98 protein-coding genes, 3 tRNA genes, 1 pseudogene and 2 riboswitches (2 of these 104 cut by a window edge) are annotated in these 114,268 nt (G+C 67.1%); of the genes and pseudogenes, 74 read left to right on the forward strand and 28 right to left on the reverse strand.

The features are described 5' to 3' along the window. The 15 genes and pseudogenes from SMD14_RS06740 to SMD14_RS06810 all read left to right on the forward strand — a co-directional run. On the forward strand, nucleotides 1–4,563 hold the 3' portion of the coding sequence (locus tag SMD14_RS06740; protein ID WP_321215785.1) for an Ig-like domain-containing protein. Its footprint begins 1,560 nt before the window's first position; only the last 4,563 of its 6,123 coding nucleotides appear in the window; its start codon lies beyond the left edge, outside the window; the stop codon is at nucleotides 4,561–4,563. Nucleotides 4,564–4,627: 64 nt separating this feature from the next. Further along, on the forward strand, nucleotides 4,628–5,599 hold the full coding sequence (locus SMD14_RS06745) for a MoxR family ATPase (protein WP_157238672.1): 972 nt from the start codon (nucleotides 4,628–4,630) through the stop codon (nucleotides 5,597–5,599). A 50-nt stretch (nucleotides 5,600–5,649) separates the two neighbouring features. After that, nucleotides 5,650–6,981, forward strand: coding sequence for a DUF58 domain-containing protein (locus SMD14_RS06750; protein ID WP_321215786.1), 1,332 nt, complete (start codon nucleotides 5,650–5,652; stop codon nucleotides 6,979–6,981). Continuing rightward, nucleotides 6,978–9,605, forward strand: coding sequence for a transglutaminaseTgpA domain-containing protein (locus SMD14_RS06755; RefSeq protein WP_321215787.1), 2,628 nt, complete (start codon nucleotides 6,978–6,980; stop codon nucleotides 9,603–9,605). Before SMD14_RS06750 ends, SMD14_RS06755 begins: the two co-directional genes overlap by 4 nt. Next, nucleotides 9,602–9,658 (forward strand): annotated as a pseudogene (locus SMD14_RS06760) (hypothetical protein); the annotation flags it as partial. The gene SMD14_RS06755 and the pseudogene SMD14_RS06760, both read left to right, overlap by 4 nt. A gap of 261 nt (nucleotides 9,659–9,919) precedes the next feature. After that, on the forward strand, nucleotides 9,920–11,170 hold the full coding sequence (locus SMD14_RS06765; RefSeq protein WP_321216232.1) for an RDD family protein: 1,251 nt from the start codon (nucleotides 9,920–9,922) through the stop codon (nucleotides 11,168–11,170). Next, nucleotides 11,167–12,099: a PP2C family serine/threonine-protein phosphatase gene (locus SMD14_RS06770; RefSeq protein WP_157238669.1), complete on the forward strand. Its 933-nt coding sequence runs from the start codon at nucleotides 11,167–11,169 to the stop codon at nucleotides 12,097–12,099. Before SMD14_RS06765 ends, SMD14_RS06770 begins: the two co-directional genes overlap by 4 nt. Further along, the gene (locus SMD14_RS06775) at nucleotides 12,086–13,849 is read left to right on the forward strand and encodes an FHA domain-containing protein (RefSeq protein ID WP_321215788.1); all 1,764 of its coding nucleotides are present in this window, start codon (nucleotides 12,086–12,088) and stop codon (nucleotides 13,847–13,849) included. The genes SMD14_RS06770 and SMD14_RS06775 overlap by 14 nt, the downstream gene beginning before the upstream one ends. After that, nucleotides 13,846–15,579, forward strand: coding sequence for a protein kinase domain-containing protein (locus SMD14_RS06780; RefSeq protein ID WP_321215789.1), 1,734 nt, complete (start codon nucleotides 13,846–13,848; stop codon nucleotides 15,577–15,579). The genes SMD14_RS06775 and SMD14_RS06780 overlap by 4 nt, the downstream gene beginning before the upstream one ends. A 65-nt stretch (nucleotides 15,580–15,644) precedes the next feature. Then, nucleotides 15,645–16,349: a hypothetical protein gene (locus SMD14_RS06785; RefSeq protein ID WP_157238666.1), complete on the forward strand. Its 705-nt coding sequence runs from the start codon at nucleotides 15,645–15,647 to the stop codon at nucleotides 16,347–16,349. Then, nucleotides 16,346–20,791 (forward strand): FtsK/SpoIIIE domain-containing protein, encoded by a 4,446-nt coding sequence (locus SMD14_RS06790; RefSeq protein ID WP_321215790.1) that lies wholly within the window; start codon nucleotides 16,346–16,348, stop codon nucleotides 20,789–20,791. The genes SMD14_RS06785 and SMD14_RS06790 overlap by 4 nt, the downstream gene beginning before the upstream one ends. A gap of 800 nt (nucleotides 20,792–21,591) precedes the next feature. Beyond that, nucleotides 21,592–23,868: an NAD-dependent DNA ligase LigA gene (ligA, locus tag SMD14_RS06795; RefSeq protein ID WP_321216233.1), complete on the forward strand. Its 2,277-nt coding sequence runs from the start codon at nucleotides 21,592–21,594 to the stop codon at nucleotides 23,866–23,868. Beyond that, a complete protein-coding gene (locus tag SMD14_RS06800; RefSeq protein ID WP_321215791.1) occupies nucleotides 23,865–24,674 on the forward strand; it encodes an inositol monophosphatase family protein in 810 nt (269 codons plus the stop codon). The genes ligA and SMD14_RS06800 overlap by 4 nt, the downstream gene beginning before the upstream one ends. Nucleotides 24,675–24,742: 68 nt before the next feature. Beyond that, nucleotides 24,743–25,246 (forward strand): GNAT family N-acetyltransferase, encoded by a 504-nt coding sequence (locus tag SMD14_RS06805; protein WP_321215792.1) that lies wholly within the window; start codon nucleotides 24,743–24,745, stop codon nucleotides 25,244–25,246. A 46-nt stretch (nucleotides 25,247–25,292) separates the two neighbouring features. Beyond that, nucleotides 25,293–25,676: a RidA family protein gene (locus SMD14_RS06810; RefSeq protein WP_157238663.1), complete on the forward strand. Its 384-nt coding sequence runs from the start codon at nucleotides 25,293–25,295 to the stop codon at nucleotides 25,674–25,676. Between the two features lie 16 nt (nucleotides 25,677–25,692). Here SMD14_RS06810 and SMD14_RS06815 read toward each other — a convergent pair whose 3' ends face one another. Both SMD14_RS06815 and SMD14_RS06820 read right to left on the reverse strand, forming a co-directional pair. Next, nucleotides 25,693–26,358, reverse strand: a complete 666-nt coding sequence (locus SMD14_RS06815; protein WP_157238662.1) for a response regulator — start codon at nucleotides 26,356–26,358, stop codon at nucleotides 25,693–25,695. Next, nucleotides 26,351–28,081, reverse strand: a complete 1,731-nt coding sequence (locus tag SMD14_RS06820; protein ID WP_321215793.1) for an ATP-binding protein — start codon at nucleotides 28,079–28,081, stop codon at nucleotides 26,351–26,353. Before SMD14_RS06820 ends, SMD14_RS06815 begins: the two co-directional genes overlap by 8 nt. Nucleotides 28,082–28,289: 208 nt before the next feature. On the opposite strand from SMD14_RS06820, the gene SMD14_RS06825 reads away from it, so the two are divergent. The 5 genes from SMD14_RS06825 (at nucleotide 28,290) to SMD14_RS06845 (ending at nucleotide 34,139) form a co-directional block, all read left to right on the forward strand. Continuing rightward, nucleotides 28,290–29,789, forward strand: coding sequence for a CitMHS family transporter (locus SMD14_RS06825; RefSeq protein ID WP_321215794.1), 1,500 nt, complete (start codon nucleotides 28,290–28,292; stop codon nucleotides 29,787–29,789). Between the two features lie 145 nt (nucleotides 29,790–29,934). Beyond that, a complete protein-coding gene (gene gatC, locus SMD14_RS06830) occupies nucleotides 29,935–30,231 on the forward strand; it encodes an Asp-tRNA(Asn)/Glu-tRNA(Gln) amidotransferase subunit GatC (RefSeq protein WP_059319419.1) in 297 nt (98 codons plus the stop codon). A gap of 4 nt (nucleotides 30,232–30,235) precedes the next feature. Next, the gene (gatA, locus tag SMD14_RS06835) at nucleotides 30,236–31,816 is read left to right on the forward strand and encodes an Asp-tRNA(Asn)/Glu-tRNA(Gln) amidotransferase subunit GatA (RefSeq protein WP_157238660.1); all 1,581 of its coding nucleotides are present in this window, start codon (nucleotides 30,236–30,238) and stop codon (nucleotides 31,814–31,816) included. Next, on the forward strand, nucleotides 31,816–33,324 hold the full coding sequence (gatB, locus tag SMD14_RS06840; RefSeq protein ID WP_321215795.1) for an Asp-tRNA(Asn)/Glu-tRNA(Gln) amidotransferase subunit GatB: 1,509 nt from the start codon (nucleotides 31,816–31,818) through the stop codon (nucleotides 33,322–33,324). Before gatA ends, gatB begins: the two co-directional genes overlap by 1 nt. Nucleotides 33,325–33,539: 215 nt before the next feature. After that, nucleotides 33,540–34,139, forward strand: coding sequence for a DUF5666 domain-containing protein (locus SMD14_RS06845; RefSeq protein ID WP_321215796.1), 600 nt, complete (start codon nucleotides 33,540–33,542; stop codon nucleotides 34,137–34,139). Between the two features lie 57 nt (nucleotides 34,140–34,196). Here the strand turns inward: SMD14_RS06845 and SMD14_RS06850 are convergent, their stop codons facing one another. After that, nucleotides 34,197–35,108: a LysR family transcriptional regulator gene (locus tag SMD14_RS06850; RefSeq protein ID WP_157238657.1), complete on the reverse strand. Its 912-nt coding sequence runs from the start codon at nucleotides 35,106–35,108 to the stop codon at nucleotides 34,197–34,199. A gap of 127 nt (nucleotides 35,109–35,235) precedes the next feature. On the opposite strand from SMD14_RS06850, the gene tdh reads away from it, so the two are divergent. The 6 genes from tdh (at nucleotide 35,236) to SMD14_RS06880 (ending at nucleotide 41,657) form a co-directional block, all read left to right on the forward strand. After that, entirely contained in the window at nucleotides 35,236–36,282 is a 1,047-nt protein-coding gene (gene tdh, locus SMD14_RS06855) for an L-threonine 3-dehydrogenase (protein WP_157238656.1), read from the forward strand. An 8-nt stretch (nucleotides 36,283–36,290) separates the two neighbouring features. Then, nucleotides 36,291–37,499, forward strand: a complete 1,209-nt coding sequence (locus tag SMD14_RS06860; protein WP_321215797.1) for a glycine C-acetyltransferase — start codon at nucleotides 36,291–36,293, stop codon at nucleotides 37,497–37,499. A gap of 39 nt (nucleotides 37,500–37,538) precedes the next feature. Then, complete coding sequence (locus tag SMD14_RS06865) at nucleotides 37,539–38,657, forward strand: FAD-binding oxidoreductase (RefSeq protein ID WP_157238654.1); 1,119 nt, start codon at nucleotides 37,539–37,541, stop codon at nucleotides 38,655–38,657. A gap of 11 nt (nucleotides 38,658–38,668) precedes the next feature. Beyond that, complete coding sequence (hutI, locus tag SMD14_RS06870; RefSeq protein ID WP_321215798.1) at nucleotides 38,669–39,880, forward strand: imidazolonepropionase; 1,212 nt, start codon at nucleotides 38,669–38,671, stop codon at nucleotides 39,878–39,880. Nucleotides 39,881–39,977: 97 nt separating this feature from the next. After that, a complete protein-coding gene (locus tag SMD14_RS06875) occupies nucleotides 39,978–40,766 on the forward strand; it encodes a DeoR/GlpR family DNA-binding transcription regulator (protein WP_157238652.1) in 789 nt (262 codons plus the stop codon). Between the two features lie 111 nt (nucleotides 40,767–40,877). Next, nucleotides 40,878–41,657 carry a CPBP family intramembrane glutamic endopeptidase gene (locus SMD14_RS06880; RefSeq protein WP_321215799.1) on the forward strand — a complete coding sequence of 260 codons (780 nt, stop codon included), beginning with the start codon at nucleotides 40,878–40,880 and terminating at the stop codon, nucleotides 41,655–41,657. Nucleotides 41,658–41,726: 69 nt separating this feature from the next. Here SMD14_RS06880 and SMD14_RS06885 read toward each other — a convergent pair whose 3' ends face one another. After that, on the reverse strand, nucleotides 41,727–43,226 hold the full coding sequence (locus SMD14_RS06885) for a DUF222 domain-containing protein (RefSeq protein WP_321215800.1): 1,500 nt from the start codon (nucleotides 43,224–43,226) through the stop codon (nucleotides 41,727–41,729). Nucleotides 43,227–43,409: 183 nt separating this feature from the next. Further along, nucleotides 43,410–44,048, reverse strand: a complete 639-nt coding sequence (locus SMD14_RS06890; RefSeq protein WP_157238649.1) for a VOC family protein — start codon at nucleotides 44,046–44,048, stop codon at nucleotides 43,410–43,412. Between the two features lie 165 nt (nucleotides 44,049–44,213). Beyond that, a riboswitch (SAM riboswitch) is annotated at nucleotides 44,214–44,329 on the forward strand. Nucleotides 44,330–44,372: 43 nt separating this feature from the next. On the opposite strand from SMD14_RS06890, the gene SMD14_RS06895 reads away from it, so the two are divergent. From SMD14_RS06895 to SMD14_RS06910, 4 genes are all read left to right on the forward strand, one after another. Beyond that, on the forward strand, nucleotides 44,373–45,698 hold the full coding sequence (locus SMD14_RS06895) for a bifunctional o-acetylhomoserine/o-acetylserine sulfhydrylase (RefSeq protein ID WP_157238648.1): 1,326 nt from the start codon (nucleotides 44,373–44,375) through the stop codon (nucleotides 45,696–45,698). Between the two features lie 98 nt (nucleotides 45,699–45,796). Further along, nucleotides 45,797–45,912, forward strand: a riboswitch (SAM riboswitch). A 12-nt stretch (nucleotides 45,913–45,924) separates the two neighbouring features. Next, nucleotides 45,925–47,040: a homoserine O-acetyltransferase gene (locus SMD14_RS06900; RefSeq protein ID WP_157238647.1), complete on the forward strand. Its 1,116-nt coding sequence runs from the start codon at nucleotides 45,925–45,927 to the stop codon at nucleotides 47,038–47,040. Nucleotides 47,041–47,220: 180 nt separating this feature from the next. Further along, nucleotides 47,221–48,603, forward strand: coding sequence for an MFS transporter (locus SMD14_RS06905; RefSeq protein WP_321215801.1), 1,383 nt, complete (start codon nucleotides 47,221–47,223; stop codon nucleotides 48,601–48,603). Nucleotides 48,604–48,701: 98 nt separating this feature from the next. Continuing rightward, complete coding sequence (locus tag SMD14_RS06910) at nucleotides 48,702–49,820, forward strand: zinc-dependent alcohol dehydrogenase family protein (protein ID WP_321215802.1); 1,119 nt, start codon at nucleotides 48,702–48,704, stop codon at nucleotides 49,818–49,820. A gap of 38 nt (nucleotides 49,821–49,858) precedes the next feature. Here the strand turns inward: SMD14_RS06910 and SMD14_RS06915 are convergent, their stop codons facing one another. Next, the gene (locus SMD14_RS06915) at nucleotides 49,859–50,782 is read right to left on the reverse strand and encodes a LysR family transcriptional regulator (protein ID WP_157238644.1); all 924 of its coding nucleotides are present in this window, start codon (nucleotides 50,780–50,782) and stop codon (nucleotides 49,859–49,861) included. Between the two features lie 114 nt (nucleotides 50,783–50,896). Here SMD14_RS06915 and mmsB point away from each other — a divergent pair, with 114 nt between their 5' ends. Both mmsB and SMD14_RS06925 read left to right on the forward strand, forming a co-directional pair. Continuing rightward, nucleotides 50,897–51,799, forward strand: a complete 903-nt coding sequence (gene mmsB, locus SMD14_RS06920; protein WP_157238643.1) for a 3-hydroxyisobutyrate dehydrogenase — start codon at nucleotides 50,897–50,899, stop codon at nucleotides 51,797–51,799. A gap of 12 nt (nucleotides 51,800–51,811) precedes the next feature. Further along, the gene (locus tag SMD14_RS06925) at nucleotides 51,812–53,296 is read left to right on the forward strand and encodes a CoA-acylating methylmalonate-semialdehyde dehydrogenase (protein ID WP_321215803.1); all 1,485 of its coding nucleotides are present in this window, start codon (nucleotides 51,812–51,814) and stop codon (nucleotides 53,294–53,296) included. A 126-nt stretch (nucleotides 53,297–53,422) separates the two neighbouring features. Here the strand turns inward: SMD14_RS06925 and SMD14_RS06930 are convergent, their stop codons facing one another. The 4 genes from SMD14_RS06930 to SMD14_RS06945 form a co-directional block, all read right to left on the reverse strand. Then, nucleotides 53,423–53,623: a hypothetical protein gene (locus tag SMD14_RS06930; protein ID WP_321215804.1), complete on the reverse strand. Its 201-nt coding sequence runs from the start codon at nucleotides 53,621–53,623 to the stop codon at nucleotides 53,423–53,425. 400 nt (nucleotides 53,624–54,023) lie between these two features. After that, the gene (locus tag SMD14_RS06935; protein ID WP_321215805.1) at nucleotides 54,024–54,542 is read right to left on the reverse strand and encodes a hypothetical protein; all 519 of its coding nucleotides are present in this window, start codon (nucleotides 54,540–54,542) and stop codon (nucleotides 54,024–54,026) included. Nucleotides 54,543–54,555: 13 nt separating this feature from the next. Beyond that, entirely contained in the window at nucleotides 54,556–54,858 is a 303-nt protein-coding gene (locus SMD14_RS06940; protein WP_321215806.1) for a hypothetical protein, read from the reverse strand. 138 nt (nucleotides 54,859–54,996) lie between these two features. After that, entirely contained in the window at nucleotides 54,997–55,794 is a 798-nt protein-coding gene (locus tag SMD14_RS06945) for an SGNH/GDSL hydrolase family protein (protein WP_231754950.1), read from the reverse strand. Between the two features lie 151 nt (nucleotides 55,795–55,945). On the opposite strand from SMD14_RS06945, the gene SMD14_RS06950 reads away from it, so the two are divergent. Continuing rightward, complete coding sequence (locus SMD14_RS06950; protein ID WP_321215808.1) at nucleotides 55,946–56,596, forward strand: alpha/beta hydrolase-fold protein; 651 nt, start codon at nucleotides 55,946–55,948, stop codon at nucleotides 56,594–56,596. Nucleotides 56,597–56,638: 42 nt separating this feature from the next. Here the strand turns inward: SMD14_RS06950 and SMD14_RS06955 are convergent, their stop codons facing one another. Then, nucleotides 56,639–56,866: an RNA-binding S4 domain-containing protein gene (locus SMD14_RS06955; protein ID WP_139028643.1), complete on the reverse strand. Its 228-nt coding sequence runs from the start codon at nucleotides 56,864–56,866 to the stop codon at nucleotides 56,639–56,641. 33 nt (nucleotides 56,867–56,899) lie between these two features. Between SMD14_RS06955 and SMD14_RS06960 the strand changes: the two genes are divergently transcribed. From SMD14_RS06960 to SMD14_RS06970, 3 genes are all read left to right on the forward strand, one after another. Further along, entirely contained in the window at nucleotides 56,900–57,898 is a 999-nt protein-coding gene (locus SMD14_RS06960; RefSeq protein WP_321215809.1) for a DMT family transporter, read from the forward strand. Between the two features lie 144 nt (nucleotides 57,899–58,042). Then, nucleotides 58,043–59,428, forward strand: coding sequence for a glycine--tRNA ligase (locus SMD14_RS06965; protein WP_157238638.1), 1,386 nt, complete (start codon nucleotides 58,043–58,045; stop codon nucleotides 59,426–59,428). 2 nt (nucleotides 59,429–59,430) lie between these two features. Further along, a complete protein-coding gene (locus SMD14_RS06970) occupies nucleotides 59,431–60,465 on the forward strand; it encodes a GNAT family N-acetyltransferase (protein WP_157238637.1) in 1,035 nt (344 codons plus the stop codon). 76 nt (nucleotides 60,466–60,541) lie between these two features. Here the strand turns inward: SMD14_RS06970 and SMD14_RS06975 are convergent, their stop codons facing one another. Together SMD14_RS06975 and SMD14_RS06980 are read right to left on the reverse strand one after the other, a co-directional pair. Then, entirely contained in the window at nucleotides 60,542–61,366 is an 825-nt protein-coding gene (locus tag SMD14_RS06975; protein WP_321215810.1) for a lysophospholipid acyltransferase family protein, read from the reverse strand. Between the two features lie 8 nt (nucleotides 61,367–61,374). Next, a complete protein-coding gene (locus SMD14_RS06980) occupies nucleotides 61,375–62,130 on the reverse strand; it encodes an alpha/beta hydrolase (protein WP_157238635.1) in 756 nt (251 codons plus the stop codon). Between the two features lie 142 nt (nucleotides 62,131–62,272). Here SMD14_RS06980 and SMD14_RS06985 point away from each other — a divergent pair, with 142 nt between their 5' ends. From SMD14_RS06985 to SMD14_RS07010, 6 genes are all read left to right on the forward strand, one after another. Next, nucleotides 62,273–63,724, forward strand: coding sequence for a YibE/F family protein (locus SMD14_RS06985; protein WP_157242589.1), 1,452 nt, complete (start codon nucleotides 62,273–62,275; stop codon nucleotides 63,722–63,724). Between the two features lie 55 nt (nucleotides 63,725–63,779). Continuing rightward, nucleotides 63,780–64,958, forward strand: a complete 1,179-nt coding sequence (dusB, locus tag SMD14_RS06990) for a tRNA dihydrouridine synthase DusB (RefSeq protein ID WP_321215811.1) — start codon at nucleotides 63,780–63,782, stop codon at nucleotides 64,956–64,958. Beyond that, nucleotides 64,942–66,240: a deoxyguanosinetriphosphate triphosphohydrolase gene (locus SMD14_RS06995; protein ID WP_157238634.1), complete on the forward strand. Its 1,299-nt coding sequence runs from the start codon at nucleotides 64,942–64,944 to the stop codon at nucleotides 66,238–66,240. Before dusB ends, SMD14_RS06995 begins: the two co-directional genes overlap by 17 nt. A gap of 52 nt (nucleotides 66,241–66,292) precedes the next feature. Continuing rightward, on the forward strand, nucleotides 66,293–68,233 hold the full coding sequence (gene dnaG / locus SMD14_RS07000; RefSeq protein WP_321215812.1) for a DNA primase: 1,941 nt from the start codon (nucleotides 66,293–66,295) through the stop codon (nucleotides 68,231–68,233). A gap of 71 nt (nucleotides 68,234–68,304) precedes the next feature. Beyond that, a tRNA-Asn gene (locus SMD14_RS07005) sits at nucleotides 68,305–68,377 on the forward strand. Between the two features lie 125 nt (nucleotides 68,378–68,502). Beyond that, a tRNA-Asn gene (locus SMD14_RS07010) sits at nucleotides 68,503–68,578 on the forward strand. 50 nt (nucleotides 68,579–68,628) lie between these two features. On the opposite strand, the gene SMD14_RS07015 is transcribed toward SMD14_RS07010, so the two are convergent. From SMD14_RS07015 to SMD14_RS07025, 3 genes are all read right to left on the reverse strand, one after another. Next, nucleotides 68,629–69,036 carry a hypothetical protein gene (locus SMD14_RS07015; RefSeq protein ID WP_321215813.1) on the reverse strand — a complete coding sequence of 136 codons (408 nt, stop codon included), beginning with the start codon at nucleotides 69,034–69,036 and terminating at the stop codon, nucleotides 68,629–68,631. 80 nt (nucleotides 69,037–69,116) lie between these two features. Then, nucleotides 69,117–69,308 (reverse strand): hypothetical protein, encoded by a 192-nt coding sequence (locus SMD14_RS07020; RefSeq protein WP_157238632.1) that lies wholly within the window; start codon nucleotides 69,306–69,308, stop codon nucleotides 69,117–69,119. A gap of 4 nt (nucleotides 69,309–69,312) precedes the next feature. Then, nucleotides 69,313–70,542, reverse strand: coding sequence for a multidrug effflux MFS transporter (locus tag SMD14_RS07025; protein ID WP_370460766.1), 1,230 nt, complete (start codon nucleotides 70,540–70,542; stop codon nucleotides 69,313–69,315). Nucleotides 70,543–70,712: 170 nt separating this feature from the next. Here SMD14_RS07025 and SMD14_RS07030 point away from each other — a divergent pair, with 170 nt between their 5' ends. From SMD14_RS07030 to SMD14_RS07055, 6 genes are all read left to right on the forward strand, one after another. Next, nucleotides 70,713–71,564, forward strand: coding sequence for a phage holin family protein (locus SMD14_RS07030; protein WP_321215815.1), 852 nt, complete (start codon nucleotides 70,713–70,715; stop codon nucleotides 71,562–71,564). Nucleotides 71,565–71,659: 95 nt separating this feature from the next. After that, nucleotides 71,660–72,283: a CDP-alcohol phosphatidyltransferase family protein gene (locus SMD14_RS07035; RefSeq protein ID WP_321215816.1), complete on the forward strand. Its 624-nt coding sequence runs from the start codon at nucleotides 71,660–71,662 to the stop codon at nucleotides 72,281–72,283. Further along, nucleotides 72,283–73,191 carry a DMT family transporter gene (locus tag SMD14_RS07040; RefSeq protein ID WP_157238629.1) on the forward strand — a complete coding sequence of 303 codons (909 nt, stop codon included), beginning with the start codon at nucleotides 72,283–72,285 and terminating at the stop codon, nucleotides 73,189–73,191. Before SMD14_RS07035 ends, SMD14_RS07040 begins: the two co-directional genes overlap by 1 nt. A gap of 165 nt (nucleotides 73,192–73,356) precedes the next feature. Continuing rightward, entirely contained in the window at nucleotides 73,357–74,553 is a 1,197-nt protein-coding gene (locus SMD14_RS07045; RefSeq protein WP_321215817.1) for a glycosyltransferase, read from the forward strand. Between the two features lie 76 nt (nucleotides 74,554–74,629). Then, a tRNA-Ile gene (locus SMD14_RS07050) sits at nucleotides 74,630–74,703 on the forward strand. Between the two features lie 145 nt (nucleotides 74,704–74,848). Next, nucleotides 74,849–76,039 (forward strand): acyl-CoA dehydrogenase family protein, encoded by a 1,191-nt coding sequence (locus tag SMD14_RS07055; protein WP_321215818.1) that lies wholly within the window; start codon nucleotides 74,849–74,851, stop codon nucleotides 76,037–76,039. Nucleotides 76,040–76,075: 36 nt separating this feature from the next. Here SMD14_RS07055 and SMD14_RS07060 read toward each other — a convergent pair whose 3' ends face one another. Then, nucleotides 76,076–76,645: a M23 family metallopeptidase gene (locus SMD14_RS07060; protein WP_321215819.1), complete on the reverse strand. Its 570-nt coding sequence runs from the start codon at nucleotides 76,643–76,645 to the stop codon at nucleotides 76,076–76,078. Nucleotides 76,646–77,115: 470 nt separating this feature from the next. On the opposite strand from SMD14_RS07060, the gene rpsB reads away from it, so the two are divergent. The 6 genes from rpsB to SMD14_RS07090 all read left to right on the forward strand — a co-directional run bounded on the left by rpsB (nucleotide 77,116) and on the right by SMD14_RS07090 (nucleotide 82,139). Further along, on the forward strand, nucleotides 77,116–78,009 hold the full coding sequence (gene rpsB / locus SMD14_RS07065) for a 30S ribosomal protein S2 (RefSeq protein WP_157238627.1): 894 nt from the start codon (nucleotides 77,116–77,118) through the stop codon (nucleotides 78,007–78,009). Between the two features lie 129 nt (nucleotides 78,010–78,138). Next, nucleotides 78,139–78,975, forward strand: a complete 837-nt coding sequence (gene tsf / locus SMD14_RS07070) for a translation elongation factor Ts (protein WP_157238626.1) — start codon at nucleotides 78,139–78,141, stop codon at nucleotides 78,973–78,975. 141 nt (nucleotides 78,976–79,116) lie between these two features. After that, a complete protein-coding gene (gene pyrH / locus SMD14_RS07075; RefSeq protein ID WP_321215820.1) occupies nucleotides 79,117–79,854 on the forward strand; it encodes a UMP kinase in 738 nt (245 codons plus the stop codon). A 129-nt stretch (nucleotides 79,855–79,983) separates the two neighbouring features. Further along, the gene (frr, locus tag SMD14_RS07080; protein WP_321215821.1) at nucleotides 79,984–80,541 is read left to right on the forward strand and encodes a ribosome recycling factor; all 558 of its coding nucleotides are present in this window, start codon (nucleotides 79,984–79,986) and stop codon (nucleotides 80,539–80,541) included. Further along, complete coding sequence (locus tag SMD14_RS07085; RefSeq protein WP_157238625.1) at nucleotides 80,541–81,464, forward strand: phosphatidate cytidylyltransferase; 924 nt, start codon at nucleotides 80,541–80,543, stop codon at nucleotides 81,462–81,464. The genes frr and SMD14_RS07085 overlap by 1 nt, the downstream gene beginning before the upstream one ends. A 90-nt stretch (nucleotides 81,465–81,554) precedes the next feature. Further along, entirely contained in the window at nucleotides 81,555–82,139 is a 585-nt protein-coding gene (locus tag SMD14_RS07090; RefSeq protein WP_321215822.1) for a DivIVA domain-containing protein, read from the forward strand. Between the two features lie 32 nt (nucleotides 82,140–82,171). Here the strand turns inward: SMD14_RS07090 and SMD14_RS07095 are convergent, their stop codons facing one another. From SMD14_RS07095 to SMD14_RS07110, 4 genes are all read right to left on the reverse strand, one after another. Then, nucleotides 82,172–83,638, reverse strand: a complete 1,467-nt coding sequence (locus SMD14_RS07095) for a cation acetate symporter (RefSeq protein WP_321215823.1) — start codon at nucleotides 83,636–83,638, stop codon at nucleotides 82,172–82,174. A 7-nt stretch (nucleotides 83,639–83,645) separates the two neighbouring features. After that, nucleotides 83,646–83,996 (reverse strand): DUF485 domain-containing protein, encoded by a 351-nt coding sequence (locus tag SMD14_RS07100; protein ID WP_321215824.1) that lies wholly within the window; start codon nucleotides 83,994–83,996, stop codon nucleotides 83,646–83,648. Continuing rightward, complete coding sequence (locus SMD14_RS07105) at nucleotides 83,993–84,709, reverse strand: LytTR family DNA-binding domain-containing protein (RefSeq protein WP_157238623.1); 717 nt, start codon at nucleotides 84,707–84,709, stop codon at nucleotides 83,993–83,995. The genes SMD14_RS07100 and SMD14_RS07105 overlap by 4 nt, the downstream gene beginning before the upstream one ends. A gap of 66 nt (nucleotides 84,710–84,775) precedes the next feature. After that, nucleotides 84,776–85,972, reverse strand: a complete 1,197-nt coding sequence (locus tag SMD14_RS07110; protein WP_321215825.1) for a histidine kinase — start codon at nucleotides 85,970–85,972, stop codon at nucleotides 84,776–84,778. Between the two features lie 183 nt (nucleotides 85,973–86,155). On the opposite strand from SMD14_RS07110, the gene SMD14_RS07115 reads away from it, so the two are divergent. Both SMD14_RS07115 and SMD14_RS07120 read left to right on the forward strand, forming a co-directional pair. Continuing rightward, nucleotides 86,156–86,536: a DUF485 domain-containing protein gene (locus tag SMD14_RS07115; protein WP_321215826.1), complete on the forward strand. Its 381-nt coding sequence runs from the start codon at nucleotides 86,156–86,158 to the stop codon at nucleotides 86,534–86,536. Next, nucleotides 86,533–88,149 carry a cation acetate symporter gene (locus SMD14_RS07120; protein ID WP_157238620.1) on the forward strand — a complete coding sequence of 539 codons (1,617 nt, stop codon included), beginning with the start codon at nucleotides 86,533–86,535 and terminating at the stop codon, nucleotides 88,147–88,149. Before SMD14_RS07115 ends, SMD14_RS07120 begins: the two co-directional genes overlap by 4 nt. Nucleotides 88,150–88,261: 112 nt before the next feature. Here the strand turns inward: SMD14_RS07120 and SMD14_RS07125 are convergent, their stop codons facing one another. Together SMD14_RS07125 and SMD14_RS07130 are read right to left on the reverse strand one after the other, a co-directional pair. Next, the gene (locus tag SMD14_RS07125) at nucleotides 88,262–88,819 is read right to left on the reverse strand and encodes a hypothetical protein (protein WP_321215827.1); all 558 of its coding nucleotides are present in this window, start codon (nucleotides 88,817–88,819) and stop codon (nucleotides 88,262–88,264) included. Between the two features lie 161 nt (nucleotides 88,820–88,980). Beyond that, a complete protein-coding gene (locus tag SMD14_RS07130) occupies nucleotides 88,981–89,454 on the reverse strand; it encodes an Lrp/AsnC family transcriptional regulator (protein WP_157238619.1) in 474 nt (157 codons plus the stop codon). Nucleotides 89,455–89,648: 194 nt separating this feature from the next. On the opposite strand from SMD14_RS07130, the gene pdhA reads away from it, so the two are divergent. Genes pdhA through SMD14_RS07145 form a run of 3 tightly spaced genes read left to right on the forward strand, consistent with a single transcriptional unit; the run spans nucleotide 89,649 to nucleotide 93,225 of the window. Continuing rightward, nucleotides 89,649–90,818, forward strand: a complete 1,170-nt coding sequence (gene pdhA / locus SMD14_RS07135; RefSeq protein ID WP_321215828.1) for a pyruvate dehydrogenase (acetyl-transferring) E1 component subunit alpha — start codon at nucleotides 89,649–89,651, stop codon at nucleotides 90,816–90,818. Beyond that, nucleotides 90,818–91,828 carry an alpha-ketoacid dehydrogenase subunit beta gene (locus SMD14_RS07140; RefSeq protein ID WP_321215829.1) on the forward strand — a complete coding sequence of 337 codons (1,011 nt, stop codon included), beginning with the start codon at nucleotides 90,818–90,820 and terminating at the stop codon, nucleotides 91,826–91,828. The genes pdhA and SMD14_RS07140 overlap by 1 nt, the downstream gene beginning before the upstream one ends. An 8-nt stretch (nucleotides 91,829–91,836) precedes the next feature. Then, nucleotides 91,837–93,225 carry a dihydrolipoamide acetyltransferase family protein gene (locus tag SMD14_RS07145; RefSeq protein WP_321215830.1) on the forward strand — a complete coding sequence of 463 codons (1,389 nt, stop codon included), beginning with the start codon at nucleotides 91,837–91,839 and terminating at the stop codon, nucleotides 93,223–93,225. A gap of 46 nt (nucleotides 93,226–93,271) precedes the next feature. On the opposite strand, the gene SMD14_RS07150 is transcribed toward SMD14_RS07145, so the two are convergent. Next, on the reverse strand, nucleotides 93,272–93,955 hold the full coding sequence (locus SMD14_RS07150; protein ID WP_321216235.1) for a TetR/AcrR family transcriptional regulator: 684 nt from the start codon (nucleotides 93,953–93,955) through the stop codon (nucleotides 93,272–93,274). A 211-nt stretch (nucleotides 93,956–94,166) separates the two neighbouring features. Between SMD14_RS07150 and SMD14_RS07155 the strand changes: the two genes are divergently transcribed. Genes SMD14_RS07155 through SMD14_RS07185 form a run of 7 tightly spaced genes read left to right on the forward strand, consistent with a single transcriptional unit; the run spans nucleotide 94,167 to nucleotide 102,104 of the window. Beyond that, nucleotides 94,167–95,774: a carboxyl transferase domain-containing protein gene (locus SMD14_RS07155; protein WP_321215831.1), complete on the forward strand. Its 1,608-nt coding sequence runs from the start codon at nucleotides 94,167–94,169 to the stop codon at nucleotides 95,772–95,774. 8 nt (nucleotides 95,775–95,782) lie between these two features. Further along, complete coding sequence (locus SMD14_RS07160; RefSeq protein ID WP_321215832.1) at nucleotides 95,783–97,939, forward strand: biotin carboxylase N-terminal domain-containing protein; 2,157 nt, start codon at nucleotides 95,783–95,785, stop codon at nucleotides 97,937–97,939. A 2-nt stretch (nucleotides 97,940–97,941) separates the two neighbouring features. Continuing rightward, the gene (locus tag SMD14_RS07165; RefSeq protein ID WP_321215833.1) at nucleotides 97,942–99,117 is read left to right on the forward strand and encodes an acyl-CoA dehydrogenase family protein; all 1,176 of its coding nucleotides are present in this window, start codon (nucleotides 97,942–97,944) and stop codon (nucleotides 99,115–99,117) included. A gap of 20 nt (nucleotides 99,118–99,137) precedes the next feature. Further along, nucleotides 99,138–99,947, forward strand: coding sequence for a CoA transferase subunit A (locus tag SMD14_RS07170; RefSeq protein WP_321215834.1), 810 nt, complete (start codon nucleotides 99,138–99,140; stop codon nucleotides 99,945–99,947). 2 nt (nucleotides 99,948–99,949) lie between these two features. Next, on the forward strand, nucleotides 99,950–100,717 hold the full coding sequence (locus SMD14_RS07175; protein WP_157238612.1) for a CoA transferase subunit B: 768 nt from the start codon (nucleotides 99,950–99,952) through the stop codon (nucleotides 100,715–100,717). Beyond that, complete coding sequence (locus SMD14_RS07180; RefSeq protein ID WP_321215835.1) at nucleotides 100,714–101,268, forward strand: MaoC family dehydratase; 555 nt, start codon at nucleotides 100,714–100,716, stop codon at nucleotides 101,266–101,268. The genes SMD14_RS07175 and SMD14_RS07180 overlap by 4 nt, the downstream gene beginning before the upstream one ends. Next, a complete protein-coding gene (locus tag SMD14_RS07185) occupies nucleotides 101,265–102,104 on the forward strand; it encodes a CoA ester lyase (RefSeq protein ID WP_157238610.1) in 840 nt (279 codons plus the stop codon). Before SMD14_RS07180 ends, SMD14_RS07185 begins: the two co-directional genes overlap by 4 nt. 10 nt (nucleotides 102,105–102,114) lie before the next feature. Here SMD14_RS07185 and SMD14_RS07190 read toward each other — a convergent pair whose 3' ends face one another. Further along, nucleotides 102,115–103,584 carry a lipase maturation factor family protein gene (locus SMD14_RS07190; RefSeq protein WP_321215836.1) on the reverse strand — a complete coding sequence of 490 codons (1,470 nt, stop codon included), beginning with the start codon at nucleotides 103,582–103,584 and terminating at the stop codon, nucleotides 102,115–102,117. 113 nt (nucleotides 103,585–103,697) lie between these two features. On the opposite strand from SMD14_RS07190, the gene dxr reads away from it, so the two are divergent. From dxr to SMD14_RS07225, 7 genes are all read left to right on the forward strand, one after another. Next, nucleotides 103,698–104,882, forward strand: coding sequence for a 1-deoxy-D-xylulose-5-phosphate reductoisomerase (gene dxr / locus SMD14_RS07195; RefSeq protein WP_321215837.1), 1,185 nt, complete (start codon nucleotides 103,698–103,700; stop codon nucleotides 104,880–104,882). Nucleotides 104,883–104,899: 17 nt separating this feature from the next. Next, a complete protein-coding gene (locus tag SMD14_RS07200) occupies nucleotides 104,900–106,231 on the forward strand; it encodes a site-2 protease family protein (protein ID WP_321215838.1) in 1,332 nt (443 codons plus the stop codon). A gap of 126 nt (nucleotides 106,232–106,357) precedes the next feature. Continuing rightward, on the forward strand, nucleotides 106,358–107,047 hold the full coding sequence (locus tag SMD14_RS07205) for a MarR family transcriptional regulator (protein WP_321215839.1): 690 nt from the start codon (nucleotides 106,358–106,360) through the stop codon (nucleotides 107,045–107,047). Continuing rightward, the gene (locus SMD14_RS07210; RefSeq protein WP_321215840.1) at nucleotides 107,044–107,559 is read left to right on the forward strand and encodes a hypothetical protein; all 516 of its coding nucleotides are present in this window, start codon (nucleotides 107,044–107,046) and stop codon (nucleotides 107,557–107,559) included. The genes SMD14_RS07205 and SMD14_RS07210 overlap by 4 nt, the downstream gene beginning before the upstream one ends. Nucleotides 107,560–107,635: 76 nt before the next feature. Beyond that, nucleotides 107,636–107,929, forward strand: coding sequence for a YciI family protein (locus tag SMD14_RS07215; protein ID WP_157238606.1), 294 nt, complete (start codon nucleotides 107,636–107,638; stop codon nucleotides 107,927–107,929). A 34-nt stretch (nucleotides 107,930–107,963) separates the two neighbouring features. Next, complete coding sequence (gene ispG / locus SMD14_RS07220; protein ID WP_013600504.1) at nucleotides 107,964–109,130, forward strand: flavodoxin-dependent (E)-4-hydroxy-3-methylbut-2-enyl-diphosphate synthase; 1,167 nt, start codon at nucleotides 107,964–107,966, stop codon at nucleotides 109,128–109,130. Next, the gene (locus SMD14_RS07225; RefSeq protein WP_157242576.1) at nucleotides 109,093–109,983 is read left to right on the forward strand and encodes a DUF4081 domain-containing GNAT family N-acetyltransferase; all 891 of its coding nucleotides are present in this window, start codon (nucleotides 109,093–109,095) and stop codon (nucleotides 109,981–109,983) included. The genes ispG and SMD14_RS07225 overlap by 38 nt, the downstream gene beginning before the upstream one ends. Here SMD14_RS07225 and SMD14_RS07230 read toward each other — a convergent pair. The 3 genes from SMD14_RS07230 to SMD14_RS07240 are packed head-to-tail and all read right to left on the reverse strand — an operon-like array spanning nucleotide 109,980 to nucleotide 112,206. Beyond that, complete coding sequence (locus SMD14_RS07230) at nucleotides 109,980–110,618, reverse strand: TetR family transcriptional regulator (RefSeq protein ID WP_321215841.1); 639 nt, start codon at nucleotides 110,616–110,618, stop codon at nucleotides 109,980–109,982. The two genes, SMD14_RS07225 and SMD14_RS07230, sit on opposite strands and share 4 nt — an antisense overlap. Continuing rightward, nucleotides 110,615–111,358 carry an ABC transporter permease gene (locus tag SMD14_RS07235; protein WP_321216236.1) on the reverse strand — a complete coding sequence of 248 codons (744 nt, stop codon included), beginning with the start codon at nucleotides 111,356–111,358 and terminating at the stop codon, nucleotides 110,615–110,617. Before SMD14_RS07235 ends, SMD14_RS07230 begins: the two co-directional genes overlap by 4 nt. Nucleotides 111,359–111,369: 11 nt before the next feature. After that, entirely contained in the window at nucleotides 111,370–112,206 is an 837-nt protein-coding gene (locus SMD14_RS07240; protein ID WP_321215842.1) for an ABC transporter ATP-binding protein, read from the reverse strand. Nucleotides 112,207–112,666: 460 nt separating this feature from the next. Here SMD14_RS07240 and SMD14_RS07245 point away from each other — a divergent pair, with 460 nt between their 5' ends. Beyond that, on the forward strand, nucleotides 112,667–114,268 hold the 5' portion of the coding sequence (locus tag SMD14_RS07245; RefSeq protein WP_321215843.1) for a proline--tRNA ligase. Its footprint extends 210 nt past the window's final position; 1,602 of the gene's 1,812 nt are visible here — the first part of the coding sequence; the start codon lies at nucleotides 112,667–112,669; its stop codon lies off the right edge, out of view.

Below are 114,268 nucleotides of genomic sequence, written 5' to 3' on the forward strand. Positions count from 1 at the left end.
CAGAACATCCTTACCGACTGGATTGACCCCGACGGGGACGACCTGGTGCTCCTTGACGCCAAAGCGGACAACGACCAGGACCAGGTCAAAGTCCGCCGCGACGGCCTGCTGACCTTCCAGGACTCCGGTGCGACAGCCGGCAAGAAGGCCGTGGAGGTGACCATCTGGGACGGCAGGGCCACTGTCACCGGAAAAGTGGTGGTCAACGTCCAGCCGCCGGGAGCCCTTGCACCGGTGGTCAACGCCGACCACGTCACGGCAGTGGCAGGCCAGGACCTGGTCATCTCGCCGCTGAAGAACGACGTGGACCCCAACGGCGGCGCCCTCCGCCTGGCCCAGGTGGAGGCCAGCGGCCCCGCCGAGCTGGGTCCCGTGACCGACGGCGGCACCTTCACCTTCCGCAGCACCACCCCCGGCCCCGTCTACCTCACCTACATCGCCAGCAACGGGCCGCAAAGCAGCCAGGGGCTGATCCGCGTTGACGTCGAGTCCGGGGATGAAACCGGCAACCCCGTCGCCGTCCACGACGTCGCGCTCATGCCCACCGGCGGAAGCGTGCTGGTGGACCCGCTGGCCAACGACTCCGATCCCTCGGGGGGAGTCCTGGTGCTGCAGTCCGTGAAGCTGCCGGAAAATTCGACCGCATCCGTGAGCGTGATCAACCACAGCGTCCTGCGGATTACCGACATCCTCGGAACCAAGGACCCGGTCCTCTTCGAATACACCATGTCCAACGGCAAGAAGTCGGCCACCGGCAGCGTATCGGTGGTGCCCGTCCCGGCCCCCGCCGTCCTGGAAGCACCCCAGCCCAAGCCCGATGAAGTGAACGTCCGGGTTAACGACGTCGTCACCATCCCGGTGCTCGAGAACGATACCCACCCGCAGGGCCAGGAGCTCACCGTGGACCCGGTTCTTCCGCAGGGCGTTGGTCCCGTGGACGGGAAGAGCTTCGTCTCGGAGAACACGCTCCGGTTCATTGCCGGCCCGCAGCCCAAGACCGTGCGGGCCATCTACAACGCCGTGGATCCGCAGGGCCAAAAGAGCGCCGCAGCGGTGACCATCCACATCCTTCCCCTGGAGGGGGCCGAAAACTCACGCCCGCAGCCGCGCAACCTGACGGCACGCGTAGTGGCCGCCGGCACGGTCCGGATTCCCGTCCAGCTGGACGGCATCGATCCCGACGGCGACTCCGTCCAGCTGACCGGCATCGACAGTACGCCCGCGATGGGCATGGCCACCGTGGGCAGCAACTTCATCGACTTCACGGCTGCCGGCAACGGCGCCGGGACAGACACGTTCCGCTATAAGGTGGTGGACCGGCAGGGCGCCGTCAACACCGGAACCGTCACCGTGGGCATCGCCCCGCGCGGCGAGGTCAACCAGAAGCCCACTCCCGTGGACGACGAAGTGAGGGTTCGCCCCGGCCGCCAGATCGCCGTCGACGCCACCGGCAACGACACCGATCCCGACGGCGACCTCATCCGCATCCTCAGTGACGGCATCGAGGCCGACGCAGCGCTGCAGGCCACGGTAAGCAAAGCGAGCGGCCGGATCATCCTGCTGGCTCCAGCAGAAGCCGGAACCGTCAACGTGCGCTACACCATTGCAGACGACCGCGACGCCTCCGCCCAGGCCGCAATCCGCGTCGTGGTGGACAATGAGGTTCCCCTCAAGGCGCCCATCGCCCGTGATGACAGGGTGACGTCCGCCCAGACCATGGGCAAAACCGCAGTGGACGTCCCTGTCCTGAAGAACGACGAGGACCCGGACGGCGTAGGGGAAAACCTCAAGGTCAGCACCGAAGCCACCACCGCCCGGCCCGGGGCGGACGGCAACATGATCGTGGACCTGACTGAGCAGCCCCAGCTCATCCCCTACACCGTAGAGGATGTGGACGGCCAGAAGTCGACGGCGGTGATCTGGGTACCGGGCCTCGGCCAGCAGGTGCCCACCCTGGCCAAGGACGAAGTGCTTGAGGTAGTTGCAGGCCAGTCCGTGGATGTTGACCTGGATGAGTGGGTCAGGGTCCGGGAGGGCCGCTCGCCGCGGCTCACCCAGACGGACCGCATTAGGCTCATCGGCGCCGACGGCAGCGACCCCGTGACCGGCGACGGCACGGGACTTAAGTACACCGCCGGCGCGGACTACGTGGGACCGGGTTCCCTTACCTTCGAGGTGACCGACGGGACCGGCCCGGATGATCCGGCCGGCCTGAAGTCCACCCTCAGCATCCGCACCAAGGTGCTGCCGGATCCGAACAAGAACAACCCTCCGGAACTGCTGGGCACAAACCTGGACGTGCCCAAGGGCGACTCCGCGAGCACCGACCTGGGCAAGCTGACGGCGGACCCTGACCGGGACGACGTCGAAAAGATGAAGTACGAGCTGGTGGGAGGATCGCCTGCCGGTTTCAACGCCGGCATCGACGGCAAGACCTTGAAGGTTTCCGCGGCAGACTCGAGCGGGGCCGGGACGACGGCCGCCGTCCAGGTCAAAGCCAGGGATTCCCGCGGGCTCGAAGCCACGGCCACCTACCAGCTGAAGGTGACGGCTTCCAACCGGCCGAAGCCGGTGGCGAACGACGACGTGCAGGACAACGTTGCCGCCGGTAAACCGGTGACGGTGAACGTGCTCGCCAACGATGCCAACCCGTTCCCGGAGTCCGCACTCAAAATCATTGCGGCCGCTGCGGAAACCGGCAGCGGCAACGTGGACGTGAACGGCGATTCCATCACAGTCACCCCTGCGCCTGGATTCACCGGCACCATGGTGGTGTCCTACACAGTGGCCGACAAGACCGGCGATGACTCCCGCAATGCCACCGCCCGCGTCCGGCTCACCGTCAAGGACAAACCCCAAACCCCCACCACCCCGCAGGCCCAGAGTGTTGGCGACCAGACGGCGCTCCTGACCTGGACGGCGCCGGCGGACCGCGGTTCAGCAATCACTAAATACACCGTGTACGGAGAGTCCGGCTTCCGGCAGGACTGCCCGGCCAACACCTGCACCCTCAACGGGCTGGCCAACAACACCAAGTACCACTTCCAGGTCACGGCCACGAACGAGTTCGGCGAGTCCGACCGCTCGCCTGCGTCCGCCGAGGTGCGACCTGATGTGAAGCCCGATACCCCGCTGGCACCGTCGCTGAAGTTCGGCGACAGGGAGCTGTCCGTCAACTGGACCGCTCCGGCCAGCAAGGGCTCACCGGTGAAGTCCTACGACCTGGAGATCTCGCCTCCTCCCGCCGGCCAGAACGCCCAGATCCAAAACCTGACGGGCGTCAGCTACGTCTGGAAGGGCCTGCAGAACGGCGTCTCCTACAAAGTCCGGGTCCTGGCGCGCAATGACGCCAAGGAACCCTCCGAGTGGAGCCCCTATTCAGCAGCCATGGTTCCGGCAGGCGTACCGGCCACGCCCGCGGCCCCCGCCGCCACAGACGCAGGTTCGGTGGGTTCGCAAAGCCAGCTGAAGGTGAGCTGGACCGCGCCGAACAACAACGGCGATGCAGTCTCCGCCTACACCCTGACTACCCTCCGCGGCGGTGCCGTGGTGTCCAGCCAGCAGGTGGCCGGAACCACCCAGAACGTCACCGTGGACAACTCGGAAACGAACTACACGTTTACGGTGTCAGCCACCAACAAGGCGGGTACCAGCGGGACGAGCCCCCAGTCGGCTGCCATCCGCGCTGCCGGCAAGCCCGGCCAGGTCAGCGGTGGAACGGTGGCGGAAACGGGGAACAGCGGGCAGCTCAAGGTCACCTTCACGCCACTGACGGAAGCCCAGCGCAACGGCTCCACGGCGAGCGAGATCGCCTACTCCTACCGGGCTTCAAACGGCCAGGCCGGGCCCATCAGTGCCCCCGGCGGCAACATCAACGGCCTGCCGAACGGCCAGGACATCACCATCAACATCATTGCCACGTCCACCAAGAACAACGTGTCCGGTGACGCCAAGGCCATCGGAGCCGGCAACCCGTACGGACCGGCCAATGCACCCAACGTGAACGGGGGCACATCACCGAAGGGCGATGGCCAGGTGCACTGGACCTGGAACAACCCGAACACCAACGGCCGTCCGCTGAGCCATTACGAGGTCAGCATGGACGGCGGAGCGTGGCAGAACGTCAACAAGGCCAACAGCTTCGATGCCGGCGCCGGCGGATGGAGCCAGAGCCATAGACTGCGGGTCCGTGCCGTGACGGTGGTGGACGGCGCCATCGGCGGGCCAGCGACCTCCACATCCGGCGCCGACCCGACGCCTCCTCCGGCACCCACAAAGGTCCGGGTCGAGGCTTCGACCGTCAACAGCTGCCCCGGAAAGCCGGGCGTTCCAGACCGATACAGCAATGTCAACGGCGATGCCCGTTGCGGTTCCAGCGACGCCAACTGGGTGTCCTTCTCGGACGGCTGGATCGACAGCGCCTGCTGGATGAACATCTACGGTTCGCCAGAGTCGGATCCCGGCTACTACAAGTGGTACCGCATGGATGGCGGCCCCTGGCCCGGCTGGTACGTCAAGCGCGCCACGATCGATATAAGCGGTCCGGACGTTCCCCGATGCTGACCGTTCAAGCCCACCCCCCGTTTCCGCCCCGCCTAACCAGCAGCCTCACCAAAGGACGTACATCATGACCATGACCATCGAGCAGGCCGCGTGGTTTGCAGACACCTTCGAGAAACTCGTTGCCAATGTGGGGCAGGCCGTCCTGGGCAAGGAGCACGTCATCCGGCTCACCTTCACCGCCATGCTCGCCGAAGGCCATGTGCTGTTCGAGGACGCCCCCGGCACCGGTAAGACCTCCTTGGCCCGGGCCCTGGCCGCCACGGTGCAGGGGTCCAACAACCGCATCCAGTTCACCCCGGACCTGCTGCCCTCGGACGTCACCGGTGTGACCATCTACGACCAGAAGACGCAGAAGTTCGAGTTCCACAAGGGCCCGATCTTCAACAACATCGTCCTGGCGGACGAAATCAACCGTGCTTCGCCGAAGACCCAGTCGGCTCTGCTGGAGGTCATGGAGGAGTCCCGGGTCACGGTTGACGGCGTCACCTACGAGGCCGGGCGCCCGTTCATGGTGATGGCCACGCAGAACCCCATCGAGCAGGCAGGCACCTACCGCCTGCCGGAGGCACAGCTGGACCGCTTCCTGATCAAGACCTCCATCGGCTACCCGGACCACGCCTCCACGGTCCGGCTGCTGGGCGGCTCCAACCTGAAGGACCGGTCGCAGGATCTCTCCGCCGTCATCACCACCCAGGCTGTGGCCGACATGGCAGACCTCGCCGCCACGGTGCACGTGGACACGGCCGTGCTCGAGTACATCTCGCGGCTCTGCGAGGAGACCCGCAACGCCCCCGAAACCCGACTGGGCGTCTCGGTCCGCGGGGCCCTGGCCATGGTCCGTGCAGCAAAGGTCTGGGCGGCCGGGCAGGGGCGGAACTTCGTGCTGCCGGATGACATCAAGGAACTGGCCCCGGTGGTGTGGACCCACCGTTTCGTCATGGATCCGGAGGCAGAGTTCTCCGGAGCCACTCCGGAAGCCGTGCTGACACGGATCCTGGCGGATGTCGCGGCTCCCCAGCAGCGCACCAACGCTTGACGGTCCCGGCACGGACCCCACCACGTCCACGCAACAACGAAGGCACACATATGTCCACCGGCACCCCGTTGACCCGGCTCGCGGAGCGTCTCAAGCAACCCTTCCACAGGGATGGCCGGCCCACGCAGCTGCACCCGTCGGCAGTCTGGTCCGAGGCGCGGAACACTGCAGCCATGGCGCTGGCGCCAGCCTGGCGTACCGTCCGGACTGCATGGCTGAAGTACGCCTGGCCCGTGCTGTCCGTGGTCAGCGTCCTGGGCTGGTCCGTCCTGGCTGCCGCCATCCTGCTCTGGACCACCGGGCAGGCGTTCGGCTGGCAGGAGGCGAAGGCTGCGGCCATCGCGGCGTTCGTGATGTTCCTGATTGCCATCGCCTTTGTCCTGGGCCGCTCTTCCTATGGAGTGCTCCTCGACCTCGCCCGCACCCGGGTGGCCGTGGGGGACAGTGCCGTTGGCAGCATCGCCGTGTCCAACACATCAGCCCGGCCCCTGCTGCCCGCAGCACTGGAACTTCCGGTGGGCAGCGTCACGGCTGTGTTCCACCTGCCCCGCATGAAGCCGCAGCAGGTGCACGAGGACCTCTTCACCATTCCCACCGCCCGCCGTGCCGTGATCGTCGTCGGACCTGTCCGGTCGGTCCGGGCAGACCCGCTGCACCTGCTGCGCCGCCAGGTCCTGTGGACCGAACCGGAAGACCTTTTCGTCCATCCGCGCACGGTGGCCCTGGCCGGTTCGGCCGCCGGCTTTATCCGCGACCTGGAAGGAATGCCCACCACGGACCTGTCCAGTGCGGACGTGTCCTTCCATGCGCTTCGCGACTACGTGCCGGGGGATGACCGCCGGCACATCCACTGGAAAACCACCGCGCGGACCAACAAGCTCATGGTGCGCCAATTCGAGGAAACACGCCGGGCCCACCTGGCCATCTCGCTGTCCATCAACACGGACGAATACGCCTCCGAAGCCGAATTCGAGATGGCCATCTCCGCAGCCGCATCGATCGGCCGGCAGGCCATCCGCGAGCAGCGTGAGCTGGACGTCCTGACCCAGAAAGGCCCGCTCCGCTGTGAAACCGGGCGGAACATGCTCGATGACATGACCAGGATTGTGGGAGCTCCCATGCGGCGGACCGCCGTCGACCTCGCCAGGACCCTTGCGGACACCGTCCCCAACGCCTCCGTGGTTTTCCTCGTGGTAGGCAGCAACGTGACGGCCACCCAGCTGCGCTCCGCGGCCGCGTCCGTGCCGCCCGGCGTCCGCAGCCTCGCGGTGCGGGTGGAAGCCGGCGCTTCGCCCGGCCGCGCCAACATCGCAGACCTCACCGTGCTGACGCTCGGCGACCTGAACGACCTTGCCATTGTGCTGAGAAAGGCCGCCGCATGACCTCCACGGAAGGCCTGCGCCCGCGCAGCACGCGCCCGCGCAGCGAACCAACCGGCACCAACCGCGGTGCGTCCGGCAGCGGCCGTAACCAGGCCTCCGCCTTCGCCGACGGCCAGCCGGCCTGGCACTTCGTGCTCGACGCCGGCGCGCTGACGGTCCTGCTGGGGCTTGGCCTGCTTGGCTTCGGCCTCAGCTTCGGCGGCGACCCGTACTACCTGTTCTCCGGCTTCGGCGGCATCCTCCTGGGCCTGGCCATCGGCGCGCTCAACGCGCACCTGCGGCTCGGACTGCTCATCACCACTGCGGTTGCCCTTGGCGCCTACCTGGTCCTCGGCACGTTGCTGGCGGTGCCCGACGCGGCAATCGCAGGTTTTGTCCCCACCCTTGACTCACTCCGGACCCTCCTCCTGGGGGTGGTGTTCGCCTGGAAGGACATGCTGACGGTCGGTGTCCCCGTGGGCACGGCAGGCGGCGTGCTGATTGTTCCCTTCCTGAGCTCCCTGGTCACCGCCCTGGCGGCCGGTGTCCTGACGTGGCGCCTTCGAAGCCCCTACTTTCCGCTCCTGCCGGTGCTGGTCCTGTTCGTTACCGGGATCGCCTTCAGCACCAACGCCGCGTTCCTCACCCTCGAACGCGGCATCGGCCTGACGGTCCTGGGCATCGCCTGGGCCACCTTCCGCCGGGACGCCCTCAGGAAGAACTCCACGCGAAAGGTATCCGTCAACAATCCGCAGACGGATACCGCCACCGCGCAGCGGGCGAAGATCCGGAGGCTGGGAATGGCCGCCGGCGTCATCGCCGTCAGCGTGGCCGTTACGGCGCTTTCGGCGCCGCTGGTCACCGCGGGCAATGACCGGAAGGTCCTCCGGAACGTGGTGGTCCCGCCGTTCGACCCCAAGGACTACATCACGCCACTGGCCAGCTTCCGCACGTTCGTCAAGGACAAGAAGGACGACACCCTCTTTGTGGTCAAGGGCCTTCCCCGTGATGGCCGGGTCCGGCTGGGGGCCCTGGACGCCTTCAACGGAACCAACTACACCATGGACCCCAACGGCTCGGGAAACTTCAGCAAGGTCGGCGATACCGAGTCGATCAACACCCTGGCGGACACCTCCGGTGTTGTTCCCACCAAGGACTACGCCATCAGCATCACGGTTGAGGACTACCAGGGATTCTTCGTGCCCGGCGGGCGTAAAACCACGGGGCTGAGCTTTGATGACAGCGCCTCGGCCGCGGCGTCCGGCCTCTACTTCAATGCCGGCACGGATACCGCCGTCACCACCAACGGGCTCTCCCGCGGAGATTCCTACAAGGTCCAGGTTTCGGATCCCGTGAAACTCGAACACGGGCAGCTGGCGCAGTACGACTTCGCGAAACTGTCCCTGCCCGACGCCACGGAAGTGCCCCCGGTGGTGGGGTCGCAGGCCAATGACCTGTCCACTGACGCCCCCACCGCCATCGACCGGGTCCGGCAGATTGAGGCGCATTTCCAGAAGACCGGGGCATTCAGCAACGGGCTGGTCAGCGAAGGCCAGCTCCCGAGTGTGTCCGGCCACGGTTCTGCCCGGATCAGGAATCTCCTCACGGCCAAGCAGATGCTGGGCGACGACGAGCAGTACGCGGTGGCCATGTCCCTCATGCTCCGCCACCTGGGCATCCCGTCCCGCGTGGTGATGGGCTTCTACCCCGAACCCACCAGTCCGGAAAACGGGGCAGGCGAAGTCAAGATCACCGGCAAGGACGTGCACGCCTGGGTGGAAGTGGCCTTTGAACGGGTGGGCTGGGTAAGTTTCGATCCGACGCCGCCCAAGGACAACATTCCCATCCCGCCGGACCCGGAAAACAAATCCAAGCCCAAGCCGCAGGTGCTGCAGCCGCCGCCCCCGCCGCAGGAACCCGCGGACCTGCCGCCGGACTCGTCGCCCGATGCGCTGGATGCGGACCAGAAGAAAAACAACCCGTGGCTCTTCTGGGGCGCCCTGTTGGGCGCGCTGGGCATCGCCCTGATACCGCTGTCCGTCCTTGCGCTCCCGCTGCTGCTGGTCGTCCTGTTGAAATCACGACGGCGGAAGTCGCGGTTCAGCGAAGGCCATCCTGCGCAGCGCGTAGGGGGCGGCTGGAGCGAGGTGGTCAGCCTCGCCACGGACATGGGGGCCGCCGTCGACACCCGGGCCACCCGCCGCGAAAGCGCCGCGGTCCTGGCCGAGGCGTTTCCGGCCGCGGGCGGTACCACCACGATGCTGGCCCGCCGCGCGGATGCGTCGATCTTCGGTGCCGGCCAGCCCAGCGAGGACGAGGTGCGGGAGTACTGGACCATCGTGGACAGCTCGCTGAAGGAGATGACCTCCACGGCAGGTTTCTGGCAGCGGCAGCAGGCAAGGTTCTCCCCGCGGTCGCTGCTTGCTGACGCACGCGGTGCCCTGGCCCGCCGCAGCCCGCTGGCCCAGCGTGGCCGGCTGGCTTTGCCGGCCCTGTCGGCACTCAGGCCGTCCACCCGCCGTCGTACTGGCGCGGACGGCGAACACTCCGCAACGCCTGCACCGGAAGCAACGGCGGTGCAGGCAACGCCGCTGCAGGACCGGCAGGCGCCGGAACCGCCAAGGCAAGGACCTCCGGCGCCGTGACCGCGGAACTCCAGACATGCCCCCGCTGCCAGCGCTCCATCCGGGCCGGTGCGGCCTTCTGCACCTCCTGCGGAGCGCCCCTGCCCAACAGGGCGGCGCGCAGCAACCGCAACCTGCACACCGGCGGCCATGCCGGCAGTGACCCGCCGCCCGGAGCTGTGACTGCCCACCGTGCAGCGATTCCCGGTACTATCCCGGTAGTACAAAGCCCCCCGGCGCTTCAGGCCGCGGGGTTCGCAAACGCAGGCACGGGGCGGGGGCGCGCCGGCGGTTTCACCGCGCAGTCGGGGGCCGTCCCAGGGGGAGGAACGGGAATGGCAGTGAACCTTCAGCTTGTGCCGGCCACGGCCGGCAAGCGGCTTGGCGCTGCCGTCATTGACTGGCTGCCGCCGCTAACCGTGCTGGTGCTGACGCTCACCGTTGGCTTTGCCGGGATTACCCGCACCCGCAACGGCCAGTACATCACCTATGACACCGCCTCCCTGGTGCTGTTCGGCAGCATCGGGCTGGGCCTGACGCTGGTGTACCTGTTCGTGGTCATGGGGATTGAAGCGAGGACAGGCAAAACACCCGGCAACCTGCTCATGGGCATCCGCAGCGCGGACAACGACGGCTACGCGCCGGGCGCCGGCGCCGTCTTCCTCCGCGGCCTCTTTACCGGTGCCGGCATGCTGGTGGCGCTGCTGGCGGCGGTCCTGGTGGTGGTGTTCAAGTGGTTCGGACCGGCCCTGTTCATCCTTGCGCCGCTGCTTTTTGCGGGTGCCGCCTGGGCCGTGCTGGTGGTGGTGTCCAATACCTGGGACCGGAACGGCCGCCTGCGGGGATGGCAGGACAAAGCCGCCAAGGCCCTCGTTTTCGATGTGAAGGCCGGGCGCGACCCCATCACCACCGGCGGCATCCAGGGCCCGTACAGCTTCGCGCCGCTGGACCTGCCGCCGGTGCAGCAGGTGCTCTCCCCGGTGGCGGGCATTCCCGCCGCGTCCCCGCCGGTGCAGCCTTCCCCGCCCGTTCAGGCGCCCCCGCAGACGTCGCCGTCCCAGACCATGCCCTACACGGCACCTGGGTCCTTCGCGCCGCCGTCCGCCGCGCCGCCGTCCGCCGCGCCGCCGGGTACGTCAGCCGCCGCCGGTGGACCCGCTGGTGCGTCCGTGCCGATGCGCGGCGCGCAGCACCACGTGGACGACGACGTTGAACGCACCCAGGTGCGCCCGCAGGCAGGCGGGCCTGCACCCGTCGCCGTCCTCCGGATCCGCCTGGACGACGGGCGCGACTTCCAGTTGGACCGCAGTGTCCTGGTGGGCCGCAATCCCGTAGGCCAGTCCGGTGAACAGCATGCCCAGCTCCTGGCCGTCGACGATCCCGGCCGCTCCATCTCGAAAACCCACCTCCACCTGCTGACCGACGGCGCGGGGATCTGGGTGACGGACAGGAACTCCACGAACGGCAGCGCCGTGACCACCCCGAACGGCGCCAGGACGCCACTTGCGCCGGGTGTCCCAACTTTTGTTACGCCCGGATCCAGTGTCCACTTCGGAGACCGGACCTTTTACCTAGGACAGGCATGAACCAACAGCCCGCCAGCGTTCCCTCCACCGTCCAGCCGGGCCTCAGCCTGAGCTACGGCTATGGCACGGACCGGGGACTCCGCCGGGAGCTGAACGAAGATTCCTACCTTGCTTCCGATCCTGTGTTCGCCGTTGCGGACGGGATGGGCGGCCACGAAGCAGGCGAAGTGGCAAGCGGCATGTGCGTGCGGGCCCTGGCAGGGATTCCGCAGCTCGCAACGGGGGAACGCACCGTCACGGCCGCGGCGCTCCAGCAGTACCTGCTCCGGGCGGACTCGTCCATCCGGGAGGCTACGGGCGCCAGGGCGGGGACCACCCTGACCGGTGCAGTGGTGGTGGAACAAATGGGCCTGCCCTACTGGCTGGTCATGAACATCGGCGATTCCCGTACGTACCGCCTCAGCCAGGGGCGGTTTGAGCAGGTCAGCGTGGACCACTCTGAGGTGCAGGAACTTGTGGATGCGGGCGAGATCACCGCCGAGCAGGCCACCGTCCATCCTCGGCGCCACGTTGTCACCCGCGCCCTGGGCACCGGGGACGAGACCGAGGCCGACTACTGGCTGCTCCCCGTGGAGGAAGGCGACCGTGTCCTGGTCTGCTCGGACGGCCTCACCGGCGAAGTGGCGGACGAGGACATCCTCCGCATCATCAGCACGGTGGGCCACCCGCAGGACGCCGCCGACGCCCTGATCCAGGCTGCGCTGCGGAACGGCGGCAGCGACAACATCACGGTGATTGTGGTTGATGCCCGGAACGTCCTGAACGACGCCGGCGCCGCCACCACCGCGCCGCGGCACGGTCCGGACGCAGAAGAGGCAGACACGCTGCCCCGCTCCCATGGGAGCCAGGCTGTAACGCAGCCCTTGCCCCAACAAGATGGCGGACCTTCGGCGCACGAGAGCGGGGAACCCCACGATGACCGGCACTAGCTACGTCCCGGGCACCTGGCTGGGCATCCTCCGCTCGCGCACCGCGGTCCTCCTCGGCCCGGACACGACGCAGGCCACGGCGTGTGCGGTATGGGAACTCCTGGAAAGCAAGCCGGCGGTCCACGAAGTACTCCATGCCATCACCGGCAGCTCTGGCGGCTCACTCACCCGGATCCCGCCATTTGGCATCCTCGATTTCTCCGGTCCCTTGCGGGTGTTCCTCCGCGGCGACCTCGACCTCGCCGTGGAACTCCCGGACGGCCGGGTGGAACTGGACGGGCGGGACGTCACCACCTGGAACGAGCGCCGGTTTGCCCTGTCCGGAGCCTGCCGGATCAGCATCCCGGCCGGCGGTTCCGGAGACCAGCCGGAGTTGCCGCTGGGGGAGGGTGTGGTCCTGCTGCAGTCCCTGGTCCTCGGGCTGGGCCCTGCCCGGCCGGAACTGGCGCCGGCGCCGGCGGCTGCAGTGGCGGTCGATTCCGCAGGCGTAGCGGACCGGCGCGAGGCGGCGCCGGGAACGGACGAGCCGCGCGAGACAACAATCGTCCCGGAGCCGGAGCCGGAGCCGGAGCCGGAGCCGGAAGCCTCAGCCGAGACTGTTCTCGCCGTGCCCGACGATGATGCGCAGGTCGATGCGTACATAAGTGCGTACGTAGATGAGGGCGACGTCCAACCGGCAGGGGCCGGGCCCGGGATGGAGGCGGGCGCAGGCACAGAGCCGTCCGCCCAAGCCGAAACAGCTGAATACCAGCCGGCGCAAGCGACAATCGTGGTGAGCGACCAGACCAGCTCCTACGACCATCTGTGGGAGCGGACGGTCATCCGGAGTATCGAAGACGCCGCAGTGCGCGAGGAAGCGGAGGCTGCCGATGCCGGAAGCTTCACAGACTCTGCCGGCGCCGGGACTGCCGACGCCGTGCCTGGAGCGGAGGAACACAACGCGCCCGTAGTCCTCAATCCTGGCGGAGATGCGAAGGCGGCAGTAACGGAAGCCCCGTCCGCCGTCGGACACGCGCCTGGCGTGGCGGCACCCGCCGTCGAACACCCGCCGGCAGTGCAACAGCCCGCCGGGGTACTCATCGATTCTGTGCCGTGGAAAAAGGTCCCCGGCACCGCCGCCGCCGCGGCCGATGCCGCGCCAGGGCCTGCACCCGTGCCGGCCACCGTCCCCGCGACCCCGCCTGCAAACGCGGCCTTCGACAACGACCATGACGGACAGACGGTCATGAAGGGCAGCATCGGAGCTTCACCGGCGCAACCCGCCCCTGCGGCGGTTGCGGACCCGCAGGCCGGGCCGACCGTCCTGGCCCGGGTCTGCAGCCAGGGTCACGCGAATCCCCCCACCCGCGCGCAGTGTGCCGCCTGCGGGGCAGGGCTTCATCCGGACGCCGTGCAGGTGCCCCGGCCACGGCTGGGACGGGTGCGCCTGTCCACCGGGGAGCTGCTGGACCTTGACCAGTCATTGGTCATCGGCAGGCAACCCTCCGTGTCCCGGGTCCAGGGCGGCGTCATCCCCCGGCTGGTCCAGGTGCCGAGCCTGGAAGGCGACATATCCCGGTCCCACGTGGAGGTTCGGCTGGAGGGATGGCACGTCATGCTGTGCGACCTCAAGGCCACGAACGGAACCGTCCTGGTGCGTGAAGGCCAGCCGCCCCGCCGCCTGGCGCAGAACGAGATGGCCATCCTGCTGGACGGGGACATCGCTGAACTGGGCGACAACATCTCGCTGCGTTTTGAGGAGATTCCTTGAGTTCCAAACGGCCTGTAGCGCCGCCGCCCCGCATCCAGGGGTTCACGTACATCAGCCTGCTCGGTTCCGGCGGCTTTTCCGACGTCTACCTGTATGAACAGGACAGGCCGCGCCGCAAGGTGGCCGTCAAGGTCCTGCTCTCGGACCTGAAGACGGAGGGCGCCCGCCGCCGCTTCGAGTCCGAGGCCAACCTCATGGCGCAGCTGTCCTCGCACCCGTACATCGTCACCATCTTTGAAGCGGAGGTGACCGACGACGGGCACTCCTACCTGGCCATGGAGTACTGCTCCCGGCCAAGCCTGGACGTGCGGTACCGCAGGCAGCGGTTTAGCGTGGATGAAGTCCTGGCCGTCGGCATCCAGGTGGCGTCCGCCGTCGAGACCGCCCACCGCGCCGGCATCGCCCACCGCGACATCAAGCCTGCCAACATCCTGGTCACCGACTACAACCGGCCCGCCCTCACCGACTTCGGCATCTCCGGCACCCTCGCCGGCGACAGCGACGACGACTCGGGCATGTCCATCCCGTGGTCCCCGCCCGAACAGTTCACCGATGGCGCCGTGGACGGGGTGATGGTGGATGTGTGGGCCCTCGGAGCCACGCTCTACACCCTGCTCGCCGGCCGCTCGCCGTTCGTCATGCCGGGCGCGGACAATTCACAGCGTGAGCTGATCAACCGGATCAGCAACACGCCGCTGCCGCGCCTGGGCCGCGCGGACGTTCCCGAGTCCCTGGAACAGGCCCTTTCGACGGCGATGGCCAAGTCGCCGCAGTCCCGCTATTCCTCAGCGCACGCCTTCGCCCTGGCCCTGCAGCGCATCCAGGCGGAGCTTAACCTCTCCGTCACGCCCTTTGAGGTGCTTGAGGAGCCGCAGCACGAGGACAGCCGGCCGGATGACGGCTTCGAAGAAACCCGGGTCCGGAGCATCGCCGCGATCGATCCGGAGCGGACGGGCAGCGCGCCCACCTTCCCCGCACGCACGTGGCCGCAGGCCGCCGGCGGGCAGGCAGGTGGCGGGCAGGCCGCTGGCGGACAAGCTCCCGCAGCGGATGCCGCGCCGTCGCGGTTTGCGCAGCCCGCGCCCGCCGTGCACAGCAGCCCCTCCACTCCTGCACCGGCGGCGCAGCCGCAGGAGTGGGCCCACGCCACCGTCCTGCGCGGTGCCGCCGCGCCGGCGCGCCCTGGCGAGCAGGCACCGGGCGGCAATCTTCAAGAGGGTGCGGACGTCCCGGACACTACCGTCCACCGGCCGGCAAGACGCGACGAGCCGGCAGGCGTGCCGCTACCCGCCACGGACCACGGCAAACGCAATCTCTGGCTGGCAATCTCGGGCGGCACCCTGCTGGCCCTTGCCGCCGTGGTGGGCCTGGTGGTGGCCAACGCCTCGCCCGAAAAACCCGCTGCGGTGGAGACCCAGCAGGCCAGCAAGCCGCCGGCCGACGCATTGGACAACGGAACGGTGCCGGACGTGGAAGGCCTCAAGGGAACGGTGTCCGCGGACGGCAACGCCTCCTTCACGTGGCTGAACCCGCAGCCCAAAGAGGGTGACACCTACAAGTGGCGGGTGTACAGCATCGGGGGCGGCGGCGAATACCAGTCTGTCGAACAGCCTCCCGTCCGCGTCACGGCAAACCCGTCCGGCCAGACCTGCATCCAGGTGATGATCGTTCGCTCGGACGGAGCCTTCTCGCCGCTGGAGGAAGGCTCGATCGCTTGCGCCGGCACATGACCGCGGAGCGCCCTGCAACCAGCTCCATGACAAGCTCAGTTCCGCCTAACGAGGAGGCACAGAAAATGGGGGATCTAGCAATAGATTTCTGTGGTGAATGGTACGAGCCATCGGACGAGGACGTCTTCAATATCGGCCGCGAAGGCGACCTCGAAGTTGACGACAATCCCTACCTTCACCGTCAGTTCCTGCAGGTGGCCCGCTATGACGGGATCTGGTGGCTCAGCAACGTGGGCAGCATGCTCTCGGCCACGGTTGCCGACGCCACCGGCGGGATGCAGGCCTGGCTGTCACCCGGAGCCCGGATCCCGCTGGTCTTCAGCCACACGAACATCATTTTCACGGCAGGGCCCACCACCTACGAGTTTGCCGTGCACCTCAAGACCCCCTCCTTCCGGCAGGAGGCGCGCGACGGCGACAGCAACGGCGACACCACCATCGGCCCGGTGGTGTTCACCGACTCCCAGAAGGCCCTCATCGTGGCGCTCGCAGAACCCATGCTCCGGCGGGAAGGTACGGGGTTCAGCGCCATCCCCTCCTCGGCGGCTGCCGCGAAGACGCTGGGATGGGCGCTGACCCGCTTCAACCGGAAGCTCGACAATGTGTGCGACAAGCTCGACCGCGTGGGCGTGGCCGGACTGCGGGGCGGCGGCGGCAAACTCGCCACCAACCGCCGCGCCCGGCTTGTGGAGCACGCGGTCACCTCACACCTGGTGACCCCGGATGACCTGCACCTGATCGAGAAGATGAGGGGCGTGGACGAGGGATGAGAATCCGTGTGACCCTCCGCCGGGACCCTGCCGAAACGAAGGACCTGGCCGTTACCGTGGACGGCCTGGCCACCGTGGCCGATACCGCCGCCATGCTCTGGGCCGCGGATCCGGGGCGCAAGGGCACCCCGGTGCCGGACAACCTCTCCCTGCGCATCGAAGAGGCGTTTGTCGGCGCCGGCCTGAGCGGAACCATGCTCACCCGGACGGACAACCTCCTCGAGTCCGGCCTCCGGCCGGGTTCTGTTGTGTCCCTGGCCCAGGTGAGCGCGCAGTTCGATGTGCCGGGTGCCAGCCGCGGTCCTGCGGCCGCCACCCTCCGCGTCCTTTCGGGGCCCGACGCCGGCCGCGAGTTTTCCCTGCCCGTCGGCACCAGTTACATCGGCAGGGACCGGGACGTGGACATCCGCCTCTCGGACCCCCTGACATCCAAGCGCCACGCCCGCATCACGGTGGGTGAGGGCGTGGAAATCGTGGACACCAATTCGGCCAACGGGCTGCTGATGGACGGCCTCCCCGTCACCCGCGCCACCCTGAATTCCTCGGACGCGGTCACGCTGGGGGACACCACCGTGACCGTGGTGCCGCTGGGGCACAACCAGGCGGCAGCACCGACGTCGCCCCTGGTGAACTTCAACCGGTCACCGCGCGTGGTTCCCCGCTTCGAGGAACCCAAACGCGTGCTCCCTGCCGGACCCAAGCGTCCCGAGGACCACCCGTTCCCGTACATCATGATGATCGCCCCGCTGCTGATGGGTGCGGTGATCTTCGCGGTGACCGGCAACGCGCTCTCGGTGCTGTTCATGATGATGATGCCGCTCTTCATCGTGGGCCACTACGTGGACCAGAAGATGCGGAGCAGGGGGCAGCAGAAGGAGCAGCTCAAGCACTTCCGCGCCGCCATGGCCGCCTTCCGGAAGGACCTCACGGAACTGCAGCAGGTTGAACGTGCCGTCCGCCTCCAGGAAGCGCCGTCGGTCAGCGACACCGTCGACGCCATCTACAAGCTCGGTCCGCTGTTGTGGACGCACCGTCCGGAGCACACCGGATTCCTGGGCCTTCGGTTCGGCCTGGGCACGTCACCCTCCCGGGTCCTGTTGGAGGAACCGCCAAGCAACGACACCGAGGCGCAGTACGCGCAGGAGATCCAGGACTGCCTAAAGCAGTTCCGCGACATCGAGGGCGTTCCCGTCGTATCCCAGCTGCGCACCTCCGGGTCCCTGGGCGTTGCCGGTGCCCGCGGCCTGGTGGACGACGTCGCCCGGGGCATGGTGCTGCAGCTCGCGGGCCTCCACTCGCCCGCGGAAGTTGTCATCGCGGCCATCACGTCCGCGCAGTCCCGGGAACGCTGGAACTGGCTGCAATGGCTGCCGCACGTGGGTTCGGGGCACAGCCCCCTTGCCGGCGACCACCTGGCCGCCGGTTCGGCCGGCGGCTCCTCGCTGCTGGCCCGGCTCGAGGACCTGCTCGATGCCAGGGAGGCCGCGGCGAAGCGCTCCGGGCCGGACCTCCGCCCCGGGCTGGACCCGGCCAAGCACGACGTGGACCAGCCTGTGCTGCCCGCGGTCCTGGTGATCGTGGAAGACGACGCGCCGGTGGACCGCGGCAGGCTCACCCGGCTCGCGGAGCGGGGACCGGACTCCGGTGTCCATGTGGTCTGGGTGGCCACCGACATCCAGTCGCTTCCCGCTGCCTGCCGGGACTTCATGGTGGTGGACGGCGAACACGGCACCACCACCGGGCAGGTCCGCCTTGGCAGGCACACGTACCCCGTCAGCTGCGAAAGCGTCGACGCCGAACTGGCCGCCCGACTTGCCCGGATGCTGGCCCCGGTCATGGATGTGGGCAAACCCGTGAACGACGATTCCGACCTTCCACGGGCCGTCTCCTACGCCACCCTGATCGGCAAGGACTTCCTGGACAACCCCCAGGCCGTGGCCGAGCGCTGGACGGAAAACAACTCCGTGCACGCCAGCGCCGTGGCCAACCGGAAGGACAACGGCACCCTCCGGGCCCTGGTGGGTTCCAAAGGCATTGAACCCCTGTACCTGGACCTGAAGAACGAGGGCCCGCACGCCCTGGTGGGCGGCACCACGGGTGCCGGCAAGTCCGAATTCCTGCAGTCCTGGGTGATGGGCATGGCCGCCGCCTACAGCCCGGACCGGGTGAGTTTCCTGTTCGTGGACTACAAAGGCGGGGCCGCGTTCGCCGACTGCATCAACCTGCCCCACACCGTGGGACTGGTCACCGACCTTTCGCCGCACCTGGTCCGGCGAGCCCTCACCTCACTGCGCGCCGAACTCCACTACCGGGAGCACCTCCTGAACCGGAAGAAGGCCAAGGACCTGCTGGCCCTTCAGCGGGAAGCAGACCCGGACGCGCCGCCCTACCTGGTGATCGTCGTCGACGAATTCGCCGCGCTGGCCAACGAGGTACCCGAATTCGTTGACGGAGTGGTGGACGTTGCAGCCCGCGGGCGCTCGCTGGGCCTGCACCTCATCCTGGCCACCCAGCGCCCGGCCGGCGTCATCAAGGACAGCCTCCGCGCCAACACCAACCTCAGGGTGGCCCTGCGGATGGCTGATGAGGACGACGCCACGGACATCCTCGGCGTCCCCGACGCCGCCTACTTCGATCCGGCCATCCCCGGCCGCGGTGCAGCAAAGACCGGCCCGGGACGGATCCAGGGCTTCCAGACCGGCTACGCCGGCGGATGGACCACGGAGAAACCGCAGCGGCCCCAGATCGACGTCGTGGAAATGGCCTTCGGCTCCGGCCCGGCCTGGGAGGCCCCGGCTACGGAGAAACCGGAAGCGGCCGGGCCCGCCGGCCCCAACGACATCGCCAGGATGACCTCCACCATCGTCCGCGCAGCGGATGCCCTGTCCATCAACGCCCCCCGCAAGCCGTGGCTGGACGAACTCGCCAAGACTTATGACTTCTCCAGGCTGCCCAACCCCCGTACCGACGAACAGCTGCTCCTCGGCGTGGCCGACGACCCTTCCCGCCAGGCGCAGCCCACCGTGTTCTACGAGCCGGACAAGGACGGCAACATGGCCATCTACGGCACCGGCGGTTCGGGGAAGTCGGCCGCGCTGCGCGGCATCGCCATAGCGGCCGCGGTGACGCCCCGCGGCGGGCCGGTCCACGTGTACGGGATCGACTGCGGCTCCTCCGGGCTGAGCATGCTGGAGGAGCTTCCGCACGTGGGCGAGGTCATTAACGGCGACGACGTTGAACGGGTGGGGCGGCTGCTGCGCCTGCTGGGGGACATCGCCGAGCAGCGGTCGGCCCGGTTTGCCGAGGTGCGCGCGTCCACCATTGTCGAGTACCGCAAGCTGGCCGGCAGGCCCGATGAAAAGCGCATCTTTGTTCTGGTGGACGGCATGTCCGCGTTCCGGGAGGCCTACGAACACAGCAGGCTGTCCGGGCTGTGGGACATCTTCCTGCAGCTGGCGACGGACGGGCGCACCCTGGGCATCCACCTTGTGGTGACCGGAGACCGGCCCAACGCCGTGCCCGCCTCGCTGCTCGCTTCCATCCAGCGCCGCCTGGTGCTCCGCCTGTCCTCCGAGGACGACTACATTTCCATGGACGTGCCCCGGGACGTCCTCACCGCCGCCTCGCCGCCCGGGCGGGGACTCCTGGACGGGCTGGAAGTCCAGCTGGCAGTCCTTGGCGGCAACTCCAACCTGGCGCTGCAGGCACGTGAGGTGCACAAGCTCAGCGAAGCCATGCTCCGCCAGGGGCTGGATGCCGCACCCGGCATCGAAAGGCTTCCGGACCAGGTGGACCTGGATGTCCTGCCGTCCGGCAGCACCGGACTTCCGGTCATTGGCGTCGACGATGAAACGCTGCGGCCGGCCGAGATCATGGCGCGGGGCCCGCTGCTCCTGGCAGGCCCGCCAGGGGCGGGCCGCACCGTGGCGCTGGTGACGCTGGCCTACGCCCTGCGGCGGTCCAACCCGGACACCGAGCTGATCTACCTGGCAGCCCGGCGCTCCGCCGTCGCCTCCCTGCCTATCTGGAACCGCTCCGTGGTGGGAGCGGACGATCTCGCTGCGGTTGTGGAGGACCTGGTTGAACATTCGTCCGGAAACCCCGGCTCCCTGGCCATCTTCATTGAGGGCCTGACCGAGTTCACGGATACCCTGGCCGAATCGGGCGTGGCGCAGCTGGTGACCGCGTCCATCAAAGCCGACCAGTGGGTGGTGGGGGAGTCCGAAACCTCCACCTGGTCCTCGGCCTGGTCCCTCGCGCAGCCATTCAAATCCGGCCGGCGCGGACTGTTGCTGAACCCGGGGGACATCGAAGGCGACAGCCTGCTCAACACCTCCCTGGGCCGGGTCAGCCCGGACTTCATCCCGGGCCGCGGCTACGTGGTGGGACGCGGCAAGGCACGGAAAATCCAGGTGGCGCTGCCCCCGGAAAGCAGGGACTGACGCACGTGCCACACGGTACGCCGCAGGTCCCCGTGATCTGCGGCTGATTTGCGGCGCCAGGCGAGGGTGTAGAAGACTACCGGGGACACCAGAAAGCCGCAGCGGGGGGACTGCGCGCATCGAAAGGTAGCAAATGTTCCCGTCCCTACCAGTATTCCGCGCTGCCTCGGCGACGGCATTGGCCGCTGTCCTGGCCAGCACCCTGTGTCTCCTCCCGGCCAGCCCGGCGACCGCAGACTCCCCGGAACCCGCACCGGCGTCCACAACGTCTCCTGGCCTGTGCCTCGTGTTCTGCGCGCCAGAGCCTGCGGACAATCCGAATCCCGCGGAGCCCACCCGGACCCAGAAGCCCAAGGAACCCGAAAGCCCGCCCGTTCCGCCGGCCGATCCAGCGCCGGCCCCTCCGGGTCAGCCCGCCCCTTCGGTCGCGCCTCCGGCCGAACCTGGGCCCTTGCAGGCAGCCCCGTCTGCGGAACCCGAAGGATCAGCCACCCCTTCGGCCACGGCAACGGGACCCGTGGCGTCCCCACCGCCCACAGGCGCATCAAGCGGTCAGGACTGGAATACGCCCGTCACCAGGTCCGCTAAGGCCACGCGGGTTGCGGCAGTCGCGCCCGACGGGGATTCCGGTGGCGGCCCCGCCCTCCTGCCAGTCATTGCCGGCATCTTACTGCTGGCCGCCGCCGCAGCATCCTTCGCCTGGTGGGGCAGGAACCGCCTCCGGTCGCACTGATCAGGGCCCCGCTCACCTGCCTTGATGGCAAGATAGGTCTGTGAGTACAGGACCAGGCCCCGCAGAAATGACCGCCACCCGCACCACGGAACCCGTTGAGCCGAACGCCGTCCCCAGCGAATCCGTCCGCGAGGAGTACGAGAACCTGGTGGACCTGGTCAGGAAGTACCGGTTCGCGTACTACCAGGAAGACGCCCCGCTGGTTTCGGATGCTGAATTCGACGAGCTCTTCCGCCGGCTGGAGGAAATTGAGGCGCTCCACCCCGAACTCGTGGCCAACGATTCGCCCACCCAGGAGGTGGGCGGGGAAGTTTCCGCAGCCTTCGCCGCCGTGCAGCACCTCCAGCGGATGTACAGCCTCGAGGACGTTTTCTCCCTCGAGGAGCTGGAGGCCTGGCTGAAAAAAGCCGACGCCGGCATCGCCAAGCTCGGCGACGGGACACCGGCCGCGGCCTGGCTGACGGAACTCAAGATCGACGGCCTCGCGGTCAACCTGCTCTACCGCGACGGGAAGCTGGTGCGTGCCGCCACCCGGGGCGATGGAACCACCGGCGAGGACATCACCCACAACGTACTGACCATCAAGGAAATCCCGCAGGAGCTCCGGGGCGGGGGGTTTCCGGCAGAAATGGAAGTCCGGGGCGAGGTGTTCATCCCCTCCAAGGAATTCGCCGAGTTCAACGAGGCGCTGATCGAAGCGGGCAAGGCACCCCTGGCCAACCCCCGCAACGCCGCTGCGGGCTCGCTCCGGCAGAAGGACCCGGCAGAAACAGCCAAGCGCCCCCTGAAGATGTTCGTCCACGGCATCGGTGCACGCGAGGGCCTTGAGGCCCGCAGCCAGTCCGAGACCTATGACCTGCTGAAGGAGTGGGGCCTTCCCGTCAGTCCCTACTCCGAGGTGCTGGGGAGCCTGGACGAGGTCCTGGAATTCATCAAACGGTACGGGGACAAACGCCACAAGCTGCTGCACGAGATCGACGGCATCGTCATCAAGGTCGATGACTTCGCCACCCAGCGGGCCCTCGGCTACACCACCCGGGTGCCGCGGTGGGCCGTCGCCTACAAATACCCGCCTGAGGAAGTGCACACCAAGCTGCTGGATATCCAGGTCAACGTGGGGCGCACGGGCCGCGTGACGCCCTTTGGCCTCATGGAGCCCGTCAAGGTGGCGGGCTCCACGGTGGAAATGGCCACCCTCCACAACCAGGACGTGGTCAAGGCCAAGGGCGTGAAGATCGGCGATATCGTGATCCTGCGGAAGGCGGGCGACGTCATTCCGGAGATCGTGGGCCCCGTCCTTGCCCTCCGCGACCAGCAGGACCCGCCGGTCCGCGACTTCGTGATGCCCACCGAATGCCCCTCCTGCGGCACTCCGTTGGCTCCGGCCAAGGAGGGGGACGTGGACATCCGCTGCCCCAACGCCAAATCGTGCCCGTCGCAGCTGCGGGAGCGGGTCTTCCACCTGGCCGGCCGCGGAGCCTTCGACATCGAGGCCCTCGGCTGGGAGGCTGCCATAGCACTGACCCAGCCGGCCGAACCCGAGGTTCCGCCGCTTACCTCGGAAGCTGCGCTGTTCGACCTCACCCCCGAAGACCTGGCCGGCGTCCGGATCCGGCGCGAGAAACGCTCCAAGGGCGTCCCCACCGGTGACTACGAACTGGTGCCGTACTTCTACAGCAAGGGCACGGCTAAGTCTCCGTCCAAGCCCACGGCCACCACCGAGAAACTGTTCAAGGAACTGGAGAAGGCCAAGGCCCAGCCACTGTGGCGGGTGCTGGTGGCCCTGTCCATCCGGCACGTGGGCCCGCGGGCCTCGCGTGCCTTGGCGACGGCGTTCGGCAGCATGGACGCCATCCGGCAGGCGTCGGAGGAAGACCTGGCCCACGTTGACGGCGTGGGCCCCACCATTGCCGCAGCGCTGAAGGAATGGTTCGCGGAGGACTGGCACCAGGAGATCGTTGACCGCTGGGCGGCCGCCGGGGTCCGGATGGAGGACGAACGCGACGAGTCCATGCCGCGGACCCTGGAGGGACTGACCGTGGTGGTCACCGGTTCCCTGCCGAACTTCAGCCGCGACGAGGCCAAGGAAGCAATCCTGGTCAGGGGAGGGAAGGCAGCGGGTTCGGTGTCCAGGAACACCAGCTACCTGGTGGCCGGGGAAAGCGCCGGCACCAAACTGGACAAGGCCGAGCAGCTGGGCGTCCCCGTGCTGGACGAGGACGGCTTCCGCCGGCTCCTGGCCGGCGGCCCGGCAGCGCTGGCCACCAGACCGGAGGACAACGGAGCGGAACCGGTCGCGGAGGCGGCTGAGGCGGTCCCGGCCGACGCGGAGGCATCCCGATGACCAGCGCTACGGAACTGCTGGAGATCGCCAAGGCTGCAGCGGCGGCGGGCGCCCGGGTCCTGGCAGGCAGGAACGCCGGGGAACTCCAGGCCAGCAACAAGGGGGACGCCGGCGATTGGGTCACCTCGTTCGACGTCGCCGCCGAGCACGCGGTGCGGGACGTCATCTCTGCCGCACGGCCGGGGGACAGCATCACCGGTGAGGAACACGGAACCACCAGGCCGGACGTACCCACGGGCTACCGCTGGTCCATCGACCCGCTGGACGGAACCACCAACTTCATCCGCAACATCGTCTACTACGCCACCTCCGTTGCTGTGGCCGATGCCGACGGCGTCTGGCTGGCCGGCGTCGTCAACGCCCCGGCGCTGGGCCGCACCTACTACGCCGCCCGGGGCCACGGCGCCTGGCTTGAGGAAAGCGGCAGGGTCACCCGGCTGGACGGGCCCGTCCCCGGCCGGAAGGGGCAGATCCTGGCCACGGGCTTCAGCTACGATCCCGCCGTCCGCGCCGAGCAGGCCGCCTTCCTGGCCGAATTGCTGGACGGGTTCGCGGATGTCCGGCGGCTGGGCTCCGCGGCCCTGGACCTGTGCCTCGTTGCGGACGGCACCCACGACGCCTACGGTGAGCGCGGCCTCAACGAGCACGACTTCTCCGCGGGGGCACTGATCGCGGAAGAGGCCGGCTGCTGGGTCCGGCGTCCCCGCCTGGCCAGTCCGCTGGAGGGCGGGCCCGCCGATGCCGACCGGCTCGACGCCTGGACCTGCGCCGGCGGGCTCGAGCTCTCCGGCAAGTTTCCGCTCTGACTGATAGTTCGATCACGGAAACCGGGCTTTCGAGGAGCGTTATGGGGCAGTACCACTAGCATTGACGGGTGCAGCCCCAGATAACCGTCCGTCCCGCCGTCGCAACGGATTACGACGCCGTTGCCCGCATCACGCGTGATTCCTACCTCGCGGCGGGCTACTTCGAGGACGCCGACCACCCCTATATGCGCCAAGTCCAGGACGTTGCACTGCGGGCCGCAAACGCAACTATCTGGGTGGCCGAGCGGGACGGCAGGGTGGTTGGTTCGGTGACGCTGGCGCGCGCCGGGGAACCGTACGCGGACATCGCCCTTGATGACGAGCTGGAGTTCCGGATGCTGGTGGTGGACCCGGCCGTGCAGCGCACCGGCGCGGGAAAGGCCATGGTGGACGCCATCCTGGCCTACGCCAGGCAGTTGGACGGTATCCGGGCCGTCGCACTCACCACCGGGCAAACCTGGGAAAGCGCGCACGGCCTCTACCGCAAGACGGGCTTCTCCCGGGTGCCCGAGCGCGACTGGCTGGTCCCCGGAACCGACATAAAACTGCTGGTTTACCGGCTGGACCTGTAGCAGCCCTACAGTGGTGCCGACCCAATCCAGTATTGAAAGGCCCACCATGCGCAAAACCTTCGGCACCGGCTCCGTCTGGGAACAGACCCTCGGCTACTCACGCGCCGTCCAGGTGGACAACACCCTCTACATCTCCGCCACCGCGGCAAGCGGCGAAGACGGGATCGTGGGGGAGGACTTCTACACCCAGACCCAGTACATCCTGCAGAAACTCGGCAAGGTCCTGGCCGACGCCGGCTTCAGCTTCGAGGACGTCGTCCAGTCCAAGCTGTACCTGACCGACATCAGCAAGTGGGAGGAAGCCGGCCGCGCCCACGGCGAGGTGTTCGGCGAGATCCGCCCCACGCTGTCCCTGGTGCACGTCCTCCCGTTCCTGGACCCGAAGATGCTCGTGGAAATCGAGCTCGTTGCCCAGAAGAGCGCAAGCTAGCGCCCCGGCAGCCGGCTCAGGACGTTGCGGGCAGGCCGTAGCGGTGCTCAGGCCTGCCCGTCGTCCCGTACCGCAGCTGGATGTCCACGGCGCCGTCGTCCGCCAGGGCGGACAGGTACCGCTGGGCCGTGGCGCGCGACACGCCCACCCGGCCGGCCACCTCGGCCGCCGAGTACTGTTCCCCGGGCACCAGCGATTCCAGCACCGCGGCCTCCGTGGCTGAACGCGGTTTTGGCGACGCCGCGACGTCGCCCGGGATCAGGGCGCGCTTGGCACGCTCCACCGCGTCCTGGTCCAGCGCCCCGGGCTGGCCCAGCAGGCGCCGGTACCGGGCATAGGAGCGCAGCTGCCGGGACAGGGCCTCCGACGTGAACGGTTTCAGCAGGTAGCCCAAGGCTCCGCGGCGGAACGCGGTCCGGACGGAGGCGGCATCGGAGGCCGCGCTCAGCATGATGGTGTCCACGTCCAGCTGCTGGAGCAGGTCCAGGCCGGAGGCATCCGGCAGGTAGACGTCCAGCAGCACCAGGTCCGGCCGCAGGCTGTGGATGGACTGCAGGGCCAGCGACACAGTGCCCACCGGCGCCAGCGCCAGGAACCCCGCCACGGAATCCACGTAGGCAGCGTGAAGCTTTGCCACGTGGAAGTCGTCGTCAACGATCAGCACCCGAAAATCTTCAGGCATTGGTGTCCTTTCCGTTTGCTCCCGTGGTGTTCCTGCCGGCCCGGCCTGCGGTTGTCCGCGGCAGGGTGGCCATGAAGACTGCGCCGGGTCCACCCTTTGTGCCCGGATCCAGTATTTTGACGTCTCCGCCGCGGCGCCTCGCCAGCTGGCGTGCCAAAGCCAGTCCAAAACCGTGGCCGCCGCCGCGGCCGTTGCGGGGGCCGGGTCCGGACGCCGTGCTGAACCCTTCGGCGAAGAAGGCCTCCTGGTCCGTTTCCTCCGCCAGCCCGTCGCCTGAGTCGGCGACGACGATGTGCAGGGTGCCGCCGTCGTCGTCCGGCTCATCCAGCACCTCCAGCTCAACCCAGCGGTCCACCGACGTGCCGGCCACCGCAGCGTTGACCGCGTTGTCGATCAGGTTGCCCAGCACGGTGGTGACGTCCTGGGGCTCCGCCACCTGCCCGCGGACCAGGGTCTCCGGACCGATCCGCAGCGCCACGCCGCGCTCGTCCGCCTCCACGCCCTTGGCCCCCACGAACGCCTGCAGGTAGGGGTCCTGGAGCAGCTCCGCCTGGTCCACCGGGAACTTCAGCGGCCCGGTGGCCGCCAGCCGGGCCAGGTACTCGCGGGCCTGCTGGTGCTGGCCGATGCTCATGAAGCCGGCAATGGTATGCAGCTGGTTGGCGAACTCGTGGCGCTGGGCCCGCAACGCCGTGGACATGGTTCCCACGGCGTCCAGCTGCCTGGTGAGCTGCTGCAGTTCCGTGCGGTCCCGGAGCATCACCACCCAGCCCAGGTCCTCCCGCCGGTGCAGGGCCTTGCGCGCATTGGCCACCAGCACCCGCCCGCCCGCCACGAGCTCAAGTGCCTCCGGGCCGCCGGAACCGGTCCGGGTCAGGGATTTCAGCTGGTCCGGAACCGGCGCCTCCTCCCAGCGGCTTCCGGCCAGATCCGGCAACCCCAGCAGCCGCTGTGCTGCAGAGTTGAATACGCTGATCCGGCCGTCGGCCGAAACGCCGATGACGCCGTCGTCCACGCCTTCGAGCACAGCCACCTGGTCGTGGACCAGCGTGCTGATCTCTTCAGGTTCCAGCCCCAGCGTGAGCCGCTGCAGCCGGCGGCGCAGCAGGAACGAACCCAGCACGCCCGCGAGCAGCGCGCCGGCCGCCGTGACGGCCACCGGGCCGATGTCGCGTGCCAGGCTCTGTCCCACGGTTTCCATGGAGTAGCCCACGCTGACCTCACCCACCACGGTGGTGCCGTCCGAAGCGTAGACGGGAACCTTCGCCCCCGCGGAGGGCCCCAGCGTTCCAGTGTTCCGGGTGGTGACCTCCCGGCCTGCCAATGCCTCGGACGGATCGGTGCTGACCTTTTCACCGAGCCGCTCCGGGTCCGGGTGGGCCAGCCGGAGGCCGGTCTCATCGGTGATCACCACGAAGAGGGCACCGGTCCGGGCGCGCGCAGCTTCGGCTGCCTCCATGAGCGGCCCGGCGGCCAGCTGCGACGGCGGGGGAGTGCCGGGCTGTTGGCTGATTGCCAGCACGTCCGCCCGCACCGAGGCGTCCGAGGCCAGTGTCCGCGCCAGGGTCAGCGCCTGGTTTTCAGCTTCGCTGCCCGCGCGGTCATAGGTCAGCCAGGCATGGACGGCTGCGCTGAACAGGACAACCAGGAGCACCACGGACAGTTGCAGCAGGAGCGTCTGGGTGGAGAACCGCAGCGGCGGCCGGGGCGCGGAACGCTGCATGATCCTCCTTGACTGGGCTGTGGCGGGTTTGAACGGCCGGGGCGGGGGCCACATACAGGCCGAACCGACGTGAGCACAATGAGCAAAATGCTCCCAATAAGCAGTATGCCAATCAATTGAGCCAAAGGCACTGCCGTGACGGCGGCCACCCTACAGTCTGTAGCACGCGTCACACCGCTGTGCCGCTGTTCACAAGAAGGAGCCGGCTGTGCTGGTATTACTTGGATTCGCCATGATCGCGGTATTCATGGTGCTGATCATGACGAAGAAGTTGACGCCAGTGCTGGCGTTGATCATCGTCCCGACTGTTTTCGGTCTTTTCGCCGGCGCCGGCCTGGGCATCGGCGACATGGCGATGGACTCCATGAAGTCCATGACCTCCACCGCGGCCCTGCTCATGTTCGCCATCATCTACTTCGGGCTGATGATCGACGTCGGGCTGTTCGATCCGCTGGTCCGGTTCATCCTCCGCAAGCTGGGCAATGACCCCGCCAAGGTTGTCCTGGGAACCGCCATCCTCGCCGCAGCTGTGTCCCTTGACGGCGACGGCTCCACCACCTTCATCCTCACCACCGCAGCCATGCTGCCGATCTACCTCCGGCTGAAGATGAGCCCCGTGGTCCTCACCTGCGTGGCGGGCCTGGCCAACGGCACCATGAACATCGTGCCGTGGGGCGGCCCCACCGCCCGCGCCGCAAGCGCACTGAAGATCGACGTCAACGACGTCTTCGTCCCCATGATCCCGTCCCTCGTTGCGGGCATCGCCGTGGTCATGGCCTTCGCCTGGGTCCTGGGACTGCAGGAGCGCAACCGCCTCCGCGCCACGGCGCCGGAAATCTGGGCTGTGCCTGAAACCGCTGAAGGGTTCGACGGCGGCACGCATCCTTCCGGCCCTGCCGGTTCGTCCGGAACCGGCCGCGGACGCAAGGGGACCAGCCCCGGCGGAGCAGCCCCCGCCGTCGACGGTTCCGCCGGCTCCTCCGTGGCCGTCCTGGAACGCACCGAAAGTGCCGTGGACGCACAGGAGGCGCAGGACGCACAGGACGCCGGGCTGGCTGACACGGCCCTGGACCCCAACCGCTCCACGCTCCGGCCCAAACTGTTCTGGTTCAACCTGGGCCTCACGGTGGCCGTGATGGGCATGCTCATCGCCGATCTCGTGCCCCTGCCTTACGTCTTCATGGTGGGATCGGCCATTGCCCTGCTGGTGAACTTCCCCCGCGTCAAGGACCAGGCCACGCAGATCGTGGCCCACGCGCCGTCGATCGTTGCCGTGGTCAGCATGGTCATGGCTGCGGCCGTGCTCACCGGTGTCCTGACCGGGACCGGCATGGTTGAAGCGATGTCCGCGTGGCTGGTGCAGATCATCCCTTCCAGCATGGGCCCGCTGATGGCCGTGATCACCGGCGTCCTGAGCATCCCCATGACGTTCTTCATGAGCAACGATGCCTTCTACTTCGGCGTCCTGCCCGTGCTCAGCGAGACCGCAGGCCACTATGGAATCAGCGCCGCCGAAATGGCCCGGGCCTCCATCACCGGCCAGCCGTTCCACATGCAGAGCCCGCTGGTTCCCGCCATCCTGCTCCTGGTCTCGCTGGCGAAGGTGGACCTTGGCGACCACCACAAGAAAGTCCTCTGGCGCAGTGCCGTAGTGTCCCTGGTCATGCTGGGAATTGGCATGCTGACTGGAGCCATCGGAATCGGTTAGTCTGTAGCTGCCGTGCTGCCGCCATTCGTGGCGGGACCCGGCAAGAAGGTGCCCGTCTGACGCCCGCTGGGGGTCGTCAGACGGGCATCATCGTTTCCCCACTAGAATGGGTCGGAAATCAATTCAAACTTTGCAGGGGAGATCCATGGCTGCGATCAACCGTGACGACGTCGCGCACCTCGCGCGGCTCGCTCACATTGAGATGAGTGACCAAGAGCTGGACAGGATGGCCGGCGAACTCGCCGTCATCGTTGATTCGGTCAAATCCGTCAGTCAGGCCGCTGGCGACGACGTCCCGGCCACCTCACACCCCATTCCGCTGAGCAACGTGTTCCGCGAAGACGTTGTGGGCCACACCTTCACGGCGGAGCAGGCACTCTCCGGGGCGCCGGACTCCGACGACAACCGTTTCAAGGTCCCGGCAATCCTGGATGAGGCATAAACCCATGACTGACACGAACAAACTCATCCGCCTCTCCGCCGCCGAGCTTGCCGAAAAGCTGGCCGCCGGCGAGGTCACCTCCGTGGAGGTCACCCAGGCGTACCTGGACCGGATCGCGGAGGTGGACGGCGGCGAACGCGGCGTCAACGCGTTCCTCCACGTCAATGCAGAGGAAGCGCTCGCCGTCGCCGCCGAGGTGGACGCCATCCGCGCCGCCGGCGGTGCGGAGGCCGAAGCGCTGCATGTCCTCGCGGGCGTGCCCATCGCCGTGAAGGACCTCATCGTCACCATCGGCCAGCCCACCACCGCGGGATCCAGGATCCTCGAAGGCTGGCACAGCCCGTACGACGCCACCGTCGTCGAGCGCCTGCGCGCCGCGAAGATGCCCATCCTGGGCAAGACCAACCTGGACGAGTTCGCCATGGGCTCCTCCACCGAGCACTCCGCCTACGGCCCCACCCGCAACCCCTGGGACCTGGACCGCATCCCCGGCGGGTCCGGCGGCGGGTCCGCTGCCGCCGTCGCCGCCTTTGAGGCGCCCCTCGCCCTCGGCACCGATACCGGCGGGTCCATCCGCCAGCCCGGCGCCGTCACCGGCACCGTGGGCGTGAAGCCCACGTACGGCAGCGTCTCGCGCTACGGGGCCATCGCCATGGCGTCCTCGCTGGACCAGATCGGGCCGGTTTCCCGGACCGTCCTGGACTCCGCGCTCCTGCACCAGGTCATCGGCGGACACGATCCCCGCGACTCCACCTCGTTGCCGGACCCGCTCGCCGACCTCGTCGCCGCTGCCAGGACCGGCAACGTTGAAGGCCTGCGGATCGGCATCATCAAGGAGCTGCACGGCGAGGGCTACCAGGCCGGCGTCGAAAACCGCTTCAATGACGCCCTGGAACTCCTCAAGGAGGCCGGCGCGCAGATCGTTGAGGTTTCGTGCCCCAACTTCCAGTACGCCCTGGGCGCCTACTACCTGATCATGCCCTCCGAAGCGTCCTCCAACCTCGCCAAGTTCGACGGCGTCCGGTACGGCCTGCGCGTCCTCCCCGAAGAGGGCCCCATGACCATCGAACGCGTCATGGGTGCCACCCGCGCCGCCGGTTTCGGCGATGAGGTGAAGCGCCGCATCATCCTGGGCACCTACGCCCTGTCCGCCGGCTACTACGACGCCTACTACGGCTCGGCGCAGAAGGTCCGGACCCTGGTGCAGCGCGACTTCGAGGCAGCGTTCACGGTGGCGGACGTGCTGATCTCGCCCACCGCCCCCACCACGGCCTTCCGCCTCGGCGAGAAGCTGGACGACCCCCTGGCCATGTACCTCAACGATGTCGCCACCATCCCGGCCAACCTGGCCGGCGTTCCCGGGCTCTCCCTGCCGGGCGGCCTGGCGGACGAGGACGGGCTGCCCGTGGGCATACAGCTGCTGGCCCCTGCCCGCGAGGACGCCCGCCTGTACCGGGTGGGCGCCGTCCTGGAATCGCTGCTCGAGGCGAAATGGGGCGGTCCGCTGCTGGCCCAGGCCCCGGCGTTGGCCGCCTCGGGGGCCGGGCCTGTCGAAACCCTTGTTGGAAGCCAGGAGGCAAAATAATGAACACTGAAGCAATCCTGAGCTTCGAAGAGGCCATGGAGAAGTACGATCCCGTCCTGGGGTTCGAGGTCCACGTTGAACTCAACACCAAGACCAAGATGTTCTCCTCCGCCCCGAACGTTTTCGGCGACGAGCCCAACACCAACGTCAACGAGGTGGACCTTGGCTTGCCGGGCGTCCTGCCGGTGGTCAACAAAACGGCGGTGGAATCCTCCATCAAGATCGGCCTTGCCCTGAACTGCAAGATCGCCGAGAGCTGCCGGTTTGCCCGGAAGAACTACTTCTACCCGGACACCCCCAAGAACTTCCAGACGTCCCAGTACGACGAGCCCATCGCGTACGACGGCTACCTGGACGTCGAGCTCTCGGACGGCACCGTGTTCCGCGTGGAAATCGAGCGCGCGCACATGGAGGAGGACGCCGGAAAGCTGACCCACATGGGCGGGGCCACCGGCCGCATCCACGGGGCCGATTTCTCCCTGGTGGACTACAACCGCGCCGGCGTTCCGCTGGTGGAGATCGTCACCAAGCCCATCGAGGGCGCCGGCTCCCGCGCACCGGAGCTGGCGAAGGCCTATGTGGCGGCAGTCCGCGAGATCGTCAAGAACCTGGGCGTGTCCGACGCGAAGATGGAACGCGGCAACGTCCGCTGCGACGCCAACGTGTCGCTGCGCCCGCACGGCCGCGAAAGGTTCGGCATCCGGTCCGAAACGAAGAACGTGAACTCGCTGCGCGCCGTCGAACACGCCGTCCGCTACGAGATCCAGCGCCACGCCGCCGTCCTGGACGCCGGCAACCCCGTGGTGCAGGAAACCCGCCACTGGCACGAGGACACCCGCACCACCACCTCGGGCCGGCCCAAGTCCGATGCCGACGACTACCGCTACTTCCCGGAACCGGACCTGGTTCCCGTGGTGGCTTCCCGCGAATGGGTTGAGGAACTCCGGGCCACCCTGCCCGAGCCGCCGGCCGCCCGCCGCAAGCGCCTCCAGGCCGACTGGGGCTACTCGGACCTGGAGTTCCGCGACGTGGTCAACGCCGGCGTCATGGACGAGATCGAGGAAACCATCGCCGCCGGGGCCTCGGCCTCCGTGGCCCGCAAATGGTGGATGGGCGAGATCGTGGGCCGCGCCAAGAACGCTGACGTGGACCCGGGCCAGCTCGGCGTGCAGCCCGCCACCATCGTGGAGCTTGCCCGCATGGTGGAGGAAGGCAAGATCAACAACAAGATGGCCTCGGAGGTGCTGGACGGTGTCCTCGCCGGCGAAGGCTCCCCGGCGGAGATCGTGGAGACGCGCGGCCTGGCCGTTGTTTCCGACGACGGGCCCCTGCTTGAGGCCATCGACGCCGCCCTGGCCGCGCAGCCCGACGTCGCGGACAAGATCCGCGGCGGCAAGGTCCAGGCCATCGGCGCGATCGTGGGCGGCGTCATGAAGGCCACCCGCGGCCAGGCCGACGCAGCCCGGGTCCGCGAGCTGATCCTGGAGAAGCTGGGCGTCACCGCCTAACCTCCTCCCATCCCAACCGGGTAGCGCGAAGTGTCGTTTTGAACGCTCATAACGACACTTGGCGCTACCCGGTTTTTCTTTAAGTACTCAGGTGCGTGCGCCGCGAAAGTACTTATGTTCACTGGCTGGACGCGGTCCTACACTGAAGCGCAGGACACCGGTGCGGGGAACAAACGGGCCGGTGCCGCCGGAGATGCTGTGTGGGAGGAATGGACATGTCCGTCAGGGATCCGCTGAAGATTCGCAAGGGCCTGCTCGCCGGAGCCGTGGCCCTGACCTTGACGGGGGCCGGGGTGGCCTTTGCCTGGGCCGCCGACTCGCCGCAGCCCTCCCCGTCGCAGTCGGCGCCGGGGCAGGAGAACCGGCCGGCCAAACCGGACAAATCCCAGCGCCCGCAGCACCTGCACAGCGAGGGCGTGGTTAAGAAAGCGGACGGCACCTTTCAAACCGTCCTGGAACAGCGCGGCACGGTGGAGTCCGTCAGCGACACCTCGATCACCGTCAAGAGCGAGGACGGCTACTCGCAGACCTACGCGGTCAACGCGGAGACGAAGATCAAGCAGGTACCTGCCCCCGCCGCCGACGGCTCGTCGGCAACGCCCGACGGCGGCAAACGGCTTAAGCCAACGGACGGAACCATCGCGGACATCGCCGCCGGCGACACGGTCCGGATCTCCGGCGTCAGGAATGGGGACCAGGCCATGGCAGAGCGGATTGTTGAAGGTGCCGGTGAGGGTCCGGGACTCGGGCTGGGTCGGGGCCACGACAAGGGCTACGGCCACGAAAAAGGCCACGGTAAACGCCATGCAAAGTAGGTAGCAGCAAGTGTCGTTTTGACCCCTCAAAACGACACTTAGTGCTACCTAGTTGGGTCAGCCCTGCTCCACCAGCCCGGCCATGATCTCCTGCAGCGCCTCGGAGACGATCGTGACCGAACGGCGCTTCAGGTTCTCCGGCCGGGCCAAAAGGTCGATCCGGCGCCGGGTGCTGATACCGGCCAGCGGCCGGAGCACGATGTCCGGATTGAGCACCGGTCCGGCGGTATACCTCGGGAGCAGGCCCACCACGCCGCCGGCAGCAACCAGGGCCGCCACCGTGGAGTAGTCGTTGATCCGGTGGACGATGTTCGGCTCACGGCTGGAAACGGCGGCGACGGCGGACAGCACGTCGGCAGGAGAGTATCCGCTGTGGCTGGTCACCCAGGCCTCGCCGCCGACGTCGTCTGCCGTCACCGCAGCCTTGGCCGCGAGGGGATGCCCGGCCGGCAACGCCACGTCCAGCGGTTCGTGCGCCAGTGGTATCACGGTGACCCGCTCGGCCGGCCACCGCGGGCTGTGGTCCATCCTGTGGGCGAGCACCAGGTCATAGCGTGCGGTCAGGGCGGGAAAGTCCTGCTGGGCCACGTCCTCGTCCGAGAGTTCTATGCGCGGCTGGCCCGGAGCGTCAAGGATCCGCGCCAGCGGGGCGAACACCGCCTGGCCGGCACTGTGGAACCCGCAGAGGGTCACCCGTCCGGCCGAAGAGCCGTGATAGTTGCCGATGGCGTCCCGTGCGTCGGCCATGGCACTGACGACGGCGGCCCCGGCGTCGGCCAGCACCTGGCCTGCCTCGGTGAGGACCAGGTTGCGGCCCTCCTTGCGGGTGAGGGGAACGTCGATCTTCCGCTGCAGCAGCGCCAGTTGCTGGGACACGGCTGACGGGGTGACCATGAGGGTGTCGGCCACGGCCTTGACGCTTCCCAGGGCGCCGAGTTCCCGGAGGATTTCAAGCTGGTGGATCTCCATCCCGCCAGTCTACGCATTAGGAAAGCTACATCGTCGATTGAGAATTCCGCTGTTGTGCTAAAGCTTTCTCCTCGCTCTAATGGGGAAGGCAGGACATGCCATGGACATACAAAGAGTGAGGAAGCCGATGAAGGCTTTGTACAAGGCCGGCCCACAGGCCGGCTTCGAACTGGTGGAGCGCCCCGAACCCGAGGCCGGCCCCGCGGACGTGAAGATCCGGGTCATGACCACCGGGATCTGCGGCACGGACCTGCACATCCAGTCCTGGGACTCTTGGGCGCAGGGGATCATTGAAGCCCCCCTCATCCCGGGCCATGAGTTCTACGGTGAGGTGGTGGAAATCGGCGAGGACGTCCGCGACGTCAAGGTGGGTGACCGGGTCTCCGGCGAAGGCCATGTTGTCTGCGGGATCTGCCGGAACTGCCGGGCAGGCAGGCGCCAGATGTGCATCCACACCGTGAGTGTAGGTGTGCAGCGGGACGGCGCTTTCGCGGAGTATGTGGTGATCCCGGAAACCAATGTCTGGGTCCACACCGACCCCTCGGTCACCCCGGAGCTGGGCGCCATCTTCGACCCCTTCGGCAATGCAACGCACACTGCCCTGAGCTTCCCGCTCGTGGGCGAGGACGTGCTCATCACCGGCGCCGGACCCATCGGCCTGATGGCCATCGCCGTCGCCCGCCACGCCGGCGCCCGCAAGATCGCCATCACCGACGTGTCCCGGCCCCGTCTGGACCTCGCGCGCCGGCTGGGTGCCGACCTGGCCATCGACGTCTCCACCACCCGTGTCCGGGATGCCCAGCGCAGCCTGGGCATGCGGGAGGGCTTTGACATCGGAATGGAAATGTCCGGCCACCCCGGCGCACTGCCCGAGATGATCGACAACATGAACCACGGCGGCCGGATCGCCATGCTGGGGCTGCCCAGCCAGGACATCATCATCGACTGGGGCAAGGTGGTCACCCACATGCTCACGCTCAAGGGCATCTACGGCCGCGAAATGTATGAGACCTGGTACGCCATGAGCGCCATGCTCAGCTCCAACCCCGTGCTGCACGCCGGAATTTCCGCCGTCGTCACTGACACCCTGCCTGCCGGCCAATGGGAAAAAGGCTTCGACCTTGCCCGCAGCGGCACAGGTGGCAAAGTTGTCCTCGACTGGACCCAACTCTAAGGAACGCCATGTACACCTCGATCAAGGACCAGCTGAGCACCGAGCTGGAGGACATCCGCAGCGCGGGCCTCTTCAAGACCGAACGCAGCATCAGGTCCCCGCAGTCCAGCCACATCACGGCCGGACAGATTGGGCAGCAGGGCGCGGATGTGCTCAACTTCTGCGCCAACAACTACCTCGGCCTGGCGGACCATCCGGAGATCATCCGCGCGGCCAAGGACGCCATGGATGAGCGCGGCTTCGGCATGGCCAGCGTGCGGTTCATCTGCGGCACCCAGGACCTGCACCTGGCACTTGAATCCCGCGTCTCCCGGTTCCTCGGCACTGAGGACACCATCCTGTTCTCCAGCTGCTTCGACGCCAACGGCGGGGTGTTCGAGTCCCTGTTCGGACCGGAGGATGCCATCATCTCCGATGCCCTGAACCACGCGTCCATCATCGACGGCATCCGCCTCTGCAAGGCGCGCCGCTACCGCTACGCCAACCAGGACATGGCCGACCTGGAGGCCAAGCTTGTGGAGGCGTCCACGCAGGACCAGCCCGCCCGCCGCAAGATCATCGTCACGGACGGGGTCTTTTCCATGGACGGGTTCCTGGCCCCGCTTGAGGCCATCTGCGACCTTGCCGAGAAGTACGACGCCATGGTGATGGTTGACGACTCGCACGCCGTCGGCTTCATGGGGCCAACCGGTGCCGGCACGCCGGAACATGCAGGCGTTTCGCACCGCGTTGACGTCTACACCGGCACGTTCGGCAAGGCGCTGGGCGGAGCATCCGGGGGCTATGTGTCCGGCCGCGCGGAAGTGGTGGCGATGCTCCGGCAGAAGGCCCGCCCGTACCTCTTCTCCAACTCGGTGGCCCCCGCAATCGTCGCCGCCACCATCAAGGCCCTGGACCTGGTGGAGAACTCGGCGGACCTGCGGCGCACGCTCTTCGAAAACGCCGCCCTGTTCCGCCGCCGGATGACGGAGGAGGGCTTCGACCTCCTGCCCGGCGAACATGCCATTGTTCCGGTCATGTTCGGCGACGCTGTGATGGCTGCCAGGGTTGCCGACCGGATGCTGCAGCATGGCGTCTTTGTCACCGCATTCAGCTTTCCGGTGGTTCCGCGGGGTGCCGCGCGGATCCGGGTGCAGCTTTCAGCTGCGCACTCAGCGGACGACGTCGAAGCCTGCGTGCGTGCCTTCGTCGCCAGCCGGGCGGAAGTGGCAGGCTAAGACAGGAAGCGCCGGCACCGACTCTGCGAGGATGGAGAAATGGCAGCACATTACGATGTCCTGATCGTGGGCGGCGGCATTGCCGGACTGTCCCTGGCGTCCGCGCTGGCGGGCAGTTGCAGCGTGGCGCTGGTGGAGGCCGAGCAGGAGCTGGCGTACCACACGTCCTCCCGCTCGGCCCGCCAGTTCATCCCCAGCTACGGCCCGCCGGTTGTCCAGGCACTGACCGTCCGGACTCTTGAGCTGCTTGCCGCCCGCGATGCGCAGTTGCCTGAACCCATCCTGACGCCGCGCAGCTTCATGCTGATCGGCTCCGAGGAAGCAGTGGCTTCTGAAGCGAGCGGACTCATGCGGTCCATCACCCCCGCTGAGGCTCTGGAGCTTTGCCCGGCACTGGTCCCCGGCACATTCCAGGCCGCCGGACTGGATGAAGGGTCCTTCGGCTGTGATGCGCCACGGCTCCTGGAGGACCACCGGCAGCGCGCTGCGGCGGCCGGAGCGGACATCATCACGGGCGCCAGGGTGCACACCGCCCAGCGCCTCGGCTCCGGCTGGCAGGTGGGGGCCGGGACGGAGGGCTTCCAGGCGGGCGTCCTGGTCAACGCCGCCGGCGCCTGGGCGGACGAACTCGCCGTCATCAGCGGCGTGGAGAAGCTGGGGCTGCAGCCGTACCGGCGCACCGCGGCGATTGCCGCCGTCGAACATCCCCTGCCTGAACGCTGCCCCATGGTGGCGGCCGCGGACAGCACGTTCTATTTCCGCCGGGACGGCGACGACGTCCTCATCTCGCCGTCTGAATCGGAGCCGAGCGGACCGGAGGACGCCCGTCCCCGGCCGGGGGACATTGAGCGGCTGGTGGGCAGGCTGAACCAGGTGACAACCCTCGGAATCAAGGACATCCGCCGGGCGTGGACAGGATTGCGGACGGAAGCGGCCGACGGCGTCCCCGTGGCGGGGTTCGACGCCGAAGCTCCGGGCTTCTACTGGCTGGCCGGCCAGGGCGGCTACGGTTTCCAGACCTCTTCGGCCATGGCTGAGCTCGCGGCCGCCCAGATCCTGGCCGGCCAGGGCGGTGCGGCTGCCGCAGCCGGCACGGATGGTCCGGCATCCCGGACAGCGCAGGCACTGGCGGCCACCCGCTGGTCCGTCCGGCGCTGAAGAATGGCTGTATGAGTACGCTGATCACCAATATTGCCGAGCTGATGACGCAGGACCTGGAGCACCGGGTCCTGAAGGATGCAGCAGTGGTGGTCGAAGGCGAGCGGATCTCCTGGATCGGTGCCGCAGCCGATGCTCCGGCCGCGGACGACGCCGTTGATGCCGGCGGCCGGGCCATGCTTCCCGGCTGGGTGGATTCCCATACCCATCTGCTGTTTGCCGGTGACCGGACGGCAGAGTTCGAGGCGCGGATGGCGGGGGAGTCCTACTCGGCCGGCGGGATTGCGGTGACCATGAAGGCCACCCGTGCCACCTCCGACTTCGACCTCACCCGCCTGGCGCTGGGCCGCGTGGCCGAGGCTGTCTCGCAGGGGACCACTTACCTTGAGACGAAGACCGGTTACGGCCTCGACGTCGAACACGAGGCCCGGAGTGCCCGCATCGCCTCCACTGTGGCGGACCAAGCCACGTACCTTGGGGCGCACCTGGTGCCTTCCGGGCAGGACCCGGAAGCCTACACGGACCTGGTCTGCGGCCCCATGCTCACCGCCGTCCGGCCCTACGTGCAGTGGGCCGATGTCTTCTGCGAGGAAGGGGCGTTCACGGCCGGGCAGTCCCGCCGGGTCCTGGAGGCCTGCCGTGACGCCGGGCTGGGGCTGCGGGTCCACGGAAACCAGCTCGGTGAAGGCCCGGGCGTGCAGCTCGCGGTTGAGTTCGAAGCCGCCAGCGTGGACCACGTGAACTACCTCGCGGACAAGGATGTGGACGCACTGGCCGGAACCTGGGCCGGCTGGGATGCCGGCAGCGGAACGGGGCCGCGCGGAACCGTGGCGACATGCCTGCCTGCCTGCGACCTCTCCACGCGCCAGCCGCTTGCGCCCGCGCGGGTGCTGCTGGACAGTGGCATCCAGGTGGCGCTCGCCTCCAACTGCAATCCGGGCACGTCCTACACAAGCTCGATGGCATTCTGCGTCACCACCGCGGTGCTGCAGATGCGGCTCAGCGTCCATGAAGCCGTCCGTGCTGCGACGTACGGCGGCGCCCTGGCCCTCCATAGGGACAAAGGCAACGACGCGGACGGCGAGCGTGCGGTGGGCTCGATCGCCGTCGGACACCGTGCGGACCTGCACCTGCTGAATGCGCCCTCGGCCACCCACCTTGCCTACCGGCCGGGCATGCCCCTGACGTACGCTGTATGGCGGGCCGGCCGGCGGGAACGGTAGCTCGTGGCCGCTTAAATGACGTTATCTGATCATTAGGGTTCTGTTATGATCAAGAAACGTCATCATAGCCGGTGGCGGGAGCTTTTGGAGGCCTTGCATGACCCGCACCGACCGTTTGACGGCAATCCTTGACCTCCTGGCCAAGTCCGGCCAGGTGGAGGTCGACGAGATCGTGAGTACCCTGAATGTCTCGCCTGCCACCGCGCGGCGGGACCTCGATAGTCTCGCTAAGCGCCGGCTGCTCACCAGGACCCGCGGCGGTGCCACCACGGGAGCCCTCGCCTATGACCTGCCGGGCCGGTATAACCGTGACGACCATGCCGAGGCCAAGGAACAGATTGCCCAGGCCGCGTCCGCGCTGATTGCACCCGGGGCCGTGATCGGCCTCTGCGGCGGCACCACCAGCACCGCCCTGGCGCAGATCCTGGCCACCCGCGAGGACCTCAACGCGCCGTCCAACCAGCCCACCCTGACGGTGGTGACCAACGCCATCAACATCGCCGGGCAGTTGGCGGTCCGGCCCAACATCAAGGTGATGGTCACCGGGGGAATCCTCAACCCGCGCTCCTACGAACTGGTGGGGCCGTACACGGACATCATCATGCAGAAGGTGGTGCTGGACATTGCCTTCATCGGCGTCAACGGCATCGATCCCGAAGTGGGGCCCACCAACACAGGGGAGGGCGAAGCTTCGGTCAACGCCCTGCTCGCCAGCAGGGCACGCGTCTCCTACGTGCTGGCTGACTCGTCCAAAGTGGGCGTGCGCGCCTTCGCAACCATGGACGGGTACAACTTCACCCGGCTGATCACCGATGCCGGAATTTCCGCCCGGGACAAGGCGGCATTCGAGGCCAACGGCACGGAAGTGATCGTCGCCGGCAGCTGAGGCACGGGGCCTGTGCGGCTTCCGGCCATGTGGCGCGGGCAGGACAGCGAGGGGTACAGGACACTGAGGGGTAATCAGCCCGGATCCAGAAACTGAAGGCAAGATGGGAACATGCTGGTTCCCTCCCGCCGCCGACTGCGGCTCGAAGTCTGGATTGTCCTGGGCCTGTCCTTGGGGCAGTCTGCCGTGTACTCGGTTGTGCAGCTGCTGGACAAGATGACCCGCGCGCCGCTGGCGGAAGGCACCTCCACACTCAACCGCTCCCAGAGCACGCGCGAATACTTTGACCTCACGTACCAGCTGTTGGACATACTCTTCGCCCTGGTACCCGTGATGCTGGTGATCTTCTTCCTCAGCGACCAGCGGCAGGCCGCATCCGGCGACGGCACCAGCCCTGGTTCGGCCTTCCAGAAGCTGGGTTTCAACTTCGCACGCCCGGGCGCGGACCTGCTCCAGGGCCTTGGGCTGGCGGCACTGATCGGCATCCCGTCCCTTGGTCTGTACGCCGCCGGCAGGGCGCTGGGAATCACTACGGCCATTATTCCCAGCGCGCTGGATGCGTACTGGTGGACGGTGCCGGTGCTGATCCTGTCCGCGATGCGCCACGCCGTGGTGGAGGAAGTCATCGTGGTGGGGTACCTGTTGAACCGCTTTGGAAAGTTCGGCTGGAGCATCCCGCTGTCCATCCTGGCGAGCTCGCTGCTGCGCGGCAGTTACCACCTGTACCAGGGGTTCGGGCCCTTTATCGGGAACTTTGTCATGGGCGTTCTTTTCGCGTGGCTGTACGCCCGGACGCGACGGGTGATGCCCCTGGTGATCGCCCATGCCCTGCTGGATATCGTCGCTTTTGTAGGCTTCAGCCTCTTCGGCAAGGCCGTGGGGTTGGGCTAGGTGCCTGGGCACGCTAGATCCAGGACAGGCACGACGACGGCGGCACGCGGTCAGGCGGGCGGCACGCGTTCAGGCGCGTGGGGCGTGCAGGAGCCGTTCCAGGGCTTCTTCTCCCGGGGAGAGGCCGGTGTAGGCAAAGTCCGGCGGCCTGCCGGTCACGGACCCTGCCCCGCCTGAGACGGACCTTACTTGGTGGGGCCAGTGGGGTGGTTCCCAGTCCTGGTGTTCGCTTGTGTAGTGGCGGCCGGTGGGTGAGGTCCAGCCGGGTGGTGCGGTTGTGGTGGCGGGGGTGGGTTTCCAGCTGCTGGTGTGGCGGAGTTTGTGGTGTTTCGGGCAGGGCTGGCCGAGGTTCGAGACTCCTGTGGTGCCGCCGTTGTGCCAGGCGAGGAGGTGGTCGGCTTCGTTGTCGAGGGAGTGGTTGTTGCAGCCGGGGAAGGGGCATTTGCCGTCCCTTAGCCTGAGCCAGTTCCGCATGGCTTTGGTGACCCGGTAGCTGGTGCGGCCGATTTCCAGCGGCGCCCCGTCCCGCGGATCGACCAGGACGCGGTGGAACGAATCCGCGCCCGTCGCGACGAGGTCCCGGGCCATGGAGGGCGGGATGGGTCCGTACCCGTCCAGCATGGCCGATTCCCCGGTGAGGCCCAGCAGGGAGAACACGGGCACGGTGACCAGTACCTCGGCCCGGACTGGCGCTTGGTTTGGACCGGTTCGCTCGCCGCCGTCGCCGGCACCGGCTGCACCGGTAACGCCGGTAGTGTTGCCGCTGTTGAGGAGCCCTTCGGCGAAACTATCCGCCCGGAGCTGGGTGAGGGTGCGGTGCTCGTTCGGTCCCTGCATGGTCCGGGAGAGCGCGGTGAGCTTGTTCCAGAGGGCCGTGGCCTGGTGGGCGGGCAGGTAGGCGGATAGCCAGGCCATCCCGTCCTGGTCGGGCCGGTATTCGACCCGCCGGTCCGAAACCCCTTGGGCGTGGCGTTGTTCGATGGAGTCGGCGTGGTGGCGTTCGCGCCAGGTGCGCGCCTTGGCCCGGAACCTGTACGCGGGGATCTCCCCGATCGGGGCGGCCGTGGCTGGTTTTGGTGTGTCCGGGTCCAGGAAGTGGGCTTCCAGGGCGGCGGCGCCGGCGGGGTCAAGGGTGGCGGCCTCGTCCACCATGACGGTGGCGTGCTGCCAGGAGATGGTTCCGTTGTGCAGGGCTGCGAGGGTCCGGGGCAGGGAGGTGGTCAGGGCGTGGGAGCGGGCCAGCAGGGCTCCGGCTGCCCGGTCACCGATGGCCATGACACAGCTGATCTCGGCGGCGATAGCCCTTTCAAGCGCCTGCACGGGCGGGTCCGGCGGGGCGGCCGCCCGTGCTGTGACGGCGTAAGTCCCTGCAGCGCTGACCACCAATCCAGCAATTCTGGCCTGGACCCCGGCGGCCCCGGCAAGGATGTCCAGGCACCCGTCGGCCAGCCCGGCCAGCGGATCAGCAGCGGAAAACGGCTCCGAACCGCACCCGTCCGCCTCGGCAATGAGCACGGCAAGAGCGGCATTCATGTCCGCAAACGCCTTCGCCACCGCCGCTTTTCCCATACCAAAATCATCGCGGCAGGGTACGACATTATTGGGGGCCGGGTTTGGAGAGTCTGCTTCGGAAATGGATTCGGCCGCCATCGGCAGGTGACGCCGTTGTCACATGCTGATGGCGGCCGAAGACGAGGAGGGCACGGGGCCCACACCGTGCCGGGCTTGCCGGCACGGTAACCAAGGTAAGGGTCAGATGGTGACGGCCCCGTTGCCGGTCTCGAAAGTTACCGAGAGGATCCCGGGGGTTCCGTGCGGCGCCACCCACTCCACAGCGACGTCCTCCAGCGGCTTCTCGACGGGTTCGCCCAGCCACTCCGTAACCCGGGCTGCGGAACCGGCAATGGTGAGGCAGCTCATTTTGACGTTGCTCTCGTAGGCGTTGGACGGGTGCAGGGACGGATCCCCCTCCCACTTGAGCATGTAGGGAACCTGGGGGTCGGCAATCAGGCCCAGGATGCCAATCTGCTTCCAGACCAATTCGCGGCCATCGGGGAACTTGCGGTTTCCGTTGACGGCGGAGCGGCCCAGCCGCTCCTCGAAGGGAGCCAGGTCGTCCACCTCGACGCACCAGCCCATCCAGCCGCCGCCCGCGGCAGACCGTGCACGCACAGCCTGCCCGAAAGGGGCCTTGTCGGAAGCGGGGTGGTCCAGGACCTCCACCACCTCGACGTATTTGTGCCCCGCGAGCGGGATGATCATATTCCGGGTTCCGAACCGCGGGTGCACCCCGCCCTTCACTGCCTCAACGCCGAGGGCAGAGGAAATACGTTCGGTGGTGGCAGCCAGGCCATCGTGTTCACAGGCGTAAGAGACGTGATCCATGCGCATGCCAACATCTTGGCACTTTGTGATCGGCCTCTCAGCTAAGGGTACCCTTACCAGGATTTTCCATCCGGGACCCCTGATTTCAACCTATTCCCGGGCGGAGATCAGGGGGACTATGTTCGTCACAATCCTGTCCCGCGCCGGTTTCATGTTCCTACACTGGGCTCAGGTCATGAGTGCCAGCGCCAAGCCCCGGCTCGCTGGCCGGCAACCCTCCATCCGCGGTGGGGTGCCCCGGATGAGGACCTGGCTGTCCGGCAACGGCCGGATGGCAAGCGCGGCCCGCGGTGCCTACAGCATGCCGGGCCCATGTCAGAGGAGCCTTAGTTGTCCAACGGATGGTCTTTTGAAACCCGCCAGATCCACGCAGGACAGGAGCCGGACAGTGCCACCGGCGCCCGTGCACTCCCTATCTACCAGACCACGTCCTTCGTATTCCCAAGCGCGGAAAGCGCCGCCAACCGTTTTGCCCTCGCTGAACTGGCGCCGATCTACACCCGCATCGGCAATCCCACCCAGGATGCCGTGGAACAGCGGATCGCCAGCCTTGAGGGCGGATTGGGAGCACTCCTGCTGAGTTCAGGACAGGCAGCAGAGACTTTCGCTGTCCTCAATATCGCCGAGGCGGGGGACCATATCGTTGCCAGCCCCAGCCTGTACGGCGGGACTTACAACCTGTTCGCACACACCCTGAAGAAGTTCGGCATTTCCGTGACCTTCGTGGCGGACCCGGACAACCTGGACCAGTGGCGTGACGCGGTCCAGCCAAACACCAAGCTCTTCTTCGCCGAAGTGGTGTCCAACCCCCGCCAGGACGTCCTGGACATCGAGGGCGTGTCAGGCATCGCCCATGATGCCGGCGTGCCCCTGATCGTGGACAACACCCTGTCCACCCCGTACCTGATCCGGCCGCTGGAATGGGGAGCGGACATCGTTGTCCATTCCGCAACCAAGTACCTGGGCGGCCACGGATCCGCAATTGCCGGGGTGATCGTGGACTCCGGCAAGTTCGACTTCGGCAAGGACCCTGCGAGGTTCCCGGGCTTCAACACCCCGGACCCCACCTACAACGGGCTGGTGTACGCCCGGGACCTCGGCAAGGACGGTGCCCTGGGCGCCAACCTGTCCTATATCCTCAAGGCCCGCGTCCAGCTGCTCCGGGACCTGGGCTCTGCCGTCTCCCCGTTCAACGCGTTCCTGATCGCCCAGGGCCTGGAAACGCTGAGCCTGCGGGTGGAACGCCATGTTGCCAACGCCACGGAAGTGGCGCGCTGGCTGGAAGGAAGGGACGACGTCGAATCCGTCGCCTACGCGGGGCTGCCCTCCAGCCCGTGGTACGAGCGGGGCCGCAAGTACGGGCCCAAGGGCACGGGCGCGATTGTCTCCTTCAACCTGGCTGGCGGGGCCGAGGCCGGCAAGCGCTTCGTTGACGCGCTGGAGCTGCACTCCCACGTGGCAAACATCGGCGACGTCCGCTCCCTTGTCATCCACCCGGCGTCGACCACCCACAGCCAGCTTTCCCCGGAGCAGCAGGCCGTCGCCGGCGTGACCCCCGGCCTGGTCCGGTTGTCGGTGGGAATCGAACACATCGATGACATCCTGGCGGACCTCGAAGCGGGCTTTCGGGCAGCAAAGGACGCGACCGGGGCCTAGCCGGACGCACAAAGAACCCGAGACGGCGGCACGCCGGGGAAGTCACAACCAGTCACACTCTTGGCAGCAGACGGGGGCTGTTTCGTACACTCGTACCAGGTCATGAGTGCCAGTGACAGCCCCGGCTTGCTGGCCGGCAACCCTCCTTCCGCGGTGGGGTGCCCCGGGTGAAGACCTGGCCTGCCGGTCATTCGACGGCGGGCAAGCGCGTAGAAGAGGTCTTGCCATGACGGTTACCGTCACCCGAACCACCGTCCCCGAGCACGGAATTGTCCGCTATGCCTCCATTGGGGGGCTGGAACTTGAAGCCGGGGGATACCTCCCGGACGTCACGCTGGCCTACGAAACCTGGGGCACGCTCAACGCCGATGCCAGCAATGCCATCCTGATCGAGCACGCCCTGACCGGCAGCACCCACGTGACCCGCGGCGACACGGACGAAGAAGGCTGGTGGGAACAGCTGGCCGGTCCCGGCGCTCCCGTGGACACGGACAAGTTCTTCGTGGTGTCCGTCAATATCGTGGGCGGCTGCTACGGCTCCACGGGGCCGTCGTCGGCCGCCCCGGATGGAACCCCCTGGGGCTCCCGCTTCCCCCTGGTTACCCTGCGGGACAGTACGGTGGCGGAGGCCCGGCTGGCTGACCAGCTGGGCATCAACAGCTGGTTCGCGGTCCTGGGCGGATCCATGGGCGGCGCCCGCGCCCTTGAGTGGGCCGTGACCTACCCCGAGAGGGTGCAGCGCTGCGCCGTCATCTCGGTGGGCGCCGCGAGCACGGCAGAACAGATCGCCTTTGCGCAGGCCCAGACCCTGGCCATCCGGCAGGACCCCCACTTCAACGGCGGCGACTACTACGGCGGGCCCTGCCCCGAAGCCGGGCTGGCACTTGCCCGGCGCATCGCCCACATCACCTACCGGTCCGCCGCTGAACTGGAGGGCCGCTTCGGCCGGGAACCCCAGGCGCCGGAGTCGCCCCTGAAGGGCGAGGCGCTGGCCGCCCGCGGCCGTTACCAGGTGGAAAGCTACCTGGATCACCAGGGCAGCAAGCTCGTGAAGCGCTTCGACGCAAACAGCTATATCGCCCTCACCGAGGCGCTGATGAGCCATGACATCTGCCGGGACCGGGGGACCCTGACCGAGACCCTGGCGAGATCCACCGCCAGGTTCTTCGTGGCCGCCGTGGATTCGGACCGGCTGTATTTCCCGTCCCAGTCCCGCGAACTTGCCGCGGCCCTGCCGGGAGAAGTGGACGTGCATGTCATTGAGGCGCCGATCGGCCATGACGGCTTCCTGACGGAAATAGGCCAGCTGGGCCATCAGCTTCGGGTGCACCTCTCGGCCTAAGACCGCCCTCGCAGGCACACTTTTGTGCATTTATGCAGATAGCCTCTGCATGATTCGCCGTTGAGCTTGGCGTTCAGGCGGACCATACTCGTTGGGACCCGGCGGTTCGTGGCCAAAATCACACGTCTCCGCCACAGACTGTCCCAGTGGTGTCGAAGAAGACGCCGAAGGAGTTCATCAATGAGTACGGAAAAGTCCGCCGCGCGGCGGCCCGAGGAAACCGACGTCAAGGCCACAGGCCTGAAGAAAGTCGTCACGGCCTCCATGGCCGGCACCGTGGTTGAGTGGTACGAGTTCTTTCTCTACGCCTCCGCCGCCACGCTGGTGTTCGGCAAGATGTTCTTCCCCAACTCCGGAACCGAGCTGGACGGCATCATCGCAGCCTTCGTCACCTACGCCGTCGGCTTCGTTGCCCGACCCATCGGCGGCATCGTCTTCGGCCACTTCGGCGACAAATTCGGCCGCAAGCAGTTGCTGCAGCTGAGCATCATCCTGGTGGGTGTTGCCACCTTCCTCATGGGCTGCCTGCCGACCTTTGCGCAGATCGGCTACTGGGCACCGGCGCTGCTGGTGTTCCTGCGCTTCGTCCAGGGCTTCGCTGTGGGCGGCGAATGGGGCGGAGCCGTGCTCCTCGTCGCCGAGCACAGCCCGAACAAGTCCCGCGGCTTCTGGTCAAGCTGGCCGCAGTCCGCTGTCCCCATGGGCAACCTGCTCGCCACCGCCGTGCTGTTCACCCTGTCCTCCACCCTCTCCCAGGAAGCCTTCCTCGGCTGGGGCTGGCGCGTAGCCTTCTGGCTCTCCGCAGTGATCGTGATCATCGGCTACTACATCCGCACCAAGGTCCAGGACGCTCCGATCTTCCTCGAGGCCCGCAAGGAAGTCACGGTCGAGAACAAGGGCTACGGTGTTGCCGAAGTCTTCCGTCGGTACCCGCGCGGCGTCTTCACCGCCATGGGCCTGCGCTTCGCGGAGAACATCCTCTACTACCTTGTGGTCACGTTCTCCATCACCTACCTGAAGGTGGTTGTGCAGACGGACACCTCCCGTATCCTGCTCCTCCTCCTGGTGGCGCACTTCATCCACTTTTGCTCAGTCCCGCTGGTGGGCAAGATGTCCGATGCCCTGGGACGCCGCCCGGTGTACATGGCCGGTGCAATCCTCGCCGGAACCTGGGGCTTCTTCGCGTTCCCCATGATGGACACCGGCAATGACATGGTTATCCTGGCGGCCATCACCATCGGCCTGCTGTTCCACGCCCTCATGTACGCCGGCCAGCCATCCATCATGGCGGAAATGTTCCCCACCCGGATGCGGTATTCGGGCGTTTCCCTGGGCTACCAGGTGACCTCCATCGTGGCCGGCTCGCTCGCGCCGATCATCGCCAGCTCCCTGCTGGGCAGCTTCAAGTCCTCCGTTCCTGTGGCGCTGTACCTGCTGGGCGCCTGCGTGGTAACCGCTATTTCCGTGTACTTCCTCAAGGAAACCCGCGGCATCTCGCTTCATGATGTCGACGCCGCCGACGCCCAGGGCACCGCCGACCTTCTGGCCGCCGCCAAGAAGTAGGCACGGCCAAACGACAAACAGAGCAACCCGACTGCCCGGACCTGCGGCCACGCAGGCCCGGGCAGCTGCCTGTCCACCAACATAAAGTCAGGAACACCATGCGAGCAGCAGTCCTCTATTCCACAGTTCCTCCTGGCACCAGCTATGCCGAAGCGCAGCCCCTGGTGGTGCAGGACCTCGACCGGCCCGAGCCCCGGGCCGGTGAATTGGGCGTCACCATCACCTACTCAAGCCTGTGCCACTCGGACCTGTCCGTGGTGGACGGATCCCGCGTCAGGCCGCTTCCCATGGCGTTGGGGCATGAGGCGGTGGGACGGGTTGCCACGGTTGGTGAGGGCGTCACGGACGTTTCCCCCGGCGACCATGTGGTCCTCGTCTTCGTCCCCAGCTGCGGTGCCTGCCGTGCCTGCCGGGCGGGGCGGCCCGCGCTCTGCCACCGGGCCGCCGAGGTCAACGGCTCCGGTGACCTTTTGCACGGCGAGGCGCTGCTGCGCACGCCCGCGGGGGAGCGGATCAACCACCACCTGGGGGTTTCGGCTTTCGCCGATTACGCCGTGGTGGCGCGGGAGTCAGTGGTGGTCATCGCCGACGACGTCCCGGACACCGTGGCGGCGATGTTCGGTTGCGCCGTGCTCACCGGGATGGGAGCTGTCCTGAACACCGCGGCCGTCCAGCCGGGCCAGGCCGTGGCTGTTTTTGGCCTCGGAGCCGTGGGACTTTCGGCCGTCATGGCCGCGTCGCTCGCCGGAGCGTCCGCCGTGATCGCCATCGATCCCAACGCGGGCAAGCACGGGCTCGCCCTGAAATGCGGCGCAACCGCCGTGGGGACCCCCGACGACGCCCCTCGGCTGATTGCCGAAGCCACCGGTGACGGCGTGGACACCGCCGTCGAAGCCGTGGGATCAGCGCGGGTCATCGCATCGTGCCTGGAGCACGTGACGCGCGGCGGCGCCGTGGTCTCCGTAGGGCTGCCGCACCCCACCGCAGAATTGACGGTACCCGCGCTCCAGTTCGCGGGGGCGGGCAAGCGGCTGCTCGGTTCCTACATGGGCGACGCCGTGCCCGGCCGGGACATTCCCCTGTACCTCGAGTATTGGCGCGAGGGCAGGCTCCCCGTTGAGCTGCTGCACACCGACACCAGGCCACTGGCGGAGATCAACGAAGGCCTCGATGCGCTCGCCGCCGGGCAGGTGGTCAGGCGGCTTTTCCAGGCGTGAGGCCGGCCTGGCTGCCTTCAGGCCAGACTGCCAACAGCCTAGGCTGCCAGCAGGTCCTGGCGTTCCGCCACCTCATGCTGAAGTGCACCGATCACGGCCTGCACCCGGGCGGACCGCAGCGATTCCGGCCGGGCCACCGCCCAGATGGGGACCTGGCGCTGGAACGCTTCGGGGAGCACCGGAACGAACTCCGGGTTGTGCGCCACCATGAAGTTCGGAAGCAGCCCGATGCCTGCGCCGCGGCGCACCGCCTCAACCTGGGCAAAGATACTCGTGGCCTGGAAGCTGGACTTCGGCATCGGCAGCTGCGAGGACCGGTGGCCCAGTTCGGCAACCTGGAGGGCCGACTCGACGTAGGAGACGAAGCCGTGCTGCCCCACGCCGTCGGGCGTCTCCGGCAGGCCGCGCGCGGCCGCGTAGGCGGGGCTGGCGTAGAGCCTGAGGAAGTAGTTGGTCAGGAAGATGGCCTGGGCGTTGCTTACGTCGGTGCGGCCCACCACCACCTCCAGGTCCACACCGGAGCGGTTCTGGCTGACCTTGCGCGTGGCGCTCAGCATCTCCACATCCAGCATCGGGTGCCGCTGCTGGAGCCGGACCAGCGCTGGCGTGACGAATTCGGCGCCGAAACCGTCGGAGGTGCTGATGCGCACCATGCCGGACAGGGCATCCCGGTCCTGGCCCGTGACGGCGGCCAGCGACCCCAGTGTTTCCTCAATGGCTTCCGCCGCGGCGACGGCCGAAGCCCCGAGTTCCGTCAGCTCCCAGCCGTGCGGGCTGCGCTCCAGGGTCCGGCCGCCCAACTGCTTGTCCAGGGCGAGGATCCGGCGCGAGATGGTGGTGTGCGTAGTGCCCAGCGTTTCAGCGACGGCGTTGAAACGCCCCAGCCGGGCTACGGTCAAGAGAATCAGGAGGTCGTCCGGACTTGGAAGCCGCGCCACCGCGTGCCTTTCGTTCGTGTGCATCAGTGCACATACCATCTGTGATTTTTCCCCTTGATTGCACTGTAGCAGGGTGTGATGGTGGACACGGACCTCCCGGCCGCCTTCGGCCGGATGCACAGCAAAGGAGCTTATGCCATGGCAGTTGTCGGTTGGATCGGGTTGGGAAACATGGGCGGTTCCATGTCCGGAAACCTCGCAAAGGCGGGGCACGACGTTCGGGGGTTTGACCTCAACCCTGCGGCGCTTGCCGCAGCCGAGGCCGGCGGGGTGAAGCCGGTAGGGAGCATCGCCGAGGCCGTGGCCGGAGCGGACGTGGTGTTCACCATGCTTCCGAAGGGCGAGCACGCCAAGGCTGTCTACCTGGGCGGGGACGGGGTGCTGGCGCATGCCGACACCCGCACACTGCTGGTGGATTCCTCCACCATCGACATCGCCGCAGCGAAGGAACTGCACGACGCCGCTGCTGCCGCCGGCTTCCGCTTCGTGGACGCCCCTGTTTCGGGCGGGATGAGCGGCGCCAAGGCAGGGACGCTGACCTTCATGGTGGGCGGTGAACCGGGCGCCGTGGCCGACGCGACCACCTACATCGGACCGATGGCCGCCAACATCATCCCTACCGGGGGAGCCACCACCGGCCAGGCGGCCAAGATCTGCAACAACCTGATGCTCCTGATCAACCTGGCCTCCACGGCCGAGGGAGCCGTCCTGGCGGACCGGCTCGGCCTGGACAAGAAGGTGTTCTGGGACATCGCCTCCGTTTCCTCAGGGGACAGCTGGGCCCTGAGGACCTGGTACCCCGTTCCCGGCGTGGTCCCCACCGCGGCCTCCAACAACGATTTCGAACCGACGTTTACGGCCGAACTGGCGAACAAGGACATCGGCCTGGCCATCAGCGCTGCCGAGGACACCGGCACACCGCTCGAAATCGGCAAGCACGTCCAGCAGCTGTACCAGCGCCTCATTGATGCGGGCGAGTCCGGCAAGGACTGCTCCATGATCATCAAGCTCGTTGACGGCTCACTGGATTCAACAAAGTAGAAGAGAGACACCATGCAGACCATCCCGCATTACATCAACGGCAGCCTCGTCACCGATGCCGAGCGCTTCGGCCCCGTCTTCAACCCCGCCACCGGAGAGCAGGACAAGCAGGTGGCCCTGGCCTCCGCGGCCCGGGTGGAGGAAGCCATTGCCGCCGCCAAAGCCGCGCTGCCGGCCTGGCGGGCAACGAGCCTCGCCAAGCGGACCAACATCTTCTTCCGCGTCCGCGAAATCCTGACCCAGCGGAAGCCTGAGCTGGCTGCCATCCTGACCAGCGAGCACGGCAAGGTACTCTCCGACGCCGAAGGGGAGATCTCCCGCGGCCTCGAGAACATCGAGTTCGCCACCGGGCTGTCCCACATGCTCAAGGGCGAACGCTCAGAGCAGGTGTCCAGCGGCGTGGACGTCCACTCGGTCCGGCAGCCCGTGGGCGTCGTTGCCTGCATCACCCCGTTCAATTTCCCGGCCATGGTCCCGCTCTGGATGATCGGCAGCGCCTTGGCCTGCGGCAACACAGTGCTCCTGAAGCCCAGCGAAAAGGATCCGTCGTCAGCCGTGTTCATCGCGGAGGCCTTCGCGGCGGCGGGCCTGCCTGCCGGCGTGCTGAACGTGGTCCAGGGCGACAAGGAGGCGGTGGACGTCCTGCTCGAGCACCCGGACGTCAAAGCCGTCAGCTTCGTGGGATCAACGCCCATCGCGCAGTCGATCTACAAGCGCGCAGCGGACCATGGCAAGCGGGTCCAGGCCCTGGGCGGCGCCAAGAACCACATGGTGGTCCTGCCTGACGCTGACCTGGACATGGCGGCGGACGCGGCCATTTCGGCTGCCTACGGCTCCGCGGGTGAGCGCTGCATGGCGGTCAGCGTGCTCGTCGCCGTCGGCAATATCGCCGACGACCTCGTCGGGGCCATCAAAACCCGGATGGCCACCCTGAAGATCGGTCCGGGCACCGATCCTGCTTCGCAGATGGGCCCGCTGATCACTGCAGAACACCGCGACAAAGTGGCGTCCTATGTGGCGGGCGCGGAAAACGAGGGCGCCACGGTGGTTGTTGACGGGCGCTCGCAGCAGTTCGATTCAAACGGGTTCTTCATCGGCGTCAGCCTGGTGGACCACGTGAAGCCGGGAATGAAGGTGTACGACGACGAAATCTTCGGCCCCGTCCTGTCCGTGGTCCGCGTGGACACCTACAGTGACGCAGTCCGCCTGGTCAACGACAACGAGTTCGGCAACGGGGTTGCCATCTTCACCCGCGACGGCGGCGCCGCGCGGCAATTCGAGTTCGACGTCGAGGCGGGCATGGTGGGCGTCAACGTGCCCATCCCGGTGCCGGTGGGCACTTTTTCCTTCGGCGGCTGGAAGAACTCGCTGTTCGGGGACACGCACATGTACGGGCCGGAGAGCATCCGGTTCTACACCAGGGGCAAAGTGGTCACCACACGGTGGCCGGACCCCGCAACGTCGGTGATTGACCTGGGCTTCCCGCAGGTGGACTGAAACCAGCGGCACCCCGTAACAGCAACGCGGGGTCACTTCGCGCCCATCCGCTGCCGGATCTTGGGCCGGACGTGACCTCGCGTTGCTTTCCGTTCAGTTATCGGACCAGAACACCCGAGATCCGGCCTACACCAGTCCACCCGCTGCTTCACCCTCGTCGACTCCATGCCCCGCCAGCCCGGCGTAGTCGCCCGTACCGCCCTGCAGGCTAATGTGTCCGGAGTTCGTGGAGGTGCCATCGTCTGCAAAGGTGATGAAAACATGCTTCAAGGCATTGAACGTGCAGGTCCCGTCGTCGCAGGTGCAGGCGGTTTTGATCAGGATCACCAGTTTCCCGGATGTGCCATTATCGGCGGCAAACGCTTCTGGCGAATTCCGGAACGTCCGCCCGCGCGGATCCGGTGCCGAGGGCGATAGCTCCGATGGTTAGCACTGCGACGGCCAATCTCCTGACGGCGGCCATGCTCCACGACCTTTCGAACCTTGTGCTTTTGGAAGGAATCCGGTTAGGGCATCCGTGCCGAATTCCGGGACGGATGCGGGCCCCAAAAACGGGGAACGGTCGCGTCAAGCTTCAGGGCCGAGACTTTAGGGCCCGGTATCCGCCTGGGGGAGGGGGCTGTTCATAGAATTTGGCCCCCTGAAAGAGCAACGCGGGGTCACTTCATGCCCGACCGTAACGGGATATCGGGCATTAAGTGACCCCGCGCTGCTTTTGCGGGAAGGACTAGCCGTTCATGATTTCGCTGCGGCGGGTCATGTACTCCTCCATGGAAAGTTCCCCGTTGCTGTACTTTTCATCCAGTTCGGCAAGCTTGCGGGCGCGGTAGCCCTGCGGGGCAGACGGCGGCGGGGGAGTTGCGGGTGCTGCGGGCTGCTGCGGGGCTTCAGCGTGGGGGGCCTGCCGGTCGTGGCCCGGGTGCGGCTGCCCGTACGGCGGAAACTGCTGGTCCATGGGCGGGACCGGCTGTACGGGCGGCAGGGGCTGGCCGGGCGGGAGCGGCGCGGGCCGGCCAAGCTGGCGGAATCCGCCGCTGAAGTAGTCCTGCTGGGTGAAGCCGTCCCGGGGCTGCTTGCTCTGCGGGCCGTTGGAGCCGGGAAAGATTCCGCCGCCCGGGAACTGCTCGGGGTACCGTCCGGAGAAGCTTTGGTCCTGGTTGCGGCGGGCCACGGACTTCCGGTACATCCGCATGGCCATCGGGATCAGGAATGACAAAATGATGATCCAGAAAAACAAGTTGCTCACGGTGCCGTGCCTCTCATGTGTGTCCTTCCAGCTTAGCCCCGTGTTGGATCCGGACGGCCGGGAGCGCGAGGAGGGCGGCGTACCGGTCCACGGCTTCCCGGACTGCCGCTGACAACACTGCCGCTGACAATGGCGGGCGCGGGGAATCACCGGAACCAGGGAGCCGGATATCCAGGTCGCACCCGTCCGGATGCAGCGTATGCCGCCAGGACCCCACCATCCGCCCGTCCAGCAAAACCACGTGCATGGGTTGGCCCTGGAAAAGGAAGGCCGGAGCGCCGCCGCCGATGTAATGCCGCGTGGCGGAGGAGCCCATGATGTATTCGTCGTTGCACTGGATCAGGTCGATCCGTGGCCCGGCTTCGGAGGCAAGCTGCGGGCCCCCGCAGCATTTGGGCGTGAAGCCGCAGCCGCACTGCCGCGTCGGGTTCCATATCCCGGAAGCCTGCCCGCGCTAGCGCCGGGCAGCCTCGGTGCTGCCCAGCGGGCCCTCGCCCGAACCCAACGGAACGCCCGGCCCGAAGACGGGGCCCGGCGTCGGCCGTTTCGCGGTAATGCCGTCACCGGAGGACTGGTTGCGCAGCCGCCGAAGCACCCACGGCACGAAGTACTGCCGGGCCCACACCAGGTCCCCCGAGCGCGCCTCGCGCCATGTGCGGGGCGGAAACGGCTTGGGCTGCAGTGGCTCCAGCGTGTGCTCCACGTTCAACGAGTCCAGCACCATGGCGGCGATGGTGTGGTGGCCCAGGGGGGAGAAGTGCAGCCGGTCCTGGTCCCACATCTGGGGATCGCTGAGCTGGCGGAGGGACCACATGTCCGCGATCACGGCGTCGTGCCTCGCGGCGACGGTCCGCAGGTTTTCGTTGTAGATGGCCACCTTGCTGCGGATCCTGCCGAGCACGGAAGTGCCGGTGTCCGGGCCATTGAAGAGCACCACTGTGGCGCCGCCCATGGCCAGGATCTGGACCACCGAGTCGAGCTTCTCGGCGAGGGTGTCGGGGTCTCCGCCCGGACGCAGCAGGTCATTGCCGCCCGCGGAGAGGGTGACAAGATCGGGCTTCAGCGCAAGGCACGGTGCGAGCTGCTGGTCCACGATCTGCTGCAGCAGCCGGCCGCGGACGGCCAGGTTTGCGTAGGCGAAGTCCGGCTTGGTGCGGCTGAGCTCCTCCGCCACCCTGTCTGCCCAGCCGCGGAACGCGCCCGGGCTCGACGGCTCGGGGTCTCCGATGCCCTCGGTGAAGGAATCGCCCATCGCCACGTAGCGGGTCCAGGGGTGGGATCCGGAATGCGCGGGCGGGGTCTGGATGGCACTTTCTTCAGTCACGGTCCCTATCCTGCCTTTCGCTTCACTGGCTACGCGAACGTAGGTTGTTACCACAAAGTAACTGGTAAGAATGGAAACCATGACTGAAGCTGAAGTATTTCCTGCCCCTGTCGTTTTGTGGTCCCATCCGGAGGACCAGCGCGACGGCAAGCCGCTGCTGGTGCTGCTGCACGGCTACGGAGCCAACGAGCAGGACCTGCTCAGCCTGGCCGACCTGCTGCCCGGCGACTTCGCGGTCGCCTCGGTCCGGGCGCCCATCGCCATGGGCCCCGGGTTCACCTGGTTCCCGCTTACCGCGTCCATCGACTACTCGCTCGAGCGCGTCAAAGCCGCGTCCTCCTACGTGCTCGAGTGGATCGACGCCATCAGGGTGGGGCACCCGTCCGTGTCCCTGCTCGGCTTCTCCATGGGCATGGCCATGGCCACCACGCTCCTGCGGCAGCGCCCCACGGACTTCGCGGCCGTCGTCGGACTCTCAGGCTTCGTGGTGGACGCCGGCGACGATCCCAGCTTCCGGGATGACGAACTGGACGGGAGCATCCCGATGTTCTGGGGCCGTGACCAGCAGGATCCCGTGATTACTCCGGACAAAATCGACTTCACCATGGGATGGGTGCGCAAGCACGTCAAGCTCACCAAGGTGCTCTACACGGGCATGTGGCACGGGATCAACCAGCAGGAAATCGGGCACGTGGGCGAGTTCCTCACCCACGAGGTGCTGAAGAAGTAGGAAGTACGACGGCGGCCGGCGGGCCAGTGCCGCCCTGCGGCGTCAGGCCGCGGGCGCTACCACGCGCACGGTCTGCCCGTTCACCGTCACGGTGTCCCCGTTGTGCAGCTGCCGGCCGCGGCGGTCGTCGATCTCTCCATTGACCTTGACGAGCCCGTTCTTGATGAGCTCTGCCGCTTCCACCCCGTCCTCCACCAGGTTGGCGAGCTTCAGGAGCTGGCCGAGGCGGATCATGCTGTCGCGGATGGTGATCTCTTCAACATTGCTCATAGAAGCAATGATGCCTGACGTAAGGTGGATTCAATGACCCCCAGCCCCCGCCTGCCGCTGATCGCAGGCCTTCCCCTGGCGGTGGGCGCTGGCCTCGCCATTCCCGTCCAGGGCCGAATCAACGGGGCCCTCGGAGCCCGCCTCAACGACGGCATCGCCGCTGCAGTGGTGAGTTTCAGCACAGGCCTGGTGTTGATGGTCCTGATCTCGCTGATCCTGCCGCGCGGACGTGCCGGACTTGCCCGGATCCTGCCCGCGGTCCGCACCAGGGCCTTTCCGCGCGTGTATGTCCTGGCCGGCGGCATCGGCGCGTTCTTCGTCTTCGCCCAGTCCTTCACCGTGGGCATCCTTGGCGTTGCCCTGTTTACCGTGGCCACGGTCACCGGCCAGACAGTCAGTGGTCTGCTGGTGGACCGGCTGGGCATTGGGCCGGCGGGCAAAAAATCCGTCACGGGGATCCGGATCATTGGCTGCCTGCTGACCATCGCCGCAGTGGCCTGGGCCGTGTCGCCCCGCTTCACTGGATCGTCGGGGATGGCCTCCGCCGGCGCAGGACCGGACGGCGGCGCGGAGGCCCTCCTGGTTCCGCTCCTGCTGCCCGTGGCGGCAGGGTTCCTGATGAGCTTCCAGCAGGCCATGAACGGAACAGCCACCGTCCACTACGGCACGCCGATCGCTGCAACCCTGGTCAACTTCGTGGCCGGCTCCGCCGTGCTGTGGGCCGCGTACGCCATCAAGGTCTCGGTGGCCGGATGGGGCAACCCGCTGCCGCCGGAGTGGTGGTACTACGCAGGCGGTCCCATGGGCTGCGTGTTCATCGGCCTGGGCGCGCTGCTGGTCCGCAGCCTGGGGGTCCTGGTTACCGGGCTGGGCATGATTGCCGGGCAGCTGCTCGGCTCGCTCGCCCTGGATGTTGTGCTGCCAACTCCGGGAACGGTCGTGGCGCCAGCCACGGTACTGGGCACCATCCTCACCCTCGCCGCCATCATCCTGGCCACCCTGCCGTGGCCGCGGGGCGCGCTGCGCAGGTAGCGGCCGGTAGGCTAGGGCACGCAGCTTTTTCGCTTTCCCTTCATCCGCCCCGCCCGGCAGCCAGAGGTATCCCACCGCTGGTTCCACCGGGCCAGCAAACCGCGGACCGCACCCAGCGGCCCTGTAGAAATTGGAGTTACCCCCATGGCAGCAAAATCCGTTCTCGACCAGGTCATTTCCCTCTCCAAGCGCAGGGGATTCGTGTTCCAGGCCGGTGAGATCTACGGAGGTTCGCGCTCTGCCTGGGACTACGGGCCCCTCGGCGCCGAACTGAAGGAAAACATCAAGCGCCAGTGGTGGCAGTCCATGGTCCGCGGCCGCGAGGACGTGGTGGGCCTGGACTCCTCCGTCATCCTGCCCCGCCAGGTGTGGGAAGCCTCCGGCCACGTGGAGGTCTTCTCCGACCCCCTGGTGGAATGCCTCTCCTGCCACAAGCGCTACCGGGCAGACCACCTCGAGGAAGAGTACGAGGAAAAGAAGGGCCGCCCCGCCGAAAACGGCCTCAAGGACATCGCCTGCGCCAACTGCGGCACCCGCGGCCAGTGGACCGAACCGCAGGAATTCTCCGGCCTGCTCAAGACCTACCTCGGTCCCGTAGCCAGCGAAGAGGGCCTGCACTACCTGCGTCCGGAGACTGCGCAGGGGATTTTCGTGAACTTCAACAACGTCCTCACCACCTCGCGGAAGAAGCCGCCGTTCGGCATCGGCCAGATCGGCAAGTCCTTCCGCAACGAGATCACCCCGGGCAACTTCATCTTCCGCACCCGCGAGTTCGAGCAGATGGAGATGGAGTTCTTCGTTGAGCCCGGCACCGATGAGGAATGGCACAAGTACTGGATGAACGAGCGCATGGCCTGGTACACCGGCCTGGGCATCCGCGAGGAAAACCTGCGCTTCTTCGAGCACCCGCAGGAGAAGCTGAGCCACTACTCCAAGGGCACCACGGACATCGAATACCGCTTCGGTTTCCAGGGCTCCGAGTGGGGCGAGCTCGAAGGCATCGCCAACCGCACCGACTTCGACCTCTCCACGCATGCCAAGGCCTCCGGCACGGACCTGAGCTACTTCAACCAGGCCACCAATGAGCGCTACATCCCGTACGTGATCGAGCCCGCAGCCGGCCTGACCCGTTCCTTCATGGCCTTCCTGGTGGATGCCTACACCGAGGACGAGGCCCCCAACGCCAAGGGCGGCGTGGACGTCCGAACCGTCCTGAAGCTGGATCCGCGGCTGGCCCCGGTCAAGGCTGCCGTGCTGCCGCTCAGCCGCAACGAGGACCTGTCCCCGAAGGCCAAGGCCCTGGGCGCGCAGCTGCGCAAGAACTGGAACATCGACTTCGACGACGCCGGCGCCATTGGCCGCCGCTACCGCCGCCAGGATGAAATCGGCACCCCGTTCTGCATCACAGTGGACTTCGACACCCTTGAGGACCAGGCCGTGACCATCCGCGAGCGGGACACCATGAGCCAGGAACGCGTCTCCCTGGACAAGGTGGAGGGCTACCTGGCCGCACGCCTGATCGGCGCCTAGCCATGGCCATCGAATACCGCGAATGGCGGGAAGGTGACGACCTGGCCCTGCTGGAGATCTGGGGCGACCCGGAGACCCAGCAGGCCCGCCAGTTCCGGGGCGCGTTGACCCTGTCCTCCGACGGGGGCGGCGGCACGCCGTGGCGCCGCTGCATCGTTGCCGAGGACGTGATCGACGGCGTCGGCATCCCCGTGGCGGCGGGCGTGGTCTACGAGGCGTCGCTGCACCCTGAACGGCTCTGGGCCTACATCGAAGTGGCGCGCGACCACCGGCGCTCCGGCATCGGTGCCACCCTCCTGACGATGCTGCGCCGCGAAGCCGGCCAGTCGCCGTCGGGCGTGTCCAAACTCCGTGCCAAAGTGGAGCCGGGCACTCCGGGGGCCGCTTTTGCGGAGGCCTTCGAGCTGGCCCCCATCCAGCGTTCCCGGCTGGTGGTCATAGAGCCTGGCGCCCTGCGGCTTCCCGTGTTTCCTGCCAAGGACGACGGCGGCGGGCCATCGAACGATGAAAATGCGGGCTCCGACATCGTGATGGACCTGGCCACGGGTTCCGTGGAACTGACCGACGTCGTGGGCAGGTACTACACCGCCATCCACGGCTGGGATTCACCGGGCGTACTGTCAATGGGCCAGGTGCAGAAGCTCTTCCTGGACGACCTCACCGGCGCCCACGGCGCAATCGTGCTGCGGGCCGAGCCTGAATCGGCTTTCGGGGCAGGCGTTGCACCCAGCAGGAAGGGCAGGATCCGGGCCTTCGCCGTGAGCTACGCAGCGCCCGCCAACCCGGACGCGGCACCCGGCCAGGAAGCCGCCGGACCGGAAACGCCCACGGACGTTTTCGTCGGCCATGAACCCGCCCTCGCCGCGGATGATGCTGCAGAAGCGGTCCGCGACATGCTCGCGCTGATCGCGTACCAGCACCCGGTGATGCTGGAACTGGACGACTCCATGACTGCCCTCCGCGCCGCCGTCGAACCCCTGCTCGAAAGCGGCAAGGCGCGGCTGGCCGGGCCGGAAACCCTCATCGTGTCGGACTAAGCAGCCCGGCCGCAACTGAGTAGCGCCAAGTGTCGTTTTGACCGCCCAAAACGACACTTGGCGCTACTTACTTGGGCTACGTTCTGCGGAAAGTACGACGGCGGCGCGTCAGCACGTCTTCGGCATCGAGCAGTTGCCGCTCGGGTTCAGTCGGGGCGCTGCCGCCCAGGTGCGCGGGCATCCACCAGGCGCCGGGTTCCGGCCGCAGTGGAAAATCGGCGATGCACGTCCCGATCCCGTCCTGGAGCCTGGCCCGGAGTTCCGCAGTGCCGGCGCCAGCAGCGTCACCGGGCGCGAATACCAGCGGCTCACCCACGTGGATCCGGACCGGTGCGCGCCATGTCCTTCCGGCCGAGAAGCCGCGGCCGCGGGTGAGGATCCGGTGGGCGCCCCAGACCGCAACGGGGATGACCGGAACGCCGGCTTCGGCCGCCATCCGGACTGCCCCGGTCCTGCACTCGCGCACGGTGAAGCTGCGGCTCACGCCCGCCTCCGGGAACACGCCAAGGTATTCGCCGGCGCGCAGCTTGGCCACCGCTGCGTCATAGGCGTCCGCCCGGCCGGTGTACCCGACCACCACGTGCCCGGCGGCGCTGATGGCAGGCCCGGCAAGCCAATGATCGGCTGCACCCTGGTGGACCAGGAACCGCAGCTCCCCGCGGGACCGTTCCCACAGCAGCAGTTCGGCGGCGGCAAAATCGACATAGCCGAAGTGCGTCACGGCGAAAACGGCGCCGCTGCCCGGAACCACAGACCTGGACGCCCCCGTCCGGGGGCCTGCAGGCGGCAGGTGCTCTGTTCCGCTGCTGATGATCCGGATCCGGAAGATCCGCCGAAGCAGCAGTCCGCAGCCGACGATGACGCGGTAGAAGAGGTCATTGGGTGCGGGGCTCCATGCCATCGAACGTCCTACAGGGTCACCTGGACGGCCGATTCCGGCAGCAGCCTGCTGTAATCCGCAGGCAGGGGAAGCTCAGTCCCGATGCTTTCGGAGAAGGCATTCATCACAAAGCCGGTAGTCAGCGTCTGCCACACCCTGATTTTGCGGAGCATGAAGTGGCCGGCCCCCTTGAGGGCAACATACTGCATGCTGGCTGCCTCGGCAGAGGCACGCCGGGCGAACAGCAGGGACGCCGAGGCGCTGGTCCACCTGTCCGTGGTTCCGTGCACAATAAGAACCTTGCGGTTGGCCACCCCGGATGTGGGAGTTGCGGGGTTGAGCCAGGGGGCAAGGGCGACGACGGCCTCCACACTTGGGTGGTCCGCGGCGATCACAGCGGTGAGCCCGCCCATGGAATGGCCTACCAGGAACACAGGCACGTCCGGGTGCTGTTCCCGGATCTTGGCTAGTGCCCAGCGGGCGTCCTGCAGCGGAGACATGTCATGGCCATTCCAGCCGCGAACGCTGTTGCGGAGCGACCACACGGCCAGCCCGTGCTTCCGCCCGGCGCGGTGCAGGTGCCAGGCGAAGGGCACCATCCTTGCCGGACTCAGGTGCCTGGCCTCCACCGGCTCATGGCTCCGGGATTTGCCCCCGTGCAGGACCAGGGCAACTCCGCGGGTGGGCCCTGACGAATTCCGGACGCTGAGCACTGCCTGCCGCGCAGCGCCGGGTGCTTCGGCAGGACGGGATTCGCCGTTTTCCTCAGTACTGCTGCTGGCCATGCCTGGTACCTCCGAGTCCCCGATGATCCATTTATCAACCCTACGGCGCCGGAAGTAGAGTTCAATGTATGAGGTGCTACTGCTGATGGGGTCCGGTCACTCCCACGCTTCCACAGGCCATTCGGAGCCGACGCCGGAAGCGATGGCCGCCCGACGGAAAGCCAACCGCATCCTGGCGGCGGTGCTGATCCCGCTGACGCTGCTCACGCTGGCGGGAATGGCGATGCTCTGGCCCTCGGGCAGCAAAGAGGGCATTTCCCTGGCCAACCCCTACGCTGCCGCCCCCGGGGTCACCTTCGACACCGGAACCATCCAAAGCGTGGTGACGGAAAACTGCATGCAGGGCGCGTCGCAGCAGGGCCAAAGCCAGCAGGGCCAAAACCAGCAGGGTTCGGGCGACCAGGCCCAGGGCCGGCAATCCCAACAGGGATCGGACTGCACTTTCGCGTTCACGGAGCCGGACAAGGGCGGCAGCCCGGTCAAAGTGGTCATCAACCCGGACGTCGCGAAGTCCCATGGGGTGAAGCCCGGGGACCAGATCCGGTACCTGAACCTGTCCAACGCCCCGGGCGCCTCAGCGGCCCAGGGCTCGCCGGCCTTCATTTTTGTGGACTTCGTCCGGACCCTGCCCATCGTCCTGCTCGCACTGCTGTATGCGGCGGTGGTGATCGCCGTGGCCCGCTGGCGGGGCCTGCGTGCCCTGGTCGGGCTCGTCGGCGCCTACTTCGTGCTGGCCAGCTTTATGCTCCCGGGACTGGTGGAGGGGAAACCGCCGCTGCTGCTGGCCCTGGTTGGGTCCACGGTGATCATGATCGGCGTCCTGTACTTCGCCCACGGATTCTCGGCACGGACCTCCACTGCACTCCTGGGCACCATGTTCGGGCTGGGGATTACGGCGCTCCTGGCCGCCTGGGCCACGGGCGCCGCCAATCTCGCCGGGGTGGGCAGCCACGACGCCACTACCCTGGTGAACACCTCTGCCAATATCTCCATCTCCGGCGTCATCCTGTGCGGGCTCATCATCTCCGGGCTGGGTGTCCTCAACGACGTGACCATCACCCAGTCCTCCGCCGTCTGGGAACTCTATGAACTGGCGCCGGGGAGCAGTGCCCGGAAGCTGTTCACCTCAGCCATGCGGATCGGCCGCGACCACATCGCCTCCACGGTGTACACCATCGCCTTCGCGTACGCCGGCGCGGCCCTGCCCATCCTCATCATCGTGATGCTGTACGACCGCCCGCTCGCGGACACGCTCACCAGCGCGGAACTTTCAGAGGAAGTCATCCGGACCCTCGTCGGCTCCATCGGACTGGTGCTGGCCATCCCCGTCACCACGCTGATCGCGGTTCTGGTGGTCAAGGCCACCGGCGTCCGGGCCGGCGCAGAGGCCGCTGCCCCTGCCGTGGAATCGAAGAGGCCGGGCCGGACACCGGCGGACTCAGCCAACGGCAACGGCGGCCACACCATCGTGGACGACGTCGAGGACACAGGCGCCCTCGCAGCCGCCGCACTGGAGGGGCGCTCCAGGCGGTCGGCTGCAGGGGAGGACAGCGGGTTTCCCACCCGGCGGGGACGCCGGGCGGAACGGGGCTGACCGGTCCCACACGGGCACGGCCTCCCGATTTGCCCGGCTTTGCAACAATAGACAGGTGACTGTTGCAGCAACTACTCCTGCCCCCAAGCTGGAACTCCCGCCCCTGAAGCTGGGTCCCATTACCGTGGACACGCCAGTGATCCTGGCACCCATGGCCGGCATCACCAACTCAGCGTTCCGCCGTTTGTGCCGGGAGTACGGCGGCGGCATGTACGTGGCGGAAATGGTCACCTCCCGCGCTCTGGTGGAGCGGACGCCGGAGTCACTGCGGATCATTTCCCACGACGACGACGAAAAGGTCCGGTCCGTCCAGCTGTACGGCGTGGACCCGGTAACAGTAGGGGCCGCCGTACGCATGCTCGTCGAGGAGGACCGCGCCGACCATATCGACCTCAACTTCGGCTGCCCCGTTCCCAAAGTCACCCGCCGGGGCGGCGGCTCGGCCTTGCCCTGGAAGATCGACCTCTTTACTTCGATCGTGCAGACGGCCGTCAAGGAAGCCTCCAAGGGCAACGTCCCGCTGACCATTAAGATGCGCAAGGGCATCGATGACGACCATCTCACGTACCTCGACGCAGGCCGCATTGCGCGCGATGCCGGCGTTGCCGCCGTCGCCCTTCACGGCAGGACAGCCGCGCAGTTCTACTCCGGACAGGCCGACTGGTCCGCCATCGCCCGCCTCCGCGAGGCGCTTCCGGACATCCCGGTGCTGGGCAACGGCGATATCTGGTCCGCGGAGGACGCGGTCCGGATGGTCCGCGAAACCGGCGTGGACGGCGTGGTGGTGGGCCGCGGCTGCCAGGGCAGGCCCTGGCTTTTCGGGGACCTGCAGGCGGCGTTCGAGGGAAGCGACACCCGGCACAGGCCCAACCTGGGCCAGGTTGCGCAGGGCGTCTACCGGCACGCGGAACTGATGGTGGAGACTTTCGGCGACGAAGGCAAGGCGCTGCGGGAGATCCGGAAACATATCGCCTGGTACTTCAAGGGCTATGTGGTGGGTGGTGAACTCAGGACGCGGATGGCGCTGGTGAACAGCCTCGAAGAGCTGCGCGCCGCGCTGGACGAGCTGGACGTCGACTCGCCCTACCCGGGAGGCGACGCCGAAGGCCCGCGCGGCCGCGCCGGCTCACCCAAGAGGCCTGCGCTGCCGAAGGACTGGCTGGAGTCCCGTGCCCTCAACGCCGACCAGTCGCGGGATATCTCGGCGGCGGAACTGGATGTTTCCGGTGGCTGAAACGCGCACTGCCGCCCCCGTCCTGCCGGGCTACGACACCCATGACTCCGCCCGGTGGGTGGAGGAACCGCCCAAGAACGTCTATCGCTCGGATTTTGAGCGGGACCGCGCCCGCGTGCTGCATTCCTCGGCGCTCCGCCGGCTGGGTGCCAAGACCCAGGTGGTGGCCCCGGACACGGACGACTTCGTGCGGACGCGCCTCACGCACAGCCTGGAAGTGGCCCAGGTGGGACGCGAACTGGGCCGTGCGCTCGGCTGCGATCCGGATGTCGTGGACACTGCCTGCCTGAGCCACGACCTCGGCCATCCGCCGTTCGGCCACAACGGTGAGTCCGCGCTGAATGAAGTGGCCCACGCCATCGGCGGGTTCGAAGGCAACGCCCAGACCCTGCGGCTGCTGACCAGGCTGGAACCCAAGGTGCTGACCCCGGACGGCCAGCCCGCGGGGCTGAACCTCACCAGGGCCAGCCTCGACGCGGCCGCAAAGTACCCGTGGTCCGCGCTGGAAGCCCCGGTGATCCACGGCCAGCGGACCAGCAAGTTCGGCGCCTACGAGGACGACCTCCCCATCTTCAACTGGATCCGGGAGGGTGCCCCGGAGCGCCGGTCCTGCCTCGAAGCCCAGGTCATGGACCTCGCCGACGACATCTCCTATTCGGTGCACGACGTTGAGGACGCGATCGTGGCCGGGCATTTCCAGCTGCGCTGGATGGACAACCCGGACCACCGCGCCCGGGTGGTGGGGTACGCCAAGCAGTGGTACCTGCCGCACAACGACCCGGCCGCCATCGACGCCGCCCTGGCCCGGCTCGAGGCCACGGACGTCTGGGTCCGCGAGGCCGACGGCAGCCGGAAATCCATGGCGGCCCTGAAAAACATGACCAGCCAGCTGATCGGCCGGTTCTGCCAAAGCGCGCTGGAAACCACCCGTGCCGTCTACGGCCCGGAGAACCTGACCCGGTACAGCGCCCAGCTGATGGTGCCGGACGAAACAGTGATGGAAATCGCCGTCATGAAGGGCCTGGCCACCACCTTCGTGATGACCACCGAGCACCGCCAGCCCATCTACGAGCGCCAGCGCGAGGTGCTCCACGCCCTGGTCACGGCGCTGAGCGCCACGGGCGACCGGCACCTGGAACCAATGTTTGCCGCCGATTGGCGGGATGCGGCCGACGACGGCGCCCGTCTTCGCGTGGTGATCGACCAGGTGGCGTCGCTGACCGACGGCTCCGCGCTCGCCATGTACGAACGCCTGGTGGGCAGCCTGCCGTCATTGTGGTGACCGGAATCAGGTGCAGAACTGGAAGGTCAGTGCCCGGGGCTAGGATGGCTCTGTGCCAGGGCTGATCAAACGCGAAGATATCGACGAAGTACGCCAGCGCACGGACATCAAGGAAGTGGTTGACGGCTACGTCACACTCAAGGGCGCCGGCCTGGGCACCTTCAAGGGCCTCTGTCCCTTCCACGACGAACGTTCCCCCTCCTTCACTGTTCGGCCGCAGGTGGGCCGCTACCACTGCTTCGGCTGCGGTGAAGACGGCGACGTCATCGCGTTTGTGCAGAAACAGGACCATAGCTCGTTCCAGGAGGCTGTTGAGAAGCTGGCCGCCCGGATCGGCTACGAGCTCCGGTACGAGGACGGCGGCACCGGCCCCAACCGGGAGGAAGTGGGCCGCCGGCAACGGCTGCTGGATGCCCACAAGATCGCGGACGAGTTCTTTCGCGCCCAGCTGCTGACCCCCGGGGCTGCGGAGGCGCGGACCTTCCTGCACGGCCGGGGCTTTGACCGGGCGGCAGCGGAACACTTCGGCGTGGGCTACGCCCCGCAGGGTTGGGACGCCCTGCTCAAGCACCTGCGCGGGCGTGGCTTCACGGACGCCGAGCTGAAGCTCACGGGCATGTTCTCCGCCGGGGGACCCGGAAACCAGCAGAGAATCTATGACCGTTTCCGCGGCCGCCTCATCTGGCCCATCAAGGACATCGCGGGGGACACCATCGGCTTCGGCGCGCGCAGGCTCTACGAGGACGACCAGGGCCCCAAGTACCTCAATACCCCGGAGACGACGCTCTACAAGAAATCCCAGGTGCTGTACGGGATCGACCTCGCCAAGCGCAGCATCGCCAAGGACCGCCAGTTGGTGGTGGTGGAGGGCTACACGGACGTCATGGCGTGCCACCTCGCGGGAATTACGACGGCGGTGGCCACCTGCGGCACAGCGTTCGGCACCGAGCACATCAAGATCGCCCGCCGGCTGCTGTCCGACGACGGCACCGGGGGAGAGGTCGTCTTCACCTTTGACGGCGACGCCGCCGGGCAGAAGGCCGCGCTGCGCGCCTTCGAAGAGGACCAGCGCTTTACCGCCCAGACGTACGTGGCCGTGGAGCCCTCCGGCGCCGATCCCTGCGACCTGCGCCAAAGCAGGGGCGACGAAGCCGTGCACGCCCTGGTCCAGTCCCGCCGGCCGCTGTTCGAGTTTGCCATCCGCACCACCCTGAAGCAGTTCAACCTGGACACGGTGGAGGGCCGGGTGCAGGGACTGAAGGCCTCCGTGCCCGTGGTGGCCGCCATCCGCGACGCCTCCACCCGTACGGGCTACTGCCAGGCACTGACCGGCTGGCTGGGCATGCCGGACCCCAACGAGGTGCTGCGGCTGGTCAATGCCGAAGTCAAAAACGCCGGCAAGCGCGGCGACCAGGGCGGGGCTCCCGGGCCGGGGCCGCGGACTTCCGCCCCCACCGCCCAACCAGGCGGACCCGGCGTGGCTGCAGGGCCGCCGTCGGGCGCTGTTCCTTCCTACCACCGTCCGGACCCCCGGGACCCCGTGGCGTCCATGGAGCGGCAGGCCCTTGAGGTTGCCCTGCAGGAACCATCGCTGCTGGCCGGCGGGATCTGGGAGCGGTTTTCGGTCGCGCGTTTCGCCACCCCTGCCTTCCAGGCTGTCCATGATGCCATGCGTGCCACGGACCCTGCGCTGACCGGCGACCCCGTCCGATGGGTGGAGCAGGTGATGCACGAGGTCCCCGAACCCTTGCGGCCCCTGGTGTCCGAACTGGCCGTGGTGCCGCTGCCCGCGAGCACTGAGGAAGCCGTCCGGAAGTACTGCCGCGACATCCTGTCACGGCTGTTCGAGCTTCAGATCACACGCGTCAAGGCGGACAAGATGGGCCAGCTCCAGCGGCTGGACCCTGCAGCGGATCCGGAAGCGTACCAGCGCCTTAACCGGGAACTGATGATGCTGGAGATGGAACGCCGGTCCCTGCGGGCGGAAACCTAGCTCCGGACCCCCGGCCGCTCCCTCGATTTCGTTTCCAGCCGGGGTCTTTGCTAGGCTGATACCCGCTTCATTCCTCCTTAGCTCAATTGGCAGAGCATTCGACTGTTAATCGAAGGGTTGCTGGTTCAAGTCCAGCAGGAGGAGCGCACAATCCCCGTTCCGGTCCTCCGGAGCGGGGATTTTTTATGCCCCCGAAAGCCGTCCCGGGCGGCCGGGATCGCCGATTTCACTTTGGCTGGAAACCTTTGCTAATGTCATACCTGCTTCATTCCTCCTTAGCTCAATTGGCAGAGCATTCGACTGTTAATCGAAGGGTTGCTGGTTCAAGTCCAGCAGGAGGAGCCACTAAAAAATCCCCGTTCCTCCGGTGTGGAGGGACGGGGATTTTTGCCTTCCTAGACGAAGTCCATTTCCACCTGCAGGAAGCGCTCCGCTTCGGCGATGGCAGCGATGAACGCCTCCTGCTCGGTGGGGGACTTCCGTGGCTGGCGGGGGTTCCACTCATGGGGCGCCGAATGGATCCGGACGAAGCCGGTTTCCGGCGGGGCATAAAAGATTCCAAAGCGCTGCACGGGCCATTCGGGGGATGTTTCCGGAGCCACCAGCAACGCGGCCTTGAAGGCGGGGTTGTACCACTGGGCGATGGGACGGCGGCGGTCCTCAGTGAACAGGCCTGCCGCGTAGAGGGCGGCGGACTGGCTGCCGCCCTGGGCACACAACCGCTCCCACCACAGTGGCAGTATCCGGTTATCGCACCGTTGCCACGTGGCCGGAAGCGGCGGTTGATCCTGCCAGTTGGGCACGGACAACATTTTATCGCGCGGGCGGGGTTCGGCGGCAGGGGCCGGCACCGGCACAGGGCGCAAGCCCAGGCGCGGCAGGGTCAGGGACGGTTCCAGGGGCCGGGGTTGACCCGGTACAGCAGGGCCGATCCGGCCACCATCCCCAGCACAATTCCCATGGCAGGATTCCCCAGGGCGCGGCCGGCGAAATAGCCCGCGACGGCGCCGATCACCGCCCCGAGGAAGAGTCCCCTGCGGTTGCGGTGCGGCTTTCGTCCGGCGGTGTCCTTCATCGCGTCAGTGGATCGATGGGACGGTGCGCGGCCGGACTACCAGCCAGAGCGCCGCGATGGCCAGCAGGATGCACACTGCCTGCACCGCTCCCATGGGAGCAGCGCTGGTGATGCCCAGCCAGCCAACCACGGGGGAGATGAGGCCGGCCATCATAAAGGTCGAGAAGCCCAGCAGGGAGGCTGCAGTACCCGCCTGGGCAGCGTGGCCGGCCAGGGCGAGCACCTGGACGCAGGGGAACATGAAGCCCGTACCCATGATGTAGAACCACAGCGGAACCATGACTCCCCACAGGCCAAACCCCAGCTGGTCGAACACCACGATCAGCATGGCCATCAGGAACATCCAGGCTGTGGCGCCGGCAAGGATCCACTGCGGCGGCACCCGACGGATGAGGCGGGAACTCGTTTGGATGCCGGCAACAATGCCCAGCGAGTTGATGCCAAAGAGCAGGCCGTACTCCTGGGGCGAGAAGCCGAAGATGTCCTGGAACAGGAACGGCGAGGCTGAAAGGTACGTGAACAGGCCGCCGAAATTCAGGCCGGCCACCAGCAGCAGGCCGACGAACACGCGGTCGCCGAAAAGGATCCGGTAACGCTGGCGGACCGTCATGCCGCCATGCCGGCGATTTTCCGGGGGAAGGGTCTCCCGCACCAGGAACAGCGAGGCGATGATCACCAGCGTGCCGTAGGCGGCAAGGAACACGAAGATCCCGGGCCATGCCATTACCAGGAGCAGCTGTGAGCCGATCACGGGGGCCAGGATCGGCGCCAGGCCGTTGACCAGGGACATGCGGGAAAACATCTTCACCATCGCGTAGCCGGAGAAAAGGTCCCGGACCATCGCCATGGCCACGACACCGCCGCCGGCAGCACCCACGCCCATAAGGACGCGGAATATGCCCAGGGCGGTGATGTCCGTGGAGAGGGCAGCCCCCAGGGACGCCGCGATGTGCAGCGCCGTGGCCAGGATGAGGGGCGTCCGGCGGCCGAACTTGTCGCTGAACGGGCCCACCACGAGCTGTCCGATCGCAAAGCCCACGGTGGTTCCCGCCAGGGTCAGCTGGACCTGTGCCTCGCTCACTCCCAGGCTCGCCTCCAGGGCGGGGAACGCAGGAAGGTAAAGGTCGATCGTGAACGGACCCAGGGCGGTCAGGGCACCGAGGAGGAGGATGTACAGGAGTTTCCGGCGGCGGCTCAACAGATCGCCCGGATTGCTGGGGATGGTCACGGAGATCAATCCTAGGCCCGCAGCGGCCAACTTTGCAGCGTTGTAGGAGGTGCCGCCCGGCAAGCCCCGAAGTTCGTCCTTAACCTGAATGATAGTTTTGGTGCGGGGACTGTGCGGCTGCACTTTCCCGCAGCACACGGAAGCCGATTCGACCCATGACCAGTAAGGCGGAACCGATGAGCGGACGTCACAGCGGGCGTACCAGCCAGGGATTGCGCATCACAGCGCTCCCAGGGACGCTAAAACTCCTTTTCCGGTTGGCGCCGCGCCAGCTCAATGACGAAATCGCCTTCGCGAAGATCGAGCTCAAGCGCAAGGGAATCCAGGTCGGAGTAGCCGCTGCGTTCTTCGCCGTAGCCCTCGTCTTCCTTTTGTTCCTGGTGGTGGGCCTTATCGTTGCGGCCATCATGGGCCTGGCAACCATCATGCCCGCCTGGCTGGCCGCGCTCCTGGTGTCGGCGGCCTTCCTGCTGATAGCACTTATCGGCGGCCTGATCGGTGCAAGGAAATTTAAGAAGGCCATGCCGCTCCTCCCGGAGGAGACCATCCGCGGCATCAAGCACGATATCGGTGTGGCCAAGGAAGGTTCCGCCTTCAACGCCGCAGTCCTGGATCCGCAGAGTCCGGAAGGCAAGGCCGCCAAAGCCGCGAAGGATGAAGCCGCGGCCAAGGCCAAGGCCGAGAAAGCGGCCAAAGCGGCTGAGCACGACAAGGAATTCCCGCACGCATCCGAGCCGGAGCTGGCCCGCCGCCTTAACCAGCGCCGCCACCACCTCACCGAAGTGCGCGACGAACTCGGCACTGAACTGGATGTCAAGACCCAAGCCCGGTACCTGCTGGCCTCCGCCCAGGACAAGCTGCGCGAAGGGCAGGCCTTGGCCGGCCACGGCCGGGATGTTGCAGGGCGGAAGTTCGCCGCCCTGTCCGGGTCCGCCGACCTTGACAAGCGCTGGAAGCCGCTGGCGGCCTTCATCGCCGCGGGGACTGTCTTCCTGGTGCTGGTCCGGAAGCTCCTGCGAACGTACTAGGGCAGGTGGCGGGCCCGTCCCGGTAACCCGCAGAAGGTCCATCGCTGGAACGGCAAGGCGCTCGCAGGGGGCGGCAGGAAGGAAAGGGGCACGGGGTGAAGTTCATTGGTGCCGGCTCCCGTCCCGGACGCCCCCAGGTGGACCATGACCGGGTGTTCACCATTCCCAACCTGCTCACCGTGGTGCGCTTCATGGGCGTCCCGCTCTTCATCTGGCTTGTCCTGGCGCAGAAGGAATACGGTGCCGGCGTAGTGGTCCTGGCGGTTATGGCCGGCACGGACTGGATTGACGGCTACATCGCCCGCCGCTTCGACCAGACCTCCAAGCTCGGCCGGGTCCTGGACCCCATCGCCGACCGCCTCGCCCTGATCGCCGTGGCTGTCACGCTGGTGATTGCCGGCGTCGTCCACTGGCTGTACCTGGCCGCGCTGGTAGTCCCGGACGCCGTCCTGCTCGCCCTGACGCTGTCCTTCTTCCGGGGGCACCCGGACCTCCCCGTCAGCGTGGTGGGCAAGGTGCGCACCGGCCTGCTGCTGCTCGGGACGCCGATGCTGGTCCTTTCACGGCTGGATACGGGATTCTCCGGCGAGCTGTTCGTCGCCGCCTGGATAGTGCTCGGGCTTGGCCTGGTTGGCCACTGGATTGCCGCCTACAACTATTTCTGGGCCATCCTGCGGAAGGGCAGAATGCAGGCACAACACGACGACGGGACCACCTGATGGTGTGGATGGCGGTGGTGCTTGCGCTGCTGGGCGCCTTCTGCCTGGCCCTCGGCGCACAGCGCCAGGGAAGCGCCGTCAAGGCGGACACCGGCGGCCTTGCCCTGAGCTCCAACGGCTTCCTGCGACTGCTTCGGAATCCCCGCTGGGTGTTCGGCCTCCTGCTGCTGTGCGCCGGCATGGCCATGAATGCCGTGGCACTCGTATCCGCCCCGCTCACGGTCGTCCAGCCCATCGGCGCCATCGCCCTGGTGATCACCACCATCATCAATGCACGGGACCAGGACCTCACCATCAACCGGGCAACGGTGGTGGCCATCGCCGCCTGCGTGACGGGCTCCGCGCTCTTTGTCCTCCTGGCGGTCAACGTCACCCAGGAAAACCACCACGTGAGCGTGGAGGACGAGCTCACGATCGTGCTGCTGCTTGCCCTCGCCGTTGGAGTCTTCGGCACGCTCGCCGTCATGTTCAAACACCGGATCAATGCCTTCGTCTACATCCTGGGCGCCGGGGTGCTCTTTGGCTTCGTAGCCGTCCTCACCCGGATCATCGGCAAGCATCTGCTCGACCCGAACGGGCTGTTCCTGCTGAACGTTCAGTGGTACTCCGTGGTGGCCCTAATCGCTGCCGGCGGGCTGGGGTCCTGGTTTGTCCAAAACGCCTATTCCTCCGGCCCGCCGGACCTCGTGATCGCAGGACTCACGGTGATTGACCCCTTGGTGGGCATCGCGATCGGCATTGTGATCCTCGGTGAACTGCGCCCGGATGTCCACGCCGTGATGGCCATTGCGATGGGAACCGCGGCCTCCCTTGCTATCGTTGGGGTGATCGCCCTTTCCAGGCACCACCCCGAGGTCACGAAGCGCAAGAAGGACGCGCGGAAAGCCGTGGGCCGGGCGGTGCGTTAGCCGGCTGTCCAACACATCTTGTCCAGCAAATACTGTCCAGCAGATTTCCACCCCAGATCCAGATCCCGTCAACCCAAATTCACCACGAGGCCAGGCACCATGTGCATCGGCCAGCCGTGCTGCCAGTTCATGCTGTCCGCACCGTGACCATCAGGAGCTCTCCACGTGACCACGCCCGCCGACCAGCGTCCCCTGACCATACTGATTGCCGCGGACACGTATCCGCCCCATATCAACGGAGCAGCCCAGTTCGGCTACCGCCTGGCCAAGGGAATGACCGGCCGGGGACACGACGTGCACGTCCTGGCCTGCCGCGCGGACAACGGAAAGAGCTTCACCGAGTTCCGCCCGGAAGGAACGGTCCACAGGCTCCGTTCCCATGGGGTTCCCACACACGAATACTTCCGGATCTGCCTCCCCTGGGAAATCAAGAAGGAAATCAGCCTTCTTTTCGACCGCGTGCAGCCGGACGTGGTGCACATCCAGAGCCACTACATGATCGGCGAGCACGTCCTGTACGAGGCCGTGAAGCGCGGTGTGCGGATCGTTGCCACCAACCACTTCATGCCGGAAAACCTCAACCCGTTCCTGCCGTTTCCGCAGTGGTTCAAGGACATCATCGGCCGTATCTCGTGGAAGGACATGGGGAAGGTCATGGGTAAGGCGGACGTAGTCACCACGCCCACCCCGCTGGCGGCAAAGGCCATGCACCAGCACGCCTTCCTGCGCAAGGTGTTGCCGCTGTCCAACGGCATCGACTCCGCAGCCTACGAACTGCAGCCGGGGGAGCAGATCGATCCCCACCCGTACCCAACGGTGATGTTCGCCGGCCGGCTGGCCGAGGAGAAGCACGTGGACGTGCTGATCGAGGCCATCAGCAAGACCCCGCCGGAACTGAACGTGCACCTGGAGGTTGTTGGCGGCGGCGAGGTGCGCTCCGCCCTGGAGGAGCTCGTCGATCGGCTCGGGCTGCGGGACCGGGTAAAGTTCCTCGGGCTCGTCACCGACGAGGAGCTGCGGAAGGCCTATATCCAGGCGGACCTCTTCTGCATGCCGGGAACTGCCGAGCTGCAGTCGCTGGTGACGCTGGAGGCGATGTCTGCTTCCACCCCGGTGGTGTTGGCGGATGCCATGGCGCTGCCGCATCTGGTGCGTGACGGCGAGAACGGGTACCTCTTTACCCCCAACGACAGCGATGACCTCGCCAAGAAGATCACGCGGATCCTGGAGCTGCCGGCCGCTGAGCGCGCTGCCATGGGCCACGCCAGCCGGCAGATGGTGGAGCCGCACAGCATCCAGGGAACGCTGCAAACCTTTGAGGACCTTTACCGGGGCGCGGCGTTCGAGGACAAAGTGGTCTGAACGCTTTCCCGGGTTTGCTAGAGTGTTTTTGCCCTGCAGGTACGCCTCGGTTTGAGGCGGGCCGCCGCGGGGATTCGGGGCTATAGCTCAGCTGGTTAGAGCGCGGGACTCATAATCCTAAGGTCCTCGGTTCAAGTCCGAGTAGCCCTACATCTGCGGAAAACCGCGGCCGACGACCATCGTCGGCCGCGGTTTTCTTCCTTTAAGGCCACAATGTGCGGTATGTTACTCATCAGTAACTTACCGGGCTTCTTCCACGGAGCACGGGTCACCGCTGATCACTTGTGAGGTAACCATGTCAACAGCCGCTGCAGGCCTCAATGACCTTCCCTATGCTGACGGCGACTTCTTCGCCTTCGAGCAGCTGCTCAACGGAAAGGAACAGGACCGGCTGGCAGAGGTCAGGGAGTTCCTGGCGCGGGAGGTCAAGCCCATCGCCGTGGACTTCTGGAACCGTGGCGAATTCCCGATGGACCTCATCCCCAAGCTGGCCGGCATCGACCTGGTCAGCCCGGTACGCCGGCAGGGCTATTCCAACCTCTTCGCGGGCCTGGTCCACGCAGAGGTGACCCGGGCCGACGCCTCCATCTCCACCTTCATGGGCGTCCACGACGGCCTGTTCACCGGCTCCATCGAAGCCCTTGCATCCCAGGAACAAAAGGACGCCTGGCTTCCTGACATTTACGCCCTGAAGAAGATCGGCGCCTTCGGGCTGACGGAACCGCTGGGCGGCAGCGACGTTGCCGGCGGCACCCGCACCACCGCCCGCCGGGAGGGTGGCAGCTGGATCCTCAACGGAGCAAAGCGCTGGATCGGCAACGCAACGTTCTCCGACTGGGTGGTCATCTACGCCAGGGATGTGGACGACAACCAGGTCAAGGGCTTTCTCGTGGACACCACGCTGGAGGGCTTCAGCGCCACCAAGATCGAGAACAAGATCGCACTGCGGACTGTACAAAACGCCGACATCACCCTGGACAACGTGCTGGTCCCGGACTTCTTCAAGCTGGCACACGCCAACAGCTTCCGCGATGTCAACAAGGTCCTGAAGGTCACCCGGCTGGGCGTCGCCTGGCAGGCCGTGGGCCAGCAGCTGGCCGCCTTCGATGTGGCCCGGCGCTACGCCGTTGAACGCCACCAGTTCGGCCGGCCGCTCGCATCCTTCCAGCTGGTCCAAAGCCAGCTGGTGCAGATCCTGGGCAATGCCGTCAGCTCCATGGGCATGATGGTCCGGCTCTCGCAGCTGGAGGACGCAGGTCAGGCGCGCGACGAGCAGTCCGCCCTCGCCAAGGCCTTCACCACGGCGAGGATGCGCGAGAGCGTGGCGATCGGCCGGAGCATCCTGGGCGGCAACGGCATTGTGACGGACTTCGAGATGGCCAAGATCTTCGCCGACGCTGAAGCCATTTACTCCTATGAAGGCACCCACGAGATCAACACCCTGGTCACCGGCCGCGCCATCACCGGCATCTCCGCGATCGTCTAGCCTTGCCGGCCTGCCGCGGCGCCCCCGGGCCGGGCATCAGGGCGGCGCTTCGAGCGGCAGGAGGATGGACGGCCGCAGATCCATGACGAACTGCAGCGGATTGACGTAGTCGTCCCCGCGCCGCACACCCCAGTGCAGGCAGGGCGCTGCCGGGCAATGCCCCGGAAGTACCGTGCCGACAGGCTGCCCGGCTGCAACCGCGCTGCCTGGCGCCAAGGTGCTAGCAACCGGCTCAAAGCTGCTCCGCAGCCCGTTGCCATGGTCGATGGTGATTACCGGGCGGTCCACCACCACTCCCACGAAGCTGACGGTGCCCGCGGCCGGCGACGTGACGTGTGCGCCGTCGGACGCTGCTCCCAGGTCCACGCCCCGGTGGCCGCTGAGCCAGGGCTTCGGGGGCGGGTCAAAATCCCGCAACACCAGGGGGCGGGGGCTGAGGGGCCATTGCCAGGAGGGTGTGGCCAGGCCGGCGGTGGGGTCCGAAGCCGCCTTCACCATGGCTGCCGGGGGTTCAACGTAGGCCGGCGCCGCGGCGAGTGGCTCCCCGGCCGGGGACAGCGAGGCGGGCACCAGGAGGAACGCCGCGAGCAGCAATGGTGGTCTCATGCCACCAGCGTGCGCCCGCCCTGAATCATGCGGCGAGTGGCGGGTGCGGCTATGTGGATAAGGCGCGGGCCGGCGCCGTTCCTGTCCTCGTCAGTGTCCTCTGGCCGAGGGTGCCTGTAGTACACTTGATGGAGCAGTTTGCTGCGCCCTCAACGCCTTCCGTCCAGCGGCTATCCAGTGGTTCTTCCAACGGTATATGTTCCTGTCCGGGCGGCGTCGGCACATCTCATTCAGGAGTGTGGGGGAGCGGCGGCTGACTACGCGCATCCAGCCCTCCATCAGCAACGCCCAGGCCAAGCTGGCGGAGGATCAGGCCTCTTGCGGTCGGGACTCCGGTCCCGATGGGAAGCCTGATGGATGCCAGGAGCACGGCCCGTCCGGGCCACGCTAATCAACCGTCAACTATTGGCAGGGTAAGAAGCCTCCGGGTTTTCTCATGAATGACCTGCCGGAAAATAAGGAGCGTCGGAATGCCCGTCGTAACCATGCGCCAGCTGCTTGACAGCGGCGTCCACTTTGGACACCAGACCCGCCGTTGGAACCCGAAGATGAAGCGCTTCATCTTCACCGAGCGCAACGGCATCTACATCATCGACCTTCAGCAGTCGCTGTCCTACATCGACCGCGCCTACGAGTTCGTGAAGGCCACCGTTGCCCACGGCGGCACCGTCCTCTTCGTCGGCACCAAGAAGCAGGCCCAGGAAGCGATTGCCGAGCAGGCAACCCGCGTTGGCCAGCCCTACGTCAACCAGCGCTGGCTCGGCGGCATGCTGACCAACTTCCAGACGGTCGCCAAGCGCATCCAGCGCATGAAGGAACTCGAAGAGATCGACTTCGACGACGTCGCCGGTTCCGCGTACACCAAGAAGGAGCTGCTGCTCCTGAAGCGCGAACTCACCAAGCTGGAGTCCAACCTCGGCGGTATCCGCAACCTGACCAAGGCACCGTCCGTGCTCTGGATCGTGGACACCAAGAAGGAACACCTCGCCGTCGACGAGGCCAAGAAGCTGAACATCCCGGTTGTTGCCATCCTGGACACCAACTGCGATCCGGATGAGGTCGACTTCCCGATCCCGGGCAACGACGACGCCATCCGCTCCGTCAACCTCCTCACCCGCGTTGTTGCAGACGCCGTTGCCGAAGGCCTCATCGCGCGCAACAGCCGTGGCACGGGCGCTACTGAAGCTCCGGAAGAGCCGCTGGCCGAGTGGGAGCGCGAGCTCCTCGAAGGCAGCAAGGCCGAAGCTGCAGCGCCGGCAGAAGAAGCTGCCGCACCCGCCGCCGCTGAAGCTGCCGCACCCGCCGCTGCTGAAGCTGCTGCTCCGGCGGAGGAAGCTGCGGCTCCTTCCGAAGAAGCCAAGTAACACAAGTAGATCCGGATTTTCCGGCGCCGTCCTGCGGCAGCCGGAGCTGCTGACAGGATGGCGGCCCGCCACGGGCTGCCGTCCTGTCGGTCCGTACACCACAACAAATTTCTAGACAGAGGGGTTCACATGGCGAACTACACTGCCGCGGACATCAAGGCCCTGCGCGAGCGCACCGGCGCCGGCATGATGGACGTCAAGAAGGCTCTTGACGAGGCCAACGGCGACGCCGAGAAGGCCATCGAGATCATCCGCATCAAGGGCCTGAAGGGCGCCACCAAGCGCGAAGGCCGCTCCACCGCTGAAGGCCTGGTGGCCGCAAAGGTCAGCAACGGCGTCGGCGTCATGATCGAGGTCAACTGCGAGACCGACTTCGTTGCCAAGGCTGACAAGTTCATCCAGCTGGCGGACAAGGTCCTGGCTGTTGCCGTCGAGTCCGGCGCTGCCGACCTCGAGACCCTGCTCGCCGCTGATGTTGACGGCAAGCCCCTCTCCGAGGTCGTCGTCGAAGAAGGCGCCGTCCTGGGCGAGAAGGTTGTTGTCCGCCGCATCTCCCGCATCGAGGGTGCAACGGTCGACGCTTACCTGCACAAGACCTCCAAGGACCTGCCGGCCCAGGTCGGCGTGCTGTTCGCTGTTGACGGTGAAGGCGAAGCTGCTGCCACCGCAGCCCACGATGTCGCAGTCCACATTGCTGCCATGGCCCCGAACTACCTGACCCGCGAGGACGTTCCGTCCGACCTGGTGGAGTCCGAGCGCCGCATCGCCGAAGAAACCGCCAAGGCCGAGGGCAAGCCCGAAGCCGCCCTCACCAAGATCGTGGAAGGCCGCGTTACCGGCTTCTATAAGGGTGAGGTCCTGGTTGACCAGGCATTCGCCAAGGACGCCAAGAAGTCCGTGGCACAGGTCCTCGCTGAGGCCGGTGTCAAGGGAACCGCGTTCACGCGTTTCCGCGTCGGCTCCTAGCCGAAACTGCAAGGGGGTGGCCACTTCGGTGGCCGCCCCTTTTGCATGCGCGGGGGAAGGCACCGTCCGGGACAGGCCCGCATGGGACCTTTGGCCGCGCAGCAGGATAACCTTTTTAGAGTTCACCAACGGGAAGGCATCATGGAAGCCGTCAACACTGTAATCCAGCCAGAGAAAAGTCGACGCCGGGTCCTCCTGAAGCTCTCCGGCGAGGTCTTTGGCGGCGGGAAGCTGGGCGTTGACCCGGAGACCGTCCGCGACGTCGCCAAGCAGATCGCCGCAGCCGTGCCCCAGGTGGAGGTGGCCATCGTCGTGGGCGGCGGCAACTTCTTCCGCGGCGCCGAACTTTCCCAGAGCGGCATGGACCGCTCCCGCGCCGACTACATGGGCATGCTCGGCACCGTGATGAACTGCCTTGCCCTCCAGGACTTCCTGGAACAGGCCGGCGTCGAAACCCGCGTCCAGAGCGCCATCACCATGGGCCAGGTCGCCGAGGCCTACATTCCCCGCCGCGCCATCCGCCACATGGAAAAGGGCCGCGTGGTCATTTTCGGTGCCGGCGCCGGGCTGCCGTACTTCTCCACCGACACCGTCGCGGCGCAGCGGGCCCTCGAGGTCCACGCCGACGTCGTCCTGATGGCCAAGAGCGGTGTGGACGCCGTCTACACCGCCGACCCCAAGAAGGACCCCACAGCAGAGCGGCTGGAAACCCTTAGCTACGACGATGCGCTCCGCCGGGACATCCGGGTCATGGACCAGACGGCCATGACCATGTGCAAGGACAACAACCTTTCCATGGTGGTCTTTGGGATGGAAGGCGAAGGCGACGTCACCCGCGCCATCCTCGGCGAAAAGCTGGGCACCCTGGTGACCGCCTAGCTGCGGCTAGGATGTTTTCAGGACAGTTCCGTCCGTGCCCTTAGGGGCACGGACGGACCAGCAACAGAGAACCACGTTGTGTGCAGCGACCCGGCCACCCGGCCTGCACCAGGACCTTCAGGAGAGACCGTGATCGAAGAAACCTTGCTCGAAGCCGAAGAGAAGATGGACAAGGCAGTAGAGGTAGCCAAGGAAGACTTCGCTTCCGTCCGCACCGGCCGCGCCAACCCGGGCCTGTACAACAAGGTGCTGGTGGAGTACTACGGCTCGCCCACGCCGCTGCAGCAGCTTGCCTCGTTCGCCATCCCGGACGCCCGCACCATCCTCATCACCCCCTTTGACAAGACGGCCCTGCGCGACATCGAGCGTGCCCTCAGCGATTCCGAGGTGGGCGCCAACCCCTCCAACGACGGCAACGTCATCCGGATCACCATCCCGGAGCTGACCAAGGAACGCCGCAAGGAATACGTCAAGATCGTCAAGACCAAGGGCGAGGACGCCAAGGTGTCCATCCGCAACATCCGCCGCAAGGCCAAGGAAACCCTGGACAGGCTGGTCAAGGACGGCGAGGCAGGGGAGGACGAGGGCACCCGCGCCGAGAGGGAGCTGGACAGCCTCACCAAAGCCCACGTGGACGGCATCGATGAGCTGCTCAAGCGCAAGGAAGCAGAGCTGCTCGAAGTCTGATGGGCCAGGCAGATCAGGCCCCGGCAGCCAGGGCGCGCATACGGGGGAAGCAGCCCAGGAGCAACCCGACGCCAAAGGCCGGACGTAACCTTCCGGCCGCCGTCGTGGTGGGTCTGGCCATGTTGTTTGCCGTGCTGGGTGGCCTGTTGCTGCTCCCGCTCGGCTTCGTTGCGGTAACCACCACCTTCGCTATCTTCGGCGTCTGGGAAATCTACCGCGCCTTGGAGGCAAACGGGACCAGGATGCCCATCGTGCCGGTCATGACCGGTACGGTGGCCATGCCTTTTGCCGCCTACCTCGGGGGCATAGAAAGCCTCCTGTTCGCCATGCTGCTGAGCTCTGTGGCGGTGCTGCTCTGGCGATCCGTCGAAAGCGCCGCCGGCTCGGCCAACAGCATCTTCGCGGGCGTCTTCACACTGGGCTGGGTGCCGTTCTTCATCAGCTTCGCCGTGCTGCCGCTGCACGCCGCCGGCGGTGCCACCCCGCTGGGGCTGTGGCCGGGCGGGACGATCCCCCAGGGCGCCTGGCAGGTGGCAGTGATGCTCCTGCTGGTGGTTTCCAACGACACCTTCGGCTACCTGGTGGGGGCGTCGCTGGGCAAGCACCCCATGGCGCCCAAAATCAGCCCCAAGAAGTCCTGGGAAGGATTCGCCGGGTCCATCGGCGGGGCCATGCTCATCGGCATCCTTGCCTGCCTGTTTGTACTCGACAAACCCTGGTGGGTGGGCATCGTCCTGGCGGTTGGCCTGGTTGCTGCTTCCACCGCCGGAGACCTCGCTGAATCGATGGTCAAGCGCGAACTGGGCATCAAGGACATGAGCAGCATCCTGCCCGGGCACGGGGGAGTCATGGACAGGCTGGACTCGATCGTCTTTGCGTCGCCGGCAGCGTTCATCCTCTACGGGCTGGTGGCCGGTGCCTGACACAAACACCGCCGGAACGGCAGATCACCCCCGGGCACAAATAAGCTGGTGCGGAAGTACTACGGCTGAAGAGCATTGAAGGAAGCAAAAGTGGCATTGGACATTCATCGGCAGATCCCTGCATCCTTTGAACGCGTGAAGCGCGGTGAGTATGGCTACAACGCCAAACAGGTGGACCAGTTCCTGCAGCGTGCCCGGGTGTCATTGGAGACCCCGGAATCAGCGGCCCAGCCCATCAACAGTTCAGACGTCAGGGCTGTCTCCTTCGATCCCGTCAAAGGCGGGTATTCGGCCGCGGTGGTGGATGCCGCGCTGGACCGGCTCGAGGACGCCTTCGCCCGCCGGGAGCGGGACGAGCTGATCGCAGCCCGCGGCGAAGAGGCCTGGCTGCGCGAGATCGGAAACTTATCCGGCATCCTCCGCGGGAGGCTGCACCGCCCAGACGGCGACCGCTTCCGTCGCCCCGCCAAGAAGAAGGCGCGCAGCTACAACACGGCCGACGTCGACCGGCTGTGCCGCGAGCTGATTGCCTACCTTGAGCAGGACAAGCCCCTCAGCGTGGACAGTGTGCGCCGGGCCGTGTTCCGCCCGGCCGTGGGCAGGGAGGGGTACGAGGAATCGCAGGTGGACGCGTTCCTGGACCGCGTCGTGGAGCTGATGGCTGCCATCGACTGAGCCGCCGGCCAGCCGCCGGCCTGCAGGAGAGCTCAGCGCTCGGTGGCGAGCGGGCGCTCCGGGGTGTGCAGCCGGGTCATCACCCTGGCCATGGTTCCCGGGATCCGCTGCACCGTTGCGCGGGACACGATGACCATCACGGCGAAGGCCGCGGGAACAGTCCACGCTGCCGGCTGGGCGAGCCAGCCGGGCGTGTTGGCTGCCCCGGCCAGGGCGCCGATGACCATTGCCCCGCCGCACAGGACTCCGCCGGTCAGCATGCCGGCGATGGCACCGGCGTCGGTAAGTCCCCGCCACCAGATCCCCAGCAGCAGCACCGGGCACACCGTGGAGGCGGTAAAGGCGAAGACCAGCCCCACGCTCCCTGCCAGGGCGGAGGAGTCGGTCATGAACGCAAAGCCCAGGGGAACAACGGCCGAAATGACGGCTGCGAGCCGGAAGCTGCCGACGCCTGCGCCCAGGACGTCCTGGCTGATGACGCCGGCCAGGGAAACCACCAGCCCCGACGTGGTGGAAAGGAAGGCCGCGAAGGCCCCCGCCACCACCAGCGCGGACAGCAGGTCGCCCGCCGTCCCGCCCACGAGTTCTCCCGGCAGCAGCAGCACCATGGCGTCCGCCTGGCCGGCGCGCGCCAGGCCGGGAGCGAACATCCGCCCCACGAGCCCGTAGGCGGTGGGAAACAGGTAGAACACGGACAGCAGGCCCAGGACGATCAGCGTGGTGCGGCGGGCGGACTGGCCGTCGGGGTTGGTGTAGAAGCGCACCAGCACATGCGGCAGGCCCAGGGTTCCAAAAAGCAGGGCCACCAGCAAGGACACGTTCTGGTACAGCCCGGCAGGAGCCACGCCGGTGGGATTGACCGCAGGCGCAGCCAGGGCAGGCGCCCCGGTGTCCGCGAGCACGAAGATGATGAAGAGGATGGGAACGGCCAGCGCGGTGAGCTTCAGCCAGTACTGGAACGCCTGGACGAACGTAATGGAGCGCATGCCGCCTGCCACCACGGTGAGGCATACCACGATCACCACCGCAACGGACCCCACCCAGGACGGCAGCCCGGTGGTGATGCGGATGGTGAGGGCGGCGCCGTGGAGCTGCGGCACGATGTACAGCCAGCCCACCAGCACCACCACCAGGCTGGTGACTTGCCGCACCGGCCGGGAGTCAAGCCTGGCCTCGGTAAAGTCGGGGATGGTGTAGGCGCCGGACCGCCTCAGCGGCGCCGCCACGAAGAGCAGCAGCATCAGGTACCCTGCCGTGTACCCGACAGGGAACCACAGCGCGTCCGTTCCGGACAGCAGGATCAGCCCGGCGACACCCAGGAAGCTGGCAGCGGACAGATATTCGCCGCCGATCGCGGACGCGTTCCACCATGGCCGGACCGTGCGGGAGGCGACGTAGAAATCACCCGTGGTCCGCGATATGCGCAGGCCGTAGAAGCCGATGACGGCGGTGGCCAGGGAGACACCCACCAGGGCAGCTATTGCGATGCCGGGGTTCACGGTTCCCTCACTGGTCCTCGGCCAGGTCCCGGTACCGTGCCTCGTTGCGGGCCGCCGTCCGGATGTACAGCCAGGCGCTGAGCCCGATCACCGGGTAGATCCCGGCCCCCAGCAGGAGCCAGGCGAACGGAATGCCGGCCACCGGGGTTTCGGCCAGCCCGGGGACGGCCGTGAGCAGCAGGGGGAAGGCGGCAAGGATCACCAGGAAGCCTCCGGCCACCACCAGGGCCAGCCGCAGCTGGGACCGGATCAGGGACCTGACAAAAACCTGTCCGACTTCGGAGTTCTGGGCGGCTTCCCGCGTCTCCTTGGCCGGCCGCACCGCAGTCCGCGGCGCCGTTACGCGCACCCTGGTCATGTATTGGGCCTGATCCGGGTGGCCTCGAGCTTCTCCCGTACCGTGGGCAGGTGGCGCCTGCTGATCGGCAGGCCCGCGCCCGCCACCGTGACGCTGGGACCGTCGGCCGCGAGCTTCATCGAGGTCACGTGCTTCAGGGCCACCAGGTAGGAGCGGTGCGTCCGGATGAATCCGGCGTCCGCCCACTGCTGCTCAAGGTCGGCCAGCGGAACCCTGATCAGGTAGCTTGCCTCGGCGGTGTGGAGGCGCGCATAGTCGCCCTGCGCCTGGACGTAGGTGACGTCGTCGCGCCTGATCATCCGCGTGGTCCCGCCCTGGTCAACCGTGATCATCTCAGGGGCGGCGCCGCCGTCGCGCAGTTCACTGATGCGCCCCACGCAGCGGGCCAGGCGCTCGGCCCGCACCGGCTTGAGCAGGTAATCCACCGCAGCGAGTTCAAAAGCGTCGAGCGCGTGGTCCTCGTCCGCCGTCACGAACACGACGGCGGGCGGCCGGCTGCTCCCTGCGATGGCACGGGCAATATCCAGCCCGGACATCGCGGGCATGTGGATGTCCAGGAAGACGGCGTCGACTGAGGCGGAGGAGAGGGCGTGGAGGGCTTCGCTGCCGGAGGTGGCCCGGAGGACCGTTCCAACGCGTTCGTCCCTGCCCAGCAGGAACGCCAGTTCCTCAACGGCGGGCAGCTCATCATCAACGACGAGGACGTTAATCATGCTCCTAGGGTAGCTTTCCGGAGCCTGCGGCTGGCGCCGGAGGTGGCCGGCACGGGCCGGGGCCGGTCACGCATCGTGGCCCGGCTGCGACTTGGGTACCCGCATGGTGATCAGGGTTCCTTCTCCGGGGGCGGTCTCGATCACCAGCCCGTGGTCGTTGCCGTAGACCTGGCGGAGGCGGGCATCGACGTTCCGCAGGCCCACATGCTCGCCGTCGGTGTGGCCGGCCAGCATGGACTGGAGCTGGGCAGGGTCCATGCCCACGCCGTCGTCCTCAATGGTCACCTCGGCGAAGGCACCGGCGTCGTTGGCCGTGATGCTGATGTGCCCGGGCCCCTCCTTGGCTTCGAGCCCGTGCCGGACGGCGTTCTCAACCAGCGGCTGCAGGCTCAGGAACGGGATGACGGTGCTGAGTACCTCCGGCGCCACGCGAAGGCTCACCTGGACGCGCTCGCCGAACCGCGCCCGTTCCAGGAGCAAGTACCGGTCGATGCAGCGCAGCTCCTCGGCGAGCGTGGTGAAGTCCCCGTGCCGCCGGAAGGAATAGCGCGTGAAGTCGGCGAACTCCACCACGAGCTCCCGGGCCCGGGCGGGATCCGTATTGATGAAGGACGCGATGGCGTTGAGCGAGTTGTAGATGAAGTGGGGGCTGATCTGGGCCCGCAGCGCCCGCACTTCGGCCTCCATCAGCTGGGTGCGTGAGGCGTCCAGCTCCGCGAGCTCCACCTGTACCGCCACCCAGTCCGCCACTTCGCTGGTGGCCCGGACAAGTCCCGCGCCGGCGGTCGGGGCGAACGCTGCGACGGCGCCCACCACCCGGGAGCCGGCCCGCACCGGCGCGATCACGCAAGCGAGCGGGCCCCCGGTGGTGTCCGTGGCGGGGCCGGCGTCCCCGGCCGGGAGCACGGCCGTCCGGCCGCTCGCCAGGACACCGGCGGCGAGGTCCATCAGCCGCGGTTTGAGGTCTTCACCGGCACCGTCCCATGCCAGCACGCCGGAGGTATCCATGATCGCCAGTGCGTCGCAACCCAGCAGGGCACGCAGCTGGCGGCCGGCCTTGGCTGCGCCCGCGGGGTTGAGCCCGCGGCGGAGGTGCTGGCCCGCCTGGGAGGCGGCGTGCAGCGTGTGGTAGGTGGCGCGCTCGGCGTCGGTGCCCAGGTCCCGGAAGGACCGGAGCACCTTGAGTCCCACGCCGACGACGACGGCGATGGCCATGGCGATGACGGCCACGGCTGCGGCAGTCAGGAGGGGGGAGTCCGGCATGGTGCCCAGCGTAGCCGCGGGTGCCGTTTGTCGCAGCATCCCAACCGTTGAGCGACCGCCTGCGGGCTAAGTCTGGATTGTGGCACCCCGCACGCAGCAGAGTGATTGCAGTCACATTTGCGGTGCCCCGTTTCCGGGGCCTGCCGTTGGGTGTGTCCAGGCAAGTCTCAACGAGGAGGAACGATGGGTAACGATGCCCACACTCCGGACGCAGCGGCGTCCGTGGACTTCGAGCAGGTCCAGTCGACGGAGCAGTTCAAGGAACTGCGCAAGCGTCACCGCAGCTTTGTCTTTCCCATGGCAGTCGCATTCCTGCTGTGGTACTTCGCATACGTCCTGCTCGCCGACTACGCCGTGGACTTCATGTCCACGAAGGTCTGGGGCAACATCAACGTGGGCCTGATCCTCGGCCTGCTCCAGTTCGTGTCAACGTTCGCCATCACCGGCTGGTACGTCAGCTACTCCAACCGGCGGCTGGACCCCATCGCGAAGGAGATCCGGGACGAGATCGAGGGTCACGAATTCGACAAGCACGGGAACCGAGTGAGCGGAGTTAACAAATGATCGGCATCGCCACCGCGGTGGACGTGGCCGCCCTCAAGGACACCACGCTGCTGAACATGGGGATTTTCGGGCTGTTCGTGGCCGTGACCATGGTGATCGTCTTCCGCGCCAGCCGGAACAACAAGACCGCCGCGGACTACTACGCGGCAGGACGTTCCTTTACCGGCTCCCAAAACGGAACTGCCATCGCAGGAGACTACCTCTCGGCCGCCTCGTTCCTGGGCATTACCGGCGCCATCGCCATCAACGGCTACGACGGCTTCATGTACTCCATCGGCTTCCTCGTGGCCTGGCTCGTGGCCCTGCTGCTCGTTGCCGAACTCCTCCGCAACACCGGCAAGTTCACCATGGCCGACGTCCTGTCCTTCCGGCTGAAGCAGAGGCCGGTCCGCATCGCCGCCGCCATCTCCACCCTCGCTGTCTGCTTCTTCTACCTCCTCGCCCAGATGGCAGGCGCCGGAAGCCTGATCTCGCTCCTGCTCGGCATCAGCGACTGGGGCGGGCAGTCCCTGGTGATCATCGTCGTCGGCGCACTCATGATCATGTACGTCCTCATCGGCGGCATGAAGGGCACCACCTGGGTGCAGATCATCAAGGCGATCCTGCTCATCGCGGGCGCCGCCGTCATGACACTGTGGGTCCTGGCCATCTACGGCTTCAACCTCTCCAACCTCCTGGGCGCCGCAGTGGAGACAGCCAACAACCCGGCCGTCCTCAACCCCGGCCTGCAGTACGGCAAGACCGAAACCTCGAAGCTCGACTTCATGTCACTCGGCCTTGCCCTGGTCCTGGGCACGGCCGCCCTGCCGCACGTGCTCATGCGCTTCTACACGGTCCCCACGGCCAAGGAAGCCCGCAAGTCCGTGGTCTGGTCCATCTGGCTGATCGGCCTCTTCTACCTCTTCACCCTGGTGCTGGGCTACGGTGCAGCCGCCCTGGTGGGGGCCGATACCATCAAGACCGCACCGGGCGGCGTGAACTCGGCTGCCCCGCTCCTGGCCTTCTATCTCGGCGGACCGCTGCTGCTGGGCTTCATCTCGGCCGTGGCGTTCGCCACCATCCTCGCCGTCGTGGCCGGCCTGACCATCACGGCTGCGGCTTCCTTTGCCCACGACATCTACGCCAGCGTCATCTCCAAGGGCAAGGCCGACGCCGACACTGAGGTGAAGGTGGCCCGGCGCACCGTCGTGGTCATCGGCGTCCTTGCCATCCTGGGCGGCATCCTCGCCAACGGACAGAACGTGGCGTTCCTCGTGGCGCTCGCGTTTGCCGTCGCCGCCTCCGCCAACCTGCCCACCATCATCTACTCCCTGTTCTGGCGCAGGTTCACCACCCAGGGTGCGGTCTGGAGCATGTACGGCGGCCTGGGCTCCGCGATCGTCCTGATCATCTTCTCGCCGGTGGTCTCCGGTGCGGCCACCTCGATGGTCAAGGACGCGAACTTTGCGCTCTTCCCGCTGAGCAACCCCGGCATCGTCTCCATTCCGCTGGCGTTCCTGCTGGGCTGGCTGGGCACTGTCCTCGACAAAAAGCGCGAGGACACCGCCAAGCAGGCCGAAATGGAAGTCCGCTCCCTCACCGGGGTGGGCGCCGAAAAGGCCACCAGCCACTGACCTGCGCCAGCCGCCGGCCTTCATCAGCCGCCGGCGTGGGGCACAGGCAGCGAAGAGCCTCCGTACCGGGAACATTCCCGGTACGGAGGCTCTTCCGTTCCTGCCGAAGCCGCTAGCCTGCGGGCCTGAGTTTGATGTTGGTCATCTTGAGCTCGTCGGCTCCTTCAAAGCGGTAGGCGAGGTCCACCTCTTTGCCCTCGCAGGTGATGAGTCCGACAATGTCTGCCGACTTGGTCCCGTTCTCGGTGCCGACCTTAAGGTCGTTGTACGCCGGTTTGCAGGATTCGTCCATCTCCAGGCTTTTGATGCCGGAAATGAACGCCTCCTTGGACAGCTGCTCCTTCAGCGCCGGGTCGAGGTACTCGTCGTAGGCTTTGGAGCTGTCCCCGGCGATCACCAGCTTTGTGAAGCCGTCCGCCAGGCCGCGAGCCTGGTTGGTGGCGCTGCCCGCTATGTTGACCAGGATGATGATCCCAAGGACCACCAGCAGCAGGACGCCGCCGGCGCCGGCCAAAAAGATCCACAGTTTCCGCCGGTTCCTGGGCGGCGGCTGTCCCGGGAGCCCGAAGGGTGCGGCGTCCGGGTCCTGCCCGAAATGCGGCTGCTGCGGCAGTTGCCGGGACCCAAGGCCGGCGCCGCCCGGCTGGTACGGTTCCTGAGGAGTGCTCAAAATGGAGCCTTTCGGGAAAAGTGGTGCTGCGCACCGCTCGGTGGCGGGGATCCTGTGCCGGCCCCGCCAATTAACTGGCACCAGCCTATAGTGCGGGCCGCCAGCGTCGTACTCCAGCCCGCCTCCCGCCGTCGTACTTCCCGTTGATTCGGGACAGCCTGCTAGCCGCGTTCTGAACCACGGTCAAGCAGGGGCTGCACGCGGAAGGGAATGAGTTCGCCCATGGCCAGGGCCGTGTCAGTCCTGTCCACGCCTGCGCACGCCAGGATCTTCCCGTTGATCCGGAACAGGTCCTCGGCGTCCAGTGCAACCACCCGGAGCAGCAGGTCCGCCGACCCCGTCAGGCCGTAGCCCTCAAGGATCTCGGGGATGGCTGCAAGTTCCTTCGCCAGCTGGGCGAGCCGCTGCTGCTGGACATGGACGGAGATGAAAGCCATCAGCGGGTAGCCCAGGGCGGCCGGGTTTATCCGCCGCTCGAAGGACAGGAAGACGTGCCTTTTTTCCAGCTGCGCCATGCGCGCCTGCACGGTATTGCGGGACAGGCCAAGCTTCTGGGCCAGCGCCACCACCGTCTTCCGGGGATCCTGGGCCAAGGCCGAGAGCAGGCGGGTGTCGGTGCCATCCAAGGCTTGCATAATGCGCAACGTTAGCACGGTCCCGCGCCGCCCCGCAGAGCATTTTGCTCAATGATCACGCCGGTGGTTGTACCTCCTGAGCATTGTGAGTAGGGTCACAATATCCGGGGCAAAGACGCCCGGGCGGCCGGCGGCGAGCGGGACCACAAGTCCCAAAACCACAGGTCAACCACGTGAGAAGATTGCGGGCTATCGTGTCTACAGACCAAACGGGCCAGGGCGGTTCCACCGCCTCCACCAGCGCCCGGTACCCCCATGGACAGGGACGTGACCTGGTCCAGTTGGTCACCCCTTCCGGCGAGCGGGTCAGCCATCCGGAGTTCGACTACTGGGTCAGGGACATCACTGACGAGCAATTGTGTTCCCTTTATGAGGACATGACCGTCATTCGGCGCATCGACGTCGAGGCAACGGCCCTGCAGCGGCAGGGCGAGCTAGGGTTGTGGCCGCCGCTGCTGGGACAGGAGGCGGCGCAGATCGGTTCGGGCCGGGCGCTGCGCAGCGACGACTTCGTCTTCTCCAGCTACCGGGAGAACGGGGTGGCTTACTGCCGCGGAGTGGACCTGACGGACCTCGTGCGGGTGTGGCGAGGCAACGCGTCCTCGGGCTGGGATCCCTACACGGTCAACATGGCCACCCCGCAGATCATCATCGGCGCCCAGACCCTGCATGCCACCGGCTACGCCATGGGCATCCAGAACGATGGCGCAGATTCGGTGGCCGTGACCTATTTCGGCGACGGCGCCACCAGCGAAGGCGACGTCAACGAGGCAATGGTGTTTGCCGCAAGCTTCCAGGTGCCCGTGGTGTTCTTCTGCACCAACAACCACTGGGCAATCTCCGAACCTGTCCGGCTCCAGTCCCACATCCAGCTCGCGGACAGGGCTGCCGGGTTCGGCATCCCCAGCCTGCGCGTGGACGGCAACGACGTCCTGGCGGTCATGGCGGCAACCCGGGTGGCCCTGGACCGGGCACGGCGCGGCGGCGGCCCAACCTTCATCGAGGCGGTCAGCTACCGGATGGGCCCGCACACCACGGCGGATGACCCCACGCGCTACCGCGACGCCAACGAACTCGAGGACTGGGCTGCCAAGGACCCGATCAGCCGGATTGCCGCCCTCTTGGACCGGAAGGGCCTGCTCACCGAAGAACTGCAGCAGCAGGTGAAGGACAAGGCCGACGCCGTGGCGCACGAGATGCGCACGGGGTGCACCACCATGCCGGACCCGGAGCCGCTGGACGTCTTCAAGCACGTCTACAGCACACCCAATTCCTGGCTGGACCGGCAGCAGGACCACTATGCCCGCTACCTGGCCTCCTTCGGTGATCCCGCAGGGGCCGTCTCAGAAGAAGGTGCACGCTGATGACCCAGATGACCTTTGCCCGTGCCATCAATGCCGGCCTGCGGAAGTCCCTCGAGAACGATCCCAAAGTGGTTCTCCTGGGCGAGGACATCGGCACCCTCGGCGGCGTGTTCCGGGTTACCGACGGGCTGCAGAAGGACTTCGGGACGCACCGGGTGGTTGACACGCCACTGGCTGAATCGGCCATTGTGGGCACCGCCGTCGGCCTGGCCTACCGCGGCTACCGCCCGGTGGTGGAAATCCAGTTCGACGGTTTCGTCTACCCCGCATTCGACCAGATCGTCAGCCAGGTTGCCAAGATCCACTACCGCACCCGCGGGGCCGTGAAGATGCCCATCACCATCAGGATTCCGTTCGGCGGGGGCATCGGCTCACCCGAGCACCACTCCGAATCTCCGGAGGCCTACTTCACCCACACGTCAGGCCTTCGCGTGGTGACCGTTGCCGATCCCCAGGACGCCTACACCGTGATCCAGCAAGCGATCTCCTGCGACGACCCCGTGCTCTACTTTGAACCCAAGCGCCGCTACCACGACAAAGGCGAGGTTGACGAGGCCCTGGACCCTGCCGCCGCGGAGCCCATGGGCCGGGCACGCGTCCTGGCCACTGGCACCGACGTCACGCTGGTGGCCTACGGCCCGCTGGTCAAGACCGCCCTCGATGCAGCTTCCGCGGCCGCCGACGAAGGGATTTCAATCGAGGTCATCGACCTTCGCTCGCTGGCGCCGGTGGACTATGACACGGTTGTTGCCTCCGTGCGCCGGACCGGGCACCTGGTCATTACCCACGAGGCCGGGCAGTCGGGCGGCCTGGGCGCAGAAGTGGCAGCGAGCATTACCGAGCGGTGCTTCTACTACCTGGAAGCCCCGCCGGTCCGCGTCACCGGGTTCGACATCCCCTACCCCTACTCCAAACTTGAAATGCACCATTTGCCAGGCCTGGACCGAATCCTCGACGGCGTGGACCGTGCCCTTGGCCGGCCGAACTCCCTCAGCGGGCTGGAAGGATGAGCGCCACCATGATCAAGGAATTCCGGCTGCCGGACCTGGGCGAGGGACTCACTGAATCGGAGATCCTCAGCTGGAAAGTGGGAGTGGGCGATACCGTCAGCCTGAACCAGGTGATTGCGGAAGTTGAAACGGCCAAGGCAGTGGTGGAGCTCCCGTCCCCGTTTGCCGGGGTCGTCAAGGAACTGCACGAACAGCCGGGCACCGTCGTGGAGGTGGGCAAGCCTATCGTCTCCTTCGAGGTGGCGGACGACGCCGGGCAGGCACCTTCGGGCGGAGCGCGGGAGGCCGCGCCTGAAGCGCCGAAGCGGGAACCGAACCTGGTGGGCTACGGCGCCGTCCCCGAAAGCACCGGCCGGCCCGCGCGGCGGCCGCGGAACTTCCCGGTGGCAGGGAATGTGGCAACCCGTGTCCAAACCAAACCTGTCGAAACCAAACCTGTTGAACCCAAACCTGTCGAAGCAAGCCCTGTCCAAAGCGAACCTGCGGCCGAGCGCCCCCGGTCCACGCCGCCGGTCCGGAAGCTGGCGAAAGACCTCGGGGTGGACCTGGCATCGGTGGCCGGCACCGGTCCGCAGGGGCTGATTACCCGCGAGGACGTGCACCACTTTGTGGAGGGCACGTCCACCGGCGTTGGTGCAGGCGCTGTCACGGGCCACGATGCTGCCACTCCGACCGCCGGGCAGGCGTATCCGGGTGGACGGGAATCCCGGACCCCCATCAAGGGCGTCCGGAAGCTCACGGCCGCCGCCATGGTGCAGAGTGCTTTCACTGCACCGCACGCCACGGAATTCCTGACCATCGACGTCACTCCCGCCATGGAGCTGCTGGCCAGGCTCCGGGACGGCAGGGAATTCGCGGGATACAAGCTGACCCCGCTGACCCTGGCGGCGAAGGCACTGCTGATTGCGCTCCGGCGCAATCCGTCGCTCAACTCTCACTGGGATGAGGAAAACCAGGAGATCGTCACTTTCAACTACGTCAACCTCGGCATAGCGGCCGCCACGCCGAGGGGCCTCACGGTGCCCAACATCAAGGACGCGGACTCACTCTCCCTGGCCCGGCTGGCAGAAGCACTGACAGCGCTCGCAGAAACCGCCCGGGCCGGCAAGACCTCGCCGGCGGACCTGTCCGGAGGCACCATCTCCATCACCAATATCGGCGTCTTCGGTATAGACGCCGGCACCCCCATCCTGAACCCGGGGGAAGCGGCGATCCTGGCACTCGGAGCCGTGCGGAAGATGCCCTGGGAGCATCGCGGGGAAGTTGCACTGCGCCAGGTGATGACCCTGAGCCTGTCCTTTGACCACCGGCTGGTGGATGGTGAGCAGGGTTCGCGTTTCCTCGCCGATGTGGGTGCCATCCTGGCCGACCCCGGCATGGTCCTCACGATGGTCTAGGTCACGGACGGCCCTGGCCCGCTTGAGCGTTGCTGCCCGGCACCGCTTATGCGGTCCGGGGCCGTTCGTGGGACGTGGCGTCCACCAGCAGCGCAGCCAGCGCCATGCTCTCGAGCAGCGGACGGGCGGTTCCGGCGGCCACCTTCCGGCCGTGGCTGCGGACCGAGTGCGGGGTGGAGTTGATCAGGCCAAATGTGGCATGGGCCCTCATCCGGAGCTCTGAACCGTCCGTCGCGGGATGGAGCCTGGCGAGGACGTCCACCCAGACCTCCACGTAGCTGCGCTGGAGGATCCGCACCGCCTCCTGGTCCTGTTCGGACAGGCTGCTGAAGTCCCTGTCCTGGACGCGGATGACGTCCGGCTTGCCGAGGGCAAAATCCACCTGGAACTCCACCAGTCCCCGCAGGGCGGCCAGGGGATCGGCATTGTCCGCCACCACCCGGCGCCCGCCGTCGAGCAGTTCCTGGCTGACAGTGACCAGCAGGTCGGCCAGCACCGCCTGCTTGCCCGGAAAGTGGCGGTACACGGCCGGGCCACTGACGCCGGCGGCAGCACCGAGGTCCTCCAGGGACACCCGGTTGAAGCCGTGCAGGGCAAAGAGTGACGCGGCAGCGGACAGCAGCGCCTGGCGGCGGTTCTCCTTCGCCCTGCTCCGCTGCGTTGTACTGCTCCGCTGCGTTGTACTGCCGCGCTGGGTGGTGGCGCTGCGCTGCTGGGTGTTGCCGGGCAGCGCAGTATTGCCGCGCTGGGTTGTACTGCTGCGCTCGCCGGCCGGCGCCGCGTCGGTGCTTCGCACGATTCCTCCTCGGACCCGGAGAGTCTAGCAAGGCAGTCCCTGTGTTGGACATCACAGTTAATCGAGACTAACCTGAATTTCAGTTACTCAGTACTAACCGAGTTGGCTTTTCGCCGGCCGGTCCAAAGATGAACAGGATGCGTCAATGGAGACCCTTGCCACCCGGCTCGATCCTTCCGGCGGGGCCTTCGCGGCAAACCGCGAAGCACAGCTGGAGCTGGCGGAGGACCTGCGGAAAAGGCTGGCGGACGCTGCGCTGGGCGGGCCGGAGAAGTCCCGGCAGCGCCACGTGGCCCGGGGGAAGCTGCTGCCGCGCGAGCGGATCGACCAGCTGCTGGATGAGGGCAGCCCGTTCCTTGAGATTGCCCCGCTGGCCGCCAACGGAATGTACAACGACGAGGCCCCCGGCGCCGGCGTCATCGCCGGCATCGGGCTGGTCCACGGCCGCCACGTGCTGGTGATTTCGAACGACGCAACGGTCAAGGGCGGAACGTACTATCCGCTGACCGTCAAGAAGCACCTGAGGGCCCAGGAGATCGCCCTCGAAAACCGGCTGCCCTGTATCTACCTGGTGGATTCCGGCGGAGCGTTCCTGCCGAAGCAGGACGAGGTCTTTCCGGACAAGGAGCACTTCGGCCGCATCTTCTACAACCAGGCGAGGCTGTCCGCGGCCAAGGTTCCCCAGATCGCCTCGGTCATGGGCTCCTGCACCGCCGGCGGCGCCTACGTGCCGGCCATGAGCGATGAAACGGTCATCGTCCGGAACCAGGGCACCATCTTCCTTGGCGGGCCGCCGCTCGTGAAGGCCGCGATCGGCGAGATCGTCACTCCGGAGGAGCTTGGCGGCGGCGAGGTCCACTCAAGGATCTCGGGCGTGACTGACCACCTGGCCGAAAACGACGAACACGCGCTGCAGATCATCCGGGACATCGTGTCCACCCTCCCGCCGCCGGCCCCGCCCGCCTGGGAGGTGGAGGCCGCCGTCGAACCATCAGCAGACCCTGACGGGCTGTACGGTGCCGTGCCCACGGACGTCAACGCCCCGTACGACGTCCACGAGGTGATCGCCCGGCTGGTGGACGGCAGCCGGTTCCATGAATTCAAGAGGGAATACGGCACCACCCTGGTGACCGGCTTCGCCCGGCTGCACGGGCACCCGGTGGGCATCGTGGCCAACAACGGCGTGCTCTTCAGCGAATCGTCCCTCAAGGGCGCACACTTCATCGAGCTCTGCGACCAGCGCGGCATCCCGCTCGTTTTCCTGCAGAACATCTCCGGCTTCATGGTGGGCAAGGACTCTGAAGAGGGCGGCATCGCCAAGAACGGGGCCAAGATGGTGACGGCCGTGGCTACTGCCCGGGTGCCTAAACTGACGGTGGTCATCGGCGGTTCCTTCGGCGCCGGCAACTACTCCATGTGCGGCCGCGCCTATTCGCCGCGGTTCCTGTGGATGTGGCCGGCAGCCCGGATCTCGGTGATGGGCGGCAACCAGGCCTCAAGCGTGCTGGCCACCGTAAAGCGTGACCAGTACGAGGCTGCGGGCCAGGAGTGGTCCGCCGAGGACGAGGAGGCCTTCAAGGCGCCCATCCGCCAGCAGTACGAGGACCAGGGCAGCCCGTATTACTCCACCGCCCGCCTCTGGGACGACGGCGTGATTGATCCAGCCGACACCCGCACCGTGCTGGGCCTGGCATTGGACGTCGTGTCCCGCACGCCGCTGCCGGAAACCTCCTTCGGCCTCTTCAGGATGTGAGCCAGCATATGACCACCCCTTCCTTCACCGGCACCGCCACGGCAAGCAGGCCCATGTTCAGCACTGTCCTGGTGGCCAACCGTGGCGAGATCGCCTGCCGCGTGATCCGCACCCTCCGGGCCATGGGCATCCGGTCAGTTGCCGTTTACAGCGATGCCGACGCCGGCGCGCGCCATGTACGCGAGGCTGACACGGCCGTTCGGATCGGCCCCGCCGCGGCCACGGAGAGCTACCTGAAGATCGAGGCCATCATCGATGCGTGCCGCAAGGCCGGGGCGGAAGCCGTGCATCCGGGCTACGGCTTCCTGAGTGAGAACGCCGACTTCGCCCGCGCCCTGGACCGGGCCGGCATCACCTTCATCGGCCCCGGCATTGATGCGCTGAGAATGATGGGGGACAAGATCCGCTCCAAGAACCACGTGGCCGGTTACGGCGTCCCCGTGGTTCCCGGAGTAGCGGAGCCCGGCATGACGGATGAGCAGCTGGTGCAGGCGGCCGGCGGCGTCGGGTTTCCGCTGCTGATCAAGCCTTCCGCAGGCGGGGGCGGCAAGGGCATGCACGTGGTGGAACGCCCGGCAGACCTCCCCGCGACGCTGGCCACCGCCCGGCGGGTGGCTGCCGGCGCCTTCGGCGACGACACCCTTTTCCTGGAACGGCTGGTATCCACCCCGCGGCACATCGAGGTGCAGGTGCTCGCGGACAACCACGGCAACGTCATCCACCTGGGCGAGCGCGAATGCTCGCTGCAGCGGCGCCACCAAAAGGTCATCGAGGAGGCGCCGTCGCCCTTGCTCGAAGCGCACCCGGACGGCGCCGCCCTTCGCGCCCGCATCGGCGAGGCAGCCTGCAATGCAGCCCGCAGCGTTAACTACAGCGGTGCCGGGACCGTCGAATTCCTCGTCTCGGACGACGCGCCGGACCAGTTCTACTTCATGGAGATGAACACCAGGCTGCAGGTGGAGCATCCCGTCACCGAAATGGTCACCGGCATCGACCTCGTCGAATGGCAGGTGCGGATCGCCGCCGGCAGGGAACTCACCATCCGGCAGGCCGACGTCGAACTTAACGGGCACGCGGTGGAAGCACGGGTCTACGCGGAGGTTCCCGAGAAAAACTTCCTGCCCTCCACCGGGACAGTGCTCCTCCTGGATGAACTGCCCGGGCAGGCGGCCGGCAGGGTGCGGGTGGATTCGTCCCTGGCGGAAGGACTGGAGGTATCGTCCAGCTACGACCCCATGATCTCCAAGGTGATCGCGTGGGGGGAGGACCGTTCAGCTGCCCTGGACACCCTGGACGCGGCGCTCGCGGGCTATACGGCGCTTGGGCTGGACACCAACGTCGAATACCTGAGGCTGCTGATCAACGATGCCGATGTCCGCGCGGGACACCTGGACACGGGGCTGATTGAACGCAAACTGCCGTACCTCGCCTTCCGCCGCGTTGGCGAGGCCGAACTGGTGGCGGCGGCGCTCTTCACCATCCAGGCGGAGGAACAGGACAGCACACCCCTGCCGCCGGGCCCCTGGCAGGCCCGCAACGGATGGCGCCTTGGCACACCGGCGCCGCGCCGCGTCAGCCTGGGAACGTCCGACGGCGGCGTGGCCACCGTGCGTATCAGCGGCAGGAACGCGGCCGGCCCGGTCGGGGACGGGGCTGTCCCCGAAGGCACTGCCCTGGTGGCCGTGGACGGCGGGCCGCCCCGTCCGGCACGGCTGGAAATGATTTCCCGCCGACGCGTTGCGCTGACGTTCAACGGGCGCACCACCACGTACGCCGTGGTGCCGGGACCTTCAGCGCTCTTCCTTGGCAGCGAGGGCTGGTCCTGCCGGCTGGAAGTCCTGACGCGTGAGTCGCGGCTGGAGCGGGTACTTGCAGCGATTCAGCGGGAGGAGGGTGCTGCCGACCCTGCGGTGCGCTCACCCATGCCGGGAACCGTGGTGTCCGTTCCGGTCACCGACGCTGCGGACGTCACGGCCGGGCAGGTGCTGGTCTCGGTGGAGGCGATGAAGATGGAGCACCAGCTGCTGGCTCCGCTCGACGGGACAGTGCACCTCAGCGTCCGGCCCGGGGACCTGGTGAAGGCGGACCAGGTCCTGGCGACCGTCCACCCCCGCACCGCAGATACAGACACAGATACAGCCTTACTTAATGGCGAAGGAGCCTAGACATGGCAGGTTTTGAACTCAGCGAGGAATACCAGGACCTCAGCGACACCGTCCGGGACTTCGCGGACACCGTGGTGGCACCCGTTTCCGCGAAGCACGACGAGGAGCACAGCTTCCCCTACGAGGTGGTGAAGCAGATGGGCGAGATGGGGCTGTTCGGCCTGCCTTTCCCTGAGGAGTTCGGCGGAATGGGCGGCGACTACTTCGCCCTTGCCCTGGCCCTGGAACAGTTGGGCCGGGTTGACCAGTCCGTGGCAATCACCCTCGAAGCGGGGGTGTCGCTGGGCGCCATGCCCATCTACCGTTTCGGGACGGACGCGCAGAAGCAGGAGTGGCTGCCCGTGCTGGCATCCGGCCAGGCGCTGGCGGGCTTCGGCCTGACTGAGCCGGAGGCAGGATCGGACGCGGGAGGCACCAAGACCCACGCCCGGCGCGAGGCTGACGGCGGCAGGACAGAGTGGGTGATCAACGGCAACAAGGAGTTCATCACCAACTCCGGAACGGAGATCACGCGCCTGGTCACCGTCACCGCCGTCACCGGCCGGAAGGAACGGGGAGACGGCTCAGTGCAGAAGGAAATTTCCACCATCCTGGTGCCCACCGATACCCCTGGCTTCAAGGCGGAGAAGCCCTACAACAAAGTGGGCTGGAACGCCTCGGACACCCATCCGCTGACCCTGAAGGATGTCCGGGTCCCGGAGGCCAACCTGCTGGGAGTGGAAGGGCGCGGCTACGCCAATTTCCTCTCCATCCTGGATGAGGGCCGCATAGCCATCGCGGCACTCGCCACCGGCGCAGCCCAGGGCTGCGTGGACTTGTCGGTCAAGTACGCCCGGGAGCGGAGCGCCTTCGGGCAAAACATCGGCAAGTACCAGGCCATTTCGTTCAAGATCGCGCGCATGGAGGCCCGCGCCCACACCGCCCGCCTTGCCTACTACGACGCGGCGTTCCGCATGCTTGCCGGCAAGCCGTTCAAGACCCAGGCCGCCATCGCTAAGATGGTCGCAGGCGAGGCAGCCATGGACAACGCGCGGGATGCCACCCAGGTATTCGGCGGCTATGGCTTCATCAACGAGTTCACCGTGGCAAGGCACTACCGCGACTCCAAGATCCTTGAAGTGGGGGAGGGCACCACGGAGGTCCAGCTGATGCTGATCGCCCGCGAACTGGGACTGTAGCCGGCCTGAGAGGATCACTGATGATTGACAAGGTTGTTGCCAGCGCTGACGAAGCCGTCGCGGACATACCGGACGGAGCGTCCCTGGCCGTGGGTGGATTCGGCCTCTGCGGTATCCCGGTGACCCTCATCGATGCGCTGCACCGGGCAGGAAGGGCGGACCTCGAAACCGTCAGCAACAACTGCGGCGTGGACGACTGGGGCCTGGGCATCCTGCTCCGGGACGGCCGGATCCGCCGCACCATCAGCTCCTATGTGGGCGAAAACAAGGAGTTTGCCCGCCAGTACCTGGCCGGCGAACTGGAGGTGGTGCTCACCCCGCAGGGCACCCTGGCCGAGAAGCTCCGCGCCGGCGGCGCCGGCATCCCGGCGTTCTACACGAAGGCGGGAGTTGGCACGCAGGTGTCCGACGGCGGCCTGCCGCAGAAGTACGACGCCCACGGCGGCATCGCGGTTGCTTCCGCGCCGAAGGAGGTGCGGTCCTTCGGCGGAGTGGACTACGTCCTTGAGGAGTCGCTGACGCCGGACTTCGGGCTGGTCCACGCCTGGAAGGGTGACCGCCACGGAAACCTGGTGTTCCATGCCACCGCAATGAACTTCAACCCGCTCTGCGCCATGGCCGGCAGGATCACCATCGCCGAGGTGGAGGAACTGGTGGAGCCCGGGGAACTGGACCCGGAACACATCCACACTCCGGGAATCTTCGTCCAGCGGGTGGTGCTGGCCGCCAACGCGGAGAAGCGCATCGAAAAACGGACCGTTGCCCTTCCCCGGCCAGGCACTGGAGCGCCCGGAACCGGAACCGGCACCAACCAGCAGGCAGGAGCATAGCCATGGATCCCAACAGCCCCTACGCTCCACGGCCCGAAGGCGTGCGCCCCGAATACCGCCGGGCGGCAGCCCAGCAGCACGAGGTCCAGGCAGACGGGACTGCCGCCAAAGGCTGGACCCGCAACGAACTCGCCGCCCGCGTGGCGAAGGAGCTCAGCAACGGCCAGTACGTCAACCTGGGCATCGGCATGCCAACCCTGATCCCCAACTACATTCCCGACGGCGTGGAAGTGGTGCTCCACTCCGAAAACGGGATCCTCGGCGTCGGCCCTTATCCCGCGGAGGATGCCGTTGACCCGGACCTCATCAACGCCGGCAAGGAAACTGTCACGGTCAACAAGGGCGCCGCTTTCTTCGACTCGGCTTCTTCCTTCGGAATGATCCGCGGGGGCCATGTGGACGTGGCTGTCCTGGGCGCCATGGAAGTTGCGGCCAACGGTGACCTGGCCAACTGGATGATCCCGGGCAAGATGGTCAAGGGCATGGGCGGCGCCATGGACCTGGTGTTCGGCGCCAAGAAGGTCATCGTGATGATGGAGCACGTGGACCGCAACGGAAACCCGAAGATTGTCCAGCAGTGCTCCCTGCCCCTGACCGGCAAGGGCTGCGTGGACCGGATCATTACGGACCTGGCGGTCATCGACGTTGTTGCGGACGGGTCCGGGTCCAGGCTGGTGCTGCGCGAACTGGCACCCAACGTCTCGGTGGAGGACGTGGCCGCCGCAACCGGGGCAGACCTGTTCGAAGAAGACCGGGAACTGACCGTATGAGCGGCGGTGACGGCGCCGCGGCGGGGCCAACCGGCGGCGAGCCGCAGGTGATTGAGCAGCGCGGGCTGTACTTCGAGGAGCTGCAGGAGGGCGTCACCTACGCCCACCGTCCCGGCCGCACCGTGACGGAGGCCGACAATGTCCTGTTCACCACGCTGACGATGAACACGCAGGCGCTGCACCTGGATGCCGCCTGGAGCGCCGGCCAGCCGTTCGGCCAGCGGCTGGTGAACTCGATGTTCACCCTGGCCACCATGGTGGGGCAGTCCGTCTCGCAGCTGACCCAGGGCACCATCATCGCCCAGCTGGGCCTGGCCGATGTCTCGTTCCCGCATCCGCTCTTCCATGGCGACACCCTCTACACCGAGACGGTGATCAGCGGAAAACGGCTCTCGGGTTCCCGGCCGGGGCAGGGGATCGTCACCATGGAGCACACCGGCCGGAACCAGGACGGGACGGTGGTGGCGCTGGCCACCCGAAGCTGCCTGATGTGGACCCGCGAGGCCCATGCCAAGCAGGAGGACCACGGACAGGAGACAATGCAGTCATGACCTTTGTGATGGGCCCCGCCCTGCTCTTCTGCCCTGCCGACCGGCCGGAGCGCTACCAGAAGGCGGCCCGCAGGGCCGACGCCGTCATCCTGGACCTTGAGGATGCGGTGGCGCCCGCCGATAAGCAGCGCGCCCGCGGTGCCATCCTGGCCCAGCTGGGAACCACCGGCGTGGAGCCGGAACTGGAACCCAGCTGCACTATCGTGCGGGTGAATCCGGTGGGCACCGAGGACTTCGAGAAGGACCTTCACTGCCTCGCCCACACCCCTTACCGGACGGTCATGCTTGCCAAGGCGGAAACCGTCCAGCAGCTCGACGCCCTGGAGGGCTATAAGGTGATTGCGCTGTGTGAAACAGCGCTCGGAGTCCTTAACGCCCCCGCCATTGCCGCCGCCCCCAATGTGGTGGGCCTGATGTGGGGGGCAGAGGACCTGCTGGCATCGCTGGGCGGTACGTCCAGCAGGAAGGCCGACGGCGGCTACCGGGCGGTGGCGCTGCACGCCCGTTCCGCCGTGCTGCTGGCCGCGCGGGCCTGCGGCAAGGAGGCGGTGGATGCGGTTTACACGAACATCCCGGACCTTGCCGGGCTGGAGGAGGAGGCGGCCGACGCCGTGGCCTCCGGCTTCAGCTCCAAAGCGTGCATCCATCCGAGCCAGGCAGCCGTGGTCCGGGCCGCCTACGCGCCCTCCGACGCCGAAGTGGCGGCGGCTGAAGCCCTCCTGGAGGCTGCAGAGTCGGCAGGGTCAGGAGTGTTCCAGTACCAGGGAAAGATGATCGACGGGCCCATCCTGAAGCATGCCCAGGAAATCATCCGCCGGGCCCAGGGCATGGGCTAGCTGTTCCGCCTCATCCCGGCCGCCCGTGCGACCGCCGCAATGACAGCGGGGGGATCGGCTCGTACAGCACCGTCCGCACCCACCGGTTTCCGGTTTCCCGGAACTCCTTGCGGCTTGCGAACCGGTAGTGGTAGCTGCGCACGCGCACCCAACGCGGCGGGGCGCCGTCGAACGGGTCATGGCGGAGGAGCCGCAGCGTCTGCCGGTCCGCCTCCAGGAGCTTGCCTAGGAAGGCGTAGAACCACTCCTCATGGACGGTCCTTAGCGGCAGGAACCACATCAGCCAGTCCAGGCGCAGGTGGTAGGGCGCCCACTGCCGCGGGAGCCTGCCGGGATCGCCGGGCTTGCCCTTGAAGCCGTACTCCCGCCACTCGGAGGAGTCGTCCGGGTCCTCGTCGGAGGTGCCCTCCACCACTATTTCAATCCGCTGCTTGGTGACCGTGCCGAACGCGCCGTAGGTGTTGACCAGCTGCCACCGGTTGAAACTGGCATTCATCAGCTGCCGGCGCGAGAAAAGGTTGCGCAACGGCCAGTAACTGAGCACAACCAGCAGCAGCGTGGCAGCCAGCGTGATGGCCAGCCACCACAGCGGCGTCTCCCGGTCCACGCCCGGCGCTCCGTGCCAGTCCAACGGAATGGCCGGCAGGACGGCGTGGGCAACCGGATCACTCACGGCGGCGAAGGCCAGCACAATGGCAATCCAGTTAAGCCACGCGAAGTTGCCTGTGGCCACCAGCCAGAGCTGGGTGGCGATGACAATGCCTGCCGCGACGCTGGCAACAGGCTGCGGAGCAAACAGGAAGAACGGCACCACCAGCTGGGCGAAGTGGTTGCCCAGCACTTCCACCTTGTGCAGCGGCTTGGGCAGGAGATGCGCCTGCCGGCTGAGCGGACCCGGCATGGGCTGCGTCTCGTGGTGGTAGTAGAGGGCAGTCAGGTCACGCCATTCCCGGCCGCCGCGGATCTTGATCATCCCCGCGCCGAACTCCAGCCTGAACACCAGCCACACGATCAGGATCAGGATGGTGCGGGGAGGGTCCGTCTGGTCCGAGCCCAGGAAGGCCACCGTGAAGCCGGCCTCCAGGAGCAGCATCTCCCAACCGAACCCGTAAAAGGTCTGCCCTACGTTCACGATGGACATGTACAGCAGCCACAGGACTAGGAACGCTATCAGCGGAACCCACGGCGGGCCCTGCTGCGGGATGCCGGCCACGAGCAGAGCCGATACCAGCAGCCCTGCGGCGCACACCCAACGCAGCAGCCGGTCCGAGTACCGCCACCGGAACAGGGTAGGCCGGCGCAGGCGGCTGAAGCCGGAAAGGTATTCGGGGACGGGGAGAAGGCCGCGTTCACCCAGCAGCGCCGGGAACTGGTTCAGCGAGGAGAGGAACGCAACGAAATACAGTGCCGCCACGCCTCGCTGCAGCACCTGCCGGGCGAATTCGTATTCCGGCGCATCAAACCAGGAGAGCCAGTCCACGCAGTCCACGTTACGCCCGCTCCCAACAGTGCTGCCACTGGGGCCAAAGGGATGTTGAGGGGCCCCGCTTAAGGCGGCGGCTGTCCGGCAGCGCGGTGCGGGATACTTAAGCAATGCAGCCACGCAGAATCGTCCTCCTCGGATCCACCGGTTCCATCGGCACCCAGGCGATTGACGTCGTCGACGGCGCCCCGCACCTTTTCGAGGTGGTGGCCCTCAGCGCCGGGGGAGGCAACCTGGAGCTCCTCGCGCGCCAGGCGGTGCACACGGGTGCCTCTGTGCTTGGCATAGCCGCCGGGGACCCCGGTCAGCTGGCCTCCTTGGTGGCCGCAGCCGCAGCCGCTGCCGGCAAGCAGGGTTACCGGCCGGAAATCATTGCCGGACCGGACGCGTCCACCCGTATTGCGGGGGTCGAGGCTGACGTGGTCCTGAACGGGATCACCGGTTCCATTGGCCTGGCGCCCACCCTGGCGGCCCTCAAGTCCGGTGCCACGCTGGCGCTTGCCAACAAGGAGTCCCTGATTGTGGGCGGTTCGCTGGTGAAGGCCGCTGCCCGCGAAGGCCAGATCGTGCCGGTCGATTCCGAGCACTCGGCGATCGCCCAATGCTTGCGTTCCGGATCTGCGGCGGAAGTGGAAAAACTGATCCTCACCGCGTCCGGCGGTCCCTTCCGCGGCAGGAGCAGGGACGAACTGCACGGGGTAACTCCACAGGAGGCGCTGGCGCATCCCACGTGGGATATGGGTGTCATGGTCACCACCAATTCCGCTACCCTCGTCAACAAGGGCCTGGAAGTCATCGAGGCGCACCTGTTGTTCGATGTTCCCCTGGACCGGATCGATGTGGTGGTGCATCCGCAGTCCGTGGTGCACTCGATGGTGCAGTTCATCGACGGGTCCATCATTGCCCAGGCGTCCCCGCCCGACATGCGCCTCCCCATTGCCCTGGGACTGGGCTGGCCGGACCGGGTGCCCAACGCGGCCGCGGCCTGTGACTGGACGCGGGCCGCTTCGTGGACATTCGAGCCGCTGGATACGGAAGCCTTCCCCGCCGTCGGACTCGCCAAGGACGCCGCGAAGCAGGGCAGCACGTTCCCCGCCGTGTTCAACGCCGCCAACGAGGAAGCCGTGGCGGCCTTCCATGCCGGGCGCATCAGGTTTACCGACATCGTGGCCACCATCGAGTCCGTCCTCAGCGAACATTCAGGCTCCTCAGGGCTGACAGTGGAGTCCGTGCTGGATGCTGAGGACTGGGCACGCGCCCGCGCCCACGAACGTTTAGCAGTCAGCAGTCTCTAGGAAGCAGCAGCACGTCCATGACCCCCGTTCTCCTTTTTGTCCTCGGCGTCGTCTTTGTGGCGATCGGCATCGCTGCCTCCATCGCGCTCCATGAAGTGGGCCACCTGCTGCCTGCGAAGCTCTTCAAGGTCCGCGTCACCAAGTACATGATCGGCTTCGGCCCTACGCTCTGGTCGCGGCGGAAAGGCGAAACCGAGTACGGCGTCAAGGCCATCCCGCTGGGCGGCTACGTCTCCATGATTGGCATGTATCCGCCCAACAAGGAGGACGGTTCGGTCCGGCCCTCCAGCACGGGCATGTTCCAGACCCTGGCCACCGAAGCCCGGTCCGCGGCCCATGAGGAAGTGGGCCCCGGCGATGAGGGCCGGGTGTTCTACCGGCTTCCGGTCTGGAAGAAGATCATCGTGATGCTGGGCGGGCCGGCCATGAACATGGTGCTTGGCGTGCTCCTCACCGCCGTCCTGCTGATGGGCTTTGGCGTCGCCACGGCCACCACCACCATCTCCGACGTCTCCAAATGCCAGGTGGCGGCGGGGGAGACAGTGGATCCCGACTCTGCGGACTGCCGGCTCACCCCCGCCGCGGCGGCCGGCCTCAGGCCCAACGACAGGGTCATCGCCTTCGACGGCAAATCGGTGGCCAGCTGGGACCAGCTGACGGAATGGATCCGGGCTTCCGCGGGGCGCGAGGTAGCCATCACCGTGGAGCGGGACGGCACCCGGGTGTCCGCCACGGTGACTCCGGTGCTGTCGGCGCGCCCCGTCATCGGCACGGACGGACGCCAGGAAACGGACGACGCCGGCAACCTCCGTTACCAGGACGTCGGCTTCCTGGGCATCGGTTCCCGGACTGAACTGGTGGCCCAGCCGGCGTCGTCCGTTCTTCCGTTGGCGGGGGAGAACATCCGCCAGGTGGCGGGGGTGGTGTTCAACCTGCCCGCACGCGTCGTGGGCGTGGCGAAGGCTGCCTTCAGCGAGGAGCCCCGCGACCCCAACGGCCCCATCAGCGTGGTGGGCGTGGGACGGGTGGCCGGTGAAGTGGCCGCCATGGAAGAAATCCCGGTGCAGTCCCGGCTGGCCGCACTGATCGGGCTGCTCGCCGGCCTGAACTTCGCGCTGGCCGTGTTCAACCTGATACCGCTGCTGCCTTTGGACGGCGGACACGTAGCCGGCGCCCTGTACGAGGGTGCGCGGCGCCGCGTGGCCAAGCTGCTCGGCAAGCCGGACCCGGGAGCCTTCGACATCGCCAAGCTGCTGCCGGTGACCTACGTGGTGGCCGCCCTGCTCATCGGCATGAGCGCGCTCCTTATTTATGCCGACATTGTGAAGCCCGTGAACCTCTTCGGCTGACGCCTGCGGCTCCTTCGGGAGAGCAGGACCGGCGGCTGATTTCCGATTTTCAGCTAAATATGACTGATATTTAATAATCAGCCGCAGGTGGTTGATTCGGAGGAATCAGCTGCCTAAGGTTGGAACATGTTCGTTCTCACCATTGACCAGCGGGGGAGCACCTCGGACGTGGACCGCGTCCCGGACCTGATCGCCGCACTGCAGAGCCGCACCCCGGTTCCGTTTGAGCGCTCAGTGGGTGACGAACTCCAGGGTGTAGTGGAACAGGCTGCGGACGTGGTGGACGTCGCCCTGCATGCACTGCGCAGCGGGTACTGGTACGTGGGCATCGGCATAGGCACCGTGCACCTCGCTCCGGGTGCCAGCCCGCGGGAAGGGTCCGGAAGCGGCTTCGTGGCGGCGCGCAAGGCAGTGGAACTCGCTAAAAGCGCGGCCGGCCAGGTCCCGTTGTCAGTGGTGTCCGGCACCATGGTCCGTGGGAGGGACATTCGGTCCCCGCAACAGAATGATGCAGCACAGGAAGGCGTCATGGCCTGCTCCAACGCACAGGCAGTGCTTCGGCTGATCGGGCGCCTGGTGCAGCAGCGCACGGAGGCCCAGTGGCGGGTGGTGGACCACCTGCGCGCGCAGGGGGACGGCAGGCACGGCAGCCAGAAGCAGGTGGCCCGGGAACTGGGAATCACCGAGCAGTCGGTGAGCCGTGCCGTGCTGAGGTCCGGCTGGCAGGAAGAATGGGCGGCGAGGCCCGCAGCGGCAATGCTCCTTGACTATGCGCAGTCCCTGATTGCGGGCACCCGGACGGAAGGAAACCAGTGAACGCACTCTGGATCACGGTTGCGCTGCTCGTGGCAGGATTCGCCGGCTGGCCCGTGACCGCACTGGTGTTCCGGCTCGCCAAGACCATTGATGACAAGGCAGACGCAGCCAAGGCGGCCGAGGAAGCCGGAGGGACAGCCGACGATCCGTCCGCGGACGTCACCGTCGACCCTCCGCCTCCCGGCCGGGGCCAAAATGTGGACGATGAGCTGACCGCCGTGGCCAGCGCACCGCCGTCGGCCGGTCCTGGCTCCGGACCGGCGGCTCCCACCCAGCGGATCCTTCGGGGCGGCGCCATCATTGGAGTCCTGGAGCGGCTCGGAGTTTGCCTTGCCATCCTCACCGGCCAGCCGGTGGCCATCGCCTATATCGTGGCCATCAAGGGCCTGGGCAGGTTCGCGGAGTTGAAGGAAACCCCTGTGGCTGCTGAACGGTTCATCATCGGAACGCTGGCGTCCATGCTGTGGGCGGCCGGAACGGCCGCGGCCGTCAAGGTCATCTTCCTGGCGTGACAAAAGGGTCTGCCCGTCCGGTGGCAGGCGGCCCACCGGATGCGTCCGGAGGCCTGCAGGGCGATAGGGTAGCGGTATGACAGTTTTTGCCGTTGAGTACGTTTATGCCGCCGAATCCACTGACGAACGCAATGCCGTTCGGCCCGCGCACCGTGAATGGACCGCCGGCCTGGCCCAGGACGGCGCCATTCTGGCCAGCGGGCCGTACGGTGACGGTGCCGGGGCGCTGCTGATTTTCAAGGCAGCCGATGAAGCCGCCCTCAACTCGATCCTGAAACAGGATCCGTTCGCAGCAGCCGGAGTCATCGCCGGAACCCGCATCACCGAATGGTCGCCAATTACCGGCGTGCTGGCCGGCCTCGCCGCCTAAGCCGCCTCCACTTTTCGAACCTCTAGGAGTCCTCGTGACCTCGGTCAGCCTGGGAATGCCCTCAGCACCGCCACCCGTCCTTGCCCCCCGCCGCAAGACGCGGCAGATCAAAGTCGGTTCCGTGGGGGTCGGCTCGGACTCGCCCATCAGCGTGCAGTCCATGACCACCACGCCCACCACGGACATCAACGCCACCCTCCAGCAGATCGCGGAACTGACGGCGTCGGGCTGCGACATCGTGCGCGTTGCCTGCCCGTCCGCCGACGACGCCGAGGCCCTGCCCATCATCGCCCGGAAGTCCCAGATTCCCGTCATCGCGGACATCCACTTCCAGCCCAAGTACGTCTTCGCGGCGATCGAGGCAGGCTGCGCGGCGGTGCGGGTCAACCCCGGCAACATCCGCAAGTTCGATGACCAGGTCAAGGAGATCGCAGCGGCGGCCCGCGATCACGGGACGTCCATCCGCATCGGCGTGAACGCCGGCTCCCTGGAGCCCGGAATCCTGAAGAAGTATGGAAAGGCCACCCCGGAGGCGCTCGTGGAGTCTGCCGTCTGGGAAGCATCCCTCTTCGAGGAGCACGGTTTCCACGACTTCAAGATTTCCGTGAAGCACAACGACCCCGTCATTATGGTGGCCGCGTACGAGATGCTGGCGGAAAAGGGCGACTGGCCGCTGCACCTCGGCGTCACCGAGGCAGGCCCGGCATTCCAAGGAACCATCAAGTCGGCCACGGCCTTCGGGGCGCTTCTGTCCCGGGGCATCGGCGACACCATCCGGGTTTCCCTCTCCGCTCCGCCGGTGGAGGAAATCAAAGTGGGAAACCAGATCCTCCAGTCCCTCAACCTGCGTCCGCGCAAGCTGGAAATCGTCTCCTGCCCCTCCTGCGGCCGCGCCCAGGTGGACGTCTACACGCTGGCCGAGCAGGTTACGGCCGGGCTTGAAGGAATGGAGATTCCACTGCGCGTGGCGGTCATGGGCTGCGTGGTCAACGGCCCGGGCGAAGCCCGCGAAGCAGATCTTGGCGTTGCCTCGGGCAACGGCAAGGGCCAGATCTTTGTGAAGGGCGAGGTCATCAAGACTGTCCCTGAGAGCCAGATTGTTGAGACACTGATCGAAGAGGCCATGCGTATCGCGGAAGAGATGGGGGAGGCCGATGGCGAAGATGCTGTCAAGGGTAGCCCCGTGGTTAGCGTCTCGTAAGGACGTCCCCGCCCCGCCGGGGATTTCCGTCCGTACCCTGGACCGGGAGGACACTGCAGCGCTGAGGCTACTGGCGCAGCGTGATCCGGTCACGAACGTGTTCATCCTGGCGCACTTGCGTGCCGCCGGTTCCGCCGCAGCCACCAGCGGCGGAGCCGGGGTCCTCGGCGTGTTCGACGACGGCGTCCTGGCGGGTGCCTGCTGGGCAGGGGCCAACCTGGTTCCCGTGCAGCTGGACCCGGACCTGGCCGGAGTGGTGGCTGCGGCGGCCAGCGCATCCGGACGCCGCTACGCCTCCGCCTTCGGCCCCGCCAGTTCCGTACTGGCCCTTCACGCAGAATTGGTGGAGTTGGGGCACCGGGCCCACGAGGTGCGCCCTGACCAGCCTTTGATGACCATCGGCGGGCCCCCGTCCGTTGAGCCGAACCCGGGGCTGGGGCTGGGAAACCTTGCGGATTTCGACCGCATCCTGCCGGCGTGCGCCGCGATGTTCGAGGAAGAAGTGGGATATTCCCCTTTCCTGGGCGGCAGGGAGTTCTACAGCCGCCGGGTGGAAAGCCTGATTCGGCAAGGGCACTCCCTCGTGCACCTGAACGACGCCGGCGAAGTGGTGTTCAAGGCCGAACTCGGGGCCGTCACCTCCGACGTAACGCAGATCCAGGGCGTCTGGATGAACCCCCTCTACCGCGGCCAGGGGCTGAGCCCCGGGTATATGGCGGCAGTGGTGGAGCAGGCACAAAGGGTGGCGCCCACCACAAGCCTTTACGTCAACGGCTTCAACACCCGCGCACGGGCCACCTACGAGCGGGTCGGTTTCCAGCAGGTGGGGACCTTCGCCACCGTTCTCTTCTAGGACTGCGTCCCCTTCCTGCCGTCCAGGTCTCCCGTCAGGTAGCGCTGGACATTGGGTGCGACCAGCCGGACCACGTCCTCGGGTGCCGCGGACGCCAGCGGCTCCAGCCGGACCACGTAGCGGACCATCATCAATCCCACCATCTGCGTCGCCACCAGGCCGCCGCGAAGCGCCACGTCCTCCTTCGGCCCGGGCACGCCCGCCATGATGCGGCTGATGATGGCCCGGGTGGCGGTCTCCCGGAGGAGCGCGGTCTTCGCCTTCGATCCAATGGTCCCGCGCAAGAATGCCACCAGTCCTGGCTGGGCAGGGCTCTCCCACAGGCGCAGCACTGCGCGGACGATGAGTTCGGCCCGCTCGCCGGGGGGAGAATCCTCCACGCCGGCCAACACCTCCCCGGGATCCGCCGGAAGCTCCACGCTGAGGGCGAAGAGCTCGTCTTTCCCGTTGAAGAAATGGTGGATCATGGCCGGATCCACCCCGGCCGACCGCGCCACCTGCCGCAGGCTGGTCCCCTCAAAGCCGTGCTCGGCGAAAAGCCGCCGGGCCGCCTCGAGGATGTGGCCCCGCGATGCGTTTGTCCCGCCCCGGCGTCCCCGCCGCACAGCCGGGGGCTGTCCGCCCGGTGCGCTCACGGGCTCTGCCTGCGCAGGGTGAGGGAGGCCAGCACCAGGACTCCCACAACAATCGCCGCCATGATCCCGGCGTCCTGCCATAGCTGTTCCGTGGCTTCCGTGTTGGCAGCGATCTCCTGCAGGGCGTCCACGGAGAATGTCAGGGGAAGGACGTTGGAGATTGCTTCAAGGACATCGTTCATGCGGTCCCGGGCCACGAACAGTCCGCACAGCAGGATCTGCGGCACCACCACCACAGGCATGAACTGCACCGCCTGGAACTCGGTCCTGGCGAAAGCTGAACACAGCAGTCCCAGGGCCACGCCCAGGACCGCGTTGATCACGGCGATCAGGACCACGAAGCCGGGCGGCCCCTGGATATCAAGATCAAAGATCCAGTAGGCAACGGCGGTGGCCACCAGCGACTGCAGGGCGGCCATGATCGAAAACGCCAGGCCGTACCCAAAGAGGAGGTCGGCTTTGTGCACGGGGGTGGTGAGCAGCCGTTCCAGGGTTCCGGAGGTGCGCTCGCGCAGCATGGTGATGGACGTGACCAGGAACATCACCACGAAGGGGAAGATGGCCAGCATCATCAGGCCTACCCGGTCGAAGGTCCGGGGGGCTCCCGGAGGCAGCGTCTCGTTCTCGTACAGGAAGTAGACCGCAGTGAGCAGCAGCGCGGGCACCACCAGGATCATGGCGATGCTCCGGTGGTCGTGGCGGAGCTGGTCCAGCACCCGGTGCGTCGTGGCGAGCATCATTCGGACGTCCATCACCGCACGCTCCTGGTCCGTGCTTTGGGTTCCCCGGTGCCGGCAGCCGCTGCCCCGGGCGTCTCCGGCGCCGTCGTCGCAGTCGCCGTCGTCTCCTGGATGATGTGGAGGAACGCCTTCTCAAGGTCGCTGCTGTGTCCGCGCCGGCTGAGTTCCCCGGGCGTCAGCCGGGCGAGCAGCCTGCCCCCACGGAGGAGCAGCAAGTCGTCACACCGGCTGGCTTCCTCCATCACGTGGCTGGACACGAGGAGGGTCGTTCCAGCCTCTGCCATGGCCTGGAACCGGCTCCAGAGGTCCGCCCGCAGTACCGGGTCCAGTCCTACGGTCGGTTCGTCCAGCACCAGGAGCGGGGGATGCGCCACCAGTGCGCAGGCGAGGGAGGCGCGGCTGAGTTCGCCGCCGGACAGGTCCGCCGTCTTCTGCCGGGCCTGCCGTTCAAGCCCGACGGCGGCAATCGCCTCCGCCGCCTCAAGCTTCGTTTTCCGGTGCATGGCTCCGAAGTAGCGGACATTCGCTTCCACAGTCAGGTCCGGGTACAGACTCGGCGACTGAGTCACATAGCCCACCCGGTGGCGCAGGGCAGCGCTGCCGGCGGGCAGGCCCAGGACCTGCACCGTTCCGGACGCAAGCCGCTGGACTCCGACGATGGCCCTCATGAGGGTCGTCTTTCCGCTGCCGGAGGGTCCCAGCAGTCCGGTGATCCTGCCGGCCGGGATGGTGAAGTCCAGCCCGCGAAGCACAGGGACCTTGCCTCGCGTGACATTCAGGCCGGCGGCGACAATGGCGTCTCCGCCCGTCCGGCCCTGAACTTCCGGTGTCGCTGCCGCATGGGACATGATCGCCCTCCGTTGCCAGGAGCAGGGCTGCCGGCGCCTGGTTGGCGCCGTAATTCATCACCTGATGAATTAAAGCTAGGGCGCCGGAAAGGCCCGGTCAACAGCAAGAAATGAGAAACACTTGTCAATGTGCCTCCCATCACATAGGTTCGATCTAGCTGCGCTGGAGTGGCGTGGGCGGTCTCACCAGTCCTCACCAGTACTTAGGCGATAACGGCGTCGAGCCACGCCCGGATGCGATGACCAGCCTCATGGGGGGCCAGGGGCTTTGCATCTCCGGGCGTGGCTCAACTGCGTTCCGGGAAAGTGCCGGGCGGCTGTACCGCTGCCGGGCGGCCGGTGCCCGCACCGGCTGCGCTGCGTACCCGCCAGCGGGGAGTGGCCGTGCCAGCCGGTAGATTAGTACCAGACGAAATCCCGGCCCTGCTCTCCAGCACTCCCCAGAAACGGATACCCACCCGTGGTTACAAGACTGTCCCAGCTATTCCTGCGCACCCTCCGCGAAGATCCCGTCGACGCCGAGGTGGCCAGCCACCGGCTCCTGGTCCGCGCAGGTTACATCCGCCGTGCCGCCCCCGGCATCTACACCTGGCTGCCGCTGGGACTGAGCGTCCTGCGCAAGGTGGAAGCCGTCATCCGCGAGGAGATGGCCAGGATCGGGGCGCAGGAAGTCCACTTTCCGGCCCTCCTGCCCCGTGAGCCCTACGAGGCCACCAACCGCTGGACCGAATACGGCGAGGGCCTGTTCCGGCTCCAGGACCGCAAGGGCGCCGATTACCTGCTGGCCCCCACGCACGAGGAAATGTTCACGCTGCTGGTCAAGGACCTGTACTCCTCCTACAAGGACCTGCCGCTGAGCCTCTACCAGATCCAGAACAAGTACCGCGACGAGGCGCGTCCCCGTGCGGGCCTCCTGCGCGGCCGCGAGTTCATCATGAAGGACTCCTACTCCTTCGACGTGGATGACGCCGGCCTGGACGCAAGCTACGCCGCCCACCGCGGCGCCTACCTGCGCATCTTCGAGCGCCTCGGGCTGGAGGTCATCCCGGTTACCGCGACGGCCGGTGCCATGGGCGGCTCCAAGAGCGAAGAGTTCCTGCACCCCACCGACATCGGCGAGGACACCTTCGTGCGGTCCGCCGGCGGCTACGCAGCCAACGTTGAAGCCGTGACCACCGTGGCTCCGGCGGAAATCGACTTCACCGATGCTCCTGCCGCCGAGGTGCTCGACACCCCGGACACCCCCACCATCGACACCCTGGTGGCAGCCTCCAATACACTCGCCCCGCGCAGCGAGGCCGACGGCGGTGCCTGGACCGCCGCCGACACGCTGAAGAACGTCGTGCTCGCCGTTACCCTGCCCACCGGGGAGCGCCAGCTGGTGGTCATCGGGGTGCCGGGCGACCGCGCCGTGGACCTGAAGCGCGTCGAAGCGAACATCGGATCCTTCCTGCCCATCGGCGGGGAGATCGGCCTGGAAGCGGCCAACGACGACGACCTCAAGAAACAGCCGCTCATCGTCAAGGGCTACCTCGGCCCCGGCCTGTCCCTGGAGGAGCCCCTGCTGGGAGCCGAAAGTGCAACGAAGCTTCTGTACCTGGTGGACCCCCGCGTGGTCCGCGGCACTTCCTGGATCACGGGCGCCAATGAGGCCGGCAGGCACGTTTACGGCCTGGTGGCCGGACGCGACTTCACCTGGGACGGCGTCATCGAGTGCACCGAAGTGCGCGAAGGTGATCCCGCCCCGGACGGCTCCGGTCCGCTGGAGACCGCCCGCGGCATCGAGATGGGGCACATCTTCCAGCTCGGCCGCAAGTACGCGGAAGCGCTGGAGCTGAAGGTCCTGGACCAGAACGGCAAGCAGGTCACCGTGACCATGGGCTCGTATGGCGTCGGCGTCACCCGGGCCGTTGCAGCGCTGGCCGAGGCCAACCACGACGCACGGGGGCTCGTCTGGCCGCGTGCTGTTGCCCCTGCCGATGTCCATGTGGTCGCCGTGGGCAAGGGCGAGGAGATCTTCGCCACCGCCGAGCGGCTGGCGGCCGACCTTGAGGCAGCAGGC

This window comes from Pseudarthrobacter oxydans, assembly GCF_034258515.1.
Lineage (GTDB): Bacteria > Actinomycetota > Actinomycetes > Actinomycetales > Micrococcaceae > Arthrobacter.

What these genes read in the sequence shown, in the direction of transcription:
- SMD14_RS06745 (WP_157238672.1), top strand. Translation starts at nt 4,628, where the DNA reads ATGACCATGACCATCGAGCAGGCCGCGTGGTTTGCAGACACCTTCGAG.
- SMD14_RS06750 (WP_321215786.1), top strand. Translation starts at nt 5,650, where the DNA reads ATGTCCACCGGCACCCCGTTGACCCGGCTCGCGGAGCGTCTCAAGCAA.
- SMD14_RS06755 (WP_321215787.1), top strand. Translation starts at nt 6,978, where the DNA reads ATGACCTCCACGGAAGGCCTGCGCCCGCGCAGCACGCGCCCGCGCAGC.
- SMD14_RS06765 (WP_321216232.1), top strand. Translation starts at nt 9,920, where the DNA reads ATGGCAGTGAACCTTCAGCTTGTGCCGGCCACGGCCGGCAAGCGGCTT.
- SMD14_RS06770 (WP_157238669.1), top strand. Translation starts at nt 11,167, where the DNA reads ATGAACCAACAGCCCGCCAGCGTTCCCTCCACCGTCCAGCCGGGCCTC.
- SMD14_RS06775 (WP_321215788.1), top strand. Translation starts at nt 12,086, where the DNA reads ATGACCGGCACTAGCTACGTCCCGGGCACCTGGCTGGGCATCCTCCGC.
- SMD14_RS06785 (WP_157238666.1), top strand. Translation starts at nt 15,645, where the DNA reads ATGGGGGATCTAGCAATAGATTTCTGTGGTGAATGGTACGAGCCATCG.
- SMD14_RS06790 (WP_321215790.1), top strand. Translation starts at nt 16,346, where the DNA reads ATGAGAATCCGTGTGACCCTCCGCCGGGACCCTGCCGAAACGAAGGAC.
- ligA (WP_321216233.1), top strand. Translation starts at nt 21,592, where the DNA reads ATGACCGCCACCCGCACCACGGAACCCGTTGAGCCGAACGCCGTCCCC.
- SMD14_RS06800 (WP_321215791.1), top strand. Translation starts at nt 23,865, where the DNA reads ATGACCAGCGCTACGGAACTGCTGGAGATCGCCAAGGCTGCAGCGGCG.
- SMD14_RS06810 (WP_157238663.1), top strand. Translation starts at nt 25,293, where the DNA reads ATGCGCAAAACCTTCGGCACCGGCTCCGTCTGGGAACAGACCCTCGGC.
- SMD14_RS06815 (WP_157238662.1), bottom strand. Translation starts at nt 26,358, where the DNA reads ATGCCTGAAGATTTTCGGGTGCTGATCGTTGACGACGACTTCCACGTG.
- SMD14_RS06820 (WP_321215793.1), bottom strand. Translation starts at nt 28,081, where the DNA reads ATGCAGCGTTCCGCGCCCCGGCCGCCGCTGCGGTTCTCCACCCAGACG.
- gatC (WP_059319419.1), top strand. Translation starts at nt 29,935, where the DNA reads ATGGCTGCGATCAACCGTGACGACGTCGCGCACCTCGCGCGGCTCGCT.
- gatA (WP_157238660.1), top strand. Translation starts at nt 30,236, where the DNA reads ATGACTGACACGAACAAACTCATCCGCCTCTCCGCCGCCGAGCTTGCC.
- gatB (WP_321215795.1), top strand. Translation starts at nt 31,816, where the DNA reads ATGAACACTGAAGCAATCCTGAGCTTCGAAGAGGCCATGGAGAAGTAC.
- SMD14_RS06845 (WP_321215796.1), top strand. Translation starts at nt 33,540, where the DNA reads ATGTCCGTCAGGGATCCGCTGAAGATTCGCAAGGGCCTGCTCGCCGGA.
- SMD14_RS06850 (WP_157238657.1), bottom strand. Translation starts at nt 35,108, where the DNA reads ATGGAGATCCACCAGCTTGAAATCCTCCGGGAACTCGGCGCCCTGGGA.
- tdh (WP_157238656.1), top strand. Translation starts at nt 35,236, where the DNA reads ATGAAGGCTTTGTACAAGGCCGGCCCACAGGCCGGCTTCGAACTGGTG.
- SMD14_RS06860 (WP_321215797.1), top strand. Translation starts at nt 36,291, where the DNA reads ATGTACACCTCGATCAAGGACCAGCTGAGCACCGAGCTGGAGGACATC.
- SMD14_RS06865 (WP_157238654.1), top strand. Translation starts at nt 37,539, where the DNA reads ATGGCAGCACATTACGATGTCCTGATCGTGGGCGGCGGCATTGCCGGA.
- hutI (WP_321215798.1), top strand. Translation starts at nt 38,669, where the DNA reads ATGAGTACGCTGATCACCAATATTGCCGAGCTGATGACGCAGGACCTG.
- SMD14_RS06875 (WP_157238652.1), top strand. Translation starts at nt 39,978, where the DNA reads ATGACCCGCACCGACCGTTTGACGGCAATCCTTGACCTCCTGGCCAAG.
- SMD14_RS06880 (WP_321215799.1), top strand. Translation starts at nt 40,878, where the DNA reads ATGCTGGTTCCCTCCCGCCGCCGACTGCGGCTCGAAGTCTGGATTGTC.
- SMD14_RS06885 (WP_321215800.1), bottom strand. Translation starts at nt 43,226, where the DNA reads ATGGGAAAAGCGGCGGTGGCGAAGGCGTTTGCGGACATGAATGCCGCT.
- SMD14_RS06890 (WP_157238649.1), bottom strand. Translation starts at nt 44,048, where the DNA reads ATGCGCATGGATCACGTCTCTTACGCCTGTGAACACGATGGCCTGGCT.
- SMD14_RS06900 (WP_157238647.1), top strand. Translation starts at nt 45,925, where the DNA reads ATGACGGTTACCGTCACCCGAACCACCGTCCCCGAGCACGGAATTGTC.
- SMD14_RS06905 (WP_321215801.1), top strand. Translation starts at nt 47,221, where the DNA reads ATGAGTACGGAAAAGTCCGCCGCGCGGCGGCCCGAGGAAACCGACGTC.
- SMD14_RS06910 (WP_321215802.1), top strand. Translation starts at nt 48,702, where the DNA reads ATGCGAGCAGCAGTCCTCTATTCCACAGTTCCTCCTGGCACCAGCTAT.
- SMD14_RS06915 (WP_157238644.1), bottom strand. Translation starts at nt 50,782, where the DNA reads ATGCACACGAACGAAAGGCACGCGGTGGCGCGGCTTCCAAGTCCGGAC.
- mmsB (WP_157238643.1), top strand. Translation starts at nt 50,897, where the DNA reads ATGGCAGTTGTCGGTTGGATCGGGTTGGGAAACATGGGCGGTTCCATG.
- SMD14_RS06925 (WP_321215803.1), top strand. Translation starts at nt 51,812, where the DNA reads ATGCAGACCATCCCGCATTACATCAACGGCAGCCTCGTCACCGATGCC.
- SMD14_RS06940 (WP_321215806.1), bottom strand. Translation starts at nt 54,858, where the DNA reads ATGGGCTCCTCCGCCACGCGGCATTACATCGGCGGCGGCGCTCCGGCC.
- SMD14_RS06945 (WP_231754950.1), bottom strand. Translation starts at nt 55,794, where the DNA reads ATGGGCGATTCCTTCACCGAGGGCATCGGAGACCCCGAGCCGTCGAGC.
- SMD14_RS06950 (WP_321215808.1), top strand. Translation starts at nt 55,946, where the DNA reads ATGACTGAAGCTGAAGTATTTCCTGCCCCTGTCGTTTTGTGGTCCCAT.
- SMD14_RS06955 (WP_139028643.1), bottom strand. Translation starts at nt 56,866, where the DNA reads ATGAGCAATGTTGAAGAGATCACCATCCGCGACAGCATGATCCGCCTC.
- SMD14_RS06960 (WP_321215809.1), top strand. Translation starts at nt 56,900, where the DNA reads ATGACCCCCAGCCCCCGCCTGCCGCTGATCGCAGGCCTTCCCCTGGCG.
- SMD14_RS06965 (WP_157238638.1), top strand. Translation starts at nt 58,043, where the DNA reads ATGGCAGCAAAATCCGTTCTCGACCAGGTCATTTCCCTCTCCAAGCGC.
- SMD14_RS06970 (WP_157238637.1), top strand. Translation starts at nt 59,431, where the DNA reads ATGGCCATCGAATACCGCGAATGGCGGGAAGGTGACGACCTGGCCCTG.
- SMD14_RS06975 (WP_321215810.1), bottom strand. Translation starts at nt 61,366, where the DNA reads ATGGCATGGAGCCCCGCACCCAATGACCTCTTCTACCGCGTCATCGTC.
- SMD14_RS06980 (WP_157238635.1), bottom strand. Translation starts at nt 62,130, where the DNA reads ATGGCCAGCAGCAGTACTGAGGAAAACGGCGAATCCCGTCCTGCCGAA.
- SMD14_RS06985 (WP_157242589.1), top strand. Translation starts at nt 62,273, where the DNA reads ATGGCCGCCCGACGGAAAGCCAACCGCATCCTGGCGGCGGTGCTGATC.
- SMD14_RS06995 (WP_157238634.1), top strand. Translation starts at nt 64,942, where the DNA reads ATGTTTCCGGTGGCTGAAACGCGCACTGCCGCCCCCGTCCTGCCGGGC.
- SMD14_RS07020 (WP_157238632.1), bottom strand. Translation starts at nt 69,308, where the DNA reads ATGAAGGACACCGCCGGACGAAAGCCGCACCGCAACCGCAGGGGACTC.
- SMD14_RS07030 (WP_321215815.1), top strand. Translation starts at nt 70,713, where the DNA reads ATGAGCGGACGTCACAGCGGGCGTACCAGCCAGGGATTGCGCATCACA.
- SMD14_RS07040 (WP_157238629.1), top strand. Translation starts at nt 72,283, where the DNA reads ATGGTGTGGATGGCGGTGGTGCTTGCGCTGCTGGGCGCCTTCTGCCTG.
- SMD14_RS07055 (WP_321215818.1), top strand. Translation starts at nt 74,849, where the DNA reads ATGTCAACAGCCGCTGCAGGCCTCAATGACCTTCCCTATGCTGACGGC.
- SMD14_RS07060 (WP_321215819.1), bottom strand. Translation starts at nt 76,645, where the DNA reads ATGAGACCACCATTGCTGCTCGCGGCGTTCCTCCTGGTGCCCGCCTCG.
- rpsB (WP_157238627.1), top strand. Translation starts at nt 77,116, where the DNA reads ATGCCCGTCGTAACCATGCGCCAGCTGCTTGACAGCGGCGTCCACTTT.
- tsf (WP_157238626.1), top strand. Translation starts at nt 78,139, where the DNA reads ATGGCGAACTACACTGCCGCGGACATCAAGGCCCTGCGCGAGCGCACC.
- pyrH (WP_321215820.1), top strand. Translation starts at nt 79,117, where the DNA reads ATGGAAGCCGTCAACACTGTAATCCAGCCAGAGAAAAGTCGACGCCGG.
- SMD14_RS07085 (WP_157238625.1), top strand. Translation starts at nt 80,541, where the DNA reads ATGGGCCAGGCAGATCAGGCCCCGGCAGCCAGGGCGCGCATACGGGGG.
- SMD14_RS07100 (WP_321215824.1), bottom strand. Translation starts at nt 83,996, where the DNA reads ATGACCAGGGTGCGCGTAACGGCGCCGCGGACTGCGGTGCGGCCGGCC.
- SMD14_RS07105 (WP_157238623.1), bottom strand. Translation starts at nt 84,709, where the DNA reads ATGATTAACGTCCTCGTCGTTGATGATGAGCTGCCCGCCGTTGAGGAA.
- SMD14_RS07110 (WP_321215825.1), bottom strand. Translation starts at nt 85,972, where the DNA reads ATGCCGGACTCCCCCCTCCTGACTGCCGCAGCCGTGGCCGTCATCGCC.
- SMD14_RS07115 (WP_321215826.1), top strand. Translation starts at nt 86,156, where the DNA reads ATGGGTAACGATGCCCACACTCCGGACGCAGCGGCGTCCGTGGACTTC.
- SMD14_RS07120 (WP_157238620.1), top strand. Translation starts at nt 86,533, where the DNA reads ATGATCGGCATCGCCACCGCGGTGGACGTGGCCGCCCTCAAGGACACC.
- SMD14_RS07130 (WP_157238619.1), bottom strand. Translation starts at nt 89,454, where the DNA reads ATGCAAGCCTTGGATGGCACCGACACCCGCCTGCTCTCGGCCTTGGCC.
- SMD14_RS07140 (WP_321215829.1), top strand. Translation starts at nt 90,818, where the DNA reads ATGACCCAGATGACCTTTGCCCGTGCCATCAATGCCGGCCTGCGGAAG.
- SMD14_RS07145 (WP_321215830.1), top strand. Translation starts at nt 91,837, where the DNA reads ATGATCAAGGAATTCCGGCTGCCGGACCTGGGCGAGGGACTCACTGAA.
- SMD14_RS07155 (WP_321215831.1), top strand. Translation starts at nt 94,167, where the DNA reads ATGGAGACCCTTGCCACCCGGCTCGATCCTTCCGGCGGGGCCTTCGCG.
- SMD14_RS07160 (WP_321215832.1), top strand. Translation starts at nt 95,783, where the DNA reads ATGACCACCCCTTCCTTCACCGGCACCGCCACGGCAAGCAGGCCCATG.
- SMD14_RS07165 (WP_321215833.1), top strand. Translation starts at nt 97,942, where the DNA reads ATGGCAGGTTTTGAACTCAGCGAGGAATACCAGGACCTCAGCGACACC.
- SMD14_RS07170 (WP_321215834.1), top strand. Translation starts at nt 99,138, where the DNA reads ATGATTGACAAGGTTGTTGCCAGCGCTGACGAAGCCGTCGCGGACATA.
- SMD14_RS07175 (WP_157238612.1), top strand. Translation starts at nt 99,950, where the DNA reads ATGGATCCCAACAGCCCCTACGCTCCACGGCCCGAAGGCGTGCGCCCC.
- SMD14_RS07180 (WP_321215835.1), top strand. Translation starts at nt 100,714, where the DNA reads ATGAGCGGCGGTGACGGCGCCGCGGCGGGGCCAACCGGCGGCGAGCCG.
- SMD14_RS07185 (WP_157238610.1), top strand. Translation starts at nt 101,265, where the DNA reads ATGACCTTTGTGATGGGCCCCGCCCTGCTCTTCTGCCCTGCCGACCGG.
- dxr (WP_321215837.1), top strand. Translation starts at nt 103,698, where the DNA reads ATGCAGCCACGCAGAATCGTCCTCCTCGGATCCACCGGTTCCATCGGC.
- SMD14_RS07200 (WP_321215838.1), top strand. Translation starts at nt 104,900, where the DNA reads ATGACCCCCGTTCTCCTTTTTGTCCTCGGCGTCGTCTTTGTGGCGATC.
- SMD14_RS07205 (WP_321215839.1), top strand. Translation starts at nt 106,358, where the DNA reads ATGTTCGTTCTCACCATTGACCAGCGGGGGAGCACCTCGGACGTGGAC.
- SMD14_RS07215 (WP_157238606.1), top strand. Translation starts at nt 107,636, where the DNA reads ATGACAGTTTTTGCCGTTGAGTACGTTTATGCCGCCGAATCCACTGAC.
- SMD14_RS07225 (WP_157242576.1), top strand. Translation starts at nt 109,093, where the DNA reads ATGCTGTCAAGGGTAGCCCCGTGGTTAGCGTCTCGTAAGGACGTCCCC.
- SMD14_RS07235 (WP_321216236.1), bottom strand. Translation starts at nt 111,358, where the DNA reads ATGATGCTCGCCACGACGCACCGGGTGCTGGACCAGCTCCGCCACGAC.
- SMD14_RS07240 (WP_321215842.1), bottom strand. Translation starts at nt 112,206, where the DNA reads ATGTCCCATGCGGCAGCGACACCGGAAGTTCAGGGCCGGACGGGCGGA.